Annotated in this window: 116 protein-coding genes, 2 tRNA genes and 10 pseudogenes (2 of these 128 only partly in view); 70 read left to right on the plus strand and 58 right to left on the minus strand. The window is 68.5% G+C overall.

What is annotated here, in order from left to right; all coding sequences use genetic code 11:
* Together RUTHE_RS10890 and fliP are read left to right on the plus strand one after the other, a co-directional pair.
* Positions 1–61: the end of a FliM/FliN family flagellar motor switch protein gene (locus tag RUTHE_RS10890; protein ID WP_021098469.1), read on the plus strand. Its footprint begins 206 nt before the window's first position; only the last 61 of its 267 coding nucleotides appear in the window; its start codon lies beyond the left edge, outside the window; the stop codon is at positions 59–61.
* A gap of 83 nt (positions 62–144) precedes the next feature.
* Positions 145–906: a flagellar type III secretion system pore protein FliP gene (gene fliP, locus RUTHE_RS10895; RefSeq protein ID WP_245542222.1), complete on the plus strand. Its 762-nt coding sequence runs from the start codon at positions 145–147 to the stop codon at positions 904–906.
* Positions 907–1,105: 199 nt separating this feature from the next.
* On the opposite strand, the gene RUTHE_RS10900 is transcribed toward fliP, so the two are convergent.
* The 14 genes from RUTHE_RS10900 to RUTHE_RS10955 all read right to left on the minus strand — a co-directional run bounded on the left by RUTHE_RS10900 (position 1,106) and on the right by RUTHE_RS10955 (position 13,198).
* Positions 1,106–2,203, minus strand: a complete 1,098-nt coding sequence (locus tag RUTHE_RS10900; protein WP_021098471.1) for a flagellar basal body P-ring protein FlgI — start codon at positions 2,201–2,203, stop codon at positions 1,106–1,108.
* Positions 2,200–2,811: a flagellin gene (locus RUTHE_RS10905; RefSeq protein WP_021098472.1), complete on the minus strand. Its 612-nt coding sequence runs from the start codon at positions 2,809–2,811 to the stop codon at positions 2,200–2,202. Before RUTHE_RS10905 ends, RUTHE_RS10900 begins: the two co-directional genes overlap by 4 nt.
* A gap of 379 nt (positions 2,812–3,190) precedes the next feature.
* Positions 3,191–4,618 (minus strand): FlgK family flagellar hook-associated protein, encoded by a 1,428-nt coding sequence (locus RUTHE_RS10910; protein WP_021098473.1) that lies wholly within the window; start codon positions 4,616–4,618, stop codon positions 3,191–3,193.
* A 15-nt stretch (positions 4,619–4,633) separates the two neighbouring features.
* Positions 4,634–5,938, minus strand: a complete 1,305-nt coding sequence (locus RUTHE_RS10915) for a flagellar hook protein FlgE (protein WP_040645716.1) — start codon at positions 5,936–5,938, stop codon at positions 4,634–4,636.
* Between the two features lie 91 nt (positions 5,939–6,029).
* Positions 6,030–6,602, minus strand: a complete 573-nt coding sequence (locus tag RUTHE_RS10920) for an OmpA/MotB family protein (RefSeq protein WP_342662236.1) — start codon at positions 6,600–6,602, stop codon at positions 6,030–6,032.
* On the minus strand, positions 6,491–6,880 hold the full coding sequence (locus RUTHE_RS18365; protein ID WP_342662237.1) for a flagellar motor protein MotB: 390 nt from the start codon (positions 6,878–6,880) through the stop codon (positions 6,491–6,493). The genes RUTHE_RS10920 and RUTHE_RS18365 overlap by 112 nt, the downstream gene beginning before the upstream one ends.
* Positions 6,841–7,731, minus strand: coding sequence for an FkbM family methyltransferase (locus RUTHE_RS10925; protein WP_021098476.1), 891 nt, complete (start codon positions 7,729–7,731; stop codon positions 6,841–6,843). Before RUTHE_RS10925 ends, RUTHE_RS18365 begins: the two co-directional genes overlap by 40 nt.
* Positions 7,728–8,192, minus strand: a complete 465-nt coding sequence (locus RUTHE_RS10930; RefSeq protein ID WP_021098477.1) for a DUF6165 family protein — start codon at positions 8,190–8,192, stop codon at positions 7,728–7,730. The genes RUTHE_RS10925 and RUTHE_RS10930 overlap by 4 nt, the downstream gene beginning before the upstream one ends.
* Positions 8,134–9,537: a tetratricopeptide repeat protein gene (locus RUTHE_RS10935; RefSeq protein ID WP_051150442.1), complete on the minus strand. Its 1,404-nt coding sequence runs from the start codon at positions 9,535–9,537 to the stop codon at positions 8,134–8,136. Before RUTHE_RS10935 ends, RUTHE_RS10930 begins: the two co-directional genes overlap by 59 nt.
* On the minus strand, positions 9,534–9,905 hold the full coding sequence (locus RUTHE_RS18370; RefSeq protein ID WP_021098478.1) for a hypothetical protein: 372 nt from the start codon (positions 9,903–9,905) through the stop codon (positions 9,534–9,536). Before RUTHE_RS18370 ends, RUTHE_RS10935 begins: the two co-directional genes overlap by 4 nt.
* Position 9,906: 1 nt before the next feature.
* Positions 9,907–10,338: a hypothetical protein gene (locus RUTHE_RS18375; protein ID WP_021098479.1), complete on the minus strand. Its 432-nt coding sequence runs from the start codon at positions 10,336–10,338 to the stop codon at positions 9,907–9,909.
* A 67-nt stretch (positions 10,339–10,405) separates the two neighbouring features.
* Positions 10,406–11,575, minus strand: a complete 1,170-nt coding sequence (locus RUTHE_RS10945) for a Gfo/Idh/MocA family protein (protein WP_021098480.1) — start codon at positions 11,573–11,575, stop codon at positions 10,406–10,408.
* Entirely contained in the window at positions 11,572–12,357 is a 786-nt protein-coding gene (locus RUTHE_RS10950; RefSeq protein WP_021098481.1) for a ThuA domain-containing protein, read from the minus strand. The genes RUTHE_RS10945 and RUTHE_RS10950 overlap by 4 nt, the downstream gene beginning before the upstream one ends.
* A 73-nt stretch (positions 12,358–12,430) precedes the next feature.
* Positions 12,431–13,198: a sulfite exporter TauE/SafE family protein gene (locus RUTHE_RS10955; protein ID WP_021098482.1), complete on the minus strand. Its 768-nt coding sequence runs from the start codon at positions 13,196–13,198 to the stop codon at positions 12,431–12,433.
* Between the two features lie 160 nt (positions 13,199–13,358).
* Between RUTHE_RS10955 and tal the strand changes: the two genes are divergently transcribed.
* Both tal and yddG read left to right on the plus strand, forming a co-directional pair.
* Positions 13,359–14,300 (plus strand): transaldolase, encoded by a 942-nt coding sequence (gene tal, locus RUTHE_RS10960; RefSeq protein WP_021098483.1) that lies wholly within the window; start codon positions 13,359–13,361, stop codon positions 14,298–14,300.
* An 18-nt stretch (positions 14,301–14,318) separates the two neighbouring features.
* Entirely contained in the window at positions 14,319–15,194 is an 876-nt protein-coding gene (gene yddG, locus RUTHE_RS10965) for an aromatic amino acid exporter YddG (protein WP_021098484.1), read from the plus strand.
* On the opposite strand, the gene RUTHE_RS16120 is transcribed toward yddG, so the two are convergent.
* The 3 genes and pseudogenes from RUTHE_RS16120 to RUTHE_RS10975 all read right to left on the minus strand — a co-directional run bounded on the left by RUTHE_RS16120 (position 15,172) and on the right by RUTHE_RS10975 (position 16,472).
* Positions 15,172–15,339, minus strand: a complete 168-nt coding sequence (locus tag RUTHE_RS16120) for a YdcH family protein (protein ID WP_021098485.1) — start codon at positions 15,337–15,339, stop codon at positions 15,172–15,174. The two genes, yddG and RUTHE_RS16120, sit on opposite strands and share 23 nt — an antisense overlap.
* Positions 15,340–15,476: 137 nt before the next feature.
* A pseudogene (locus RUTHE_RS16125) lies at positions 15,477–16,243 on the minus strand (tRNA1(Val) (adenine(37)-N6)-methyltransferase); the annotation flags it as partial.
* A 13-nt stretch (positions 16,244–16,256) separates the two neighbouring features.
* A complete protein-coding gene (locus RUTHE_RS10975) occupies positions 16,257–16,472 on the minus strand; it encodes a putative signal transducing protein (protein WP_021098487.1) in 216 nt (71 codons plus the stop codon).
* A 59-nt stretch (positions 16,473–16,531) separates the two neighbouring features.
* On the opposite strand from RUTHE_RS10975, the gene RUTHE_RS10980 reads away from it, so the two are divergent.
* Complete coding sequence (locus RUTHE_RS10980; RefSeq protein WP_021098488.1) at positions 16,532–17,539, plus strand: polyprenyl synthetase family protein; 1,008 nt, start codon at positions 16,532–16,534, stop codon at positions 17,537–17,539.
* An 8-nt stretch (positions 17,540–17,547) separates the two neighbouring features.
* Here RUTHE_RS10980 and RUTHE_RS10985 read toward each other — a convergent pair whose 3' ends face one another.
* From RUTHE_RS10985 to RUTHE_RS10995, 3 genes and pseudogenes are all read right to left on the minus strand, one after another.
* Positions 17,548–18,405: a 4-(cytidine 5'-diphospho)-2-C-methyl-D-erythritol kinase gene (locus RUTHE_RS10985; RefSeq protein WP_021098489.1), complete on the minus strand. Its 858-nt coding sequence runs from the start codon at positions 18,403–18,405 to the stop codon at positions 17,548–17,550.
* Positions 18,398–20,125: a tetratricopeptide repeat protein gene (locus RUTHE_RS18025; RefSeq protein ID WP_051150445.1), complete on the minus strand. Its 1,728-nt coding sequence runs from the start codon at positions 20,123–20,125 to the stop codon at positions 18,398–18,400. The genes RUTHE_RS10985 and RUTHE_RS18025 overlap by 8 nt, the downstream gene beginning before the upstream one ends.
* A 140-nt stretch (positions 20,126–20,265) precedes the next feature.
* Positions 20,266–21,923 (minus strand): annotated as a pseudogene (locus tag RUTHE_RS10995) (electron transfer flavoprotein-ubiquinone oxidoreductase).
* A 144-nt stretch (positions 21,924–22,067) separates the two neighbouring features.
* Here RUTHE_RS10995 and greA point away from each other — a divergent pair.
* Positions 22,068–22,538, plus strand: coding sequence for a transcription elongation factor GreA (gene greA / locus RUTHE_RS11000; protein WP_021098492.1), 471 nt, complete (start codon positions 22,068–22,070; stop codon positions 22,536–22,538).
* Positions 22,539–23,110: 572 nt separating this feature from the next.
* On the opposite strand, the gene nudC is transcribed toward greA, so the two are convergent.
* Positions 23,111–24,010, minus strand: coding sequence for an NAD(+) diphosphatase (nudC, locus tag RUTHE_RS11005; RefSeq protein WP_021098494.1), 900 nt, complete (start codon positions 24,008–24,010; stop codon positions 23,111–23,113).
* Positions 24,011–24,668: 658 nt separating this feature from the next.
* Between nudC and RUTHE_RS11010 the strand changes: the two genes are divergently transcribed.
* Positions 24,669–25,958 carry a 5'-nucleotidase C-terminal domain-containing protein gene (locus tag RUTHE_RS11010; protein ID WP_211217750.1) on the plus strand — a complete coding sequence of 430 codons (1,290 nt, stop codon included), beginning with the start codon at positions 24,669–24,671 and terminating at the stop codon, positions 25,956–25,958.
* A gap of 48 nt (positions 25,959–26,006) precedes the next feature.
* Positions 26,007–26,660 carry an HAD family hydrolase gene (locus tag RUTHE_RS11015; RefSeq protein WP_021098496.1) on the plus strand — a complete coding sequence of 218 codons (654 nt, stop codon included), beginning with the start codon at positions 26,007–26,009 and terminating at the stop codon, positions 26,658–26,660.
* Between the two features lie 109 nt (positions 26,661–26,769).
* On the opposite strand, the gene rpsU is transcribed toward RUTHE_RS11015, so the two are convergent.
* Positions 26,770–26,976 carry a 30S ribosomal protein S21 gene (gene rpsU, locus RUTHE_RS11020; protein ID WP_021098497.1) on the minus strand — a complete coding sequence of 69 codons (207 nt, stop codon included), beginning with the start codon at positions 26,974–26,976 and terminating at the stop codon, positions 26,770–26,772.
* A gap of 105 nt (positions 26,977–27,081) precedes the next feature.
* On the opposite strand from rpsU, the pseudogene RUTHE_RS17615 reads away from it, so the two are divergent.
* The 4 genes and pseudogenes from RUTHE_RS17615 to RUTHE_RS11035 all read left to right on the plus strand — a co-directional run.
* Positions 27,082–27,654, plus strand: a pseudogene (locus RUTHE_RS17615) (COQ9 family protein); the annotation flags it as partial.
* Positions 27,655–27,825: 171 nt separating this feature from the next.
* A complete protein-coding gene (locus RUTHE_RS17620; protein WP_040645824.1) occupies positions 27,826–28,797 on the plus strand; it encodes an NAD(P)H-quinone oxidoreductase in 972 nt (323 codons plus the stop codon).
* 137 nt (positions 28,798–28,934) lie between these two features.
* Positions 28,935–29,693 carry an electron transfer flavoprotein subunit beta/FixA family protein gene (locus RUTHE_RS11030; RefSeq protein WP_021098499.1) on the plus strand — a complete coding sequence of 253 codons (759 nt, stop codon included), beginning with the start codon at positions 28,935–28,937 and terminating at the stop codon, positions 29,691–29,693.
* Positions 29,693–30,613, plus strand: coding sequence for an electron transfer flavoprotein subunit alpha/FixB family protein (locus tag RUTHE_RS11035; protein WP_021098500.1), 921 nt, complete (start codon positions 29,693–29,695; stop codon positions 30,611–30,613). The genes RUTHE_RS11030 and RUTHE_RS11035 overlap by 1 nt, the downstream gene beginning before the upstream one ends.
* A 168-nt stretch (positions 30,614–30,781) precedes the next feature.
* Here the strand turns inward: RUTHE_RS11035 and RUTHE_RS11040 are convergent, their stop codons facing one another.
* Positions 30,782–31,513: a DUF6473 family protein gene (locus RUTHE_RS11040; RefSeq protein ID WP_021098501.1), complete on the minus strand. Its 732-nt coding sequence runs from the start codon at positions 31,511–31,513 to the stop codon at positions 30,782–30,784.
* 158 nt (positions 31,514–31,671) lie between these two features.
* Between RUTHE_RS11040 and RUTHE_RS11045 the strand changes: the two genes are divergently transcribed.
* A complete protein-coding gene (locus tag RUTHE_RS11045; protein ID WP_021098502.1) occupies positions 31,672–32,547 on the plus strand; it encodes a 3-hydroxybutyryl-CoA dehydrogenase in 876 nt (291 codons plus the stop codon).
* Positions 32,548–32,610: 63 nt separating this feature from the next.
* Here the strand turns inward: RUTHE_RS11045 and RUTHE_RS11050 are convergent, their stop codons facing one another.
* The 6 genes from RUTHE_RS11050 to RUTHE_RS11075 all read right to left on the minus strand — a co-directional run bounded on the left by RUTHE_RS11050 (position 32,611) and on the right by RUTHE_RS11075 (position 37,316).
* On the minus strand, positions 32,611–32,880 hold the full coding sequence (locus RUTHE_RS11050; RefSeq protein ID WP_021098503.1) for an HPr family phosphocarrier protein: 270 nt from the start codon (positions 32,878–32,880) through the stop codon (positions 32,611–32,613).
* Between the two features lie 12 nt (positions 32,881–32,892).
* Entirely contained in the window at positions 32,893–33,306 is a 414-nt protein-coding gene (locus RUTHE_RS11055) for a PTS sugar transporter subunit IIA (RefSeq protein ID WP_021098504.1), read from the minus strand.
* Between the two features lie 108 nt (positions 33,307–33,414).
* Positions 33,415–34,293, minus strand: a complete 879-nt coding sequence (gene rapZ / locus RUTHE_RS11060) for an RNase adapter RapZ (RefSeq protein ID WP_040645717.1) — start codon at positions 34,291–34,293, stop codon at positions 33,415–33,417.
* A gap of 53 nt (positions 34,294–34,346) precedes the next feature.
* Positions 34,347–34,790, minus strand: a complete 444-nt coding sequence (locus RUTHE_RS11065) for an HPr kinase/phosphorylase (protein WP_021098506.1) — start codon at positions 34,788–34,790, stop codon at positions 34,347–34,349.
* 13 nt (positions 34,791–34,803) lie between these two features.
* The gene (locus RUTHE_RS11070) at positions 34,804–36,438 is read right to left on the minus strand and encodes a sensor N-terminal transmembrane domain-containing protein (RefSeq protein WP_021098507.1); all 1,635 of its coding nucleotides are present in this window, start codon (positions 36,436–36,438) and stop codon (positions 34,804–34,806) included.
* Between the two features lie 176 nt (positions 36,439–36,614).
* Positions 36,615–37,316 carry a response regulator transcription factor gene (locus RUTHE_RS11075; protein ID WP_021098508.1) on the minus strand — a complete coding sequence of 234 codons (702 nt, stop codon included), beginning with the start codon at positions 37,314–37,316 and terminating at the stop codon, positions 36,615–36,617.
* Between the two features lie 334 nt (positions 37,317–37,650).
* Here RUTHE_RS11075 and RUTHE_RS11080 point away from each other — a divergent pair.
* From RUTHE_RS11080 to RUTHE_RS11090, 3 genes and pseudogenes are all read left to right on the plus strand, one after another.
* A pseudogene (locus RUTHE_RS11080) lies at positions 37,651–39,200 on the plus strand (phosphoenolpyruvate carboxykinase).
* Between the two features lie 99 nt (positions 39,201–39,299).
* A pseudogene (gene recO, locus RUTHE_RS11085) lies at positions 39,300–40,018 on the plus strand (DNA repair protein RecO).
* A 54-nt stretch (positions 40,019–40,072) separates the two neighbouring features.
* On the plus strand, positions 40,073–41,317 hold the full coding sequence (locus tag RUTHE_RS11090; RefSeq protein WP_021098512.1) for an MFS transporter: 1,245 nt from the start codon (positions 40,073–40,075) through the stop codon (positions 41,315–41,317).
* A gap of 47 nt (positions 41,318–41,364) precedes the next feature.
* Here RUTHE_RS11090 and RUTHE_RS11095 read toward each other — a convergent pair.
* Together RUTHE_RS11095 and RUTHE_RS11100 are read right to left on the minus strand one after the other, a co-directional pair.
* Positions 41,365–41,927 (minus strand): annotated as a pseudogene (locus RUTHE_RS11095) (cob(I)yrinic acid a,c-diamide adenosyltransferase).
* A 35-nt stretch (positions 41,928–41,962) separates the two neighbouring features.
* On the minus strand, positions 41,963–42,175 hold the full coding sequence (locus tag RUTHE_RS11100) for a twin transmembrane helix small protein (RefSeq protein WP_021098515.1): 213 nt from the start codon (positions 42,173–42,175) through the stop codon (positions 41,963–41,965).
* 169 nt (positions 42,176–42,344) lie between these two features.
* Between RUTHE_RS11100 and tuf the strand changes: the two genes are divergently transcribed.
* The 37 genes and pseudogenes from tuf to RUTHE_RS11285 all read left to right on the plus strand — a co-directional run bounded on the left by tuf (position 42,345) and on the right by RUTHE_RS11285 (position 67,885).
* Entirely contained in the window at positions 42,345–43,520 is a 1,176-nt protein-coding gene (gene tuf / locus RUTHE_RS11105) for an elongation factor Tu (RefSeq protein WP_021098516.1), read from the plus strand.
* A gap of 150 nt (positions 43,521–43,670) precedes the next feature.
* Positions 43,671–43,985, plus strand: coding sequence for a 30S ribosomal protein S10 (gene rpsJ / locus RUTHE_RS11110; protein ID WP_021098517.1), 315 nt, complete (start codon positions 43,671–43,673; stop codon positions 43,983–43,985).
* Positions 43,986–43,998: 13 nt separating this feature from the next.
* Positions 43,999–44,853, plus strand: a complete 855-nt coding sequence (gene rplC, locus RUTHE_RS11115; RefSeq protein ID WP_021098518.1) for a 50S ribosomal protein L3 — start codon at positions 43,999–44,001, stop codon at positions 44,851–44,853.
* On the plus strand, positions 44,853–45,470 hold the full coding sequence (gene rplD / locus RUTHE_RS11120; protein WP_021098519.1) for a 50S ribosomal protein L4: 618 nt from the start codon (positions 44,853–44,855) through the stop codon (positions 45,468–45,470). The genes rplC and rplD overlap by 1 nt, the downstream gene beginning before the upstream one ends.
* Complete coding sequence (locus RUTHE_RS11125) at positions 45,467–45,766, plus strand: 50S ribosomal protein L23 (protein ID WP_021098520.1); 300 nt, start codon at positions 45,467–45,469, stop codon at positions 45,764–45,766. The genes rplD and RUTHE_RS11125 overlap by 4 nt, the downstream gene beginning before the upstream one ends.
* 93 nt (positions 45,767–45,859) lie before the next feature.
* Complete coding sequence (gene rplB, locus RUTHE_RS11130) at positions 45,860–46,702, plus strand: 50S ribosomal protein L2 (RefSeq protein WP_021098521.1); 843 nt, start codon at positions 45,860–45,862, stop codon at positions 46,700–46,702.
* A 3-nt stretch (positions 46,703–46,705) separates the two neighbouring features.
* On the plus strand, positions 46,706–46,984 hold the full coding sequence (gene rpsS, locus RUTHE_RS11135; RefSeq protein WP_021098522.1) for a 30S ribosomal protein S19: 279 nt from the start codon (positions 46,706–46,708) through the stop codon (positions 46,982–46,984).
* A 3-nt stretch (positions 46,985–46,987) separates the two neighbouring features.
* A complete protein-coding gene (gene rplV, locus RUTHE_RS11140; RefSeq protein WP_021098523.1) occupies positions 46,988–47,380 on the plus strand; it encodes a 50S ribosomal protein L22 in 393 nt (130 codons plus the stop codon).
* Entirely contained in the window at positions 47,380–48,102 is a 723-nt protein-coding gene (gene rpsC, locus RUTHE_RS11145; protein ID WP_021098524.1) for a 30S ribosomal protein S3, read from the plus strand. The genes rplV and rpsC overlap by 1 nt, the downstream gene beginning before the upstream one ends.
* Before the next feature lie 6 nt (positions 48,103–48,108).
* On the plus strand, positions 48,109–48,522 hold the full coding sequence (gene rplP / locus RUTHE_RS11150; RefSeq protein ID WP_021098525.1) for a 50S ribosomal protein L16: 414 nt from the start codon (positions 48,109–48,111) through the stop codon (positions 48,520–48,522).
* Between the two features lie 219 nt (positions 48,523–48,741).
* Positions 48,742–48,954: a 50S ribosomal protein L29 gene (rpmC, locus tag RUTHE_RS11155; RefSeq protein ID WP_021098526.1), complete on the plus strand. Its 213-nt coding sequence runs from the start codon at positions 48,742–48,744 to the stop codon at positions 48,952–48,954.
* Between the two features lies 1 nt (position 48,955).
* Positions 48,956–49,195 carry a 30S ribosomal protein S17 gene (gene rpsQ, locus RUTHE_RS11160; RefSeq protein ID WP_021098527.1) on the plus strand — a complete coding sequence of 80 codons (240 nt, stop codon included), beginning with the start codon at positions 48,956–48,958 and terminating at the stop codon, positions 49,193–49,195.
* Positions 49,196–49,261: 66 nt separating this feature from the next.
* Positions 49,262–49,630, plus strand: coding sequence for a 50S ribosomal protein L14 (rplN, locus tag RUTHE_RS11165; RefSeq protein WP_021098528.1), 369 nt, complete (start codon positions 49,262–49,264; stop codon positions 49,628–49,630).
* A complete protein-coding gene (gene rplX, locus RUTHE_RS11170) occupies positions 49,630–49,938 on the plus strand; it encodes a 50S ribosomal protein L24 (RefSeq protein WP_021098529.1) in 309 nt (102 codons plus the stop codon). Before rplN ends, rplX begins: the two co-directional genes overlap by 1 nt.
* Positions 49,938–50,501, plus strand: coding sequence for a 50S ribosomal protein L5 (rplE, locus tag RUTHE_RS11175; protein ID WP_021098530.1), 564 nt, complete (start codon positions 49,938–49,940; stop codon positions 50,499–50,501). Before rplX ends, rplE begins: the two co-directional genes overlap by 1 nt.
* Before the next feature lie 19 nt (positions 50,502–50,520).
* Positions 50,521–50,826: a 30S ribosomal protein S14 gene (gene rpsN, locus RUTHE_RS11180; protein ID WP_021098531.1), complete on the plus strand. Its 306-nt coding sequence runs from the start codon at positions 50,521–50,523 to the stop codon at positions 50,824–50,826.
* A gap of 13 nt (positions 50,827–50,839) precedes the next feature.
* A complete protein-coding gene (gene rpsH, locus RUTHE_RS11185) occupies positions 50,840–51,232 on the plus strand; it encodes a 30S ribosomal protein S8 (protein ID WP_021098532.1) in 393 nt (130 codons plus the stop codon).
* A gap of 10 nt (positions 51,233–51,242) precedes the next feature.
* Complete coding sequence (rplF, locus tag RUTHE_RS11190; protein ID WP_021098533.1) at positions 51,243–51,782, plus strand: 50S ribosomal protein L6; 540 nt, start codon at positions 51,243–51,245, stop codon at positions 51,780–51,782.
* 12 nt (positions 51,783–51,794) lie between these two features.
* Complete coding sequence (rplR, locus tag RUTHE_RS11195; protein ID WP_021098534.1) at positions 51,795–52,154, plus strand: 50S ribosomal protein L18; 360 nt, start codon at positions 51,795–51,797, stop codon at positions 52,152–52,154.
* Between the two features lie 140 nt (positions 52,155–52,294).
* A complete protein-coding gene (gene rpsE, locus RUTHE_RS11200) occupies positions 52,295–52,858 on the plus strand; it encodes a 30S ribosomal protein S5 (RefSeq protein WP_040645826.1) in 564 nt (187 codons plus the stop codon).
* A gap of 3 nt (positions 52,859–52,861) precedes the next feature.
* On the plus strand, positions 52,862–53,050 hold the full coding sequence (rpmD, locus tag RUTHE_RS11205; RefSeq protein ID WP_021098536.1) for a 50S ribosomal protein L30: 189 nt from the start codon (positions 52,862–52,864) through the stop codon (positions 53,048–53,050).
* 98 nt (positions 53,051–53,148) lie between these two features.
* A complete protein-coding gene (gene rplO / locus RUTHE_RS11210; RefSeq protein WP_021098537.1) occupies positions 53,149–53,637 on the plus strand; it encodes a 50S ribosomal protein L15 in 489 nt (162 codons plus the stop codon).
* A gap of 107 nt (positions 53,638–53,744) precedes the next feature.
* Positions 53,745–55,112, plus strand: coding sequence for a preprotein translocase subunit SecY (gene secY / locus RUTHE_RS11215; RefSeq protein ID WP_021098538.1), 1,368 nt, complete (start codon positions 53,745–53,747; stop codon positions 55,110–55,112).
* Between the two features lie 81 nt (positions 55,113–55,193).
* A complete protein-coding gene (locus RUTHE_RS11220) occupies positions 55,194–55,877 on the plus strand; it encodes an adenylate kinase (protein ID WP_245542224.1) in 684 nt (227 codons plus the stop codon).
* A gap of 178 nt (positions 55,878–56,055) precedes the next feature.
* Positions 56,056–56,424 carry a 30S ribosomal protein S13 gene (rpsM, locus tag RUTHE_RS11225; RefSeq protein WP_021098540.1) on the plus strand — a complete coding sequence of 123 codons (369 nt, stop codon included), beginning with the start codon at positions 56,056–56,058 and terminating at the stop codon, positions 56,422–56,424.
* Between the two features lie 9 nt (positions 56,425–56,433).
* Entirely contained in the window at positions 56,434–56,826 is a 393-nt protein-coding gene (rpsK, locus tag RUTHE_RS11230; RefSeq protein ID WP_021098541.1) for a 30S ribosomal protein S11, read from the plus strand.
* Positions 56,827–56,947: 121 nt separating this feature from the next.
* Positions 56,948–57,964, plus strand: coding sequence for a DNA-directed RNA polymerase subunit alpha (locus RUTHE_RS11235; protein WP_021098542.1), 1,017 nt, complete (start codon positions 56,948–56,950; stop codon positions 57,962–57,964).
* A 108-nt stretch (positions 57,965–58,072) separates the two neighbouring features.
* Positions 58,073–58,492, plus strand: a complete 420-nt coding sequence (rplQ, locus tag RUTHE_RS11240; RefSeq protein WP_021098543.1) for a 50S ribosomal protein L17 — start codon at positions 58,073–58,075, stop codon at positions 58,490–58,492.
* 212 nt (positions 58,493–58,704) lie between these two features.
* Positions 58,705–59,316: an autoinducer binding domain-containing protein gene (locus tag RUTHE_RS11245; protein ID WP_021098544.1), complete on the plus strand. Its 612-nt coding sequence runs from the start codon at positions 58,705–58,707 to the stop codon at positions 59,314–59,316.
* Positions 59,317–59,363: 47 nt separating this feature from the next.
* Entirely contained in the window at positions 59,364–59,954 is a 591-nt protein-coding gene (locus RUTHE_RS11250) for an acyl-homoserine-lactone synthase (protein ID WP_021098545.1), read from the plus strand.
* 37 nt (positions 59,955–59,991) lie between these two features.
* The gene (locus RUTHE_RS11255) at positions 59,992–61,332 is read left to right on the plus strand and encodes a replication-associated recombination protein A (RefSeq protein ID WP_021098546.1); all 1,341 of its coding nucleotides are present in this window, start codon (positions 59,992–59,994) and stop codon (positions 61,330–61,332) included.
* A 183-nt stretch (positions 61,333–61,515) separates the two neighbouring features.
* A pseudogene (locus RUTHE_RS11260) lies at positions 61,516–62,552 on the plus strand (RluA family pseudouridine synthase).
* Complete coding sequence (locus tag RUTHE_RS11265) at positions 62,549–63,280, plus strand: ATP12 family chaperone protein (protein ID WP_021098548.1); 732 nt, start codon at positions 62,549–62,551, stop codon at positions 63,278–63,280. Before RUTHE_RS11260 ends, RUTHE_RS11265 begins: the two are co-directional and overlap by 4 nt.
* A 163-nt stretch (positions 63,281–63,443) precedes the next feature.
* Positions 63,444–64,457: an amino acid ABC transporter substrate-binding protein gene (locus tag RUTHE_RS11270; protein ID WP_021098549.1), complete on the plus strand. Its 1,014-nt coding sequence runs from the start codon at positions 63,444–63,446 to the stop codon at positions 64,455–64,457.
* 72 nt (positions 64,458–64,529) lie between these two features.
* Positions 64,530–65,773, plus strand: a pseudogene (locus tag RUTHE_RS11275) (amino acid ABC transporter permease).
* Positions 65,774–67,090: pseudogene (locus RUTHE_RS11280) on the plus strand (amino acid ABC transporter permease). It begins immediately after the preceding pseudogene.
* A gap of 9 nt (positions 67,091–67,099) precedes the next feature.
* Entirely contained in the window at positions 67,100–67,885 is a 786-nt protein-coding gene (locus tag RUTHE_RS11285) for an amino acid ABC transporter ATP-binding protein (RefSeq protein ID WP_021098552.1), read from the plus strand.
* Positions 67,886–68,041: 156 nt separating this feature from the next.
* Here RUTHE_RS11285 and RUTHE_RS11290 read toward each other — a convergent pair whose 3' ends face one another.
* The 10 genes and pseudogenes from RUTHE_RS11290 to rpmH all read right to left on the minus strand — a co-directional run bounded on the left by RUTHE_RS11290 (position 68,042) and on the right by rpmH (position 76,413).
* Positions 68,042–68,545 (minus strand): SixA phosphatase family protein, encoded by a 504-nt coding sequence (locus RUTHE_RS11290; RefSeq protein WP_021098553.1) that lies wholly within the window; start codon positions 68,543–68,545, stop codon positions 68,042–68,044.
* Positions 68,542–69,186, minus strand: a complete 645-nt coding sequence (locus RUTHE_RS11295) for a hypothetical protein (RefSeq protein ID WP_021098554.1) — start codon at positions 69,184–69,186, stop codon at positions 68,542–68,544. Before RUTHE_RS11295 ends, RUTHE_RS11290 begins: the two co-directional genes overlap by 4 nt.
* Before the next feature lie 8 nt (positions 69,187–69,194).
* Positions 69,195–70,073: an acetylglutamate kinase gene (gene argB, locus RUTHE_RS11300; RefSeq protein WP_021098555.1), complete on the minus strand. Its 879-nt coding sequence runs from the start codon at positions 70,071–70,073 to the stop codon at positions 69,195–69,197.
* Between the two features lie 22 nt (positions 70,074–70,095).
* Positions 70,096–70,746, minus strand: coding sequence for a ribosome biogenesis GTP-binding protein YihA/YsxC (yihA, locus tag RUTHE_RS18655; protein ID WP_245542233.1), 651 nt, complete (start codon positions 70,744–70,746; stop codon positions 70,096–70,098).
* 30 nt (positions 70,747–70,776) lie between these two features.
* A pseudogene (gene yidC / locus RUTHE_RS11305) lies at positions 70,777–72,681 on the minus strand (membrane protein insertase YidC); the annotation flags it as partial.
* Positions 72,682–73,029: 348 nt separating this feature from the next.
* Positions 73,030–74,556, minus strand: a complete 1,527-nt coding sequence (locus tag RUTHE_RS11310) for a putative bifunctional diguanylate cyclase/phosphodiesterase (RefSeq protein ID WP_021098557.1) — start codon at positions 74,554–74,556, stop codon at positions 73,030–73,032.
* A 72-nt stretch (positions 74,557–74,628) separates the two neighbouring features.
* Entirely contained in the window at positions 74,629–75,510 is an 882-nt protein-coding gene (gene ttcA / locus RUTHE_RS11315; protein WP_040645729.1) for a tRNA 2-thiocytidine(32) synthetase TtcA, read from the minus strand.
* A 120-nt stretch (positions 75,511–75,630) separates the two neighbouring features.
* Positions 75,631–75,852, minus strand: a complete 222-nt coding sequence (yidD, locus tag RUTHE_RS11320; RefSeq protein WP_021098559.1) for a membrane protein insertion efficiency factor YidD — start codon at positions 75,850–75,852, stop codon at positions 75,631–75,633.
* Positions 75,849–76,277 (minus strand): ribonuclease P protein component, encoded by a 429-nt coding sequence (gene rnpA, locus RUTHE_RS11325; RefSeq protein WP_021098560.1) that lies wholly within the window; start codon positions 76,275–76,277, stop codon positions 75,849–75,851. Before rnpA ends, yidD begins: the two co-directional genes overlap by 4 nt.
* Position 76,278: 1 nt before the next feature.
* Positions 76,279–76,413: a 50S ribosomal protein L34 gene (rpmH, locus tag RUTHE_RS11330; RefSeq protein WP_021098561.1), complete on the minus strand. Its 135-nt coding sequence runs from the start codon at positions 76,411–76,413 to the stop codon at positions 76,279–76,281.
* Positions 76,414–76,654: 241 nt separating this feature from the next.
* On the opposite strand from rpmH, the gene RUTHE_RS11335 reads away from it, so the two are divergent.
* From RUTHE_RS11335 to RUTHE_RS11360, 6 genes are all read left to right on the plus strand, one after another.
* A complete protein-coding gene (locus RUTHE_RS11335) occupies positions 76,655–78,088 on the plus strand; it encodes a sensor histidine kinase (RefSeq protein WP_021098562.1) in 1,434 nt (477 codons plus the stop codon).
* 71 nt (positions 78,089–78,159) lie between these two features.
* Positions 78,160–78,236 (plus strand) — tRNA-Arg (locus tag RUTHE_RS11340).
* Between the two features lie 216 nt (positions 78,237–78,452).
* On the plus strand, positions 78,453–79,556 hold the full coding sequence (locus RUTHE_RS11345; protein ID WP_021098563.1) for an ABC transporter ATP-binding protein: 1,104 nt from the start codon (positions 78,453–78,455) through the stop codon (positions 79,554–79,556).
* Positions 79,557–79,629: 73 nt separating this feature from the next.
* Positions 79,630–80,721, plus strand: coding sequence for an extracellular solute-binding protein (locus RUTHE_RS11350; RefSeq protein ID WP_245542234.1), 1,092 nt, complete (start codon positions 79,630–79,632; stop codon positions 80,719–80,721).
* Positions 80,722–80,794: 73 nt separating this feature from the next.
* Positions 80,795–82,357 carry an ABC transporter permease gene (locus tag RUTHE_RS11355; protein WP_021098565.1) on the plus strand — a complete coding sequence of 521 codons (1,563 nt, stop codon included), beginning with the start codon at positions 80,795–80,797 and terminating at the stop codon, positions 82,355–82,357.
* A gap of 4 nt (positions 82,358–82,361) precedes the next feature.
* Positions 82,362–83,213, plus strand: a complete 852-nt coding sequence (locus RUTHE_RS11360) for an ABC transporter permease (protein ID WP_021098566.1) — start codon at positions 82,362–82,364, stop codon at positions 83,211–83,213.
* A gap of 51 nt (positions 83,214–83,264) precedes the next feature.
* Here the strand turns inward: RUTHE_RS11360 and RUTHE_RS11365 are convergent, their stop codons facing one another.
* The 7 genes from RUTHE_RS11365 to RUTHE_RS11395 are packed head-to-tail and all read right to left on the minus strand — an operon-like array spanning position 83,265 to position 89,714.
* Positions 83,265–84,200: an AEC family transporter gene (locus RUTHE_RS11365; RefSeq protein ID WP_021098567.1), complete on the minus strand. Its 936-nt coding sequence runs from the start codon at positions 84,198–84,200 to the stop codon at positions 83,265–83,267.
* On the minus strand, positions 84,197–85,003 hold the full coding sequence (locus RUTHE_RS11370; protein WP_021098568.1) for an MBL fold metallo-hydrolase: 807 nt from the start codon (positions 85,001–85,003) through the stop codon (positions 84,197–84,199). The genes RUTHE_RS11365 and RUTHE_RS11370 overlap by 4 nt, the downstream gene beginning before the upstream one ends.
* Entirely contained in the window at positions 85,000–85,806 is an 807-nt protein-coding gene (locus tag RUTHE_RS11375; protein WP_021098569.1) for a TatD family hydrolase, read from the minus strand. Before RUTHE_RS11375 ends, RUTHE_RS11370 begins: the two co-directional genes overlap by 4 nt.
* Positions 85,807–85,821: 15 nt before the next feature.
* A complete protein-coding gene (locus RUTHE_RS11380) occupies positions 85,822–86,937 on the minus strand; it encodes a DNA polymerase III subunit delta' (protein ID WP_021098570.1) in 1,116 nt (371 codons plus the stop codon).
* Positions 86,937–87,566: a dTMP kinase gene (tmk, locus tag RUTHE_RS11385; protein ID WP_021098571.1), complete on the minus strand. Its 630-nt coding sequence runs from the start codon at positions 87,564–87,566 to the stop codon at positions 86,937–86,939. Before tmk ends, RUTHE_RS11380 begins: the two co-directional genes overlap by 1 nt.
* Entirely contained in the window at positions 87,556–88,779 is a 1,224-nt protein-coding gene (locus RUTHE_RS11390) for a D-alanyl-D-alanine carboxypeptidase family protein (protein WP_021098572.1), read from the minus strand. Before RUTHE_RS11390 ends, tmk begins: the two co-directional genes overlap by 11 nt.
* A gap of 23 nt (positions 88,780–88,802) precedes the next feature.
* The gene (locus tag RUTHE_RS11395) at positions 88,803–89,714 is read right to left on the minus strand and encodes an SPOR domain-containing protein (RefSeq protein WP_051150447.1); all 912 of its coding nucleotides are present in this window, start codon (positions 89,712–89,714) and stop codon (positions 88,803–88,805) included.
* 260 nt (positions 89,715–89,974) lie between these two features.
* Between RUTHE_RS11395 and RUTHE_RS11400 the strand changes: the two genes are divergently transcribed.
* A tRNA-Ser gene (locus RUTHE_RS11400) sits at positions 89,975–90,064 on the plus strand.
* A 266-nt stretch (positions 90,065–90,330) separates the two neighbouring features.
* Here the strand turns inward: RUTHE_RS11400 and RUTHE_RS11405 are convergent.
* The 10 genes from RUTHE_RS11405 to RUTHE_RS11450 form a co-directional block, all read right to left on the minus strand.
* The gene (locus RUTHE_RS11405) at positions 90,331–91,047 is read right to left on the minus strand and encodes a M48 family metallopeptidase (protein WP_021098574.1); all 717 of its coding nucleotides are present in this window, start codon (positions 91,045–91,047) and stop codon (positions 90,331–90,333) included.
* Positions 91,044–94,259: a type I restriction endonuclease subunit R gene (locus RUTHE_RS11410; RefSeq protein WP_021098575.1), complete on the minus strand. Its 3,216-nt coding sequence runs from the start codon at positions 94,257–94,259 to the stop codon at positions 91,044–91,046. The genes RUTHE_RS11405 and RUTHE_RS11410 overlap by 4 nt, the downstream gene beginning before the upstream one ends.
* A gap of 174 nt (positions 94,260–94,433) precedes the next feature.
* Positions 94,434–94,895 carry a hypothetical protein gene (locus RUTHE_RS11415; protein ID WP_021098576.1) on the minus strand — a complete coding sequence of 154 codons (462 nt, stop codon included), beginning with the start codon at positions 94,893–94,895 and terminating at the stop codon, positions 94,434–94,436.
* Positions 94,892–95,593: a DUF3800 domain-containing protein gene (locus RUTHE_RS11420; RefSeq protein WP_021098577.1), complete on the minus strand. Its 702-nt coding sequence runs from the start codon at positions 95,591–95,593 to the stop codon at positions 94,892–94,894. The genes RUTHE_RS11415 and RUTHE_RS11420 overlap by 4 nt, the downstream gene beginning before the upstream one ends.
* On the minus strand, positions 95,590–96,840 hold the full coding sequence (locus RUTHE_RS16135) for a restriction endonuclease subunit S (RefSeq protein ID WP_021098578.1): 1,251 nt from the start codon (positions 96,838–96,840) through the stop codon (positions 95,590–95,592). Before RUTHE_RS16135 ends, RUTHE_RS11420 begins: the two co-directional genes overlap by 4 nt.
* Positions 96,833–98,350 (minus strand): type I restriction-modification system subunit M, encoded by a 1,518-nt coding sequence (locus RUTHE_RS11430; protein WP_021098579.1) that lies wholly within the window; start codon positions 98,348–98,350, stop codon positions 96,833–96,835. Before RUTHE_RS11430 ends, RUTHE_RS16135 begins: the two co-directional genes overlap by 8 nt.
* Positions 98,350–98,940 (minus strand): restriction endonuclease subunit S domain-containing protein, encoded by a 591-nt coding sequence (locus RUTHE_RS11435; protein ID WP_021098580.1) that lies wholly within the window; start codon positions 98,938–98,940, stop codon positions 98,350–98,352. Before RUTHE_RS11435 ends, RUTHE_RS11430 begins: the two co-directional genes overlap by 1 nt.
* Before the next feature lie 82 nt (positions 98,941–99,022).
* A complete protein-coding gene (locus RUTHE_RS11440; protein WP_021098581.1) occupies positions 99,023–99,409 on the minus strand; it encodes a hypothetical protein in 387 nt (128 codons plus the stop codon).
* On the minus strand, positions 99,406–100,731 hold the full coding sequence (locus RUTHE_RS11445) for a recombinase family protein (protein WP_021098582.1): 1,326 nt from the start codon (positions 100,729–100,731) through the stop codon (positions 99,406–99,408). The genes RUTHE_RS11440 and RUTHE_RS11445 overlap by 4 nt, the downstream gene beginning before the upstream one ends.
* The gene (locus RUTHE_RS11450) at positions 100,728–101,180 is read right to left on the minus strand and encodes a DUF2924 domain-containing protein (RefSeq protein WP_021098583.1); all 453 of its coding nucleotides are present in this window, start codon (positions 101,178–101,180) and stop codon (positions 100,728–100,730) included. The genes RUTHE_RS11445 and RUTHE_RS11450 overlap by 4 nt, the downstream gene beginning before the upstream one ends.
* Positions 101,181–101,571: 391 nt before the next feature.
* Here RUTHE_RS11450 and RUTHE_RS11455 point away from each other — a divergent pair, with 391 nt between their 5' ends.
* The 10 genes from RUTHE_RS11455 to RUTHE_RS11500 all read left to right on the plus strand — a co-directional run.
* On the plus strand, positions 101,572–103,821 hold the full coding sequence (locus tag RUTHE_RS11455) for a hypothetical protein (protein WP_021098584.1): 2,250 nt from the start codon (positions 101,572–101,574) through the stop codon (positions 103,819–103,821).
* Between the two features lie 78 nt (positions 103,822–103,899).
* Positions 103,900–104,145 (plus strand): hypothetical protein, encoded by a 246-nt coding sequence (locus RUTHE_RS11460; RefSeq protein WP_021098585.1) that lies wholly within the window; start codon positions 103,900–103,902, stop codon positions 104,143–104,145.
* A 98-nt stretch (positions 104,146–104,243) separates the two neighbouring features.
* The gene (locus RUTHE_RS11465; protein WP_021098586.1) at positions 104,244–104,966 is read left to right on the plus strand and encodes an RNA polymerase sigma factor; all 723 of its coding nucleotides are present in this window, start codon (positions 104,244–104,246) and stop codon (positions 104,964–104,966) included.
* Between the two features lie 84 nt (positions 104,967–105,050).
* The gene (locus RUTHE_RS11470) at positions 105,051–105,245 is read left to right on the plus strand and encodes a hypothetical protein (RefSeq protein WP_018303655.1); all 195 of its coding nucleotides are present in this window, start codon (positions 105,051–105,053) and stop codon (positions 105,243–105,245) included.
* 38 nt (positions 105,246–105,283) lie between these two features.
* Positions 105,284–105,580 (plus strand): hypothetical protein, encoded by a 297-nt coding sequence (locus RUTHE_RS11475; protein WP_021098587.1) that lies wholly within the window; start codon positions 105,284–105,286, stop codon positions 105,578–105,580.
* Entirely contained in the window at positions 105,580–106,455 is an 876-nt protein-coding gene (locus tag RUTHE_RS11480) for an ATP-binding protein (RefSeq protein WP_021098588.1), read from the plus strand. The genes RUTHE_RS11475 and RUTHE_RS11480 overlap by 1 nt, the downstream gene beginning before the upstream one ends.
* 101 nt (positions 106,456–106,556) lie before the next feature.
* Complete coding sequence (locus RUTHE_RS11485; protein WP_021098589.1) at positions 106,557–107,180, plus strand: hypothetical protein; 624 nt, start codon at positions 106,557–106,559, stop codon at positions 107,178–107,180.
* Between the two features lie 14 nt (positions 107,181–107,194).
* Positions 107,195–108,883: a DEAD/DEAH box helicase gene (locus RUTHE_RS11490; protein ID WP_021098590.1), complete on the plus strand. Its 1,689-nt coding sequence runs from the start codon at positions 107,195–107,197 to the stop codon at positions 108,881–108,883.
* A 207-nt stretch (positions 108,884–109,090) separates the two neighbouring features.
* The gene (locus RUTHE_RS11495) at positions 109,091–109,297 is read left to right on the plus strand and encodes a DUF6511 domain-containing protein (RefSeq protein WP_021098592.1); all 207 of its coding nucleotides are present in this window, start codon (positions 109,091–109,093) and stop codon (positions 109,295–109,297) included.
* A protein-coding gene (locus RUTHE_RS11500) for a PD-(D/E)XK nuclease family protein (protein ID WP_021098593.1) crosses the window boundary here: on the plus strand, positions 109,294–109,746 show its 5' portion. It continues 318 nt past the right edge of the window; only the first 453 of its 771 coding nucleotides appear in the window; its start codon is at positions 109,294–109,296; the stop codon falls past the right edge of the window. Before RUTHE_RS11495 ends, RUTHE_RS11500 begins: the two co-directional genes overlap by 4 nt.

The following is a 109,746-nucleotide window of genomic DNA, read 5'->3' on the forward strand; positions in this document are numbered from 1 at the left end:
AGAGGGGGGCCTTGCCGTGCGTCTGACCGAGGTGGCCGGCCCGCGGGGGGCCCTGGCATGAGCGCGCGCCGGGCCCTTCGGTCTGCCGCCGCGGCCGGTCAGGGTGACCGGCCGGTCCGGCGGTGCTCGCGCAGGCGGGGCAGGGTGCCCCTGTCCAGCGGCCCTGCCCCATGGCGCCGTCTGGCTCGTCTGGGGGGATGGGCGGCCCTCACGCTTCTCGTTCTGGCGGCTCCGGCTGCCGCGCAGCAGGGGATCCCGCTGGATCCGGGGGGCAGTCTGGCGGCGCGGTCGGTCCAGCTCCTCCTGCTGGTGACGGTTCTCAGCCTGGTGCCGGGCCTGGCGGTGATGGTGACCTGCTTTCCCTTCGTCGTCACCGTGCTGTCGATCCTGCGGCAGGGCCTCGGGCTTCAGCAGGCCCCGCCGAACATGCTGCTGGTCAGCCTCGCGCTGTTCCTGACCTGGTTCATCATGGAGCCGACCTTGTCCGCCGCATGGGAGGCGGGCGTGCGCCCCTTCATCGACGGGACATTGCCTCTCGAGACGGCCTTTGCCCGCGCGGTGGAGCCGTTCCGCGCCTTCATGGCGGCGCGCGTGGACGGGGACAGCCTGGCAGGTCTGGCTGCGCTGCGCCCCGGCCTCGACCCGGCGATCACGCCCGATCAGGCGCCGCTGTCGCTGCTCGTGCCCTCCTTCCTGCTGTCGGAGATGGAAAGAGCCTTTCAGGTGGGATTCCTGATCTTCCTGCCCTTCCTGATCATCGATCTCGTGGTGGCGGCGGTGCTGATGAGCATGGGCATGATGATGGTGCCCCCTGCCATCGTGGCGCTGCCCTTCAAACTGGCCTTCTTCGTGGTTGCCGATGGCTGGACGCTGGTGGCCGAAAGCCTTGTGCGCAGCTACGGGTGAGGGGAGGCCCCGGTCTGCGCCGCTGCCCGGCGGCGCGGATCCGGACCGGCAAGGCTGCGCAGACGGTCAGGCCCGCATGGAGCGGGACGGCCGCCGCAGCCGGGGCCGACGCGGAACCCGGACCCGAGCTCCGCTCCGGGCTGTCGCGGACAGGACCCGACGCAGCGGGGCCGGGAATCATCGGGGGACCACCCCGCCGCTACTGCACCACGAATTCCGCATGCAGCGCCCCGGCGGCACGGATCGACTTGAGGATGTCGATCATGTCCATCGGCGCCACGCCCAGAGCGTTGAGCCCCGCCACCACGTCCGACAGCGTCGTGCCATCCGACAGTTCCACAAGACCGCCACGGTCCTGTTCGATCGCGGCTTCGGAGCGGGGGACGACGACGGTCTCACCGGGGGAGAAGGGATTGGGCTGAACGACAAGGGGGGCTTCCTCGACCCGCAGGGTCAGACCCCCCTGGCTGACCGCGACACGGGAGATGCGCACCCCTTCGCCCATCACGATGGTGCCCGACCGCTGATCCACCACGACACGAGCGCGGGCCTCCGGCTCGATCAGGAGCCCCTCGAGCCGGGCGAGCGCATGGGCGGGCGAGGGCGCCCCCGTCGCCCCGATATCCACCGTGACAGTCCCCGCATCCTGCATCCGGGCCACGCTAGCCCCGAAGGCTGCGTTGACCGTGGCCTCGATCCGGGCCGCGGTGGTGAAATCCGGCTCGCGCAGGGCAAGGCGCACCTGATCCAGCGTGGCGAAGTCGAAATCCACCTCCCGCTCCACGGTGGCGCCGGCAGGGATCGTGCCGGCCGTCGGCACCCCCTGGGTGACGCGCGCCGCCTCGCCCTCGGCGGTCACGCCGCCGGCGATGACACTGCCCTGGGCCACGGCATAGATCGCCCCGTCCGCAGCCCGGAGCGGCGTCATCACCAGCGTGCCGCCGCGCAGCGAGGAGGCATCGCCGATCGCACTGACCGTGACATCCAACGTGCTGCCCGCGCGCGCAAAGGGCGGAAGCTGTGCCGTCACCAGGACCGCGGCGACGTTGCGCGCCCGGATCGCCTCGCCGCCCACGGCGATGCCCAGCCGTTCGAGCACGTCGATCATGATCTCTTCGGTGAAGGGGGAATTGCGCAGCCCATCCCCCGTGCCGTCAAGGCCGACGACAAGGCCATAGCCCAGCAGGTCATTGCTGCGGACGCCGTCGAATTCGACCAGATCCTTGAGGCGGACAGGGGCGGCGGCGGCCGGCAGGGCGGTGGCAAGCAGCAGCGCGGCAAGAAGCGGACGGATCATCGCAGATGGTTCACCAGCGAGAGGGAGGACAGGCGCTGCACCGCCTCGTAATGAGTCTCGAGCCGGGTGCGCAGCGCCTCCAGGGTGGAGGCGCTCTCGTAGGGATCGGCAGCGATCATCTCCTGCCGCAGGATGCCCCAGGCCGAGGCGCGGGCCGCGTGCCGGGCGGTGGCGGCCTCGGCCCGGGCCTCTGATTCGCCGATCCCGGCCCGCAGGCGGGTCAACGCATCGCCGGAGGCCAGCAGGCCATCGCGGGCACGGGTCAGCAGGGCACGCCCCTCCCCCTCGGGCAGGTCGGCGGCCAGCGCGCCCATCGCGGTGGCCTTGAGCAGGGCCCGCAAGGCAGGATCATCCGCACGAGGCAGGATGACGGTCTCTGCATCGTCGATTCCACGCGAGAGCGAGGCCGAGGCCCCGAGATACCCTTCCGTCGCAAAGCCCCCGGACGGACTGTCGAACCAGTCGTCGAGCACGCTGGCCACCCCGGCAGCCGTCGTCTGCCCCGCGATGGCGCTGCGCAGCGCGGCAAGCAGCGTATCGGCCTCGGCGAGGGCGGGCCCATCCGTCGCGGTTCCGGCGAACAGACGCCCCTTCGCCGAGGCGCGCATTCAGCCCCGACAGGATGCTGCGGAAGGCGGTTTCCGCAGCCGGCGCATCGGCGGCGGGATCGGGGCCCGCAGGCCCCGAGGCGAGCAGCCGTCCAAGAAGCCCCTCGCGCGCTTCGGCCGCCTTGTCGAGCGCTGCCCCCATCGCCGCAAGGCGCATCCCGGCCTCGCGTGCGGCAAGCCCCCAGGCCTCTGCCCGTTCGATACGACGGTCGAGATCGGCCAGCGGACCCGTATCGCCGCGCAGGGCCCGTACAGGATCGGCCACCTGCCCGGTGGACAGCTCCTGCGCGGCGAGGGCCAGACGGGCGCGCAGATCCGCATTGTGGCGCTGGCTGGCAAAGAGGGCGGCACGGTCGCCCAAGGCGGCAAGGGTCATGACTCAGATCTCCAGCAGACGGGCCATCATCTCGTCCACGGCGGCAATCAGCCGGGCATTGGCGGCATAGGCCTGCTCGACCCGCAGCAGGAGCTGCAGCTCTGCATCGCTGTCCACGCCGCCCGCCAGTTCGGCTTCCCGCAGGGCAGACCAGCGCGCGGCGGCAAAGCCTTCGGCCTCCTCGGCGGTCAGGCGAGCCCCTGACAGACCTGCGGCCAGATCCGCGGCATGCCCGGCCGCCGAAGCCGGACGCGCCCCGGGGACGAGCGGACGTGGCGCATCAAGCTCAGCGATCCAGGCATCGATCTGATCCGCGGTGCCCGAAGGACCGGGGGCCGCCGCCCCGACCCCGTCCCGCAACCGCCACAGCGCCCCGCCCCGCGCCGGATCCACGGCGGCATGAACCGCCAGCCGCCCCGCGAGGCCGGGTTCACCCGTCGGCCAACCGCCTGCATCCGTCAGCAGACCGGGTTGACCAGGGGGCAGCGTCGAATCAGCCTCGGCAAAACGGGTCAGAAGATCCGTCGCGACCCGGTCCAGGGCGGCCGCCTGTTCCGGCAGGATCCGGTCCCGCAGATCGAACTGGGCGGCCAGACTGCCGCCCGCGAGCGAGCCGGCCCCCTCGCCCAGGGGGCGGCCGTCCAGGGTCAGACCCGAAAGCCGCCCCCCCTCGCGCGTCATCGATGCGGTGATCACGGGCGCAGGGTCGAAGCCGATCCGCGCAGCCCCGGACCCCTCGAGCAGAACGGCCCCCTGCGGTGTCACCAGGGCGATCGCGCCGCCGGGGCGCTCCATCTCGCGCACGGGGACGGCGCGGGCGACGCGATCCACCAGCACCTGCCGGCGGTCGAGCAGCGCGGTCGTATCCTCGCCCCGGCCAAGGGCGCGGGCGATATCGGTGTTGAGGGCGGCCAGGTCGGCAAGCGCGGCGTTCACCTCCCCCACCTCGCGGGCGATTGCGGCATCGGCTTCGGCCCGGCGGCGCTGGACGGCTGCCCCTGCCTCGTTCAGGGAGGACACGACCGCCTCCAGCCGCGTCAGCACCGCACCGAGACGGATGTCGGATCCCGGATCGGCCGAGGCGGAGACCAGCGCCCCCTCCAGCGCGGCGATCCGGTCGGCAAGGCTGTCGCCCGCCACACCCCAGTCTCCCTCCAGCCCCTTGAGAGCCGCCGTCAGGGGCTTGCGGGATTCGAGCAGCGCCTCGGCCCCCCGCCGGTCGGCGAGCAGCGCCAGATCGACCCCCCGCGAGATCCCGTCGATCCGCACCCCCGCCCCGCGTCCGCCGAGGCTGGCCGCGGACAGATCCACCGCGCGGCGGCCATACCCCTCGGTCAGAGCGTTGGCGAGATTGGCCGAGATCACCTCGGCCATGCGCGAGGTCGCGCGCAGGCCGGACAGAGCATTGGACAGCGCAAGACCGAGGGTCATGGACGCATCCTTCCGTCAGCGCTTGAGATTGGTGGTTTCCTGCAACATCTCGTCCACGGTCTGGATGACCTTGGCGTTCGAGGAATAGGCGCGCTGCGTCCGGATGAGCTGGGTCAGCTCCTGCGCGACATCGACGGCGGATTCCTCGCGCGCATAGCCCTGGATGGAGCCGGTCGGGCCATCGCCCGCATCCCACAGGATGAAGCCGCCCGAGGCCTGGGACGGCGCATAGGTCTGGCCGTCGAGCGCCGTCAGGCCGTTGGGATTGGGCACATCCACGACAGGGATCTGATAGAGGCGGCGCGTGTCGCCCGAATCATAGCGGGCGACGACGAAACCGGCGGGATCCACCTCCACCCCCGTCATCGAGGCCGCGGGAAAACCGTCGCTCGTCATCGCAATGGGAGAGAAATCGGCCGCCAGCTGGGTGAAACCGCCAGGCTGGAGCGGACGGCCCAGATCGATCTCGATCGGGCCGGAGGCGGTCGTCACGGCAATGGTGCCGGTGTCGGGATCATAGGCGCCCCCCGACACCGTGGTCACCGCAGCCAGACGGCCCCCATTGGCGGCACTGCTGTCGAATTCCATCTCGTACTCGCCGATCACGGCCCCGTCCTGCGCGCTGTCGGCAATGGTCACGGTCCAGCGGTTCGAGGGCGGATCGCCCGCGGCAGGGACCACAGGGGTGAAGGTGAACAGCAATTGCCGGCCCCGGCCGAGATTGTCGTAATAGGTGACCGACAGTTCCTTCGCATCGCCGGGCGATCCGGCCTCGGTCGCGGTGGCGGGCAGATTGGCCGCCACGCGCATCGTCGTCGTCGGGGCCCCGACGATCTCATTCGCCTGAATGCGCACGGGCACGAGGGCATCCGCCGTCGTCCGCGGGAAACCCGGCGGCTGCCCATCGGGGCCCACCGGCACACCGAGCAGGACCAGCCCGCTGGCCGAGCGCAGATAGCCCGAGGCATCGGGATAGAAGGAGCCCGTCGGCGTCATGTAGAAGGGTCTCTCTCCCCCCGCGGCGACGGCCGAGGCCGTTGTCACGGGCAGCATCCCGCGCCCGGTGATGGCCAGATCGGTGGCGTTCGATGTCGCCGTGAGGGCCCCGCGCGATTCGACAAGGCGCAGATCATGCGCCCGCACGCCCCCCGCCGTGTAACGCCCCGGCCCGGAATCAAGGACCATCGCGGCGAAATCCGTGGTCATGCGCTTGTAGCCGGGGGTCGAGGCATTCGCGATGTTGTCGGAGATGGTGGCGAGATGACTTGCCTGAGCGGCAAGACCGGCGACACCGGCATTCATGGAGGAGGAGATGGACAAGGCGGAACCCCTTTCGGCAGGAGGGAACGGCAGCGCTTGATCCCGTCCTAGCAGGGCAATCCTAAGATCCGGTTAACGCCGCAGCGGAACCTCAGCGTGCGGGAAAGCGGCGCAGCAGGGTGATTTCCACCCGGTCGTTGCGCGGGGCCGAAGGGTCTGCGGTGGCGGGGCTGCGGTCGGCATGGCCGGTGACGCGGGCCATGCGGGAGGCGGCCAACCCCGCCTGTTCGAGCGCCAGGCGGGTCCGCTGGGCCCGCGCGATCGAGCGATCCCAGGGCGCCGTCCCCATCGCCATGACGGGGCGGGCCGGGACATGGGCCGCCACCGCAACGGGATTCGTCACCATCCCGGCCGCATGCGCAATCGCCGCCAGCAGGGTCAGCGTCACGGGGCGCGGCTCGGCCCCTTCGCCTTCCCACAGCGGCGCGCCCGGGCGGGCGAAGATCTCGATGGTCAGGCCTTCGTCGGTCAGGCGGGTGATGACATGGCGCAGCGCCTCCTCCTCGAGCAGCGATTCGCCGCCCCGTCCAAGCAGGACATCCTCGACCTCCATCAAGGCGGCCGTCTCGGCGGCGGCTGCGGGATCGACCGCCCCGTTCTCCTCGGGAAAGCCGGCATCGCCCAGAAGGCCCGGCGCGGCGCTGCGCCCGTCCGCGGCCAGCACATCCCCCGCAATGGGCGAATCGCCCCCGAACATCCCATCCCCCCCGCGGAGACGCGGCTGATCGGCACATCGGGGGCGAAATAGTCCGCCAGCCCCTTCTTCTGCTGTTCGGTGGTGGCATTGAGAAGCCACATGAGCAGGAAGAAGGCCATCATCGCGGTCACGAAATCGGCATAGGCCACCTTCCAGGCGCCGCCGTGATGGGCCCCTTCCCCCCCGCCGCGGCGGCGCTTCACGATCAGCGTGGCGGGTGTCTGCCCCTTCTTCTGTTCGGCCATTGCGCATCCCTCCGGCCCGGTCTGCGGCGGTGATGGCCGGTCAGGGATGAGCAGGGCGTTAATGCCGCCTCATTCGATGGAAAAGTCACGGCGGCGCCATATTTCGTCCGGCCCGCAGAACTCCACGAGCTCATGGCCCGCGGCCTGCATGATCCGGGCGATGGCGGGCGAGCCGCGGTTGTTCTCGATCGCCCAGACGCCGATGCGATGCTGCGCGAAGGGAAAACCGGCCAGAACGGCCTCTTCCCCGCCTCGATGTCGAGCGAGACGAAATGGGGATGAGGAAGGCCCGATTCGGTCAGCAGGCGGGAGAGGCTGCGGGTCTGGACGCGCAAGCGCCGCTCGCGATGGCGGGGATCGGCCCGCACGCGGGCCAGGATCGCCGGGTCATAGGTGGCGACAAGGCCCGACATCTGGGTATAGCCTTCGGCCACCTCGAGGAACTCGGCCTCGCCATCCTCCGCGGCCACCGCATAGGGCAGGCAGGGACAGCGGCGGGCGGCGCGGGCCCTTTCGAGATGGAGGGGAACCGGTTCGACGAGAATCCCGGTCCAGAAGCGGCGCGTTTCGAGAAACAGCGTGTTGGAGCCCGTCACCCCGTCATGGCCGCCGATATCGGCAAAGGTCAGATGCGTGCGTCCGCCGAAGAGACGGTCCACCACCGCATCCTGACCGGCCTGCGAGCTGTAGGCATAGGCCGGGTCGAGCATCCGCGCGATCCCGTGCAGGCGGCGGACCAGCTCGCCCCGCCGCCGGCTGCGATCCTGGGCGAGCTGGGCGAGCAGATCCGCCCGCATGGCGAGCAGTTCGGCCCGCACCCGGGCGAGGCGCGCATCGATGCCATCGCTCATGGGGCACCTGGGGCATCGGGGGGGGCGTAGGCGGTGTAGGACTTCTCCTCCACCAGGGGCGAGCCCGTCGCCTCGTTGATGGCGCGCTTGATCGCCGCCCGGCGGTCGTTCTGCTGATAAACCGACCGGGCGAGCGCCACGAAGCCCGGCCCGAAATCCCCTGCGGCCTCGCAGGCGCGGATGGCATCCTCGATGTCCCAGAGCGATTCGTTGACCGCCCGCAGCGCCTCGAGAAGGGGTTCGAGGGCCGGATCGGGCGGGATCGCTTCGGCGGCCACCTCCTCGAGCGCGGCCAGCTCGCGCCGGACATTGGCAAGGCGGGCGGGATCGGCGATCCGCTCGGCCTGATGCGCAGGATGGCGATCTTGTCGAGAAGCTCGCCGGCAGAGACAGGCACGCGGATCATGGGCGCCGCCCGTCTGTACGTGCCCTCGCCAGCGGCTCGAGCGCGGCGCGGACACGGGCCAGGACGCCCGCCCAGTCGCGCGGCCTGTCCTGCCGCCACAGCCGCATGGAGGGATACCAGGGGGTCGTCTCCCCCTCCTGTCCCCAGAGCCAGAAGGCATCCCAGTGGAGCAGCGTCCAGCAGGGCAGCCCGAGCGAACCGGCCAGATGCGCTGTCACCGTGCAGGTGGTCAGCACGAGGTCCATCCCCTCCATCAGGGCGGCGCAATCGGCGAAATCGCGGTCATGGGAGCCCAGATCGGGGATCAGGGCGGCCGTGCCGTCGGCGCGGAAGCCCTCGATCGCCGGACCCTTGTAGAGCGAGAGCATCTGCAGGCCGGGAATGTCGAGCAGCGCATGCAGGTCGCGATGGGAGAGCGAGCGGAAGGCATTGGCCCGATAGGTGACCGATCCCGTCCAGACGACGCCGACGCGGAAGCGGTCGCGGAAGGGGGCGAGGAGGGCGCGGGCGCGGGCACGGGCATCCTCGGGGATCGTCAGGCGGACCGGCGGCGGGATGGTGCCGCTGCGGGAGAAATGCAGCAGCGGCAGATCCATCATGTCGGCATAGCAGTCGAAGCCGCCGGGCGGGGCGCCGGGGCCGGTCCAGTCTGCCCCTTCGAGGCGCTGCATCAGCCGCGCGAGCGGCGCTTCGGTCAGAAGAGACACATGGGCGGGGGCCGCCGCGCGCAGGGCGGGCAGGAAGCGGGCAAAGCAGAGCGTGTCTCCGAAGCCCTGTTCGGGCAGCACGAGGATCCTGCGGCCGGTCAGATCGCCGCCGTCCCATTTCGGGGCACGCAGCGCGCGCGGCTTCAGCTCTCCTGTCCGCCAGCGGGCCGCATAGTGGCGGAACCCCTGCGCCCAATCGCCGGCCTTGAGCCGCGTCAGGGCCAGCTGGATCTCGAGTTCGGCATCCTCGGGAAAGCGGCGGCGGGCCTGCTCCAGAAGGCGGGTTCCCTCCTCCAGCCGGCCCAGCGCGCGCAGGGCCTTGGCGGCCATGGCGGGCTGGGTCGGGTCGTCCGGCATCTCCCGCATCAGGGCCAGCCGCAGTGCGAGCGACCGCTCATGCGCGCCCAGATCGTTGAGGACATTGGCCAGGTTGTTGCGCACCCCCCGCGACCGCGGATCGAGGGCGAAGGCGCGTTCCTGCGCGGCGAGAGCCAGATCATGCCGCCCCTGCTGGCGCAGCAGGGCCCCGAGATTGGTCCAGACCCCCGCATCCTTCGGCCCCCGGGCGAGAAAGGCGGCATAGCGGCCCAGCGCCTCGTCCAGGCGGCCGGCCCGATGCGCGGCGATTGCGGCCTCGCGCAGGGCGGCGGGACTGGTGAGGGGGGCGCCCTCCGGAGCGGGCAGGATCGTCATTCGGCCGCGCGCGACGTGCGGCGAACCGGCGAGAGGAGGCGTGCCGGCCGCCGCGCCTCTGCCGCCTCGAAGAGGGAGAAGGTCTGGTTGACGTAATTCACCGCGCCCGAGATCAGATCCATGTAATCGCGCAATTCCGGCGTCACCTCGGTCTCGACCATGGCCACGCCGCGATCGGGGGGGACCGTCTCGAACAGGACATAGAACAGGGGATCGCCGCGGTTCAGGCGGATGGGCTTGTCCGGTTCGTGCCATTCGAAGGCCCACATCAGCGGGCGGGGCCAGACATCGATGGGAAAGCGGCCGCCGAAGATCGTGCCCGGCAGGGGATCGGGGCGGTAATGCATGAAGGGGGCGACCTGGCTCATCCTAGACCGGCTCGTCGGCGACGAAGAGATAGGGCAGGGCGAGCTGGATCGTCGGGACGCCGGGATGGCGCCATTCCACCTCGTTCGTGAGATGGAGCTTCTCGCCCAGCTTGGAGGCGCGGATGGCCGAGGCCTCTCCGGCGAGGTTGCGCAGCACCGGCCGGCCCTGCCCGTCGCGGGCGAAGCCGACATGGATGTCGAAGGGGCAGCGGATCAGGAAATGGCGCGATTCGAGATTGATGACCGCCGGACAGCGCGAGGCGGACTTGGCATGGCGGCGGTTGAGATCGGCCGAGCGGACGCGCTCGGGCGGGGCATAGATGATGCCGCCCTTCTGTTCCGTCAGGCACCAGCCGACGGTGACCGGGCCGCGGCCCGAGGCATGATCGGCCAGCGGCGCTTCTCCCCGCTCGAACTCCACGGTGATGCGCATGGGACCCCCCCCGGCGATGGAGCGAAGCTAGCGCAGGGGACAGGTTGGGGGAAGCCGGATTGGCGCCCTACACGGCCATGTCGAGCGAGCGGGCCTCGTCCGAGGCGATCGCGAGGTCGAGGACCTTCTGCAGGGCGGCACCGCGGGCGAAATCCGGCATCACCGGCGTGCCCGAGCGGATGGCCGCAATGAAGCGGGCATAGTTCGTGGGCACGGGGGGCGCATCGAGATCGCACCAGGTTCCGGTCAGGATGTCCTCTCCCAGCGAGCCGCGCAGGGCGCTGTAGTTGTTGCTGCCCCGCACCTCGAGCCCCCCCTTCGTGCCGAAGATCTTGAGCGTCAGGTCGTTGAGATGGCCGGTGGCATAGCGCGTGGCATGCATGACGCCCGTTGCGCCATTGGCAAGCCGCAGATGCATGACGGCCGAATCGTTGGCATCGAGGACATATTCCCCGATCCGTCCGCCGGGCGCCTTGTCGAAGGTGGCGAGCCGACAGGACACATGGGTCGGCATCGAGCCGGCCGCGAAGGTCGCGAAGTCGAGGATATGCACCCCCACATCCCCCAGCACGCCCATCGACCCGTGTCCCTTGGAGAGACGCCACAGCCAGGTGGGCGAGGCGGACCATTCGCCCCAGGCCGGCTGGGTCAGCCAGGACTGGAGATAGGAGGCCTCGAAATGCCGCACCTCGCCGATCGCCCCTTCAGCGACGAGGCGGGCGGCCTCGTTGATGGCGGCGACATTGCGATAGGTGAGGTTGACCATGTTGACCACGCCGGCCAGGGCGGCCGCCTCGGCCATCTCATGGGCATGGGGATAATTAGCGGCAAGCGGCTTTTCGCAGAGCACATGCTTGCCCGCGCGCAGGAAGGGCATCGTGGTGACGTAATGGACGGCATCGGGGGTGATGTTCGTCACCGCATCGAATTCGCCCCAGTCGAGCGCCTGCTGGATCGACGCAAAGCCGCGGGGGATCCCGTGTTCGCGGTTGAAGGCCTCGCGCCGTTCGTCATGGGTGTCCACCGAGGCGACGATCTGTACCCCCTCGACGGCAGCAAAGCCGCGAGCCTGCAGCCCCCCCATGTTGCCGGTGCCTACCATCAGAAGGCGGACGGGGCGGGCCGCGGTGGCGGGGACCGGCAGGCCGGTGGTGACCGGTCTGATCGGCAGGGACGGGGCCTCGGCCCCGGCCGGGATGGCCGGCGCGGCGGCCGGGCGGTCGGTTTCGGTCGTCACCGGAAGCCCTCCTCGCCGGGCTGATGGAGCTTGCCGCCGCGTTCGGTCAGGGGTTCGAGGGCCTCGCCCACAGGTCTGTTCGGCGCGGCGGTCGCATCGGCGATGCGGGGGGCGGGGTTGTGCGCCCAGTGCACCGCATTGCGGAGAACCTGTTGGACAAGCGGATTGTGATAGGTCGGATAGGTCTCGTGGCCGGGGCGGAAATAGAAGATGTTTCCCGCCCCGCGCCGCCAGGTCACGCCCGAGCGGAACACCTCGCCCCCCTGGAACCAGGAGAGGAAGACCGTCTCCATCGGCTCGGGGATGCCGAAGGGTTCGCCATACATCTCCTCCATCTCGATCTCGAAGTGATCGGGCAGGCCGCGGGCGATCGGATGGGCGCGGGAGGCGAGCCAGATGCGCTCACGCTCGCCGGCCTCGCGCCAGGAGAGGTTGCAGGGGGTGCCCATCAGGCGCTTGAAGACCTTGGAGAAATGGCCTGAATGGAGGACGATCAGCCCCATGCCGGCCCAGACCGCCTCGACCACGCGGGCGACCACGGCATCATCCACCTTGTCATGGGCGGCATGCCCCCACCAGAGCAGCACATCCGTCTCCGCCAGGCGCGCGGCGGGCAGGCCGTGTTCGGGCTCCTGCAGCGTGGCGGTCGTGGCAGAGATCCCTGCATCGGCGTTGAGCGCGTCGGCGATGGCGCGGTGCATGCCCCCGGGATAGAGGGCGGCGACCGTCCTGTTGGTCTGCTCGTGGACATTCTCGCCCCAGACGACGGTCCGGATGGGCATGGCGGCTCTCCCCCCCCTGTGGGTATGGGCCGCCTATCGCATGCGTTCGTGGCCGGGGCAACGGGGGGTTCCCTCACAGCCCCGCCAGCCCGTCCCGGATCAGCTTGAGGCCGACAAGGGCCGTCATGGCATAGGTGAAGGCATAGAACAGGTCGGTCCGCATCCGGCGGATGAACGCCGCGCCCAGCGCGGTGAACAGGATCGCCACGGGCAGCATCAGGGCCGAGGCGGCGAGATTGGTCCCGTCGAACTGGCCGAGGGCGAAATAGGGGATCAGCTTGACGTAGTTGACCGCCGCGAAGAAGGCGACCGAGGTGCTGGTGAGGACCGCCGGCGCCAGCCCGAGCGGCAGCGCATAGACCGAGAAGGGGGGACCGCCGGCATGGGCCACGAAGCTCGTGTAGCCGGCGATGGCACCCCAGAGGCCGGCGCGCGGGGGCGATTCCGGGCGGATCGGGGCCGTCCGGCCGCCGCGTCGCTGCCAGAGCCAGCGGGCGACGAAGGCCAGCGCGATGCCGCCGACGATCAGCCGCACCGCGTCGTCGGAGACCTGGGCCGCCGTGAGCCAGCCCACGCCGATCCCCGCCATCGCCCCCGGCAGCATGAGCCGGAGCGTCCGTCGGTGCCACTGACCCCACCAGGCGCGCAGGGCCGCCAGATCCGTGACGCAGAGGACGGGAAGAAGGATGCCCGCGGCCTGTACGGGGGGCAGCACCAGCGCGAGCAGCGGAACGGACGCCACCCCCACTCCCGCCAGGCCGCCCTTGGCCAGGCCCGTGACGGCCGCCGCGATCATCATCACGGCGAGAGTCGAGGGATCGTGGAATGCGGTGTTGTCCAAGGCGGGGGCCCTCCCGGCGTCTTCTGTCGCGCGCGGGCACGGCAGGTGCAAGAGAGAGGCAGGGGGGAGAGGCAGGAACGTTTCACGTGAAACATCCTGCCCGGCTTGCGCCCCTGCGGAGAGGCGGTAGAAGGGGACACCAGCCCAGAGGGAGGCCGCCATGACGAGCAAGCTCGACCAGCTCCGCGCGATGACCGTGGTGGTCGCCGATACCGGCGATCTCGATGCGGTGAGGCGGCTGAAGCCGCAGGACTGCACGACCAACCCTTCGCTGGTTCTCAAGGCTCTTTCCAACCCGGCGATGGAGGATCGCATCGCCCGTGCCGTGGCCGAGGGACGCCAGGCCGAGGATCCCGTCGCGGCCATCGCGCTCGCGCTCACGGTGGGTCTGGGCGTGGAGCTGGCCGGGATCGTGCCGGGCCGCGTCAGCACCGAGGTGGATGCCCGCCTGTCCTTCGACACCGAAGGGTCGATCCGCCGGGCGCGCGCCATCATCGAGGCTTATGGCCGGCAGGGCGTCGGCCCGGACCGCGTGCTGATCAAGCTGGCCTCCACCTGGGAAGGGATCCGCGCCGCCGAGCGGCTCGAACGCGAGGGGATCAACTGCAACCTCACGCTTCTCTTCTCGATGGCGCAGGCGCGGGCCTGCGCGGATGCGGGGGTGTTCCTCATCTCGCCCTTCGTGGGGAGGATCACCGACTGGTGGTCGAAGAAGGAAGGGCGCACCTACACGCCCGACGAGGATCCGGGCGTGCAATCGGTGCGCCGCATCTATGACCACTACAAGCGGCATGGCATCACCACCGTGGTGATGGGGGCCTCCTTCCGCAATACCGGCCAGATCGAGGCGCTGGCCGGCTGCGACCGGCTGACGATCTCGCCCGAGCTGATGGAGAAGCTGGCCGCCGAGGAGGGCGAACTGCCCCGCCGCCTGTCCCCCGGCGCGGCCGAAGGCCGGGCCGAGCCCCTGCCCGAGGCCGAATTCCGCTGGCAGCTCAACGAGGATGCGATGGCGACAGAAAAGCTCGCCGAGGGGATCCGCAACTTCCATGCCGATGCCCTGAAGCTCGAGCAGCTCATCCGCGCCCGTCTGGTGGCCTGAAGCGCGATGGGCGGACGGATGGCGGCCACCGCATGGGGGGCGGTGGCCATCCTGCTGTGGTCGCTGCTGGCGCTGCTGACGGTGCGCACCGCGCCGGTGCCGCCGCTGCTTCTCAATGCGCTCTGCTTCGGCATCGCCACGGTCGTGGGGGCGATCTGGGGGCTGGCCACGGGCACGCTGGCCGATCTGCGGCGCGTGCCGCTGCGCGTGCATGCCTTTGGCATCGCCGGTCTGTTCGGCTATCACCTGCTTTATTTCTCGGCCCTGCGCCTCGCCCCGCCGGCCGAGGCGGGGCTTGTGGCCTATCTCTGGCCGCTTCTGATCGTGCTGTTCTCGGGCCTCCTGCCGGGCGAGCGGCTCCGCGCCGGGCATCTGATCGGGGCGGCGATGGCCTTTGCCGGGGCGGCCCTGATCGTCTCGGGCGGGCTGGGCGAGGCCGAGGCCACGAACCGGCCCCTGGGCCTGCTGCTGGCCTTCGGCTGTGCCCTGACCTGGTCGGTCTATTCGGTGGGCTCGCGCGCGCTCGGGCGCTGGCCCACGGCGGCGGTGACCGTCTATTGCGGGGGATCGGCGCTCCTGTCGCTGCTGGCGCATCTTCTCTTCGAGGATCCGGCCTGGCCCGTGGGCGCCGCCGGCTGGGCGGCGCTGGCCCTGCTTGGCCTGGGGCCCGTGGGCGCGGCCTTCTTCCTCTGGGATCACGGGATGAAGCGGGGCGACATCCAGCTTCTGGGCACCGCGTCCTATGCCGCGCCGATCCTGTCCACGGCGGCCCTGGTGGCCGCGGGGGCAGCCCCGGCCACCGGAAGGCTCGTGCTGGCCGCCGCTCTCGTGGCATGCGGAGCGGCGGTCGCAGCCCTGGCCGGGCGGCGCGTCAGTGCGCCGAAAGCCGGGTGATCTCCTCCTTGAGCTGAAGCTTCTGCTTCTTGAGCCGCGCAATCTCCAGATCGTTCGATCCGGGCCTTCGCTGTTCCGCCTCCACCGCCTCGGACAGGGCCTGATGCTTCCTGCGAAGTTCCTCCAGATGGGCTTGCAGGCTCATGGGTGGCGTCCTCCTGTGCTAGAGCGCGTGGACTCAGTCCATCACAGATGGGGGCTTCTGTCACGCGCCGGAAGAGGGCCGGCAGCGGAAGGCAGCCTCTTGCCGGGCGATGCGCGGGGGACGGCCTGATCCCAGTCCAGCGCGGCCGCATCGCGGAACAGGGCATGAGCCTGCGGCGTGAGGTCCTCGCCATCCTGCGCATGGCGGGGCGCGGCATGCAGGACAAGCGGCGCCAGCAGGCGGAAGGGCGCGCGCCCCCCTTGCGGGCCAGCAGCAGGAGATTGCGCGCCGGCCTCCCCTCGCGCGGGGTCACCGGACGCAGGGCCTCCGGGTGCATCGTCGCCGGCAGCGCCGCCAGCAGCGCGGGGAGCGCCTCGGCCCGGTGGATCGCCACAAGCCAGCCCCCCGGCCGCAGGCGCCGTGCGGCGAGGGCTGCCCAGACCGCGATCGGGGTGGGCTGGCCATGGGCAAGCTCGCGCCCGGCATCGGCCGCCCTTGTGCCGGCCTCGCGGTCGAAGAAGGGGGGGTTCATCATCACATGATCGAAGCTCCGCCCCCGCAGGGCGGCGGGCGGATCGGCGACATCGCCCTCCATCACCTCGAGGGCGATCCCGTTGCGCCGGGCATTGGCGCGCGCCAGGGCCGCATAGGGCGGCTGCAGCTCGAGCCCGGTGAGGCGGAGCCCCCCCACGCGCGCCCCCAGCGCGAGCGCCGCCGCCCCTGTCCCGCAGCCCAGATCGAGGACCGTCTCGCCCGGACGGGCCGGCACCGCCGCGGCCAGGAGCAGGGCATCCATTCCGGCCCGATAGCCGCGCGCGGGCTGCCACAGGCGCAGCCGCCCCCCGAGAAACGCATCATCGGTGAGCGGGCCGGGGCAGGGCTGGGGGCAGGGGTCGGGCAGGATGACGGGGCGGGCCTCAGTATCCACGGTCGATGCCGTTGTCCTCGAGGATGGCGATCGCCGCCGCCGCATCGGCCCGGCGCACCATCAGCCGCCGGGGGAGGATGCCGATCGATCCCTCGAGGACGCTCATGTTGTGGTCGAGGGGGAAGCAGTCTATACCCTCGCCGCGCAGCAGGGCGGTGGCGAAGGCCATCACGGTGGGATCGGTGGTCCGCAGGATCTCGTGCACGCCGCAGAGGGTATCCGCCTTCGCATGCCCTTGTCGAGAACGCGCCGGAGCCCCGCCCGATGAGCCTGGACAACCCCGCTGCCAAGCCGCTCGACCGCCTCGCGCATGCGCTCGGGGGGGATATGGAGCGGGTGGCGGCCCTGATTCGCGAGCGGATGCAATCCGATGCCGCCCCGCGCATCCCGGCCGTGACCGCCCATCTGATCGAGGCCGGCGGCAAGCGGCTGCGGCCGATGCTCGTGCTGGCGGCGGCGCGGTTGCTCGGGGCCGAGGGGGCAGCGCTTCAGAAGGCCGTGCAGCTTGGCGCGGTGGTCGAATTCATCCATACCGCGACGCTGCTGCATGACGATGTGGTGGACGAATCGCGGCAGCGCCGCGGGCGGCCCACGGCCAATCTTCTCTGGGACAATCAGAGTTCGGTTCTGGTGGGGGACTATCTCTTCGCCCGCAGCTTCCAGATCATGGTGGAGGTGGGGTCGCTGCGGGTGCTGGACCTGCTGTCGGCGGCCTCGGCCACGATCGCCGAGGGCGAAGTGCTCCAGCTGGCGGCGGCGCGCGATCTGGGAACGACCGAGGCGACCTATCTGCGCATCGCGCGGGGCAAGACGGCTGCCCTTTTTGCCGCGGCCACGCAGGCGGGTGCCGTCGTCGCCGGGGCGGATGCGGCCCGGGAAGAGGCCCTGCGGCGCTATGGCGATGCGCTGGGCATTGCCTTCCAGATCGCCGATGACCTTCTCGACATCGAAGGAGATGCGGGGATCGGCAAGAACCGCGGCGACGATCTGCGCGAAGGCAAGATGACCCTGCCCGTGATCCGCGCCCTTGCCGCCGCCGACGAGGAGGAGCGCCTCTTCTGGCGCCGGGTCCTCGGACGGGGGGAGCTGGCGGACGGCGATGTGGCGCAGGCCCGCGCCCTGATGGAGCGCCATGGCGCGCTGGCCTCGACCCGGGCCGAGGCCCTCGCCTGGGCCGGGCGTGCCAAGGCCGCGCTGGCCGCGCTGCCGGATCATCCGCTGCGCCGGATCCTGACCGATCTGGCCGATTTCGTGGTGACGCGGACGGCCTGAGGGCCTCTTCAGGCGGCGAGCAGAGGGGCCGGGGCCACCCACCAGCCCTGCCGGGCGATCTGGAGCGCGCGGGCGGCCCGCCGGGCCGTTCCGATGTCGCGCGTGATGCCGACGCAGGTCCCGCCCGAGCCGGACATCGTGGCGGCGAGCACGCCAGGCTGGCGGCGCAGCAGGGCCAGCGCCTCGGTCACCGGCGGGGCAAGCGTCTCGGCCGGGGGTTGCAGGTCGTTGCGGGTCTGTCCGATCCAGGCCGCCAGGCCTTCGGCATCGGGCGCTTCGGGCAGGGGGGGCAGCGGATCGCCTGCGGCCGGGCCGAGCGCGGCAAAGACCGCCGCCGTGGGAACCGGCACCCCGGGATTGACGAGCACGAGCCCGCAGGCGGGCAGCGGGGGGAGGGGCTCGATCGCTTCGCCCCGCCCGCGCATCCGCAGCGGGCGCGGCGCCATCAGGCAGGCCGGCACGTCGGATCCCAGGGCGAGCACCTCGGGATCGTCGGGGGCAAGAGGCTCCACCCCCCAGAAGCTGGCCAGCAGGCGGATGGCGGCGGCCGCATCGGCCGAGGCCGAGCCGATCCCCGCGGCATGCGGCAGCATCTTGGCCAGGCGGATCGTGGCCCCCTTCTCCACCTGTCGAGCCCTGGCGAGCGCGCGGGCCGCCCGCAGCACGAGATTGTCTTCGCCCGCGGGCACGCCCTCTGCGAAGGGCCCCGTGACGCTCAGCGACAGGGTGGTCGCCGGCAGCACCGTGAGCTGGTCACCCGCCCCGGCAAAGACCACGAGACTGTCGAGATCGTGATAGCCGTCCGCGCGTCGCCCGGTGACATGGAGCGCGAGGTTGATCTTGGCTGGTGCGAATCCCCTATCCACCCTGCATGCCCTCCGCGACCGGGGTGGGCGCGCCATCCTGTCCGTCCTCCGTCCCGGCGGCCTCCACCGCATCGAGCCCCTGCTCCAGCTTGCGCCGGATGCGCTCGGCCTCCGTGGGCTCGGGGTCGAAGCTCAGCGCGCGCCGCCACTGGAAACGGGCCTCGCGCAGGCGGCCCACCTTCCAGTAGGCATCGCCCAGATGATCATTGATGACCGGATCGAGAGGCAGAAGTTCGGCCGCGCGTTCGAGTTCCCTCACCGCCTCCGGGTAGCGGCCGAGCTTGAAGAAGGCCCAGCCGAGGCTGTCCACGATGGCGCCGTTGCGCGGCTCGGCCGCGACGGCCTCCTCGATCATGGCCAGCGCCTCCTCGAGCGATTCGCCCCGCTCGACGAGCGAATAGCCCAGATGGTTGAGCAGCTGCGGCTGGCCGGGGCGCAGCTCCAGCGCGCGGCGCAGATCGGCCTCGGCTCCGGCCCAGTTGTCCTGGGCCTGTCGGGCGATGGCGCGGACATAGTGGACGAACCAGAGCGGGCCGTCCTCTTCGGCATGGGCGGCGATGGCGCGGTCATAGGCGGCCTCGGCCTCGGCAAAACGCGACAGCGTGCGCAGCGTGTCGCCCAGCGTCGTCTCCAGTTCGGGTTGGCCGGGATGGGCGCGGGCAAGGCTCTGGAGGATCTCGGCGGCCAGTTCGCCCTGCCCCGAGCGGCGCAGGCTGGCCGCGCGGCTCATCTCGGCGGTCAGGAAGGCCGGATCGGCCGGATCCACCAGGGCATAGGCGGCACGGGCCGCCTCGGGCTGGCCGAGCTGTTCGAGCGCCTGCCCCGCCAGCAGCGCGGCATCGGCATGGGAAGGGCGCAGAACCAGCGCCGCCCGGGCATAGAGCAGCGCAGTCAGCGGATCGCCTTCGGCGGCGATGGCCGCAATGCCGTAGAGCCCTTCGGCAAGGCCGGCCGTGGCGTCCGGGGCCACCGTGAAGGGGATCGCCTCGCCCGCGGCAAGACGGGCGCGCAGATCCGCAAGGGTGGGGTCGAGATCCCGGCCCAGCGTCTCGTCGAGAAGGGTCACGGCCTCGGCCTGACGGCCCAACCCGCCCAGCAGTTCGGCCAGGGCGATCAGGCTGCGGCGGGCGCGAGCCGGACCGCGGCCGTCCAGATCCGACAGCAGCGCAACGGCCCCCTCCCGGTCGCCCGAGGCGGCCATCGCAAGGGCCTTGTGCGTCAGGGCGAAGGCGGCAAGACCGTCCTGCCGGGCCATGGTGTCGAAGGCAGCGAGGGCGGCCGGGAGATCGCCCTGGCCGAGCCGGGCCCAGCCTTGGGCCAGCCCGTCGAGCAGCGGTCCGGCGCCGCGCCCGGCCTCGATCTCGAACAGAAGCCCCTGCCAGTCGCCGTCGCGGACACGCCGCGTCAGGGTGGCAAGGCGGGCGGGCGGGCTGGCGATGCCGGCCTCGGCCAGTGCGGTGGCGGCTTCGGCGGCGGCATCAGGATCGCCGAGTGCGAGGGCGGCGACGACGGCCCCCTCCAGAAGCATGGGATTCGTCGGGTCGGCCTCGAGCGCGCGGGCGATGATCGGCGCGGCCGCGGCGTGGTCATGCGCGGCCAGGGCTGCGCGGGCTGCAAGATAATCCCCCGCCGGCGCCTCGGCGGCCGCGCCGGCAGGCAGCAGGACTGCGGCGATCCGCAGGACTGCCGCAAGGGTGCAGGGACGCCAGCAGGCCGGCATGACGGGCAAGGGATCGGTCCTCTTCTGTCCGTCGGAATCGTTAGGCCTGCTGCGCCGGCGCTGCAACCGCGTGGCGGCCCCGTCCCCCTGCCCGGCGGGATTTCGCAGGACAGGAGGGGCCCGGACGCGGGGGAGGGGCGTCACATGTTGGGATAGTTCGGCCCGTCTCCGCCTTGTGGCACTGTCCAGACGATGTTCTGCGAGGGGTCCTTGATGTCGCAGGTCTTGCAGTGGACGCAGTTCTGGAAGTTGATGCGGAAGCGCGGCTCGCCGGCCTCCTGGACGACCTCGTAGACTCCGGCCGGGCAATAGCGCTGGGCGGGTTCGTCATAGACGGGCAGATTGACCCGGATCGGCACGGTCGGGTCCTTGAGCCGCAGATGGGGGGGCTGGCTCTCCTCGTGATTGGTGCCGGAGAAGGCGACATTGGTCAGCCGGTCGAAGGAGATGACGCCGTCCGGTCTGGGATAGTCGATCTTCGGGTGCCGGGCGGCCGGTTCGGTGCTGGCGGCATCGGTCTTGCCGTGGCGCAGCGTGCCGAAGACCGAGCGGCCGAACAGAGTCTGCGTCCACATGTCGAAGCCCCCCGCCCCGAGCGAGGCCAGAAGCCCGTAGCGCGACCACAGCGGCTTGACATTCGCGACCGGTCGCAGGTCGCGGGCGATGTCGCCGTTGCGCACGGCGGCCTCGTAATCCTCGAGCAGATCGCCTTCGCGTCCTGCGGCGATGGCCGCTGCGGCGGCCTCGGCGGCATGGATGCCCGAGAGCATGGCGTTGTGGTTGCCCTTGATGCGGGGGACATTGACCATGCCTGCCGAGCAGCCCAGCAGCGCCCCGCCCGGAAAGACGAGGCGCGGCAGGGACTGCCACCCCCCTTCATTGATGGCACGCGCGCCATAGGCGATGCGCCGGCCGCCCTCGAGCACCTCGCGGATCAGCGGATGGTGCTTCCAGCGCTGGAACTCCATGTAGGGGTAGAGATGGGGGTTGCGGTAGTTCAGATGGACGACGAAGCCCACATAGACCTGCCGGTCATTCAGGTGATAGACGAAGCCCCCGCCGCCGGCCCCCTTGCCCAGGGGCCAGCCCATGGTGTGCAGCACGCGGCCCGGCGCGTGCATCTCCGGGCGCACCTCCCAGAGCTCCTTCATGCCGAGACCGTATTTCTGCGGTTCCCGCCCTTCGGCGAGGCCGTAGCGGGCGATGACCTGCTGGCTGAGCGAGCCGCGCACCCCTTCGGCGAGCAGGACATACTTGCCGCGCAGCTCCATCCCGGGCTCATAGGCGGGGCCGGGGACGGGGCGGCCGTCCTCGCCCGGCACGAGGCCCATCTCGCCGGCGACGACACCGGCGACGCGATCGCCCTCCATCACCAGCGCGGAACAGGCCATGCCGGGGAAAATCTCGACCCCCAGCTCCTCGGCCTGCCGCGCCAGCCAGCGGCAGACATTGCCCATCGAGACGATGTAGTTGCCGTGATTGTTCATGAGCGGCGGCATGATGCGGTTGGGGATCCGCATCGAGCCGCCCATCCCCAGCAGATGGAAGCGGTCCTCGGTCACCGGCACATCGAGCGGGGCCCCGCGCGCCTTCCAGTCGGGCAGCAGCCGGTCGAGGCCCACCGGATCGAGAACGCCCCCGACAGGATATGCGCGCCGACCTCCGACCCCTTCTCGAGCACGACCACGGACAGATCGGGGGCAACCTGTTTGGCCCGGATCGCCGCAGACAGGCCCGCCGGCCCCGCCCCGACGATCACCAGGTCGTAATCCATGCTCTCGCGCGCGATCTCTGCCATCCCGGTTCCCTCTTGCGCCTTCGCTCTCCGACCTAGAGAGTCGCAAGGCGAAGGGCAATCGCAAGCCGCGCGCCTCCTCTTGACTTCGGGGCTGCGGGTGGGTTTCAACCTGCCTCCGCCGTGCAGGAAACGGAAACAGGACCGATGGAGAAGATCCCGCTCACCCGTCAGGGCTACGAGAAGCTCGAGGAGGAGCTCAAGCGCCTGAAGTCCGTCGATCGGCCCGAGATCATCGCCGCCATCGCCGAGGCGCGCGCCCATGGCGACCTTTCGGAGAACGCCGAATACCATTCGGCCAAGGAAAAGCAGAGCTTCATCGAGGGGCGCATCAAGGAGCTCGAGGGTGTCCTCTCTCTCGCCGAGGTCATCGATCCGGCCAAGCTCTCGGGGCCCATCAAGTTCGGCGCCACCGTGACGCTGGTGGACGAGGACAGCGAGGAGGAACGCACCTACCAGATCGTCGGCGAATACGAGGCCGATATCGAAGGGGGGACTCTCAACATCCGCTCGCCCCTGGCCCGGGCGCTGATCGGCAAGGGGGTGGGCGATTCGGTCGAGGTGCGCACCCCCGGCGGCGAGAAGAGCTACGAGGTGATCGCCGTCCGTTACGGCTGACCGCGGCCGGGCCGCACGGGCCGGCGGGCTGGGGCGGGCCGACGAGGGGGGACGGCGTGGGGCCGGGTCTCTTAGGGCTGTGCCGGGCGGGCTTGCCAGTGCGCTTCGACCTCGTGCGCCATTTGGCAAGGCGCGCAGACGCCCGTTTCTCGATCCTTGCCCGGCCCAGCCGCAGGGATTGCAACGCGAGCCTCGCGGCCAGGTTCTGCCCCTCGACCGTGAGGCTGAGGGTCAGCCGCGTCGTCATCCGCGAAAGCGCGAGGCATTCGGCGCGGAGCCGTCCCCGGAAGCTCTGGCCGCGGAAATGGCCTTCGGCCAGAAGCGGGCTCTCGAGCCGGTCGAGCCGCAGCTCCACCTCCCGTTCGCGGCCGCGGAAGGGAAAGACCGCATGCCAGGTTGAACCGGGGCCCGGATGCGGCATCCGGTCGAGCCGCCGCAGGACGGCCCCGCGGCGCAGCGCCTCCCGTTCGAAGGCGGCGAAATCGGTCGCCTGGGCGAAGACATGGGCCACGGGGGCGGCGATGTCCACGCGTAGGATGAAGTCCATGCGCTGCGTTCCCTGAATGTCCGAGCTATGGGGCCGGAGCGATCCGGCCGGCAAGCCATTCGCGCAGGATCGCCCCTGCGATGGAGCCCGAACGTGGCGCCCGGATCGCAGGATCGCGCCCCATGAATACGGCCATCAGGCGTTCGCGGCTGACCCAGGAGGCCGATTCGATCTCCTCGCGGTCGATGGCGATCTCGGTGGTCAGGGCCTCGGCCCGCATCCCGAGCATCAGGGAGGCTGGAAAGGGCCAGGGCTGGCTGGCGAGATAGCCCACCCGGCCGACCTGCACGCCCGCCTCCTCCTGCACCTCGCGACGCACGGCGGCTTCGACCGTCTCGCCCGGTTCCATGAAGCCTGCCAGCAGCGAATGCATGCCGGGCGGCCAGAGGGGATTGCGGGCCAGAAGCACCGCATTGCCGCGCGTGACCAGCATGATGACAACCGGATCGGTGCGCGGGAAATGCGTCGCCCCGCAGGCGGGGCAATCGCGCCGCCAGCCGGCCTCGGCCATGCGGGTGGGCGCGCCGCAGGCCGCGCAGAAGCCGTGATTCGCATGCCAGCCGAGCAGCGCCCGGGCGGTGGCGGCCGCCTCGGCCTCGGGGGCGGGGAGCTGCGACATGATGCCGCGCAGCCCCGCCCAGACCGTCCCAGCCGGGGCCGGCGTGCCGGCGGCGGCCTCGAGCGCCCACAGCGGACGTCCCCCCTCGAGACCCAGGAACACCGCTCCCTCGGGCCGGCCGGGAACGCGTTCGCGCCAGAGCGTCAGACCCTCTTCCGCCATCAGCGGATCGCCGCCGCAGAAGCGCAGAAGCGTGCCCGGCCCTTGCGCTGCGGCGCCATCCTGCCGGCGCAGATGCGCCGCACGGTCAAGTCCGCCTGCGCCGAAGGCGATGCCGGGAAATGCCACAGTCTGCACGAAAGTCATGCCGTGGCCTTATCTTTTCCGTCTGCCGCGGCAAGATCTCCGCCGGGCCGCCCCCGCAACCGGGGGTTGTGATGGGACAGGGACAGGCATGGCGAACTGGTCAGGGGAAGGGGGCGGGTGCGGCTGCGCCTTCTGGCCACCACGGATCTCCATGGTCATCTGCTGGCCTGGAACTATTACGAGGCCCGGCCTGCACCGGCCACGGGTCTTGCGCAGGCCGGGACGCTGATCCGGCGGCTGCGCGCCGAGGGCGAGGCAGCGGGGGCTGCCGTCCTGCTGCTCGACAATGGCGACATGCTCACGGGGAGCCTGCTGACCGATCCGCTGGCCGAAGGAGCGGAGCCAGAGCCCCATCCCGTCGTCGCGGCGATGGCCGTGCTGGGCCATGATGCGGCAGCCTTGGGCAACCATGACTTCGACCAGGGCCTGGATGTCCTGCGCAGGGCCTTCGCGGGGGCATCCTTTCCGGTGCTCTGTGCCAATCTGTGTGACGGGATGGGCCGGCCCGTTGCTCTGCCTTCAACGATCCTGCCCTGCGAGATGGAGGACCGAGCGGCCAGGCGGCACCGGTTGCGGATCGGCCTTGTGGGTGTCCTGCCCCCCCCAGACGGCTGCCTGGGCCGGGCTGGCCGCCGCAGGGGGCCTGAAGGCCGACGACATGACCGCCGCCGCGCATGCCGAGGCGGCGCGGCTGCGGCGGGACGGGGCGGATCTCGTGATCGGTCTGTGCCATACGGGGATCGGTCCCGACACCGGAGAGCCGGGGGCGGAGGATGCCGCCCTGCCGCTGGCGGCGCGGGCGGGTCTCGATGTGCTGGTGCTGGGGCATTCGCATCGTGTCTTTCCGGGCCCGGGCTGGGAGGGCATGGCCGGGGTCGATGCACAGGCCGGGACGCTGTGGGGGCGCCCCGCCGTCCAGCCGGGTTTTCACGGCAGTCATGTCGGGGTGATCGATCTCGATCTGGTCCGGCAGGCCGAGGGATGGCGCCTTGCGGGTCATGCCGTGCAGGCCGTGCCCGTGCCTCCCGATCTGCCCCCCGATCCGGGGGTGGAGGCCGTGGCCCGGCCTCGTCATCTCCGCCTGCTGGAGCGGCTCGAGCGCGTGGTGGGGCAGGCAGAGCGGCCGCTCTCGAGCCATTTCGCGCTTGTCAGGCCCGATCCTGTCCTCGCCTTCGTGGCCGAGGCGCAGCGCGAGGCGGCGCAGGCGATCCTCGATGGGCGCCCCGAATCGGAACTGCCGCTGCTGTCGGCGGTGGCCCCGTTCCGGACCGGCGGGCGGGGCGGGCCCTTCAACTATGTTGACATCGCCCCCGGCCCGGTGCGCCTGCGCGAGGCGGCCGGCCTCTACATCCATCTCAACACGCTCTGTATCCTCGAAATGTCAGGGGCCGCCCTGCGCGAGCGACTCGAGCAGTCGGCGGCGGTCTTCCATCGTCTCTGCCCCGGCGAGACGGATCAGCCGCTCATCGATCGCCGATGGCCCGCCTGGCAGTTCGAGGTGATCCATGGCCTGTCCTGGCGCATCGACCTCTCCCGCGAGGCGGCGACGGACCCCGAGGGGCGGGCGCGGCCGGGGGGCGGCGGGCGCATCCGCGATCTGCGGCATGCCGGCCGGCCGGTGGGGGATGACGACCGCTTTCTCGTCGCCACCAGTTCCCATCGGGCCGCCACCGCAGGCAAGGGGGGGCGGCTTGTCTGCGCGGCGCCGGCGGCGATCCGCGATCTCGTGATCGCCCGCCTTGGCCGTGTTCCCGCAGGCCGGGAAAGCCGGGCCGACTGGGATTTCGTGCCGATGCCCGGCACGGCGGCCTGGTTCGACAGCGGTCCGGGGGCGCTGGCCCATCTCGGGGCGGGCGCGAAGGCCGAGGGTCAGGCCGGGGAGAGCGGGCGGATCGAGCCGATCGGGCCGGCCCCGGGCGGCTTTCACCGCTTTCGCCTGCGGCTTTGACAGGGCGGACAGGGCCGGCTACCTCCGCCCCGCAGACCGGAGCCCGCCATGACATCCCGTTACGATGCTGTCGTCTTCGACCTCGACGGCACGCTGATCGACACCGAATCGCTGTGCAACGCCGCCGGCGTCGAGGCCTGCGCGGCCCTGGGCCTGCCCGTTTCGGGGGAGTTCTTCGAAAGTCTGGCCGGCATCGACGACCGGACGCGGGTGCAACTGATCGGCGAGCATGTGGGGACGGCCGTCGATCTCTCCGCCTTCCTTGCGGCATGGGACCGTCTCTGCATCGAGCGGTTCGCGCAGGGCATCCCCCTCAAGCCCGGCGCGATCGAGCTTCTGGAGCAGATCGCAGCGGCGGGGATCCCGCTGGCGCTGGCCACCTCCTCGCGCCGTGGTCCGGCAGAGGACAAGCTGCGGATGGCCGGCCTGGCGCGGCATTTCCGCACCGTGGTGACCTTCGATGATGTGGCCGCCCCCAAGCCGGCGCCCGATGCCTATCTGCTGGCGGTCGATCGGCTGGGCGTGCCGCCGGCCCGCGCCCTGGCCTTCGAGGACAGCGAGACCGGCGCCCGCGCGGCCCATGCGGCGGGGCTCACGGTCGTGCAGGTCCCCGATCTGCATCCGACGCAGGGGGCCCATGCCCATCATGTCGCGTCTTCGCTGCTCGAGGGGGCGGCGATGGCCGGGCTGCTGCCGGTCTGAGGCAGGCGGTTCCGGGCGGCAACAGGCCGGCCGACAACAGCAAAAACAGAAAAGACCCCCGGGCTTGCGCCGCGGGGGCCCTGATCGGCCGCGCATCGTCAGGCGGGCTTCAGAGAAGCCCTTCGCGCTGCGCCTTCTTCCGCGCGAGCTTGCGCTGACGGCGAATCGCCTCGGCCTTCTCGCGGGCGCGCTTCTCGGACGGCTTCTCGAAATGCTGCTTCAGCTTCATTTCGCGGAAGATTCCTTCGCGCTGCAACTTCTTCTTGAGCGCGCGGAGCGCCTGATCGACGTTGTTGTCGCGGACGGAGACCTGCATGGGGGTTGTCACCACCTTTCGGGTTCGAGTTTCGCATGTCCATGCGGGAGGTGCCGGCCTATACCAAGGGGGGGCGGCGCTGTCCAGCCGTGCGGAGGAACAGGGATGACCGAAGACGAGGAGTTCCGCGGAGATCCGACACGCCGGGCGCTGCTGCGGGCGATCCTGCCCCATGTCCCCTTTGACGGCTGGTCCGACAAGGCCTTCCGCCAGGCTGCGCGCGACGCAGAGCTGACCCTGGGCGAGGCGCGCGGTGCCTGTCCGGGGGGGGCGGTCGATCTGGCCGCCGACTGGCACCGCGAGGGTGATCGCGCGATGCTCGCCGCGCTGGCGGGGGCGGATCTCTCCGGGATGCGGATGCGCGACCGGATCGCCCATGCCGTCAAGGCCCGCCTGGCCGCGACGGAAGACCGTGAAGTCCTGCGCCGGTCGGTCGCGCTCTTTGCCCTGCCGCAGAATGCCGTCCTGGGGGCGCGCCTGCTGTGGGAGACAGCGGATGCGATCTGGACGGCGCTGGGCGATTCCTCGCGCGATGGCAACTGGTATACCAAGCGGGCGACGCTTTCGGCCGTGCTGGGTTCGGCCGTGCTCTACCGGCTGGGCGATGACAGCCCGGGTCTCGAACACAGCCGGGCCTTCGTGGACCGCCGCATCGACGAGGTGATGGCCTTCGAAAAGTGGAAGGCCGGGGCTTCGGCCAATCCGGCGCTGCGCCCGCTGGCGGCGCCTCTGGGCTGGATCCTGGGGCGCATCCGCGCCCCCCAGCCGCCGCTCGATCTGCCGGGGGGGAACGCGGGAGGGGACGCGGGGAACGTCAGACAGGCAACCGGGACCGCCGGGATCCTCGTCATGAGGGCTGTGGCGATCGCCCGGCCTGGGGGGCCGGATGTGCTGGTCTGCCAGGAGCGGCCCATCCCCGAGCCGGGGCCCGGCGAGCTGCGCCTGCGTCTGGCCTATGCCGGTGTGAACCGGCCCGACCTGCTCCAGCGCGCCGGACTTTATGCGCCCCCGCCCGGCGCCTCGGATCTGCCGGGGCGTCGAGGGGCGGGATATGTGGACGCCCTGGGGCCGGGGGTGGCCGGTTTTGCCCCGGGGGATGCGGTTTGTGCGCTGCTGCCTGGCGGGGGCTATGCCGAACATGCCGTGGTTCCGGCGGCCCATTGCCTGCCCGTTCCGGCCGGGATGACCCTGCGCGAGGCTGCCTGCCTGCCCGAGGCGCTCTTCACCGTGTGGTCCAATGTCTTCCTGCAGGCGGGATTGCGGGGAGGGGAGCGCCTTCTGGTCCATGGCGGGGCCTCCGGTATCGGCACGACCGCGATCCAGCTGGCCCGGGCCTTTGGGGTGCGCGTCTTCGCCACCGCTGCAGGGCCGGAGCGGGTGGCCGCCTGCGAACGGCTCGGCGCCGAGCGCGGGATCGACCGCCATCAGGAGGATTTCGTCGCCATCCTGCGCGAGGCGGGGGGCGCCGATGTCGTGCTGTGCATGGTCGGGGGCGCCTATCTGGGGCGCAATCTGCTGGCCATGGCAGAGGGGGGGCGCCTCGTCCAGATCGCCCATCTTCAGGGCGCACGGGCCGAGTGCGACCTGGGCCTGGTCATGCGCAGGCGTCTGACGATCACGGGCTCGACCCTGCGCCCCCGTTCCGTCGCCGAAAAGGCCGCGATTGCGGCATCGCTGCGCCGGGAGGTGTGGCCGCTGTTGGATCAGGGACGGCTGGCGCCGGTGATCGCGGCAGAGCTACCGCTCGATCAGGCGGCCGAGGCCCATCGACGGCTCGAGGCGGGGGGGGTGATCGGCAAGCTGGTGCTGCGGATCGCCTGAAAGGAAAGGGGCATCGGCGCTCTACGGGGGGCCGACGCGGCGTCGGCACGACAGGGGGTGTCGGTTTTGCCCTGTCGTCCGGCCGCGCGGCGCGTTAACAGGCAGGGCGGAAACGTCATCCCCGAAGGAGCGCGCCGATGAAGGTCCTCGTGCCCGTGAAGCGCGTGATCGACTACAACGTCAAGGTCCGCGTCAGGTCGGACGGGACGGGGGTCGATCTCGCCAATGTCAAGATGTCGATGAACCCCTTTGACGAGATCGCCGTCGAGGAGGCGATCCGCCTTAAGGAGGCGGGTCTGGCCTCGGAGGTGGTGGCGGTGTCCGTCGGCGTCCGTCAGGCGCAGGAGACGCTGCGCACGGCCCTGGCCATGGGGGCGGATCGGGCGATCCTCGTGGTGGCCTCGGAGGATGTCCATCAGGACATCGAGCCCCTGGCGGTGGCCAAGATCCTGGCGGCGATCGCGAAGGAGGAGCAGCCGGGCCTCATCCTCTGCGGCAAGCAGGCGATCGACAACGACATGAATGCCACGGGGCAGATGCTGGCGGCCCTGCTGGGCTGGGGACAGGCGACCTTTGCGTCCGAGATCAAGGTGGAGGGCGAGACGGCCACCGTCGTGCGCGAGGTGGATGGCGGGCTTCAGGCCGTGAGCGTCCGGCTTCCGGCGGTGATCACGGTGGATCTGCGCCTCAACGAGCCGCGCTATGCGTCTCTGCCCAACATCATGAAGGCGAAGAAGAAGCCTCTGGAGGAGAAGACGCCCGCCGATTACGGCGTGGATGTGGCTCCGCGGCTTCGGGTGATCGAGACGCGGGAGCCCCCCAGCCGCAAGGCCGGAGTGATCGCCAAGTCGGTCGATGAGCTTGTGGACATGCTGAAAGGCGCGGGAGTGGTGTGATGGCGGTCCTCCTGATTGCGGATGTGACGAATGACGGGCTGGGCTTCGATGCCACGGCCAAGGCGGTGACGGCCGCCCGTGCGCTGGGCGATGTGACGGTCCTCGTGATGGGGCCCCGGGCGGCGGCCGAAGAGGCGGCGACGATCGAGGGGGTGGCGAAGGTCCTGCTGGCCGAGGATGCTGCCCTGGGGCATCGCCTGGCGGAACCCGCGGCCGATCTGGTGGTGGCGCTTGCGCCGGGGTTCACGCATGTCGTGGCGCCGGCAACGGCGGATGCCAAGAACATCCTGCCGCGGGTGGCGGCGCTTCTGGATGTCATGGTGATCTCGGACGTGACCGCGATCCGGGACGCCGAGACCTTCGAGCGGCCGATCTATGCGGGCAATGCGCTTCAGACCGTGCAATCCTCCGACCGGATCAAGGTGCTGACGATTCGCACAGCTGGTTTCGATGCAGCGCCCCGGGGGGGCAGCGCGCCGATCGAGGCGGCGCCGGGCGTGTCCGATCCCGGTCTTTCGCAATGGGTCGAGGACCGGGTGGCCAAGTCGGGCCGGCCGGAGCTGACCAGCGCGCGCGTCGTCGTGTCGGGCGGGCGCGGCATCGGGTCCAAGGAAGGCTTCCAGATCGTCGAGAAGCTTGCGGACAGGCTGGGTGCGGCGGTCGGCGCCTCCCGCGCGGCGGTGGATGCAGGCTATGCCCCGAATGACTGGCAGGTGGGCCAGACCGGCAAGGTCGTGGCCCCCGATCTCTATGTGGCGCTGGGGATCTCGGGCGCGATCCAGCATCTTGCCGGGATGAAGGATTCCAAGACCATCGTGGCCATCAACAAGGATCCGGAGGCCCCGATCTTCCAGGTGGCGGATTATGGTCTGGTGGCCGATCTCTTCGAGGCCGTGCCGGCGCTGACCGAGAAGCTCTGACCGGGTCCGCGTCAGGGGCGTCGGGGGGGGCTGGGCGATCCCCGGGCTTCCTGACGCTTCCGGTGCCAGAAACGCCCTGATGGAGGCGGCAAGGGCGGCCGCAGCCTCGCGATGGGCGGCTGCGCCCAGCAGACCTGCGGCCGCCCCCCCTGTCCTGCGGGCGGCAGATCAGCCCCTCGCTTCGCCGTTGCAGGGCGCCAGCCAGGGCTGGACCATGATCACCCCCCGCACCAGCGGACGCAGGCTATCCAGCATCCGGCGGGTGACAAACAGCGGCTCGCGCAGGAGGGGCTGGGGATGCTCTTCCCAGGGCAGGTCGGATGGCAGGTGGGGGGAGAACCACAGCAGCAGCGTGCGCGGCCCGATCCGTTCGAGGAAGCTGCGCATGCGGGCCGACCAGGCGGTCTGCAGCTCTTCGCGCAGGATGGGAAAACGTTCGGGCGCCATGGCATGCAGATGGCCGAGCAGATGGCGTGTGAAGCAGATCTCGGCCAGGTCTACCTCGGGGAAGACGGCCCGCATGATCGACGAGGCCCGCAGGAAGCGGTCGTTGCGGCGCGGGTGCACCGTATAGAAGCGGTTGGACAGATTGGCTGCGCCCATCACCTCGACCACGGTGAGGGTAGCTTCGCGGCAGGCCGTGGTGACCGCCGGTTCGGCCAGGAAGGCATCCACCGAGGCATTGACCTGTCCGAAATTCACGCAGATTTCGCCCAGGGCTTCTTCCACCAGGGCGGGGAAGGGTCGGGCAAGGAATCGGCCATAGGTTTCCGCCCCTCCAACAAAGGCGATGTAGCGCCCATCGAGCGGCCGTCGCGGGCCGCGGAACAGCAGTCGCGAGGAGCCGTAGCGGCAGGGCGCATAGCTCAGCCCCTCTTGCGGAATGGTGTCGTGTCGCATGGCCCCCACCGATCATGCCAGGCAAGTGGCAGGATCGGCGACAGATCTTGACAAAGGATGAACATGGCAATTGCAGACGATTTTTCTGCATCTTGCCGGGCGGGCAGCGGGGCCTATGCTGCATCGGCAGCATGAACGGAGGACGCAAGGGGGCACAGATGGCGATCGAGCGGGTGGGTGTGGTCGGCGCCGGGCAGATGGGCAACGGGATTGCCCATGTCTTTGCCCTTGCCGGCTATGAGGTGCTCGTGACCGACACGAATCCCGAGGCCCTGGCCGCCTGCAAAGCGGTGGTGGCCCGGAATCTCGATCGCCAGCTGGCGCGCGGCACGATCGACCGCGCCCAGCGCGAGGCCGCCCTGGCGCGGATCCGCACGACGCCGGATCTGTCGGCCCTGGGGCCCCTCGATCTGGTGGTGGAAGCCGCGACGGAGAACGAAGCCGTCAAGACGACGATCTTCGAGGGGCTGGTGCCGCATTGTGCGCCGCACACGATCCTGGCCACCAACACATCCTCCATCTCCATCACCCGGATGGCCAGTCGCACCGACCGGCCCGACCGCTTCATGGGGCTGCACTTCATGAATCCGGTGCCGGTGATGCAGCTGGTGGAACTGATCCGGGGCATCGCCACCTCGGACGAGACCTATGAGACGCTGAAGGGGGTCGTGGAGCGGCTGGGCAAGACGCCGGCCCTGGCGGCGGATTTCCCGGCCTTCATCGTCAACCGCATCCTGATGCCGATGATCAACGAGGCGGTCTATGCCCTCTATGAAGGGGTGGGCACGGTGACGGCCATCGACAGCTCGCTGAAACTCGGGGCGAATCACCCGATGGGGCCCCTGGAGCTGGCGGATTTCATCGGGCTCGACACCTGTCTGGCCATCATGAACGTGCTGCATGACGGGCTGGCCGACACGAAATACCGCCCCTGTCCGCTGCTGGTGAAATATGTCGAGGCGGGCTGGCTCGGCCGCAAGACGGGGCGCGGCTTCTACGACTATCGCGGAGAGAGGCCGGTACCGACTCGCTGAGACTGTTTCACGTGAAACAGGGCGGCGGGCGGGCGCAGGAAAGGCGGCGCGGGGGAGGGGCGGCTATTCGCCCTCGCCAAAACGATCCTCCACCAGAGCGGCGATCGCATCGGCGAGCTTCTCGGCCTCGGGGCCTTCGGTGGTGACCTCGATCTCGCTGCCGATCCCGGCGGCGAGCATCAGCAGCCCCATGATCGAATCGCCGGAGGCCACCATGCCGTCCTTGGTGACCGTCGCCGTGGCGTCATGGGCCTCGACGACCTCCACGAAACGGGCGGAGGCGCGGGCATGCAGGCCCTTGATGTTGCGGATGCGAAGCCGACGATAGGCCATCGGGTCGGCGGCTCAGGTGCCCGTGGCGCGGCTGAGATCCTCGCCCACGATCTGACAGTCGATGTATTTGCGGCCGGCCTCGAGGGCGGCGGCGACCGCCTCGGGAAGGGATTTGCGGCGCGATTTGGCAAGCTTGATCAGCATCGGCAGATTAGCCCCGTAGAGGATGCGGCGGTTGCAGACGCCGCAGGCGCGCAGGGACAGATTCGATGGCGAGCCGCCGAACATGTCGGTGACGATGATGACCCCGTCGCCTTCGTCCACGGCATCGGCGGCCTCGCAGATCTCGGCCTGCTTGCGGGCGCGGTCGTCATCGGGAAGGATGGTGATGGCGCGCACCCCGTCCTGATGGCCGACGACATGTTCCACCGCGGCGAGGTATTCGCGCGCGAGGCCCCCATGGGCGACGATGACGATCCCGATCATGACAGGCCCCTGCGCAGCATGGCTGGGGCGGCATGGCGCCCGGCCTCCTCCCCTTGCGGACAGGGCCGCAGGCTTCGGGCCGGCAGAATGGCTGTGCCGTTCACGTCCTCATCCCCGATCGGCGGCGCCATCGGCCGCGGCGCGCCGCTCCAGTTCCCGATGCCGTATAGACACCCGCCACCCGGCCTGTGCAAGGGTCTTGCCCAGATGTTCAGCCACAGTGACGGAACGATGTTGCCCGCCTGTGCAGCCCAGCCCGATGGCCAGATGCGACTTCCCCTCCTCGCGATAGGCAGGCAGCAGCGCAAGAAGGAGCGTTTCGAGCCCCGCCAGGAAGGGGGCGTAGCGCGGATCCGCCGCGACGAAGGCGGCCACCGCCGCATCACGCCCGTCGCGGGGGCGCAGGGCTTCATCCCAATGGGGGTTGCGCAGGAAGCGGCAGTCCAGCGCAAGGTCCAGTTCTGGCGGCAGGCCGCTGCGGTAGGAGAAGCTTTCGACAGTGATGGCAAAGGGGCGCCCCTCGGCAGGGGCGAAGCGGCGCTCGATGGCGGCGCGCAGTTCGTGCGGGGTGAGGCTGCTGGTGTCGATGATCACATCCGCCCGGTCGCGTACCGGGACCAGCAAGGCGCGCTCACGGGCGATGCCGGTGGCTGGGGCGCCGTCGGGGGCCAGCGGATGCCGGCGGCGCGTCTCGGAGAAGCGGCGCAGCAGAACATCCTCGCGGCAATCGAGATAGAGCAGTTCACAGCAGGAGCGCCGGGCGATGCGCTCGACGGCAGCCAGAAGGGGTTCGACGCCGAAATCGCGGTTGCGCGGATCGATCCCGAGTGCGAGCGGCCGACCATGCGGCGGTCCTTCGAGCAGGCGGGGCAGCAGGGAGAGCGGCAGATTGTCGATAACCTCGAATTCCAGATCCTCGAGCGCGCGGATGGCGGTGGTGCGGCCCGCGCCGGAGGGGCCGGTAACGAGCACGACCCCAGGGCGCATCCCCTCCGGCCGCGGCGGAGGCGGCGGGATGACGGCAGGGGCGGCAGGGCACGTCATGGAATCCTCGGGGATGCCGGCTCGCGCCGGTGAAATTTCAGATATTGGAGGAGGGCGGGGGCGATAGGGCCGCTCGCGGGCTTGTGAAGACAGGGGAGCGCCACACCAAGCAGCTCCCGCTCGCGCCAGGGGGGCAGGCGGTCCTTCTCGGCCGTCCCCAGATCGAGAAGCACCGCAAGCGGGACCTCCTCCCTGGCCTCCGCCTCCAGCAGGCCGATACCCCGTGCCTCGATCAGACCGCGGATCGGCGGAGGGGCCGAGGCCATCACTTGCCTCCCCTTGCGGCGTAGGATCACGCGGTCATCGGCGACCAGCGTGCAGCCCCAGGCCATCATCTCGAGCGCGAGCGCCGACTTGCCCGATCCGGAGGGACCGAGGATCAGAAGGCCCCGATCCTCCCAGGCGATGCAGGATGCATGGAGGGGTGCGCTGGCCTCCATCCTTCGCCCCCCCCTAGACCGGCAGACCGACCACGAAACGGGCGCCGAGCGGTTCGGAAGCGGGATCGGCATCGGTGGGGCGGATGTTCTCGGCCCAGATGACCCCGCCATGCGCCTCGACGATCTGCTTGGAGATGGCGAGGCCAAGCCCCGAATTGTTGCCGAAATGCTCGGGCGGGCGTTCGCTGTAGAAGCGCTGGAAGATCTTTGTCAGGGCGTTCTCGGGGATGCCGGGGCCGGTATCCTCGACGACCACGAGAACCCTGTTCTCACGCTTGCGCGCCCAGATGCGGATGGCATCGCCTTCCTCGCAGAAGGAGATGGCATTGGTGATGAGGTTGACGAAGACCTGCGCGAGGCGGTTCTCCAGCCCATGGACGATGATGGGCTGTGCCGGCAGATCGGCGATGAACTCGATGCCCTTGGCACGCGCCTCCTCTCCCAGATGTTCGTTCAGGGTGGTGATCAGGCGCAGAAGGTCGAAGGGTTTCTCCTCTTCCTTGACCAGTTCGCTGTCGAGGCGCGAGGCATTGGAGATGTCGCTGACCAGCCGGTCGAGCCGGCGGACATCATGTTCGATGATCTCGAGCAGCTTCTGGCGCTGGTCCTCGCGGCTGGCGAGGCGCAGCGTCCCCACCGCGGAGCGCAGCGAGGCGAGCGGGTTCTTGATCTCATGCGCAACGTCGGCCGCGAACTGTTCGTTGGCCTCGATGCGGTCATAGAGCGCCGCCACCATGCCCCGCAGGGCCGCCGACAGCCGTCCGATCTCGTCCGGACGCCCCGTGAGATCCGGGATACGGATGCGGCCGGGGCTCATGGCCCGGGCGTTGCGATCGCGCCCGAGTTCGGCCGCGGCGGCCAGATCGGAGAGCGGATTGGCGATCGTCGAGGCCAGCATCAGGCTGAGGCCGATCGACACAAGGACGCCCACGATGAACATGCGCAGCATCTGCTCCCGCTCGCGCCGGACAAGCCTGTCGATCTCTCCGGCAGCCGAGCGCACCGCGACCGCCCCCACCGCGCGACCATCCTGCAGAACGGGTGCGGCGACGGCGAAGACCGTGTGCCCGGCATTGTCCGATCGGGTCTCGACCACGGTGCCCTCTTCGAGGGCCCGCAGGCCCAGCGCGCGGGCATCGGCGATGCGATCCGCCCCGGCGGGGGGGATGGCCGAAGGCGCGAGAAGACCCGCCGCCATGTCCCACAGTCTGTTGAGGGCATTCGTCAGAAGGGTGCCGTCCTCGCCCCGTTCGAGCCCCGCAACGGATGCCCCCCCTTCGGATATCGCCTGGGCGACCAGGGATCCCTGCGTGTCGAACAGCAGGGCCTCGGTGCCGCCGCGCAGGTCAAGCCGGGCGAAGGTCTCTGTGGCATCGAGCCCGTCGCCAGCCGCGAGATTGACCGGCACGCCCGTCGGCAGGCGGGCCTCCACCACATCGGCGATCAGCTCGGCCTCTGCCACCAAGGCCGCCGCGCGCTGATAGACGAGATTGTCGCGCGAGGGCGTGAACCACAACATGCCCCCGACAAGCAGGATCAGCCCGAGCAGGTTGAAGGTGATGATCTTGCGCGCCAGCGGGCTGTTCTGGAGCGTGATCAGACCGCGCCGCCGGGGAGAAGGGACCTCGCCCTCGGCGCCGGGGGTCATCCAGTCGTCGCCGAGAATGACCCGGCCGGCGGAAGCCGACCCCTCCGTTCCCCCGGCAGGACCCGTCTGCCCCGCCCCCCGTCTGTCCCCCGAGGGCCCGCACGGCACGGCGCACCGAGGCCAGGCTGCGCACATCCACCGCCGGTGCGGGCCCGGGACGCGCAGTCATGGCGCCCTCACTCCTCGTTGTAGCGGTAGCCGATGCCGTAGAGCGTCTCGATCGCCGAGAAGTTCTCGTCCACGGCACGCATCTTCTTGCGCAGACGCTTGATGTGGCTGTCGATGGTGCGGTCGTCCACATAGACCTGGTCGTCATAGGCCACGTCCATGAGCTGATCGCGCGACTTCACGAAGCCGGGCCGCTGGGCAAGGGCCTGAAGCAGCAGGAACTCGGTCACCGTGAGCGAAACATCCTTGCCCTTCCAGGTCACGGCATGGCGCAGCGGATCCATCGTCAGATGGCCGCGGACCATCACCTTGTGTTCGCCCTCGGGATCGGGGGCCTCGCCCGACAGCACCTGCTGCCGGCGCAGCAGGGCGCGGATGCGCTCCACCAGCAGGCGCTGCGAGAAGGGCTTCTTCACATAGTCGTCCGCGCCCATGCGCAGACCCAGCACCTCGTCGATCTCGTCATCCTTGGATGTCAGGAAGATGACCGGGATCGAGCTGCGCTGGCGCAGCCGCTGAAGCAGGTCCATGCCGTCCATGCGCGGCATCTTGATGTCGAGAACAGCCATGTCCGGCAGACGCTTGCTGAAGGCGTCGAAGGCGGATTGGCCGTCATTGTAGGTCTCCACCTCGAACCCCTCCGCCTCGAGCGTCATGGAGACGGAAGTCAGGATGTTCCGGTCGTCATCGACCAGCGCGATCTTGGACATGGGTCTGCCTCTGCTGCTCTCATGTGTTTTTCGTCCACTGTTCCGTGCACGGCCCCGCGAATCAAGGGAGTGCCGCAAAGGCACCTCCGTTCCGTCACCAATTTGCACCGAAACACCTTAAGGTTGCGTAAACGTCGTGCAGATTCCTGCCGCTGTTCGCGCTAACAGTCCAAGTGCTTGCGCTAACTGGATTTTCTGGCTTTCCGGGCAGGCGCCGGACTGCTAGGGGAAGGCAGCGGGCCGGACGGATCCGGGCCGTCTTCGTGGCAGGAGGATGGCGATGCTGGATCAGACGATGGAGGACAGGGAACAGACGGCCCCGGCCGGGACGCGAATCGGGGAACTTGCGGGCACGACACGGAACCTGCCCGAACCGGCCCTGATGGAGATCGCGCTCGCCGCCGGAGAGGGGCGCCTGGGACAGGGGGGGGTTCTCCTTGTCGAGACGGGGCGTTTCACCGGCCGTTCGCCGAAGGACAAGCACATCGTCCGCCGCGACGGTAGCGCCGGCGATGTCTGGTGGGAGGCCAATGCCGCCATGACCGCCGAGGCCTTCGCCCGGCTGCGCGCCGACATGATCGCGCATCTGCGCGGCCGCAGCCTGCACCGGCAGGATCTCTGGGCGGGTGCGGACCCGGCCCATCGCATCGCCGTGCGGGCCCTCACCGAACGGGCCTGGCATGCTCTCTTCATCCGCCATCTGCTGATCCGGCCGCCGGCCGCGGCGCTGGCCGGTTTCGTGCCCGACTGGACGGTGCTCAACGTCCCGTCCTTCCGGGCCGATCCGGCCCGCCATGGGTGCCGGTCCGAGACCGTGATCGCCATCGATTTCGACACGCGCGAAGTGCTGATCGGCGGCACCGACTATGCCGGCGAGACCAAGAAGGCCGTCTTCACGGTGTTCAACTGGCTCATGCCCGAACGCGGCGTCCTGCCCATGCACGGATCGGCCAATCACGCGCCGGGCGATCCGTCGGATGCCGCCGTGTTCTTCGGCCTGTCCGGCACGGGCAAGACGACGCTCTCGGCCGATCCCGCCCGCGTGCTTCTGGGCGATGACGAACATGGCTGGACGGACGAGGGGATCTTCAACGTCGAAGGCGGCTGCTATGCCAAGACGCTGCACCTCTCGCCCGAGGCGGAACCGGCCATCTTCGCCACCACGCGCCGCTTTGCCACGGTCATCGAGAACATGGGCTGGGACGCCCAGACCCGCGCCCTCGACTTCGCCGATGCCTCCCGCACCGAGAACACGCGCTGCGCCTATCCGCTGGAGGCGATCCCGAATGCCAGCCCGACAGGCCGGGCGGGCCATCCGCGGCATGTCGTCATGCTGACATGCGATGCCTTCGGCGTGCTGCCCCCTGTGGCGCAGCTTTCGCCCGCGCAGGCCGTCTACCACTATCTGTCGGGTTTCACCGCCAAGGTGGCCGGCACTGAAAGGGGGATTTCGGAGCCCGAGCCAACCTTTTCGCCCTGCTTCGGGGCGCCCTTCCTGCCGCGGCCGCCGGCGGTCTACGGGCGGCTGCTGGGCGAGAGGATCGCCCGCCACGGGGCACGCTGCTGGCTTGTCAACACGGGCTGGACGGGCGGTCCGTACGGGGTGGGACGGCGCATGCCGATCGCGGCGACGCGCGCAGTGCTCTCGGCGCTGCTGTCCGGCCTGCTCGACGAGGCGCCGAGCCGCATCGACCCGGTCTTCGGCCTGCGCGTGCCGCTGGCGGTGCCGGGGGTCGATCCGGGGCTGCTCGACCCGCGCGCGGGCTGGGCGGATCCGGCGGCCTATGACGCGCAGGCCGCGCGCCTGTCGGCATGTTCCGGGAGAACTTCCGCCGCTTTGCCGACACGGTGCCCGAGGCCGTGCGCCAGGCCGGCCCGGCCTGAGGCTTCCCGACCTGCCGCCGCAGATGGCGGATGACGGGGCAGAGGCGACGACGCGCCCTGCCCCTTGCCGCAGCCCAGCGGCTGCGCCACCTGTGCGCTATGATCGAATGGCAGGACGAGGGGCTTGTGCTGACCGTGCGCCCGCACGGAGAGACAGGCGCCATCCTTCAGGCCTTCACGCGCCAGCACGGACGCCATGCCGGAATCGTGCCGGGGGGGGCCTCGCGGCGGATGCAGGCCCATCTGCAGCCCGGGGTCCGGCTGGCTCTGGTCTGGCGGGCCCGCAGCGAGGATCACCTCGGCCAGTATCGCGCCGAACCCCTTCACAACCGCGCGGCGCTGGCGATGGATGATCCGCTGGCGCTTGCGGGGATCGCGGCGGTCTGTGCGCTGCTGTCCATCGTCCTGCCCGAACGCGCCCCCATCCCGCCCTGTGGGATCGCACCGAGGCGCTGCTCGATCTGCTCGAGGCCGAGCGCGCTCTGTGGCCGCTGGCCTATCTGCGCTGGGAGCAGGGGCTGCTCGAGGAGATGGGATTCGGGCTCGACCTGTCGGCCTGTGCCGTGACGGGCCGACGCGAGGGACTGGTCCATGTTTCGCCCCGCACGGGCCGGGCCGTGAGCCGGGAGGGGGCGGGGGCCTGGGCGGACCGCCTCCTGCCGCTGCCGCCGGTGCTGCGCGGCGAAGCGCCGGCCGAGCGAGGGGACATCCGGGAGGGACTGAGCGTCACCGGGTATTTCCTGGCCCGCCGCCTGATGCCCGATGGACGCCCCCTGCCTGCGGCACGCGACCGCCTTCTGACGATCATCGGGCGCTGAGGGCGCGAAGCGGCAAGCGCATGTCGCGACCCGGCGCGACGTGGCCGCGCCCCCATGGAGCATGGGACCATTCCCGTTGCCGGTGCCATCCTGCTGTCCGCCGTCCTCCATCCCCGATCCCTGCGCGCCGAGGACTTCGCCGTTCTCTTCGGCTTCGATTCCGCGATCCGCGGCCTTCTGCTCTCGGTCATGCCGCTGGTGATGATCCGCGCCTGGGAAGAGGAGACGATCGTCTCGGGCATCTATCTGGGCGTGGGGCTCGTCTCGCTGGGGGCGGGGCTGCTCGTGCCCTGGGCGTCGCGGCGGGTGTCGCGCGGGCGCCTCGCCTGCGGGGCCTGCCTGCTCTATGCCCTGGGGATGGCCCTGCTGGTCGCGCAGAATGCCTGGGCGGCGACGGCCGCGCTCCTGCTCAACACGGTGGCGACGGCCACGCTCTGGGTCTGCCTGTCGGCTTATGTCCTCGACGACATCCCGCGCGAGGCGCTGGGCCGGGCCGAGACGAAGCGCCTGCTCTATTCGGCGGCGGCCTGGACGGCGGGGCCAGTGACGGGGGTCATGCTCCTCGACTGGTGGTATCCCGCGCCCTTCCTGATGGCGGCGCTCTTTGCGGGACTCATGTTCCTGACGATGCGCCGGCTGCGCCTGGGCGGCGGCAAGCCGGTGGGGGCCGCCGGCCCGCAGGTGCTGGGCTATCTCCTGCGCTTCCTGCATCGCCCGCGTCTTGTGGCGGGTTGGATCTTCGCGATGCTGCGCAGCGCAGGATGGTGGGTCTACATCGTCTATCTACCGCTGTTCTGCCTCGAGGAAGGGTTGGGCCGGTCGATCGGCGGGGCTGCCGTGTCGGGGACAAGCCTGCTGCTCTTTGCGACGCCCTGGCTGCTGCGGCTCGTGCAGCGCTTCTCGGTGCGGGGGGCGGTGCGCGGCAGCTTTGCCTGGTGCGCGCTGCTGTTCGCCCTGGGAGGCCTGCTGTCAGCCCCGGCCCCTTGGGCGAGCGTGGCCTGCCTTGTTCTTGCCTCTTTCGGGCTCGTGATGCTGGATGTCTGCGGATCGCTGCCCTTCCTGATGGCGGTCAAGCCCTCGGAACGCACCGAGATGGCTGCTGTCTATTCCAGCTTCCGGGATGTGTCCGGCATCGTCACGCCGGCGGTGGGGGGGCTGATCCTGCTGGTCGCGCCGCTGGGTGCGGTGTTCGCGGCAACCGGGCTGGCGATGGGGGCGGCCTGGGCGCTGGCGGGAACGGTGCATCCCCGCCTGGGCCGGCCGCGTCCGGGCCCGGCCTCTTCGGCAGCGCCGGGCTGAGGATCCGCGCCGGGGGGCGGGCGCCCGGCCGCGGGGCCGGCCGGGGATCAGCCGTCAGCGGAACGGTGGGCGCCCGGCACCCAGAGCAGGTCGTCGCGCCCTTCGCCATTGGCCATCCGCGAGGCCACGAAGAGCCAGTCCGACAGGCGGTTGAGATAACGCAGCGCGGCAGGGGTCACGGGTTCCTCCTGCGCCAGGCGCACGGCAAGCCTCTCGGCCCGGCGCACCACGGTCCGGGCCAGATGGAGATGCGCCGCCGCCGCCGTGCCCCCGGGCAGGACAAAGCTCCGCAGCGGCTGCAGGCGCGCGGTCATCGCATCCATCGATCGCTCGAGCCGTTCCACCTGGGCATCGGCGACGCGCAACCCGCCTTCCGTTCCCGGGCGGCAGAGATCGGCGCCGAGATCGAACAGGTCGTTCTGGATGCGGCCGATCTCCTCTGCGAGGGGGGCGCGGCATGCAGCCGGGCCAGGCCCAGGGCGGCGTTGGCCTCGTCCACGGTGCCGTAGCATTCCACCCGCAGGGCCGTCTTGGAGACCCGCGTGCCGTCGCCGAGACTGGTGTCTCCGCCGTCGCCGGTGCGGGTGTAGATGCGGTTCAGGACGACCATCGCACGCCTCTTGCGGGGGGGGGACGGGGCGGGGATCATGCTGCGCCCCTGCTGCGCAGCCAGACATAGAGCACGATCAGGGCCACCGCGACCGCCTGGGCATAGATCCGCCAGCGCATCAGGCGGTTGGCGTGGCGGCGGTTGAACTCTCCCCCCTGGCCGAAACCGCCGATGCCGACCAGCAGGATGCCCGCCGTGACAAGGACGGCCGCCACGACGACGTAGAGAAAGGGGTCGGAGAAATCCATGAGGCGATCCTGCGGCAACGGGAAGGAGGTGTAGCAGGCAACCGACGGAAGAAAAGGGTGTCCGGCTGCGCGGCGCTTGATTTTCCGTGGTCCCGCGACTAGACCCGCGCGCGTCGTGAAACCCGGGCCGTTCGTTGCGGTCCCCCAGAGGCATGAGGCCACATCCACCATGGCGAAGGCCAAGTTCGAGCGCACGAAGCCGCATGTGAACATCGGGACCATTGGTCATGTGGACCATGGCAAGACGACGCTGACGGCGGCGATTACGAAGTATTTTGGTGAGTTCAAGGCGTATGATCAGATTGATGCGGCGCCTGAGGAGCGTGCGCGGGGGATTACGATTTCGACGGCGCATGTGGAGTATGAGACGGAGGCGCGGCATTACGCGCATGTGGACTGCCCTGGTCATGCGGACTATGTGAAGAACATGATCACGGGGGCTGCGCAGATGGATGGCGCGATCCTTGTGGTGTCTGCGGCGGATGGTCCGATGCCGCAGACGCGGGAGCACATTCTTCTGGCGCGTCAGGTGGGTGTTCCTGCGCTGGTGGTCTACATGAACAAGGTGGACCAGGTGGACGATCCGGAGCTTCTGGAGCTTGTGGAGATGGAGGTTCGGGAGCTTCTGTCGTCCTACGAGTTTCCGGGGGACGACATTCCGATCGTGAAGGGGTCTGCGCTGGCGGCGATGGAGGGGCGTGATCCGGAGATTGGGGAGAGCTCGATCCGTGCGCTGATGAAGGCTGTGGACGAGTATATTCCGACGCCGGTGCGGGCGATCGATCAGCCGTTCCTGATGCCGATCGAGGATGTGTTCTCGATTTCGGGTCGTGGCACGGTGGTGACGGGTCGCGTGGAGCGCGGGGTTGTCAGCGTGGGCGACGAGCTGGAGATCGTGGGTCTGCGGGACACGCGCAAGACGGTGTGCACGGGTGTGGAGATGTTCCGCAAGCTGCTGGATCGCGGCGAGGCGGGGGACAACATCGGGGCTCTGCTGCGGGGTGTGAACCGGGACGACGTGGAGCGGGGTCAGGTTCTGTGCAAGCCCGGCACGGTGAAGCCGCATACGCGGTTCGAGGCTGAGGCCTATATCCTGACCAAGGAGGAAGGGGGCCGGCACACGCCGTTCTTTGCCAATTACCGTCCGCAGTTCTACTTCCGCACCACGGACGTGACGGGGACGGTGAAGCTGCCGGCGGGGACCGAGATGGTCATGCCCGGCGACAACCTGAAGTTCGAGGTCGAACTGATCGCCCCCATCGCCATGGAAGACGGCCTGCGCTTCGCCATCCGCGAAGGCGGCCGCACCGTCGGCGCAGGCGTCGTCTCCAAAATCCTCGCCTGAGGACCCTGTCGCGGTGCGTCGGCACCGCGATGAGGCTTGACCCGGGATGCGGGGTTCGGTAGGGCCCCGCATCCGAATTTTTCCCCGTCCGATGTGGACGCGGCAATCCCGCGGCGCCCACCTCTCGACGGATGTGACAGGACAGGACCGATGGCCGTTCAGAGCCAGACCATCCGCATCCGCCTCAAGGCGTTCGACCACCGGGTGCTGGATGCCAGCACCCATGAGATCGTGCAGACGGCCAAGCGCACCGGCGCTGCCGTGCGCGGTCCCATCCCGCTGCCCAACAAGATCGAGAAGTTCACCGTCCTGCGCGGCCCGCATATCGACAAGAAGTCGCGCGACCAGTTCGAGATCCGCACCCACAAGCGGCTTCTCGACATCGTGGATCCCACGCCCCAGACGGTGGACGCGCTGATGAAGCTCGATCTTGCCGCCGGCGTGGATGTCGAGATCAAGGTCTGAGGAGGGCGCCAGCATGCTGCGTTCCGGCGTCATCGCCAAGAAGCTGGGCATGACCCGCCTGTTCCTGGAGGACGGGCGGCAGGTGCCCGTGACCGTGCTCCAGCTCGACAATGTGCAGGTCGTCGCCCAGCGCACCCAGGAGAAGGACGGCTATACGGCCGTCCAGCTCGGCGCGGGCACGGCCAAGGCGAAGAATGTGAGCCGCCCGATGCGCGGCCATTTCGCCAAGGCCCAGGTCGAGCCCAAGCGCAAGATCGTCGAATTCCGCGTCTCGCCCGAGAATCTCATCCCGGTGGGCGAGGAGATCATTGCCGCCCACTACTTCCCCGGCCAGTATGTGGATGTCTCGGGGACCTCGATCGGCAAGGGCTTTGCCGGTGCGATGAAGCGGCACAATTTCGGCGGTCTGCGCGCCAGCCATGGCGTGTCGATCAGCCACCGTTCGCATGGCTCCACCGGCCAGTGCCAGGACCCCGGCAAGGTCTTCAAGGGCAAGAAGATGGCCGGCCACATGGGCACGACCCGCGTGACCACCCAGAATCTGCAGGTCGTGCGCATCGACAGCGAGCGCGGCCTGGTGATGGTCAAGGGGGCGGTGCCCGGCAACAAGGGCGGCTGGGTGACCGTCAAGGACGCGGTCAAGAAGCCCCGACCCGAGAATGTGATCCTGCCGGCGGCGCTGCGTTCGGCCGAGCGCGAGGCGAAGCGTCTGGCCGAGGAGGCGGCTGCCCGTGCCGCCGCCGAGGCCGAGGCTGCGGCCCGCGCGGCCGCCGAAGCCGAGGAAGCCGCGATCCGCGCGGCCGAGGAAGCCGCCGCCGCCCAGAGCTCGGGCGGGGAGGACGGAGCCGATGAGGGGAGCGACAAGTAATGCAGGCTGAGGCGATCACGCTCGCCGGCGAGAAGGCCGGCACCATCGAGCTCGACGACGCGATCTTCGGGCTCGAGCCGCGGGCGGACATCCTGCACCGCGTGGTGCGCTGGCAGCGCGCCAAGGCCCAGCAGGGGACGCACTCCACCCTGGGCCGCTCCGAGGTGTCCTATTCGACGAAGAAGATCTATCGCCAGAAGGGGACGGGTGGGGCCCGTCACGGATCCCGCAAGGCGCCGATCTTCCGCAAGGGCGGCATCTACAAGGGCCCGGTTCCGCGCAGCCATGCGCATGACCTGCCCAAGAAGGTGCGCAAGCTCGGCCTGCGTCATGCGCTGTCGGCGAAGGCGCGAGCGGGAGAGCTGGTGATCCTCGAAGAAGCCCGTGTCGCCGAGGCGCGGACGCGGGCGCTGGCGCAGCAGCTCGACCGGCTCGGCTGGAAGCGGGCCCTGGTCATCGATGCCACCGTGGACGAGACCTTTGCCCGTGCCGCGCGGAACATCGAGACGCTCGATGTGCTGCCGGCGATCGGTGCCAACGTCTATGACATCCTGCGCCGCGACACGCTGGTCCTGACCCGCGCCGCGGTCGAAGCCCTGGAGGCGCGACTGAAATGAGCCCGACCCCGGCCCACTATGACATCATCCGCCGTCCGGTCATCACCGAGAAGGCGACGCTGGCCTCGGAGCGGGGTGCCGTCGTCTTCGAGGTGGCGATGGATGCGACCAAGCCTCTCATCCGCGAGGCGGTCGAGGCGCTGTTCGGCGTCAAGGTGAAGGCGGTCAACACCGTCATCACCAAGGGCAAGACCAAGCGGTTCCGCGGCCGCCCCGGCGTCCGCGCTGACGTCAAGAAGGCCTATGTGACCCTCGAGGAGGGGCACAGGATTGACGTCACCACGGGCCTCGCGTAGGAGGCCCGCCTTCGCCGGCCCCGGGCGCTTCCGGGGCCGTGGCGTTCCATCGGGGACCTTCGGGGCCCTTGTACATGACGGAAGACAGGAACCATGGCACTCAAGTCGTACAAGCCGACGACGCCTGGCCAGCGCGGGCTGGTGCTGATCGACCGTTCGGAGCTTTGGAAAGGGCGCCCCGTCAAGACCCTCACGGAAGGTCTGACGAAGAAGGGTGGCCGGAACAATACCGGGCGGATCACGATGCGCCACCAGGGCGGGGGCGCCAAGCGGCTTTATCGCATCGTCGATTTCCGCCGTCGGAAATTCGACATTCCGGCGACGGTGGAGCGGATCGAGTATGATCCCAACCGCACGGCCTTCATCGCCCTGATTCGCTACGAGGACGGCGAGCTGTCCTATATCCTTGCGCCCCAGCGCCTGGCCGTGGGCGACACGGTGGTGGCCGGGGCGAAGGTGGACGTGAAGCCCGGCAATGCGATGCCCTTCAGCGGCATGCCGATCGGCACGATCGTCCACAATGTCGAGATGAAGCCCGGCAAGGGCGGGCAGATCGCGCGCGCCGCCGGCACCTATGCCCAATTCGTCGGCCGCGATGGCGGCTATGCCCAGCTCCGCCTCAGCTCGGGCGAGCTGCGCATGGTCCGGCAGGAGTGCATGGCCACCGTCGGGGCGGTGTCGAACCCCGACAACAGCAACCAGAATCTCGGCAAGGCGGGCCGCAAGCGGCATATGGGCATCCGGCCCACCGTGCGTGGCGTCGCGATGAACCCCATCGATCACCCGCATGGCGGTGGCGAGGGCCGCACCTCGGGCGGGCGTCATCCGGTCACGCCCTGGGGCAAGGGGACCAAGGGGACCCGCACCCGCAATCCGAACAAGGCGTCCGCGAAGCTCATCCTGCGTTCGCGTCACGCGAAGAAGAAGGGACGCTGACACATGGCTCGCTCCGTCTGGAAGGGTCCGTTCGTTGACGCCTATGTCCTGAAGAAGGCCGAGGCGGCGCGTGCGTCGGGCCGCAACGAAGTCATCAAGATCTGGTCGCGCCGGTCCACCATCCTGCCGCAGTTCGTGGGCCTCACCTTCGGGGTCTACAACGGCCGCAAGCATGTCCCGGTTTCCGTGACCGAGGAGATGATCGGCATGAAGTTCGGTGAGTTCTCTCCGACGCGGACCTATTACGGTCACGCCGCGGACAAGAAGGCCAAGAGGAAGTAAGCCATGGGTCAGGAGAAGAATCCGCGCCGCGTGGCGGAGAACGAGGCGCAGGCGATCGCGCGCATGCTGCGCACCTCGCCCCGGAAGCTGAACCTCGTGGCCGCCATGATCCGCGGCAAGAAGGTGGAGAAGGCGCTGGCCGATCTCACCTTCTCCAAGCGCCGCATTGCGGGCGACGTCAAGAAGTGCCTGCAGTCGGCCATCGCCAATGCCGAGAACAACCACAACCTCGATGTCGATAGCCTTGTCGTCGCCGAGGCCTATGTGGGCAAGGCCATCACCATGAAGCGCGGCCGGCCCCGCGCGCGCGGCCGCTATGGCCGCATCATGAAGCCGTTCTCGCAACTGACGATCACCGTGCGCCAGGTCGAGGCGCTGGAAGGGGAGCAGGCCTGATGGGCAACAAGGTCAATCCCGTCGGCATGCGCCTTCAGGTCAACCGGACCTGGGACAGCCGCTGGTTCGCCAATTCGAAGGATTTCGGGGATCTCCTGCTCGAGGACCTGGCCATCAAGGACTTCGTCCGCAAGGAGGCCAAGGCCGCCGGCATCAGCCGTGTCATCATCGAGCGGCCGCACCGGAAGTGCCGCGTGACCATCCATGCCGCGCGTCCGGGCGTGATCATCGGCAAGAAGGGTGCCGATATCGAGGCGCTGCGGCAGAAGCTGGCGACTCTCACGAAGTCGGAGCTGCATCTCAACATCGTCGAGGTGCGCAAGCCCGAGCTCGATGCCGCGCTGGTGGCCGAATCGATCGCGCAGCAGCTCGAGCGGCGGGTCTCGTTCCGCCGGGCGATGAAGCGGGCGGTTCAGAACACGATGCGCATGGGGGCCCTCGGCATCCGGGTGAATGTCTCGGGTCGCCTGGGCGGGGCCGAGATCGCCCGCACCGAATGGTATCGCGAGGGCCGCGTGCCGCTGCACACGCTGCGTGCCGACATCGATTACGCCCTGGCCGAAGCGCATACCCCCTATGGTGTCATCGGGGTCAAGGTCTGGATCTTCCGGGGCGAGATCATGGAGCACGATCCGCAGGCGCGCGATCGCCGTGCGGCCGAGCTTCAGGACGCGCAGCTTCCCCGCGGCGCCCGCCCGGACCGTCGCGAACGTAGGGAGTAAGGGGCCATGCTTCAGCCGAAGCGCACAAAGTTCCGCAAGGCTCACAAGGGCCGCATCCATGGCGAGGCCAAGGGGGGCTCGGACCTCAATTTCGGCTCCTACGGGCTCAAGGCGCTCCAGCCGGAGCGCGTCACCGCCCGGCAGATCGAGGCGGCCCGTCGTGCTCTCACCCGTCACATGAAGCGTCAGGGGCGGGTCTGGATCCGGGTCTTCCCGGATGTGCCGGTGTCCTCCAAGCCGATCGAGGTGCGGATGGGCAAGGGCAAGGGCTCGGTGGACTACTGGGTGGCCCGCGTGAAGCCCGGCCGGATCATGTTCGAGGTGGACGGCGTCAGCGAGGAGGTCGCCCGCGAGGCGCTCCGTCTGGCGGCGATGAAACTGCCGATCAAGACCCGCACGGTGGTCCGCGAGGACTGGTAAGGCTGGTCTGCAGGGCCTGATGGATCCTGGGGGGTGCGTCCCTGTGGCGCACCCCCGCTTCTTGGGGGCGGGGCCGCGCACAGGCGTGTTTCATCGCGCCGACCTGCAAAAGGGGCTTGCGCGGCGGGTTCAACCCGTCTAGTGGGGCCGCTCATTCCTGCGTTCCACCGGAATCGGCGTGACCAGCCGGGCGCCCCGGTGTTGTGGAAAGGACAGACGATGGCGACGACCGCCAAGGATCTTCGGGGGCAGACCCCCGATCAGCTTCGCGAAAGGCTTGCGGCTCTCAAGAAGGAGAGCTTCAACCTGCGCTTCCAGCAGGCCACGGGCCAGCTGGAGAACACCGCCCGCATGCGCGCCGTCCGCCGGGAGACGGCACGGGTTCTGACGGTTCTCAACGAAAAGGCGGCGGCTGCCGCGAAGGAGGTCTGACATGCCCAGACGCATCCTGCAGGGGGTGGTGACCTCGGACAAGAACGACCAGACGGTGACCGTTCTTGTCGAGCGGCGCTTCATGCATCCGCTCCTCAAGAAGACGATCCGCAAGTCGAAGAAGTATCGCGCCCACGATCCGGAGAACCGGTTCAAGACGGGCGATGTCGTGCGCATCCGGGAATGCGCGCCCAAGTCCAAGACCAAGCGCTGGGAGGTCATCACCGCTGCGGCGGAGTGACCCCCGGCTCGATCGAAACCCTGGGGATGAAGGGCGCAAGCCCTCCCCAAAGGTCGGGAGAGACCCATGATCCAGATGCAGACCAATCTGGACGTTGCCGACAATTCCGGCGCGCGGCGCGTTCAGTGCATCAAGGTGCTCGGCGGTTCGCATCGCCGCTATGCCTCGGTGGGCGACATCATCGTCGTTGCCGTGAAGGAGGCGATTCCGCGCGGCCGCGTCAAGAAGGGCGATGTGCGCAAGGCCGTCGTCGTGCGCACCGCCAAGGAGGTCCGTCGCGAGGATGGCACCTCCATCCGCTTCGACCGCAATGCTGCCGTCATCCTGAACAATCAGGGCGAGCCGGTCGGCACGCGCATCTTCGGGCCGGTGGTCCGCGAGCTGCGGGCGAAGAACTTCATGAAGATCATCTCGCTCGCCCCGGAGGTGCTGTGATGGCCGCCCGTATCCGCAAGGGGGACAGGGTCGTCGTCCTCACCGGGCGCGACAAGGGCAAGACCGGCGAGGTGGAGCAGGTCTTTCCCAAGGAGAACCGCGCCATCGTCAGCGGAATCAACATGGCGGTGCGCCATGTCCGTCAGACCCCGCAGAGCCAGGGCGGGCGTCAGCCCAAGGCCCTGCCCATCCATCTGTCGAACCTGGCTCTCATCGACCGCAACGGCAAGCCCACGCGGGTGGGCTTCCGTTTCGACGAGGCGGGCAACAAGGTGCGTTATGCCAAGACCACGGGGGATGTGATCTGATGCTCGACGCGACGCAATACGTCCCCCGCCTCAAGGCGCTCTACCGCGACCGCATCCGTGCCGCCCTGCGCGAGGAGTTCGGCTATCGCAACGAGATGCAGGTGCCGCGTCTGGACAAGATCGTCCTGAATATCGGCGCCGGCGCCGAGGCCGTGCGCGACAGCAAGAAGATCAAGTCGGCGCAGGAAGACCTTTCCATGATCGCCGGCCAGCGCGCCGTGATCACCCGGGCCAAGAAGTCCATCGCCGGCTTCCGCGTGCGCGAGGACATGCCTCTGGGCGTCAAGGTCACGCTGCGCGGCGACCGGATGTACGAGTTCCTGGATCGCCTGATCAATATCGCCCTGCCCCGCATCCGCGACTTCCGCGGGGTGAAGGGGACGGCCTTCGACGGGCGCGGCAACTATGCCCTCGGCATCCGCGAGCACATCGTCTTTCCCGAGATCAATTTCGACAAGGTGGACGAGGTGTGGGGTCTGGATGTCGTGATCTGCACCACGGCCCGGACCGATGCCGAGGCGAAGGCGCTGCTCAAGCACTTCAACATGCCGTTCAACAGCTAAGCCGCAGGACATCAGACCCATGGCGAAGAAATCCATGATCGAGCGCGAGCGGAAGCGGCAGAAGCTGGTGGACCAGTACGCCGCCCGTCGCGCCGAGCTCAAGGCCCGGGCCAAGGACAAGTCGCTTTCCGTCGAGGAGCGCTTCAAGGCGACGCTCAAGCTCGCCGAGCTGCCGCGCAATTCCTCGCCCACGCGGCTGCGCAACCGCTGCCAGCTGACGGGGCGGCCGCGGGCCTATTACCGCAAGCTGAAGATCAGCCGGATCATGCTGCGCCAGCTGGGCAGCAATGGCGAGATTCCCGGCCTCGTGAAGTCGAGCTGGTGAGGGAGGTCAGATCATGAACGATCCCATCGGCGACATGCTGACCCGCATCCGCAACGCGCAGGCGCGCGGCAAGGCGGATGTCGTGACCCCCGCCTCGAAGCTGCGGGCCTGGATCCTCGATGTGCTGCGCGACGAGGGCTATATCCGCGGCTATGAGCAGATCACCGATCGCAACGGCCATCCGGCCCTGCGGATCGAGCTCAAGTATTTCGACGGCGCTCCCGTGATCCGCGAGATCCGCCGCATCTCCAAGCCCGGCCGGCGCGTCTATATGGGCGTGCGTGACATCCCGCAGGTGCGTGGCGGGCTGGGCGTCTCCATCGTCAGCACGCCCAAGGGCGTGATGTCGGATGCGCATGCGCGCGCTGCCAATGTCGGCGGCGAAGTCATCTGCACCGTGTTCTGAGGAGGGGCCCATGTCTCGAATCGGCAAGAAGCCCGTCCCGCTTCCCTCTGGCGTGACGGCGACCATTGACGGACAGACCGTCGCGGTGAAGGGGCCGAAGGGCACGCTGTCCTTCCGCGCCACGGATGATGTGAGCATTGCGCAGGAGAACGGCGCCATCGTCGTCCGCCCCCGCGGCGACAGCAAGCGGGCCCGCCAGCAATGGGGCATGTCGCGCTCCATGATCGAGAACCTGGTCACCGGCGTGACGCAGGGGTTCCGGCGCGAGCTCGACATCACCGGGGTGGGCTACCGCGCCCAGATGCAGGGCAAGACGCTCAAGATGGCGCTGGGCTACAGCCACGACGTCACCTATGAGCCGCCGCCGGGCATCACGATCACCACGCCTTCGGCCAAGAACGATGTCATCGTGGTCGAGGGGATCGATGCGCAGCAGGTGGGTCAGGTCGCGGCCGAGATCCGCGCCTGGCGTGGCCCCGAGCCCTACAAGGGCAAGGGGATCCGCTATCGCAACGAGTTCATCTTCCGCAAGGAAGGCAAGAAGAAGTAAGGACGCGATCCCATGGCCAGCACGAAGCTCGAGCTGTTCCGGAAGCGCCGGCTGCGCGTCCGCAACAAGCTCAAGGCGGTCAATTCCGGCAAGCTCCGCCTGTCGGTCCACCGTTCGAACAAGAACATCTCGGTTCAGCTCATCGACGATGCCCAGGGACGCACCCTGGCCTCGGCCTCGACGCTCGAGAAGGAGTTCGGCCTGGTGGGCAAGAACAACATCGAGGCTGCGGCGGTCATCGGCCGCGCCATCGCCGAGCGCGCGAAGGCGGTCGGCGTGCACGAGGCCTATTTCGATCGTGGCGGCTTCCTGTTCCACGGGAAGATCAAGGCCCTGGCCGATGCCGCGCGCGAGGCAGGGCTGAAGATCTGAGGCGGAGGGCGGCGCGGTTTTCCGCGCCGCCGGCATGAGATGAAGGAGGCCGGGGGCCTCCTCGATGATCGGAGGGCCGGGCTCGGCTCATCGCGATCGGAGTCAACCGGCCATCGGGCCGCAGGAGAAGGATGCCGGACTTGGCAGAGCGTGAACAGCGCCGGGACCGCCGCGAACGCGACGAGACCCCGGAATTCGCCGACCGTCTGGTGGCGATCAACCGTGTCAGCAAGACCGTGAAGGGCGGCAAGCGCTTCGGCTTTGCCGCGCTTGTCGTGGTGGGCGACCAGAAGGGCCGTGTGGGCTTTGGCAAGGGCAAGGCCAAGGAAGTGCCCGAGGCGATCCGCAAGGCGACCGAGCAGGCCAAGCGCAGCATGGTCCGCATTCCGCTGCGCGAGGGGCGCACGCTCCATCACGACATGGAGGGCCGTCATGGCGCCGGCCGTGTGGTGCTGCGTTCGGCGGTGCCGGGGACCGGCATCATCGCCGGCGGCCCGATGCGCGCCGTCTTCGAGATGCTGGGCGTGCAGGACGTGGTGTCCAAGTCGCTCGGCTCCAACAATCCCTATAACATGATCCGCGCCACGATGAATGCTCTTCTCAAGGAGCAGTCTCCCCGCGCGGTCGCCCAGCGCCGCGGCAAGAAGGTGGCGGAGATCCTGCGCCAGCCCGAGGCCGCGCCCCAGCAGGCTGCAGAGGGCTGAGCCATGGCCAAGACCATCATCGTCAAGCAGATCGCTTCGCCCGCCCGCCGTCCGGATGTGCAGCGCCAGACCCTGATCGGCCTGGGGCTGAACCGGATCGGCCGCACGCGCGAGCTTGAGGATACGCCATCCGTCCGTGGCATGGTGAATGCGATTCCCCACCTCGTGAAGATCATCGAGGAGCGGGGCTGACCGTCCCCCGGCGCCGGGATCCGGCCGGCGCCATCCATCCATTGAGGCCGTGTCCGGTCCCGTCGCTCGGGGGCCGCGTCCGGCAAGGAGAGAGCGAGATGAAGCTGCACGAACTGCGCGACAATCCCGGCGCCGTGAAGAAGAAGGTGCGGGTGGGACGCGGCCCCGGCTCGGGCGTCGGCAAGACCGGCGGGCGCGGGATCAAGGGGCAGAAGTCCCGGTCGGGGGTGGCCCTGAACGGCTATGAGGGCGGGCAGATGCCGCTCTACATGCGGCTGCCCAAGCGCGGCTTCAACAAGCCGAACCGCAAGGAATACGCCGTCGTCAATCTCGCCCTGATCCAGAAGTTCATCGATGCGGGCAAGCTCGATCCGGCTCAGACGATCACTGAGGATGCGCTGGTCCAGGCGGGGGTTCTGCGCCGCAAGCGCGACGGGATTCGGGTGCTGGCCACGGGCGAGCTGACCTCGACGATCGCTCTGGAGGTCACGGGGGCGTCGGCCGCGGCGGTCGCTGCCATCGAGGCTCGGGGCGGATCGGTGACGCTGCGCAACCCTGCAGGTGCCGCGGCGGACACTGCGGCGTGACGCCGCCGCGGGCGCCCCTTTTCGTGGCGCGCCCCCTCGGATAGGGTTTCTCTCGCGCCGCCGCCGGACGCCCGGTCGGCGGCGCGGTCTTGACGGAGACAAGCCTCATGGCATCGGCTGCAGAACAGATGGCCTCCAACCTGAGCTGGGCGGCCTTCGGCAAGGCCACCGAGCTCAAGAGCCGCATCCTCTTCACCCTCGGCCTGCTGATCATCTACCGGATCGGCACCTATATCCCCGTCCCCGGCATCGACGGGACAGCTCTGCGCGAATTCATGGATCAGCAGGCCGCCGGGATCGGAGGCATCCTGTCGATGTTCACAGGCGGCGCGCTGAGCCGGATGGGGGTCTTCGCCCTGGGGATCATGCCCTACATCTCGGCCTCGATCATCGTGCAGCTCGTGGCCTCCATGTACGAACCCTGGAAGGCTCTGAAGAAGGAAGGCGAGCTGGGACGAAAGAAGCTCAACCAGTATACGCGCTATCTGACCGTGATCCTGGCGACCTTCCAGGCCTATGGGATGGCGGTGTCGCTGGAGGCCGGGGGCCTCGTGGCCGATCCGGGCGCGTTCTTCCGCGCGGCCTGCGTCATCACGTTGGTGGGCGGCACGATGTTCCTGATGTGGATCGGCGAGCAGATCACCGCGCGCGGCATTGGAAACGGGATCAGCCTGATCATCTTCGTCGGCATCATCGCCGAGGTGCCGCTTGCGCTGTTCCAGTTCCTCGAACAAGGGCGGACTGGCACGGTGAGCCCCCTCGTCATCCTGACCGTCGTGGTCATGGTGGTGGTCGTCTTCGCCTTCGTGGTGTTCATGGAGCGCAGCCTGCGCAAGATCCATATCCAGTATCCGCGCCGGCAGGTGGGGATGAAGATCTATGACGGCGGCTCCTCGCATCTGCCGATCAAGGTGAACCCGGCCGGGGTCATTCCGGCGATCTTCGCCTCGGCGCTGCTGCTGTTGCCGACCACGCTGGCGACCTTCAGCCACAGCACGACTAGCGGCTTCATGTCCTGGTTCCTGGCTTATTTCGGGCCGGGTCAGCCGCTCTATCTGCTGTTCTTCACCGGGATGATCGTCTTCTTCACCTACTTCTACACCCATGAAGTGGCGTTCAAGACCGAGGATGTGGCAGAGAACCTGAAGAATCAGAACGGGTTCATCCCCGGCATCCGTCCCGGCAAGAGGACGGCGGAATATCTCGACTATGTGGTGAACCGCATCCTGGTGCTGGGCTCGGCCTATCTGGCGCTTGTCTGCATGCTGCCCGAGATCCTGCGGGCAGAGCTGGCCGTGCCCTTCTATTTCGGCGGGACATCGGTGCTGATCGTGGTGTCCGTGGGCATGGACACGATCCAGCAGGTGCAGAGCCATCTTCTGGCGCATCAGTATGAGGGGCTGATCGAACGGTCGCAGCTGCGCGGCCGGGGCAAGCCCCGCAGCCCGCGCAGCGGCGGCCCCGCCCGTCGCTGACCGGAGCGCGCCTTGCACCCCGATACCGCAGCACCCGACCTGTCAACCGGAACCACCGAGGCTCTCCTGCCGATGACCGACGTGACCTCTGCCCCCGCCCTCAACATCGTGCTTCTCGGCCCGCCCGCTGCCGGCAAGGGGACGCAGGCCCGGCGGCTCGTGGAGGATTGGGGAATGGTCCAGCTCTCCACGGGCGACATGTTGCGCGCGGCCCGCTCCTCCGGGACCGAAGTCGGCCGGCGTGTGGCCGAGGTGATGGATCGCGGGCATCTGGTGACGGACGGGATCGTGATCGATCTGATCCGCGAGCGTCTGGGCCAGGGCGGTGCACGGGGTGGTTTCATCTTCGACGGCTTTCCCCGCACCCTGGCCCAGGCGGATGCGCTGGAGGAGGCGCTGAGGGAGATGGGGATGCGGCTTGATGCCGCAGTCGAGTTCCGGGTGGATGACGAGGCGCTGGTGGAGCGGATCTCCGGGCGGGTCACCTGCGCGGCATGCGGCGAGGTCTATCATGACCGCACCCGCCCCATCCCGGCCGATGGCCGCTGCGTCCGCTGCGGAGGCACGGAATTCACGCGGCGCGCCGACGACAATGCCGAATCGCTGCGCACGCGTCTCTTTGCCTATTACAAGCAGACGGCGCCGCTCATCGGCTATTATCACTGCAAGGGCATCCTGCGGCCTGTGGACGGCATGGGCGGGGTCGAGGATGTCGCCCGGGCCGTGGCGGCCACACTGCGCCTGCCTGCTGCGGCAGGGGCTTGACGGCGCCGGGACACTCTCCTAGGACGCCCCATCCCAGCCGGGAATCGCCGGTCGTGGGCCTGTCGCTTGTGGCGGTGCCCCGGCCAGACCACCTCCGTGTGCCGCTTCCCGTCCGGGGGGGCGGCGGTTGTGAAAAAAGGCTCCGGGATTACGGAGCCGCAACAGAAGGACCACCCACGTGGCACGTATCGCCGGGGTCAACATCCCGACCAAGAAGAGGGTTCCGATCGCCCTCACCTACATCCACGGCATCGGACCGGCCTCTGCCCGGGAGATCTGCGAGAAGGTCGGTATCGAGCCGTCCCGCCGCGTGGACGCGCTGACCGATGCAGAGATCCTCGCGATCCGCGAGCATATCGACGCCAACTACATCGTCGAGGGCGATCTGCGCCGCGAGACGACGATGAACATCAAGCGGCTGATGGATCTGGGCTGCTATCGCGGCCTGCGCCACCGCCGCAACCTGCCGGTCCGCGGACAGCGCACCCATACCAATGCCCGCACCCGCAAGGGCCCCGCGAAGCCGATCGCCGGCAAGAAGAAGTGAGGCTGACCCATGGCTCGTGAAACCCGCCGCGGCGGCAAGAAGAAGGTCTCGAAGAACATCGCTGCCGGCGTGGCGCATGTGAACTCGTCCTTCAACAACACCAAGATCCTGATTTCGGACGTGCAGGGCAACGCCATCGCCTGGTCGAGCGCGGGCACGATGGGCTTCAAGGGCTCGCGCAAGTCCACCCCTTATGCCGCGCAGATGGCTGCCGAGGATGCCGGTCGCAAGGCGCAGGAGCACGGCGTCAAGACCCTCGAGGTCGAGGTCCAGGGCCCTGGCTCGGGCCGCGAATCGGCGCTGCGGGCGCTGGCTGCGGTCGGCTTTACCATCACCTCGATTCGCGACGTGACGCCGATCGCGCATAACGGCTGCCGTCCGCCGAAGCGCCGCCGCGTCTGAGGCTGTTCCGTCATCCGGGCGGGGCTGCGCATCCGCGCGGCCCCGCTTCGCCGTCATCTAGCTCAACCTCGGGAGTGGAGCCTTGTTGGACATGAAGGGCACCGCGCGAATGGAGGGACGCATGATCCACAAGAACTGGTCCGACCTGATCAAGCCCCAGCAGCTTGAGGTTCGGCCCGGCGACGACCCCAGGCGGCAGGCGACGCTGATCGCCGAGCCGCTCGAGCGCGGCTTCGGCCTCACGCTTGGCAATGCGTTGCGCCGGGTGCTGCTCTCCTCGCTTCAGGGTGCGGCGATCACGGCCGTCCAGATCGATGGTGTCCTGCACGAATTCTCCTCGGTCGCCGGTGTGCGCGAGGACGTGACCGATATCGTCCTGAACCTCAAGGGCGTGGCTCTCCGCATGGATGTGGAGGGGCCGAAGCGTCTGACGGTGCAGGCCAAGGGGCCGGGCGTGGTGACCGCTGGCGATATCAGCGAAACCGCGGGGATCGAGATCCTCAACAAGGATCATGTGATCTGCCATCTCGACGAGGGGGCGCAGCTCTACATGGAGCTGACGGTGCGGACCGGGAAGGGCTATGTCCCCGCCGACCGCAACAAGCCCGAGGATGCGCCGATCGGCCTCATCGCCATCGACGCCATCTATTCGCCGGTCAAGAAGGTCAGCTATGACGTCCAGCCCACCCGCGAAGGGCAGGTGCTCGACTATGACAAGCTGACCATGAAGATCGAGACCGACGGATCGGTCACGCCCGATGATGCGGTCGCCTATGCCGCCCGCATCCTGCAGGATCAGCTCTCGATCTTCCTCAATTTCGAAGAGCCCGAGACGACTTCGGCCGGCTCGCTCGAGGATGGTCTGGAGTTCAATCCGCTTCTGCTCAAGAAGGTGGACGAGCTGGAGCTCTCGGTCCGTTCGGCCAACTGCCTCAAGAACGACAACATCGTCTATATCGGCGATCTCATCCAGAAGACCGAGGCGGAGATGCTCCGCACGCCCAATTTCGGGCGCAAGTCGCTCAACGAGATCAAGGAAGTCCTCTCCAGCATGGGGCTCCATCTGGGCATGGAGGTCGAGAACTGGCCGCCGGACAACATCGAGGAACTGGCCAAGAAGTTCGAGGACCAGTTCTGAGGCTCAGGCCGCCCTGCGCGGCCTGAGGGCCCGGGCGCGGCTTTCGGCCTCGCCCCAAGGTGAGCCGGCCCACAGAGGCCGGCCGGACAAAGCACAAAGGAGATCCGGATGAACCACGGCAATGGCTATCGCAAGCTGAACCGCACCCATGAGCATCGCCAGGCGATGCTGGCCAACATGGCCGGTGCGCTCATCGAGCATGAACAGATCAAGACGACGCTGCCCAAGGCCAAGGAGCTGAAGCGCGTCATCGACAAGCTCATCACCCTGGGCAAGCGCGGCGATCTGCATGCCCGCCGTCTTGCGGCGGCGCAGCTCAAGGAGCCCCGTCATGTGTCCAAGCTCTTTGCCGTGCTGGGGCCCCGCTACCAGGAACGGCAGGGCGGCTACTGCCGGGTGCTGAAGGCCGGTTTCCGCTATGGCGACATGGCCCCCATGGCGATCATCGAGCTTGTGGACCGTGATCCGGAGGCCAAGGGGAAGGCCGACCGCGAAAGGCTGGCGGCGCAGGAGGCGGCTGCCTCCTGATCGGGCCATCGGCCCACCTCGCAAGAGCGGCAGCGACAGACAGGCCCCGCCCGCAAGGAGGCGGGGCCTTCTTCTTTCCCTTGGGGCAGGAAAACTGTCCCAAAAGGCAGGTTGACACATTCCTGCAACGCTTCGGGATTTGGCATGATTCCGCCTCAATCCTGCCGCAATCCTGCGTTGACCGCGCCGCCCGCGTTGCGCGAGATGGAGCCATGTCGCTCCAGTCCCACATCGACCTGCATACCCGCAAGCTCGCCAGGCTGGCGCCGGGCGGCTTCTTCTTCGCGCTGCATATCCGCTTTGCGCTGCCGCTCATCAATATCGTGACCTACCCCCAGGGCTGGACGGACCGTTATACCGAACAGGCCTATGCCCTGCGCGACCCCATCATCGCCTGGGGCTTTTCCACGACCGGCACGACGCGCTGGAGCGAGATCGCCATCCCCGACCCCTTCGGCATCCTCCGGCAGGCGCAGGAGTACGGCATGGTCTACGGGCTGGCCGTCTCCTGCGGGCCGATCAAGTCCCGCACCATCGCTTCGGCGGCCCGCGACGACAGGGAATTCACGGATGCCGAGATCGCTGCCTTTGCCGAAGTGATCGAGGATCTGCACCGCATCACCGATCCGCCCGATTCGCTGACCCCGGCCCAGATCGAGGCGCTGCGCCTGATCGCCCAGGGCGACCGTTATGCCGCCGCGGCGGCCAAGCTCGGCATTTCCGAAAGCGCGCTCAAGGCCCGTCTGGCCTCGGCCCGGGCCGCGCTGCTTGCCCGGACCACGACAGAGGCCATCCAGCGGGCGCGGGACTACCGGCTGATCTGAGTTCCCCGGACCGGGGGGGTCCGGGCTTTTCCAGGAGTGACGACCCCATGCAGAGCACGACGCTGTCCTTCGCCAACATGCACAACCATGGCGAGTTGCTTGCGAATATCCTTCGCGCCCGGCGGGAAAGCTTCATCCTCCGCAACCGCTGGGACCTGCCCGAGACCATGGGCATGGAATTCGATCAGTACGACACGCCCCAGTCGCGCTGGCTGGCGGTTCATGACGGCGCCGGCTCGGTCCTGGCGGGGGTCCGCCTGACCCCCACCACGGCGCGCTGCGGGATCTATTCCTACATGATCCGCGATGCGCAGAGGGGGCTGCTGGCCTCGATCCCCGCGGATCTCCTCTTCGAGGAAGCGCCTGTGGCCGAGGGCGTGTGGGAGGTCACGCGCGGATTCGTCTCGGCCCATGTCCCCGCCGCGATTCGTCACAAGGTGCGCCTGCGGCTGGTCCTGCAGATGCAGCGCACCGCGCGGGAAGAGGGAATCCGTCGGATGCTGGCGCTGCTGCCCGTGGGATGGCACCGCTGGGCCCGGCGCTGCGCCCTCGAGATGACGGCGGCCGGGCGCGAGATGGACATGGGCGGCATCCTGTATCAGGCGGTGTGGATCGACTTCTCGAGCCAGATGCACTGATCTTCCGCGGCGCATCGCGGCAGGATAGGGTCGGCCCATGGCCGACCTCTTCGATCTTGCCGCCCCGATGCCCGATCCGGCGCCGCGTCCGCTGGCGGACCGGCTGCGGCCGGTGCGCCTGTCGGAGGTCGTGGGGCAGGATCATCTGCTCGGTCCCGATGGTCCGGTGGGGGCGATGCTGCGGGCCGGGCGGCTGTCCTCGCTGATCCTCTGGGGGCCGCCGGGCGTCGGCAAGACCACGATCGCGCGTCTGCTCGCCCAGGAGACCGATCTGCGCTTCGAGCAGATCAGCGCGATCTTCACCGGCGTGCCCGAGCTGCGGAAGGTCTTCGATGCGGCCCGTCTGGCCCGCCGGCAGGGGCAGGGAACCCTGCTTTTCGTGGACGAGATCCACCGCTTCAACAAGGCGCAGCAGGACGGGTTCCTGCCCGTCATGGAGGATGGCACCATCATCCTGGTGGGGGCCACGACCGAGAACCCCTCCTTCGAGCTCAATGCCGCCCTGCTGTCGCGCGCGCAGGTGGTCACGCTGCGGCGGCTCGATCCGGCCGATCTCGAACGGCTCGCCCAGCGGGCGGAGAAGGCGCTGGGTCACCCCCTGCCGCTGCAGCCCGAAGCGCGCGAGGCGCTGATCGCCATGGCCGACGGAGACGGGCGGGCGCTGCTGAACCTGATCGAGCAGATCGACGGCTGGCAGGCGAAACAGCCGCTCGATGCGGCGGCGCTCTCGGCCCGGCTCCGCCGTCGGGCCGCGCTCTATGACAAGAGCGGGGACGGGCATTACAACCTCATCTCCGCGCTGCACAAGTCCGTGCGGGGATCGGATCCCGATGCGGCGCTCTACTGGTTCGCCCGCATGCTCGAGGGGGGCGAGGATCCCCGCTATCTCGCCCGCCGCATCACCCGCATGGCGGTCGAGGATATCGGCCTTGCCGATCCGCAGGCGCAGGGGATCTGCCTGGCTGCCTGGGAGACCTATGAGCGGCTCGGAAGCCCCGAAGGGGAGCTGGCCCTCGCCCAGGCGGTGGTCCATCTCGCCCTCGCGCCCAAGTCCAATGCGACCTATGTCGCCTACAAGGCCGCGCGCGAAGCGGCGCGGCGCACCGGCTCGCTCCCCCCGCCGGCCCATATCCTGAATGCGCCCACGCGGCTGATGAAGGAACAGGGCTATGGCGCGGGTTATGAATACGACCACGATGCCGAAGATGCCTTCTCCGGACAGGACTACTTCCCCGAGGGGATGAAGCGGGGGGTCTATTATGTTCCGGTGGACCGGGGCTTCGAGCGGGAGCTGCGCAAGCGCGTCGAGTTCTTTGCGGGACTGCGCGCGAAACGCCGCAGGGAGCGTGAGGCCGGCGGCAGGGGCGGCCGAGGTTGACAGCGCGCGCCGGGGCGCCAAGAAGCATCGCATGATCCAGTCTCTTTCCCCCTGTCGCCTTGGGCAGCGCGGTCTGTGCGCCGCTGCGCCGGATCCTGCCGCGGCCCTGCCCGATGGGCGGGGATCGGCCTGGCTGTCGCCGGCATCCTGCGGGTCGGGGCCGTGGCTGGGGAGGGGCGTGGCATGAGCGGGGTGCAGCATCGGGTCATCGCCGCGGGCAGGGGGGGCAGCGGCTCGACCGCTGGCTGAGACGGCAGTTCCCGCATCTGACCCAGGGCGCCATCGAGCGGATGTGCCGCAAGGGGGAACTGCGCCTGGACGGGGCACGCGTCGCGCCCTCGGCCCGCGTGGAGGAGGGGCAGGATGTCCGCATTCCCCCGCTGCCGGAGGCAGACAGGCCAGCCCCCCCGCCGGACCGGCCTGGCCGCGACGATGCCGCCATGATCCAGGCCGCCGTGATCTGGAAGGACGAGCACATCATCGCCCTCAACAAGCCCGCCGGTCTGCCATCCCAGGGGGGGTCGGGACAGGGCGGGCGCCATGTGGACGGCCTCGCCCCGGCGCTGATGTTCGGCTACAAGGACCCGCCGAAGCTGGTCCACCGCCTCGACAAGGACACCTCGGGGGTGCTTCTGCTGGCCCGCACGGACCGGGTGGCGAGAAGCCTGTCCGAGGCCTTGCGGCACCGCGCCGTACGCAAGATCTACTGGGCCGCAGTTGCCGGTGTCCCCTCTCCTCGCGCCGGCACGATCCGCTATGGTCTTGTCAAGATGCCGGGCGGGCCGCGGGGCGAGGAGAAGATGCGCTGTGTCCATCCCGCGCAGATCGAGGCGACGCCAGGCGCCAAGCGGGCCGTGACCGACTATGTCACTCTCGAGAAGGCGGGCGGGCGGCTGGCCTGGGTTGCCCTGCGGCCCGTCACGGGGCGCACGCATCAGCTCCGCGCGCATCTGGCCGAGCTGGGACACCCGATCCTGGGCGATGGCAAATACGGCGGTCATGCGCAGGACAACCCCGGCGATGGCTGGGGCGCAGGGACAGGCGGCGCGCTGAGCCGCAAGCTGCACCTGCATGCCCGGACCCTGGTCTTCGAACATCCGGTGACAAAGGCCATGCTGACCCTGACCGCGCCGCTGCCCCCGCACATGGCCCAGAGCTGGGCCTTTCTCGGCTGGGATGAGCGGGAGGCCCCGGCCGACCCCTTCGAGGACCGGGGATGATCAGGGCGACGGGCAGTCCGGGCGGCTGGGCGCCGCGCCGCTTCTGGACGCATGCCGCCGTGCAGCCTCAGGGCGGGGGGTTTGCCATCCTTCTGGACGGGCGGCCGCTCCGCACCCCGGGGCGGGCCCTGCTGCTTGTCCCGACAGAGGCCTTTGCCGAGGCCGTGGCTGCCGAATGGAACGCGCAGGGCGAGGTGCTGGATCCCCGCAGCATGCCGGCCACGCGTCTGGCCAACACCGCCATCGACCGCGTGGCGCATCACCATGACGCCGTCGTGGAGACGGTCGCCGCCTATGGGGGGACCGATCTGCTGTGCTACCGCGCCGAGCGCCCCTCACTGGTGGCGCGACAGCGCGAGGGATGGGATCCCGTTCTCGCCTGGGCGGCCCGCCGCTTCGGCGCCGAGCTGCGGCTGGCCGAAGGGGTGATGCCGGTGAGCCAGCCGGCCGCCTCGCTCGGGCGGCTGCGCGCCCGTGTCGCCGCGATGGATCCCTTTGCCCTCTCGGCCTTCCATGATCTGGTGACGCTCACCGGATCGCTGATCCTGGCGCTGGCAGTGGCGGAAGGACATCTGGCGCCCGAGGAAGGCTGGCGGCTGTCGCGGCTCGACGAGGAGTTCCAGGCCGAGGAATGGGGGCGCGTCGAAGAGGCCATCGAGATGGCAGGGCTGCGCGAACGTGCCTATCTTGACGCCGCGCGGCTGTGGACGCTGCTGCGCCAGGCCTGACGCAGCGGCGCAGGAGGCACTCAAGGCTTGACCGGCGCGGCAGAATCCGCCGACAGTCCCTCTTACAGAAGCCCGGACCCCGCCCGTGCATCCTGCCGGACGGGGATCGCGGCATAACAGGAAGCCTCCCCCACGGGGCGGCGCCGAAACAGGAGGGAGACGCATGAAGGCAACGATCTGGGGCGCCGTGGCGCTTCTGGGGTTGGCAGGGGCCGCACAGGCTGCCGTTCTCGATGACGTGCGGGCGCGCGGGGTGCTCAACTGCGGCGTCAATCCCGGCCTCACCGGCTTTGCCGCGCCCGACGCCAACGGCGTCTGGCAGGGCTTCGATGTGGGTCTGTGCCGCGCCGTCGCCGCGGCGATCTTCGGCGATCCGAACGCCGTCAACTTCACGCCCCTGTCCGGCGAGACCCGCTTTACCGCGCTGGCCGCGGGCGAAGTGGACATGCTCGCGCGGAACTCGACCTGGACCTTCTCGCGCGATACCGATCTCAACCTCGATTTCGTGGCGGTCAACTATTATGACGGGCAGGGCTTCCTGGCGCCCCGCTCGCTCGGGGTCAGCTCGGCCAAGGAACTCGATGGCGCCACGGTCTGCATCCAGACCGGAACCACGACAGAGCTGAACCTCGCGGACTTCTTCCGCATCAACAACATCACCTATACGCCGGTGCCCATCGCCAATGATGCCGAGGGACGCCAGCAATATCTTGCCGGAGCCTGCGACGTCTACACGACCGATGCCTCGGGCCTGGCGGCGGCACGCGCCACCTTCGAAAATCCCGAAGAGCACGTGATCCTGCCGGAGATCATCTCCAAGGAGCCGCTGGGACCGGCTGTTCGCGAGGGCGATCAGGACTGGGCCGATCTCGTCCGCTGGGTATTCTACGCCCTCGTGACTGCCGAGGAACTGGGCATCACCTCCGCCAATGTGGCCGAGATGGCTGCCGCCCCCACCAACAATCCGGAGATCAACCGCCTGCTTGGCACCGAGGATCAGTATGGCGCGATGATCGGCCTCGATCCGCAATGGGCCGTCAACGTCATCCGGGCCGTGGGGAACTATGGCGAGATCTTCGAGCGGCATCTGGGCCAGGGCACGCCGATCGGCCTTGCACGCGGACTCAATGCCCTGTGGACCGAAGGGGGGCTGATGTACGCCCCGCCCTTCCGCTGATCCTCTGACCGGAGGCGCCCCGGCGGGCGCCTCCGCCTTCACAGCAAGATGGGCAGGACGGGGCCAGGACACATGACCCTCGAGATCCGGGAGCCCAGACGGCAGCGCCTTGCGGCCAGCCAGCTCCTCTACGACACCCGCTATCGCCGCATCACGATCCAGGTCATCGCCCTGGCCTTGCTGGCCGCCGGCATCTGGTGGCTGGGGGCGCAACCTCTCGACCAACATGTCGGCGCTGGGGGCGGGACTTCGACTTCTCCTTCCTCTGGCGGCGCGCCGGCTATGACATCAGCCAGCGCCTCATCCCCCTATACCAGCGACGATACCCATGCCCGCGCCGCGCTGGTCGGCATCCTCAACACGCTGCTCGTCTCGGGCCTCGGCATCGTGCTGGCCACGATCATCGGCGTGCTCGCCGGGGTGCTGCGCCTGTCGAAGAACTGGCTTGTGGCGCGGCTGATGACCGCCTTCGTCGAGGCCTTCCGCAACATCCCCCTGCTGCTGTGGATCGTCCTCGTCTACGCGATCCTGAGCGAATCCACCCCAGCCCCTGCAGCCTTTCGGCCCGGGCCGGATGGCACGGAACCCCAGGCGGAGATGCTGTTCGGCCTGATCGCCTTCACCAACCGCGGCACCTACATCCCCTGGCCGGTCTGGGGCGAAGGCGCGGAATGGCTCGGTCTTGTGGTGCTGCTGTCGATCGGCGCCGTCTTTGCCTACCGCGCCTGGGCGCGGCGCCGGCAGGCCGAGACGGGACAGCCCCCAGCCGATCCTGTGGGTCTCTCTCGCGATCCTGCTGGGGCCAGCCCTTCTGGCCTTCGTCCTGCTGGGCCGGCCGCTGTCCTTCGATGTCCCCGCCGTGCGCGAAACCGGCATCGCCCGCTTCGAAGGCGGGATCAATGTGCTCAACTCGCTCGTGGCGCTGTGGCTCGCCCTCGCGCTCTACACCGGGGCCTTCATCGCCGAGATCGTGCGCGCCGGCATCCTGGCCGTGTCGAAGGGGCAGACCGAAGCCGCCTATGCGCTGGGCCTGCGACCGGGGCGGACCATGCGCCTGGTCATCCCTGCCGCAGGCGCTGCGCGTCATCGTGCCGCCGCTGATCTCCCAGTATCTGAACCTGATCAAGAATTCCTCCCTGGCCGTCGCCGTCGGCTATGCCGATGTGCGGGCCACGCTGGGCGGCGTGACCATGAACCAGACGGGACGCGAGCTCGAATCCCTCCTGCTGCTGGGGCTGTTCTACCTGATCGTGAGCCTCGCCGTCTCGGCCGTCATGAATGTCTACAACCGGCGTGTCAGACTGAAGGAGCGCTAGATGTCCGATCTGCACTCCCAGACCGTCGCCTACACGCGCGACACGATGCTTCCCCCCGCCCCGCCGCCCGTGCGCGAGAGGGGCGCGATCAAATGGCTGCGCGAGAATCTCTTCTCCGGGCCGTTCAACATCGCCCTCACGCTGATTACGCTGTGGCTGCTTTGGCTCGCGCTGAGCGAGGTCCTGCCCTGGATGTGGCGAGGCATCTGGGACGCCGGCAGCGTGACCGAATGCCGCGCCAGACCGGGATGCGCTCTACGGGCCGGGGGTGCCGGCCGCCTGCTGGGCCGTCATCCCGGATCGCTGGCGCCAGCTCGTCTTCGGCTTCTACCCAGACGGAGAACTGTGGCGCCCGCCGCTGGCGCTTGCGGTCTTCCTCATCGCCATCATGCCGGTCCTCTTCACCGGCCTGCCTCGGCGCCTGCTGGGGTTCACGGCCGCCGCCCCCTTCCTGATCGTCTGGCTGATCTGGGCGGAGCCATCTGGGGCCCGGCCATGGTGGCCCTGGGCTTCGTCCTGGGCTGGGCGGTCTGGCGCCTGCTCCTGCCGCGCAGCAACCCTGGCCTTGCCTTCACGGGGGGCGTGCTGGCCGCACTGCTGTGGTGGCTGTTCCTCACCGGCCCGGTCGCGGGGATGCTGGCCAGGCTGATCCCCATCGCCCTGAACCCCGTGCCATCGGACCGGATCGGGGGGTTCACCCTCTCGCTCCTCATCGGGCTGTCGGGCATCACGCTGTCGCTGCCCCTGGGGATCCTGCTGGCGCTGGCACGACGATCGGATCTGTGGATCGTCTCCAAGGCGGCGGTGATCTACATCGAGGTCATCCGCGGTGTGCCGCTGATCGTCTGGCTGCTGGTTGCGCAGATCCTGCTCAACTACTTCCTGCCCAGCCGCTGGAGCATCGACATCCTGGTGCGCGTCATCGTCATGGTGACGCTCTTCGCGGCGGCCTACATCGCAGAGGTGATCCGCGGCGGCCTGGCAGCCATCCCCCGCGGACAGTTCGAGGCAGCCGATTCGCTCGGCCTCGGCTACTGGGAGACGATGCGCCTGATCGTCCTGCCGCAGGCCCTCACGATCTCCATCCCCGGGATCGTCAACAGCTTCATCGGCCTGCTGAAGGACACCACGCTCGTCTCCATCATCTCGCTCTTCGATCCGAAGCGCATGACGGATACCATCCGCGCCACCACCGAATGGGGTGGCATCTACTGGGAGCTCTACATCTTCGTGGGCACGGTGTTCTTCGTCTTCTGCTTTGCCATGTCCCGCTACTCCATCTGGCTCGAGCAGCGGCTCGAGCGCAGCCATCGCTGAGAGGCCGCCATGACCGATGCCGCCCCCGCCGCGTCGCCCGCCGCCCCCGCCACCTCGGACGAGGTGGCGATCGAGATCCGGCGCATGAACAAGTGGTACGGCCAGTTCCACGTCCTGCGCGACATCGACCTGACCGTGATGCGCGGCGAGCGCATCGTCATCTGCGGCCCCTCGGGATCGGGCAAGTCCACCCTGATCCGCTGCATCAACCGCCTGGAGGAGCACCAGACCGGCACGATCATCGTCGATGGGACCGAGCTCAACTCCTCCTTGCGCAACATCGACAAGGTGCGCAGCGAAGTGGGCATGGTCTTCCAGCACTTCAACCTGTTCCCCCATCTGACCGTGCTGGAGAACTGCACCCTGGCGCCGATCTGGGTGCGCAAGATCCCCCGGCGCGAGGCCGAGGAGACGGCCATGCATTTCCTGCGCAAGGTCCGGATCCCCGAACAGGCGGACAAGTATCCCGGCCAGCTCTCGGGTGGGCAGCAGCAGCGTGTGGCCATCGCCCGCAGCCTCTGCATGCGGCCGCGGATCATGCTGTTCGACGAGCCGACCTCCGCCCTCGACCCCGAGATGATCAAGGAAGTCCTCGATACCATGATCGAGCTGGCCGAAGAGGGGATGACCATGCTCGTGGTCACGCATGAGATGGGCTTTGCCCAGGCCGTCGCCAACCGCGTCATCTTCATGGATCAGGGCCAGATCGTCGAACAGAACGAACCGGGCGAGTTCTTCCGCAATCCGCGGAGCGAACGCACCAAGCTGTTCCTGAGCCAGATCCTGGGGCATTGACGGCACATGATCCTGACAGGGCCGGCACAAGGGATGCCGGACGATGGACGACAAGGGCAGAGCGGGCGGGCGATTCGGGCAGCGGAGCGCCCTCATCCCCCTCTTCGTAGCAGGGAAAGGTTAAGATCCGGTTAAGGCCGGGCGAGGCGGGCCCAGTCAGGCCAGATCGGCGGGAACGGCAAAGGCCTCGAGCCGTCCCGTGCCTTCGCGGATTGCGAACCAGTCGGGGGCATCGAAGGACAGGGCGGCGACGGCACAGGTCGGCACATCGCCCCAGCGGGGATGCGCCGGGGCCTGCCGGGCAAGACGCGCCATCAGCTGTCCGATCCCCGGATTATGCCCGATCAGGGCCACGCGCGAAGCAGAGGCGCCTTCCAGAACCGCCAGCATCGCCTCGGGTGTCGCGTGATAGAGGGCGCGATGATAGCTCACCTCCGGCGGCGGGGCCCACAGCGGCAGCATGAGCGCGAGCGTCTGGCGCGTGCGCAGGGCGTCCGAACAGAGCACCTCCTGCGGGGCATATCCCTGTGCGGCGATCCAGGCCCCCATGCGGGGGGCATCGCGCCGGCCGCGCGGGTTGAGGGGGCGCTCATGATCCGGCAGGCGCGGATCGCTCCAGTCGGATTTGGCATGCCGGATCAGCAGCAGATGCAGGCTCATGCGTGGAAGGCCCTCATGTGGAAGGCGGACTGGTCCGGCATGCGGCGCGATGCCCCCACCGGGCAGGCCGCGCGGACGCGGCAGCCCTGCGTCATGCAGGCCTGGCCGGGGGGGCTGTCGAGAAAGGCGTGGCAGGCCGGCAGATCATAGCCGGAAGCCGTCAGTGCACGGGGCGGGCAGGCCGCGAGGCAGGGCGCGGGGCAGCCGTCGCAGGGCCGCCTGGCGGCCACGGGCGGGGCTTCCGTCCCGAGCAGGATGCCCCCGCGAAAACTGATCCAGAGCCCGGCCGTCTCGTGCACGAGAAGCGTTGCCGGCGAGGACCAGCAGCGGCCCGAGCGCAGCGCCCAGGCCAGAAAGGGCCGGTAGGGCGGGCCGCCGAAGGGAAAGACGGCCTTCAGACCCAGCGCGCAGGCGATCCGCCCGATCACCCGGCGTGACCAGCGGTCGAGCGGGTCCGGCTGGCCGTCCTGCGCCTCGGGGCTGGCGCGAAACAGCGGCCAGAAGTCCGGCTCCTGCGGGGAAAGGAGGGCGACGGAGCGAAAACGGGGGGGCATGCCGTCCTCTGGCCGGAGCGGGGCGATGCCGGAAAGGAAGAGCCCCGCCCGGGCCGCACGGTCGGCGAGGGCGGGCAGCGGGTCCATGCCGGGCCTCAGCGACGGCGCGGGCGAGCGGCCGAGGCCGCGCCGCGCACGATGGTGCCCGCCCCCGCATCGGTAAAGAGCTCGATCAGCGGGGCATTGGGCAGCCGGCCATCCAGGATGACGACAGCCCGCACCCCGGCCTCGATGGCATAGAGGACCGTTTCGGCCTTGGGGATCATCCCGCCCGAGATCGTCCCGTCGGCGATCATGGCGCGGATCTCGGCCGGGGTCGTCTCGCGGATCACCTCGCCGCGGGCATCCTTGATGCCGGGCACATCGGTCAGCAGCAGGAGCCGGTCGGCATTCAGGGCCCCGGCGATGGCGCCTGCGGCGGTATCGCCATTGACGTTGAAGGTCTCGTTGTCGGCCATGCCGGTGCCGACGGGGGCGACCACGGGGATGATGCCGGCCGCCGTCAGATCGCGCAGGACCTGGACATTCATCTCGACCGGGCGGCCGACGAAGCCGAGCTCGGGATCGTCGGCCTCGCAGACCATCAGATCGTCGTCCTTGCCGGAGATGCCTACCGCGCGGCCGCCTGCATCATTGATCGCCTGGACGATGCGCTTGTTGACAAGACCGGAGAGGATCATCTCCACCACCTCGACGGTGGCCTTGTCCGTGACGCGCTTGCCGCGGACGAAGGACGATTCGATCCCGAGCTTGTCGAGCATGGCGTTGATCATCGGCCCCCCGCCATGGACCACCACGGGGGCGATGCCGACCTGGCGCATCAGGACCATGTCGCGGGCGAACTGGGCCATTGCCGCATCGTCGCCCATCGCATTGCCGCCGAATTTCACCACCACGGTCGCGCCGGAATAGCGCTGCAGATAGGGCAGCGCCTCGGAAAGGGTGCGGGCGGTGGCGATCCAGTCGCGGTTCATGGGCCGTCTCCTCGGAACGGTCTCAGTCGAGATGGGCGATGATGGCGCGGAGCGTGGCGATTCCCTCGCCGCGTTCGGACGAGGTGACGACAAGTTCGGGGCAGGCGGCCGGATGGCGCTGGAGGGCTTCGCGGACCTGCTCCAGCACCCGTTCGCGGGCGGCCGGGCCGATCTTGTCGGCCTTGGTCAGCACCGTCTGGAAGGCCACGGCAGACCGATCGAGCAGCGCGAGGATCTCCGCATCCACGGGCTTGATGCCATGGCGGGCGTCGATCAGGACGAAGGCGCGGCGCAGGCTCGGCCGGCCGGCCAGATAGGCCCGCAGGAGGCGCTGCCAGCGCTCCACGACGGCCTTCGGCGCTTCGGCAAAGCCATAGCCGGGCAGATCCACGAGATAGTGCCGGTCCCCCAGGGCGAAATAGTTGATTTCCTGCGTGCGGCCGGGGGTACCGGAGGCGCGCGCCAATCCCTTGCGCCCTGTCAGCGCATTGATGAGGCTGGACTTCCCGACATTGGAGCGGCCGGCAAAGCAGATCTCTGTCCGGTCGGGGGGCGGCAGGGCTTCCAGCGCCGTCACGCCCTTGAGGAAGGTCACCGGGCCGGCGAAGAGACGCCGGCCGGTCTCTGCGGCCTCGGGGTCCGGATCGGGGGCAAGGGGAAAGGGCAGGGTCACTTGCGTCTGGGGGGGCGCCGGGGTGTTGGCCGCATCCGGCCTGTTGCGCCGCCAGCCGGCACGGATGTTCCCGAAGATGTCGGGCTTGGCGCCGTGGCTGCGCATGATCAGATACTGCTGGACAAAGGTGATGAGGTTGTTCGCGATCCAGTAGAGCACCAGACCCGATGCGAAGGTGCCCAGCATGAACATGAAGATCCAGGGCATCCAGGCAAAGATCATCCGCTGGGTCGGATCCGGGGGCACCGGGTTGAGCTTCTGCTGAAGCCACATCGAGATGCCGAGGCAGATGGGCAGCACGCCGATCGAGAAGATGTGGAAGAAGCTGCCAACCTCTGGCGTGCCCCAGGGCAGCAGTCCGAAGAGGTTGAGGATCGAGGTCGGATCCGGTGCGGACAGATCGCGGATCCAGAGGATCCAGGGGGCATGGCGCAGCTCGATGGTGACGAAGATCACCTTGTAGAGGGCAAAGAAGATCGGGATCTGCACGAGGATCGGCAGACAGCCCGAGGCCGGGTTCACCTTGTTGTCCCGGTAGAGCTTCATGATGCCCTGCTGGAGGGCCATGCGGTCATCGCCGACCTTCTCGCGCAGCGCCTCCATCTGGGGCTGGAGCTCGCGCATGCGCGCCATGGAGCTGTAGGATTTCCAGGCCAGCGGAAGGACCAGCGCCTTGATCACGAGGGTCAGCGCGATGATCGCCCAGCCCATGTTCCCGATCATCTGATGGAGATGATGCAGGAGCCAGAACATCGGCTTGGTCAGGAACCAGAACCAGCCCCAGTCGATCGAATCGAGGAAGCGGTCGATCCCCAGGACATTCTGGTAGTTGCGGATCGTCTCCCATTCCTTGGCACCGGCAAAGACCAGCGTGCGGTATTCCACCGCCGCACCGGGAGCGATGGTCTCGGCCGGGCGGCGCGCCAGCGTCTGGAGCGTGCCGGTCTGCGGAATGTAACGTGCGACCGAACGGAAGGCGCTGCCCGGCTCGGGGATCAGCGTGGTCATCCAGTACTTGTCGGTGAAGCCGATCCAGCCGTCCTGCGCGACCTCGATCACCTCCTGCCGCGAGCCGTCCTCGGCCGCAGGCAGATCGGGCAGATCGGGATAGTCGATCTCCTGCAGCGTGCCATCCGACATGCGCACCACGCCTTCGTGCAGGATGAAGTTGGCGTAGGAGTCCTCTCGCCCCTCGCGGGCGATGAAGCCATAGGGCGAGAGGGTGACGGCCTCGCCGGTCATGTTCTCCACCCGCTCGGTGATGGTGAACATGAATTCGTCATCCACCGAGATCACGCGCGTGAAGCGCAGGCCCCGGCCATTCTCCCAGGTCAGCGTCACCGGGCTGGACGGCGTGAGCGTGGCGACGATCTCGGCCCCTTGCAGGGGATCGCCGCCCAGGGCCGCCGGCGTGGGGGGAAGGGCGGCCCCCGCATCGGGATCGGCGGCCGCTCCGGCCTCGGGCGGGGGGGCGCCTTCGGCGAGCGTCCACACCGTGTCCGGGCCCGGCACGGCATCCGCAGCCAGGCCTTCGCCCGCGCTCCAGCCATGGACCACGTAATAGGGATAGGGAGAGCCCGCCGGCGTCAGCAGACGCACCAGTTCGGGATTGTCGAGCGTGACGCGATAGCCCTTGAGCGCGAGATCATCGAGCCGCGCCCCCCGCAGGCTGAGCGACCCGGTCAGCGAGGGCGTGTCGATGGCGATGCGCGGCGCGGGCGTCAGGGTGCCCGAGACCTCCTCGGCCGTGACGGCACCGGGTTCGCCCGGTTCGGGTGCGGCCACGGCGGCAGCGGCCGTCTCGGAGGCGAGGGATCCCGGTTCGGGCGAGGGGGCCTGTTCGGGCGGCGGGAACAGCCAGAACCAGACGAGGATGACGAGGAAGCTCAGCCCCGTCGCAAGGATCAGGTTCTTGGTCTGATTCGGGTCGTTCATCGGAGATCCGTCCGGGCGCTTGGCTGGGCCGCGACAGGGCGCGCGGCGAGTCGAGTGCTTCAAGACCCGGCAGGCCGGACAGTCAAGCGGTTTTGCCGGTGGGCGCGGCAAGGACCGGCCGATCCGCGGGCGTCAGGCCTCACATCTTGTTGTGCGCCCTGTCCCGTTCGCCCTGGCACAGGCTCTCTGTCCGCACCGGTCCCGCACCGATCCCGGGGCGGCCCTTGTGTCAGGCGGGGTGTCAGGCGGGGTGTCAGGCGGCGGGCAGGGGGGCTGAGCCCATGCCCCGCTGCATGGCCCCGCATCCGGGCGAGGCCGCAGACCGCATCGGGGGCGCCTCAGGGGCCGTCAGACCACCCGGAGCCTTGTCCCGCCGTCGCGGCGCGCCTCCCAGGCCCGGAGCCAGCCGGCCGTCTCGCCGAAGGGCATGGGGCGGGCGATGCCGAACCCCTGCACATGACCGCAGCCGAGACGGGCGAGCACAGCCTGCTCGCCCGCGGTCTCTACCCCTTCGGCCAGCGTGTCGAGGCCCAGCCGGTCCGCCATCGTCAGGATCGCCGAGACCATCCGCGCCTGTTCGGGATCCTCGTCGATGCGGGTGACAAAACTGCGGTCGATCTTGATGCGCTCGATGGAAAAGCGCCGGATCGAGGTGATGGAGGCATGACCGGTGCCGAAGTCATCCAGATCGAGGCAGCAGCCGAGACGGGCCAGACTGGCCAGATTGCGGATCACCAGATCCTCGGACTGGGAGGCCACGACGGATTCGAGCACCTCCACCACGAGCCGGTCAGGCGTCAGCCCGAAGCGGTCGAGCTCCCATCCGATTCGGTCCACGAGACGGGGATCGCACAGTTCGACCGAGGAGAAGTTGACCCCCACACGCGGCACTGCAAGCCCCAACGCATCCCATTCCCGCAGCGCCGTCAGCGCATCGCGGATCATCTTCTGGCCCAGACGCGGCATGAGGCCGGCCTCTGCCACCGCAGGCAGGAATTCGGCCGGGGGAATCAACCCGCGCGAGGGATGCTGCCAGCGGGCCAGCGCCTCGAAGCCGGTGACCGCGCCGGTGGTGGTGCTGATCTGGGGCTGGAAATAGGCCTGGATCTCACCCCGCTCGAGCGCGGCGGCCACCTCCCCCGCAAGGGCGCCACGGCTGTTGATGCGGGCATGCATCGCCTCGGAATAGGAGCGGATGGCCCCCGGCCCGTTGCGCTGAGCCTCGATCAGGGCGAGCATGGCTGCCTGAAGCAGTGTCTCGCCCGTGGGAGAGCGGAGCCGGGCCGGCAGGGCGAAGCCGACCGAGACGGTCAGATGGACGCTCATCCCGCCCAGGGCGATCGGCTCGGACAGGGCGCGCTGGAGACGGCCGGCAAGCTGGATCGCCCCCTCCAGATCAAGACGGCGGACCGGCGACAGCGCGACCGCGAACATGGGCCCCTCGAGCCGGGCGGCATGATCGGTTTCGCGCAGATGATCGCGCAGACGTTGGGCCGTGACGGTGAGGATCCGTTCCACCGCGGCATGATCATGCCGTTCTTCCAGAAGGCGAAAGCGGTCGATCTCGATCACGAGGACGGCCGTGGATGGCCCATCCGGCCGTGCAGCGGCAAGGATGCGGTCCAGTGCGGAGACCAGGCCGTTTCGCGTGCCCAGACCGGTGAGCGCATCGCCCGGAGCCGGCGGCGCGCCGCGCGCCAGAGCCAGCCCGAGTGCCATGGCCGCCGGCACGGCGAGCGCCAGGGCCGCCTGCTCATCCCCCTCCTGCAGTGCAAGCGCCAGGGCGGCCGACAGGACCGCCAGGGCCAGAAGAACCCGCCCTGACGGGACCGCGAGGCCGCGCATGCGGCGGAACCGGGCTGTGTTGCGGATCATCGAGCGCCCCTTCGCTGCGGCCGGGGATCGGCCCGGCCCTTGCACGCTTAGGGCGAAAATCCAAACAGCACGTTAACGCGGAAGATGAATTTCCGTCGAATTGTCCTGATCTGTCGCCGCCGGCCGCGGTGCCAGCGCCAGGAAATCCTGCAGCGCCGGATCGAGCAGATGCGAGGGCCGCACCGTCTGGAGCGCGCGGAACATGAGCGCCCGGCGACCGGGCGTGCGGCGCTCCCATTCGTCGAGCAGTGCCTTGACCTGCGCCCTCTGGAGCCCTTCCTGCGAGCCGCACAGGTCGCAGGGGATGATCGGATAGCCCATGGCGCGGGCGAATCGGTCGCAATCGGCCTCGGCGACATGGGCAAGGGGGCGCAGCACCAGCAGATCGCCCTCGTCATTCAGCAGCTTGGGCGGCATCGCGGCGAGGCGGGCCCCGAAGAACAGATTGAGGAAGAAGGTTTCCAGGATGTCGTCGCGATGATGGCCGAGAACGACGGCCTGGCACCCTTCCTCGCGCGCGATGCGATAGAGATGGCCCCGCCGCAGTCGCGAGCAGAGCGAACAGTAGGTCCGCCCCTGCGGGATCTTCGCGGTGACGACGCTGTAGGTATCCTGATACTCGATCCGGTGGGGCACCCCCATGCGGGCGAGGAACTCGGGCAGGACGGTCGCGGGAAAGCCCGGCTGGCCCTGATCGAGATTGCAGGCAAGCAGATCGACAGGCAGCAGGCCGCGCCATCTGAGCTCGTGCAGGATGGCGAGCAACGTGTAGCTGTCCTTGCCGCCCGACAGGCAGACAAGCCAGCGATGCCCCGGTGTCACCATGCCGTAGCGCTCGATCGCCTCGCGCACGTCCTGCACGAGGCGCTTGCGCAGCTTGCGGAACTCCGTGGTGCGGGGGGCGCCGTGAAAGAGGGGATGGATATCGTCGGGGGCGTCGGTCGTGTCGCGCAGTCGGGGGGGGGCCTCCGGCGGCTCCTCTGTCAGATGGGCACATAGCCCCGGCCGGGCGGGAACGGAACCCCCGGGCCGGGATCACTCCGGCACGTCACTCCGGCACGTCACTCCGGCACGTCACTCCGGCACGTCGTCCACGCCCATTCCGCCCCAGGGGTGACAGCGTGCCAGGCGGCGCAGAGCGAGCCAGCCCCCGCGAAGGGCGCCATGGCGCGACAGGGCCTCCAGCGCATAGGCCGAACAGGTGGGGGTGTAGCGGCAATGATGGCCCACCCAGGGCGAGAGCAACAGCCGATAGGCCCGGACAGGCAGCGCGAGCATCCAAGCCGCGGGGGTCATCGTCCCCCCTCCGCGGCGGTTCCCGGGACGGCGCCGGCAGCGGCGCTGGCGGCGGTCTCTTCCGTTGCGGCCCCGGGCGGCGGGCGGTGGATGCGGGCGAGCGCGCGGCGCAGATCCTCGCGCAGGCGGTCGAAGGGAAGATCGGCCGTCGTGCCGGGACGGCCGACCAGGACATAGTCCCAACCGGGCCGCCCCTGTTCGACCAGAACCTCGCGCGCGAGGGCGCGCAGCCGGCGCTTGGCGCGGTTGCGGGCCACCGCATGGCCGACCTTGCGCGAACAAGTGAAGCCGACGCGCGGCGGACCGTCATCCCCCCGCGCGCGGGCCTGGAGCGAGAAGCCGGGCATGCCGGCGCGCAGGGCCTGCGAGGCGGCGACGAAATCCGCACGCCGCTTCAGGACGGCAATCGGCCCTGCCGTCCCCACCTCAGGCGGAGAGAACCTTGCGGCCGCGGGCGCGGCGACGGCTCAGAACGGCACGGCCGCCCTTGGTCGCCATGCGCGCGCGAAAGCCGTGGCGGGCCTTGCGCACGCGGTTGGAAGGCTGGAAGGTGCGCTTCATCGCGGAACACTCCGTCAGGGGCGCGCGAGGGCATCCCCCGGCGCTGTCATCCGAAGCCTGTCCCTTAGGCGAGCCGTCACGCCCTGTCAACGCAAGGGGGGATGGGCTGCGGGCGGCCCCGGCGGGTCTGCGCGCCGCCTGGCGAAGCCCACAACGCATGCAGGGCAGACAAGCCGATACACAAGCGTGCGAGGCCGCCCTACATAGGGTCGGGGCCCTGACGGCCCCTTCGGGAGGCCCGATGTTCCGCACGCTTTCGGGGCGGTTCCTGATCCTCACCGCGGCCTTCGCCCTTCTGGCGGAGGTGCTGATCGTCGTGCCCACGGTGGCGCGGTCGCGGCTCGACTATATCGAGGCGCGGCTCGAGGCGGCGCAGATCGCCTCGCTGGCCGCAGCGGCCGCCGATGCCCCGCTGGACGAGGCCCTGGAGGCAGAGCTGCTGCGCAATGCCGGCGTCTACAATGTCGCGCTGCGCCGGGATGCGATGCGGCAGCTGGCGCTGTCCTCGCCCATCCCCGAGCCGATCCATGCCACCTACGACCTGCGCGAAGCCGGCGCCTGGTCGCTGATCCGCGATGCGCTGGTCACCCTGGCCGATCCCGGGCGGCGGATCATCCGCATCATCGGACAACCCGTGCAGGATGGGGGGGTGCTGATCGAGATCACCATGGAGCAGGGGCCGCTGCGCCGCGCGATGATCGAGGACGGGTTGCGTGTCCTTGGCCTTTCGGCGCTGCTGATCCTGCTGGTGGCGGCGCTTCTGGTGCTGGCGGTGCAGGTGCTGCTGGTGCGGCCCATCCGCGGCGTGGTGGATGCGATGCGCGCCTATGCCGCCGAGCCGGAGGATGCGCGCCGCATCCTCACGCCGACCGCCACCGTGATCGAGCTGCGCGAGGCGGAGGAGGCTCTGCGGTCGATGCAGCTCCAGCTCACCGGGGCGCTGCGGCAGAAGGAGCGGCTGGCCCAGCTGGGTGCGGCGGTCGCCAAGATCAGCCATGACCTGCGCAACATCCTGGCTTCGGCGCAGCTCTTCACCGACCGCCTGGAGGAGACCGACGACCCGCTGGCCCGGCGCCTTGCGCCCAAGATTGTGGCCGCGCTGAACCGGGCGATCTCGCTGTGCGAATCGACGCTGGCCTTCGGCCGGGTGGAGGAACCCCCCCCGCGCCTTGCCCGTGTCAACCTGGCCTCCATCGTGGCCGAGGTCATCGATGGCGAGCGCCTCGCCGCAGGAGATCAGGACATCTCCTTCTCCGAGGACATCCCCAGGGGGCTGATGCTGCGCGCGGATGGAGAGCAGATCCATCGGGTGCTGCTCAATCTGGTGCGCAATGCCCGGCAGGCGATCGCGGCCACGGGCGAGGCAGGGGAGATCGGCCTGCGCGCCTGGGAGGACGACGAAGCCTGGTGGATCAGCATTGCCGATACGGGGCCCGGCCTGCCGCCCAAGGCGCGCGAGCATCTCTTCCAGCCCTTTCAGGGGCGGGCCAGCAAGGGGGGGACGGGGCTCGGCCTGGCCATCGCGGCCGAGCTGATACGCGGACATGGCGGGCGGCTCGAGCTGCGCCGCAGCGACGAGACGGGCACGGAATTCGTCATCCGCCTGCCCAAGGAGGACAGCGCCCTGTCCCCCGTCGCCGACCGTCCGCCCCTGCCGCCCGAGGCCGCGGAATAGGCGGCCATCGATCCGTCCGCCCCCTCTTGCCATCCGCGGCGGCTGCGGCTACATGGCGCCCACTCTGTCGCGCGCTGGTAGCTCAGTTGGATAGAGTACTTGACTACGAATCAAGGGGTCGGGGGTTCGAATCCTCCCCAGCGCGCCAGAATCTCTTCCTCCGAAGCAGGCCGATGCAGGGTCCGCCGCGGCGGACCGGGCCGGACGCATCCGATGTGTTGGCGGATGCTCCGGGGACTTGCCCGGAAGCCGCCCGGATTCATGGTAGCGCCACCTCCGTTGCAACTTCGCGCAGGCGGCGCTAAGCGGGGTCAGGGGACCAGACCGGCGGGGCAACCGCCGCGGCAACAGGGAGAGAACAGGGGTGAAGGAACCCGCCTCCGATGAGGCCTTTGTGGCCTTTGAGCGCGTCCAGAAAAGCTATGACGGCGTCACGCTTGTCGTGAAGGATCTCAACCTGTCGATCGCGAAGGGCGAGTTCCTGACGATGCTCGGCCCGTCCGGTTCCGGCAAGACGACCTGTCTCATGATGCTGGCCGGCTTCGAGACGGCGACGCATGGGCAGATCCGTCTGGCAGGCCGGGACATCAACGACGTGCCCCCTCACAAGCGGGGCATCGGCATGGTGTTCCAGAATTATGCGCTGTTTCCCCACATGTCGGTGGCCGAGAACCTGGCCTTCCCCCTCGAGGTGCGGGGAATCGGCAAGGCCGAGCGCGAGGCCAAGATCGCCCGCGCCCTCGACATGGTGAAGATGGGCGCCTTCGCCGGCCGCCGTCCCGCCCAGCTTTCGGGCGGCCAGCAGCAGCGCATCGCCCTGGCCCGCGCCCTCGTCTTCGAGCCCGAGCTCGTGCTGATGGACGAGCCGCTCGGCGCGCTCGACAAGCAGTTGCGCGAGCACATGCAGTTCGAGATCAAGCATCTGGCGGACAATCTCGGCATCACGGTGGTCTATGTGACCCACGACCAGACCGAGGCGCTGACCATGTCGGACCGCGTCGCGGTCTTCAATGACGGCGTCGTCCAGCAGCTCGCCCCGCCCGACGAGCTCTATGAGCGGCCCATGAACAGCTTCGTCGCCCGCTTCATCGGCGAGAACAATGCCCTTGAGGGGACCGTCGAGCAGATCGCCGGGGGGCGCTGCACGGTGCGTCTGCCGGATGGGTCCGTGATCGATGCGGTGCCCGTCAACGTCTCGCGTCCGGGAGAGCGCACAAGGGTCTCCATCCGCCCCGAACGGGTGGAGTTTCGTCCCGAACGGCTGCAGGCGGATGCCCACACGCTCGAGGCCGAGGTGCTCGAATTCACCTATATGGGCGAAAGCTTCCGGGCCCGGCTGCGCGTCGCGGGGACGGACGAATTCGTGATGAAATACCGCAACGCTGCCGATCAGCGCCGGCTTCGGCCGGGCGAGCGGCTGCGCATCGGCTGGCTGCCCGAGGATTGCCGCGCGCTCGATGCGGCGTGAAGAAACGACTACAGGGAGAACGACAATGCGGATCGCGACTTGGATGGGATCGGCGGCACTGGCGCTGCTGCCGATGACGGGCGCTGCCCTCGCGCAGGAGGGCGAGACGCTGCCCCCTTGCGAGAACTGTGCCGACAGCATGGTGATCATGTCCTGGGGTGGGGCCTATCAGAACAGCCAGCTCAAGGCCTATGTGGAGCCCTATGTCGCCCAGACGGGCATCACCGTGACCTGGGACGAGTCCTCCAACGAGGCCGTGGCCAAGCTGCGCGCCGCGCAGGAGGCGGGCAACATGCCCTTCGACCTCGTGGATGTGGAAGGGCCCGACGCCCAGCGTGCCTGCGACGAGGGTCTGGCCGTCGAGATCGACCATGACGAGGCCCTGGCCCCCGCGCCCGATGGCACCCCGGCCAGCGAGGATTTCGGCGAAGCCATCGTCAACGAGTGCTTCGTCCCGCAGATCGTCTTCTCCACGACCTTCGGCTATCGCACGGACGTGGCCGAGTGGAACGGCCAGACGCCCGACGACATCTGCGATGTCTTCGACCTCGAGACCTTCCCCGGCATGCGCTCTCTCCAGCGCAGCCCGAAGAAGAACCTCGAATGGGCGCTGGTCTGCGACGGCGTGCCCGCCGAAGAGGTCTATGACGTGCTCTCCACGCCGGAAGGCATCGACCGCGCCCTGGCCAAGCTCGACACCATCCGCGACAGCGTGATCTGGTGGACCGCCGGGGCCGAGACGCCGCAGCTTCTGGCCGACAAGGAAGTGGTCATGGGCTCCACCTACAACGGGCGGCTGTTCTCGGTCATCGCCGAACAGGGCCAGCCGGTCGCGATGCTGTGGGACCATCAGGTCTTCGACTATGACGGCTGGATCGTGCCCGCCGGCCTGTCCGAGGAGCGGATGAACCGGGTGATGCATTTCCTGCGCTTCGCCACGGATACCCAGCGCCTGGCCGATCAGGCGAAATACATCGCCTACGGGCCGGCCCGGGCTTCCTCGCAGCCGCTGGTGAGCACGCATGTCGATCTCGGCATCGAGATGGCGCCTCACATGCCCACCAACCCGGAGAACATGACCCATTACATCGTCAACTCCATCGACTGGTGGGCCGACAATCAGGACGAGGCCGAGGCCCGGTTCCAGAACTGGCTGGCCCAGTAAGGAAAAACCGGCAGGAATGGACCAGGCGGGGGCGGCGCTGCGGCGGCGTCCCCGCGCGGCAGGGGGCAGGGACATGGCCGACATGACGGTGGACAGGCTGCCGGACGGGCGCGCCGCGCCGGAGGGGACGACGATGCTGGCAGCCGATGGCACACCCCTGCGGGTGAGCCTCCAGCGCAGCCTGCGGCGCCAGAAAAGACGGGCCTTCCTTCTGGTGGCGCCGCTTCTGGCCTTCATCCTGGTGTTCTTCGCCCTGCCGATCGCGGACATGCTGTTCCGCTCGGTGGACAATCACATCGTCCCCGAGACGCTGCCCCGCACCGTGGAGGCGCTGGCCGAGGATCCCGATCCCGTCCCGGGCGAGCCGGTCTTTGTCGCCCTCTACGAGGATCTGGTCGTCGCCGAGGCCTACAAGCGGCACACCCAGCTCGGCACGCGGCTCAACTATGAAATGGGGGGGGCCTCGTCGCTCCTGCGCGGGACGGGACGGGCGATCGGGCGCATCGGGACGGATGTCTATGCCGATCAGTTCGTGGCCGCCGATCCCGCCTTCGCCGATCCGGCCCGCTGGGCCGCCTGGATGGTCGATCCCGCCATCCGGGCCGCGCTGCCCGAGACGACGGATGCCTATGACGCCTGGGCGCGCTTCACCATCGAGGCCGACAACGACGACCCGGCCGAGGAACAGCCGGGCGACATGGTCTATGCCGCGCTCTGGCGCGACCTCGCGGCCGGTGCGCAGCCGCCGGGCCTGCCGGCCGTCGATGTCTCGGGCTGGGAGACCCCCTCGATCCGCGAGCTGATGATCGAGGCCGAATCGGGCTGGGGCGATCCCGGGATCTGGTCCACGCTGCGCACCTTCTCTGCCCCCTATACGGCCGGGTATTATCTGGCAGCCCTCGATCTGCGGCTGAGCGAGGACGGCATCGCCCCCCGCCCGGCCAGCGAACGCATCTACAATGCCCTCTTCCTGCGCACCTTCGTGATGTCGCTTCTCATCACGGGGCTGTGCATCCTTCTGGGCTATCCGGTGGCCTTCCTGCTCTCCACGCTGCCCGCCCGGACCGCGAACCTGCTGATGATCCTTGTGCTGCTGCCCTTCTGGACCTCGCTGCTGGTGCGGACATCGGCCTGGAAGGTGCTGCTCCAGCAGCAGGGGGTGATCAATGACATCCTCGTCTGGGCGGGGCTGGTGGCCGACAATGCCCGCCTGGTGATGATCAACAACCAGACGGGCACCATCATCGCCATGACGCATATCCTGCTGCCCTTCATGATCCTGCCGATGTATTCGGTCATGAAGGGCATCCCGCCCGCCTACATGCGCGCGGCGCGCAGTCTGGGCGCGAATGACTGGACCGCCTTCTGGCGGGTCTATTTCCCGCAGTCCATTCCCGGCATCGGGGCAGGATCGATCCTCGTCTTCATCCTGGCCATCGGCTACTACATCACTCCCGAGCTCGTGGGCGGCACGCGGGGCGTCTTCATCTCCAACCGGATCGCCTACCACATCTCCTCGAGCCTCAACTGGGGACTGGCCGCCGCGCTGGGGACGATCCTGCTCGTCGCGGTGCTGATCCTCTACTGGATCTATGACCGGCTCGTGGGCATCGACAACGTGAAGCTGGGAGGCTGAGACCATGGCCCTGCCACGCTATGCAACCCCCGCCCAGCGGGCCTGGCATTACGGCCTGCGGGTCATCGTCGGCCTCGTGCTGTTCTACCTTGTCGCGCCGATCATCGTCATCATCCCGCTCTCCTTCAACGCACGGGACTTCTTCACCTTCACGCCGGAGATGCTGGCGCTCGACCCGGCGGGCTACTCCCTCAAGCACTACCGCGACTTCTTCACCAATATCGACTGGCAGCTGCCGCTCTGGAACTCGCTCAAGATCGCGCCGATGGCGACGCTGATCGCGGTGACGCTTGGCACGCTGGCCGCGGTGGGACTGTCGCAGGCCCACATGCCCTGGAAACGTGCGATCATGGCGATCCTGATCTCGCCGATGATCGTGCCGCTGATCATCTCGGCTGCCGGGATGTATTTCTTCTACAGCCGGATCGGGCTCCAGGGGACCTACTGGGGGGTGGTGCTGGCCCATGCGGCGCTGGGCGTGCCCTTCGTCATCATCACGGTGACGGCGACGCTCGTCGGCTTCGACCGGTCGCTGACGCGGGCGGCGGCGTCGCTCGGCGCGGGGCCGGTGCGGACCTTCCTCAAGGTGCAGATGCCCCTCATCATGCCCGGCGTCGTGGCGGGGGGCCTGTTCGCCTTCATCACCTCCTTCGACGAGGTGGTGGTCGTCATGTTCATGGGCGCGGCCGGGCAGAAGACCCTGCCCTGGCAGATGTTCACCGGCCTGCGCGAGCAGATCAGCCCCACCATCCTGGCCGCGGCGACGGTGCTGGTCACGGTGTCGATCCTGCTGCTCATCGCGCTCGAGCTGCTGCGGCGCCGCAACGAGAGGCTGCGCGGCCTGTCGCCGTCCTGATCGCCGCCCGTTGCGGCGGAGGCGCCTCCCGCCGGGCACGGACGGGGCGGATCAGCGCAGCAGCCAGAGCCAGAAGGTGCCGGTCAGGAGGCTGAGCGCGGTGCCCAGCAGGACGGCCGAGGCCGCGACACGCATGCCCCGGCCATACATCGCCGCAAAGAGATAGGCATTGACCCCCGGCGCCATCGCCGCCGTGACGACCGCCGATCGCAGCGGCCCGAGATCCAGACCGACCCATGTCCCGAGGCCGTAGGCCAGGGCAGGCTGGAGCAGCAGCGACAGCGCGACGATGAACAGGATCGTGGGCCCGTCACCCTCGGGCCGGTATCGCGTGAGCACCCCGCCCAGCCCGAACGGCGCCGCCGGAATGCCGGCGCGGGCGATGAAATCTACCGCCTCCCGGAGGGTTGCGGGCAGGGGCAGGCCGGTCACGTTGACGGCAAGGCCCAGCAGGATGCCGAGGACGAGAGGATTGCGCGCCATCGCGCCAGCGACCTGGCGGGGCACGGTCAGGACCGAGTGTCCTGCGCCGCCCGAGCGGACGAATTCCATCACCGTGATACCAACAAGATAGCAGAAGGGCGAATGGAAGGCGATGATCGCCAGATTGGGGGCGATGGCGTCGGGGCCGAAGGCGCGCTCGGTGATCGGCAGGCCAAGCAGCAGCGAGTTGGAAAAGAAGGTCGCGAAACCGATGGCGACGGCATCCTCGGGCGGGCGGCCGAAGATCCGGCGCGCCCCCGCCATGCCGATCACGAAACAGGCGCCGGCGGCACTGTAGAAGGTGCCGATCAGGGCCGGATCGAAGGCCGTGCCGAGATCCATCCGCGCCAGCCCCCCGAACAGCAGGCAGGGTAGGGCGATGCCCTGGGCAAAGCGCATCAGCCCGTCGATATGGGCGGCCTCCAGCAGGCCCGCGCGCGCGCTCGCATAGCCCGCGCCGATCACGAGAAAGACGGGCAGGATGACGGAGAGGAGCAGGCTCATGGCGCGAAGGGGATCGCCAGGCCGTCATGCGCCGGGATCACCCCCGGCGGCAGGCGGGCGGCCAGTTCGGCGTAATCCAGATCCACATGCATGTTGGTGATCACGGCATGCGGAACGCCGGATCGCGCGATCCATTCGAGCGCCAGATCAAGATGGGCGTGCGTCGGGTGCGGGGTGTAGCGCAGGGCGTCGATGACAAGGCAGTTCAGGCCCTCGAGCAGCGGCCAGACCGATTCGGGAATCGCCGAGACATCGGGCAGATAGGCCAGATCGCCGATGCGAAAGCCGAGAGCGGGGATCCTGCCGTGCTCGACGGCGAAGGGGATGAAGCAGAGCGGCCCGCCCTCTCCCTCCACCGTCACGGGCCCCTCGATCAGCCGCAGGTCGCAGATCGGCGGATAGGCCGATCCGGGCGGGGTCTCGAAGGCATAGCCGAAACGGGCGCGCAATTCGCGCGCGGTGCGCTCGTCGGCCCAGACGGGCAGGCGCGAGCGCATGTTGTGGACGACAAGGCGCAGATCGTCGATGCCATGCACATGGTCGGCATGGGGATGGGTGTAGAGCACGGCATCGAGCAGCCCGACGCGGGCATCCAGAAGCTGAAGCCGCAGATCCGGCGAGGTGTCGATGAGCACGCGCGTCGCCCCCCGCGGGCCCCTGCGCATCGCCAGCGCCGAGCAGCGCCGCCGCCGGTTGCGCGGATCCGCCGGATCGCAGGCGCCCCAGTGCGGCTCTCCGTCCGGGCCGATCCGCGGCACGCCGCCCGAGGAACCGCAACCGAGGATCGTGAAGGTCGCGCTCACGGCCGGGCCTTCGCGAAGAGACGGTCGAAATTCGCCGTGGTGGCCTTGGCGAAGGCCTCGGGCGTCAGGCCCCAGAGCGGGGCCAGGGCCCGGGCCGTATGCGCGACATAGGCCGGTTCGTTGCGCTCCCGCACGGGGGGCGGCGCGAGATAGGGGGCATCCGTCTCGAGCAGGATGCGGTCGAGCGGCGCGGCGGCAAAGATGGCGCGCAGGGATTCGCTGCGGGGGAAGGCGGCAATGCCCGAGGCGGAGAGGTAGAAGCCCATCTCGATCGCGGCCCGGGCCAGCCTCTCGCCCGAGGAGAAGCAGTGCATGACGCAGGCAAAGGGTCTGCGGGCATGGGCTTCGGACAGAAGGCGCTCCACATCCGCGTCGGCCTCGCGGGCATGGACGATCAGCGGCAGGCCGGTTTCCTGCGCGGCCTCGATATGGATGCGGAAGGAGCGGCGCTGGGTCTCGGCCGAAGCCGGGCTGTAATGATAGTCGAGCCCGGATTCGCCGATGCCGACGCAGCGGGGATGGGCCGCGAGGGCGACCAGATCCTCCACGGTCGCCATCGGTTCCTCGGCGGCGCTCAGGGGATGGGTGCCGACGGCATGGAAGACACCCGCATGCGCCTCGGCGATGGCGCGCACGGGCGGTTCATGGCGCAGGCGGGTGCAGATGGTGACCATGCGCTCCACCCCGGCGGCGCGGGCCCGGGCCAGAACGGCATCGAGATCCGCCGCAAAGTCGGGGAAATCGAGGTGACAGTGGCTGTCCACCAGGGGTGCGAGGGGAGGGATCGTGTCGGCTTCGGTCATGACTGGGCGGCGGTGTCAGGCTGCGGCGGCCTGTCGCGCCGTCTGCTCGATGGACAGGAGCATATCGAGGATCAGCGCCGCAGGGTCAAGATTGACCGACCGGGCCTGACGGATCCGTGCCGACAGGTTGGCCTGACGCTCGGCCCAGAGGCGGGCGGCCCGGTCATGGGGAGAGAGGCGGGCGAACAGGGCGGCTTCGCCCGGCGCCGCCTCGGGGAGGGGGCCGCAGAGACCTGCCCGGGCCAGGCGGGTCAGCAGCAGATCGGCCAGGTCGATCGCCAGGGCGAAACGAGCGTCCTGCATCCGGCCGGCCAGCGATTCGGCCAGACGGATCGCGGCAGCCCGGTCGAGCCGCGGAAGCGGGGCGAGCAGCGACACGAGATCGGCATAGAGATCGAGCCCGCCTTCGTTCACGAGGCGGACGGCGCGGCCGGGCGAGCCCTGCGCCAGTTCCGTCAGCGCCAGGGGCCGGTCCGTCGCAAGGCCGATGGCGTCCATGGCGGCGGCCAGATCGGTCGGGGTCAGGGGCGACAGCCGCAGGACGCGGCAGCGCGACCGGATCGTCGTCAGCAGGCGGGCCGGCTGATGGCAGACCAGCAGCAGCGTGACAAGCGGCGGGGGCTCTTCCAGAAGCTTGAGGATGGCATTGGCGGCATTGGGGTTCAGATCGTCTGCGGCATCGATGATCACCACGCGCCGCCCGCCATCCGCGGCGGACAGGGCGAGGAAATCGCGCAGGGCCCGCGCGTCCTCCACGGTAATGACGGTGCGCAGGTTGCCCCGATCATCCGTCCCGCGGCGCAGGACGAACAGGCGCGGATGCGAGCCGGCCCGCACAAGCCGCATGTCCGCATCGCCGGGCGGCGGCTCCAGGGTCTGCGGAGGCGAGGCGCCGGGCCGCCAGCGGAGCAGGGCCCCCGCGATCCGGTAGGCCAGGGTGGCCTTGCCGACCCCGTCCGGCCCCGTCAGGAGCCAGCCCGAATGCACGCGGCCGGCCCGCAGCGCGGCGAGGATGCCCTCCTCGGCGGCCTGCTGGCCGAACAGGGCCGGTGCTTCGCGCGGATGGGGGGCGCCCGGACGGCGGTCGGGCTCGGGACCGGAGTCCTGTTCGGGGGCGGACGGGCGTGCCATCAGTCAGACAGCCGGGCCAGGACAAGGGCCGTGGCCTCTCGGGCGATCGCTTCGGGCGGGCGGTCGCCGTCGAGGATACGGATGCGGTCAGGGTCTTCGGCGGCGAGGGCGGCATAGCCGGTGCGCAGACGCTCCTGAAAGGCAAGGCCCATGTCCTCGAAGCGGTCCTCGCCAGAGCGGCGGGCCAGGCCGCGGGCCAGAGCGCGGCGCGGATCCATGTCGATGACAAGGGTCAGATCCGGGTCCTGCCCGATCATGAGGGCATGAAGGCGGTCCACGGTGGCGCGCAGATCGGCCCGGGCGGCCCCCTGATAGACGCGGGTGGAATCGGCGAAGCGGTCGGTGATCACCACCGCGCCCCGCGCCAGGGCCGGGCGGATCGTGCGTTCCAGATGGTCGCGGCGGGCGGCGGTGAAGAGCAGGATCTCGGTTTCCGGCGACCAGCGGTCGGGTCCGCCGGTCAGGAGCAGGCGGCGGATCTCCTCGGCGCCGGGGCTGCCGCCCGGCTCCCGCGTGAGCACGACCTCGCGGCCGGTCGCCCGCAGGGCTTCGGTCAGGAGCCGCGCCTGGGTGGATTTGCCCGAGCCGTCGATCCCCTCGAAGCTGACGAACAGACCGTCACGCCCCATCGCCGCCTGCCGCTGCGGGATCGGTGCCGGTCTGCGGCGCGGCGGCGGGGGGGATGGCCAGGCCGGAGAGGGGGGCAAGTCCGGCCTTGCCCATCAGCACCCCCAGCGCGGTCTGCAGGCGTGGTCCGAAGCCCCCCGCCGGCACGGCCGTTTCGGCCACGAGCGGCAGGCGCATGTCCGGCAGCCCTTCGCGGCGCAGGACCAGCTGGGCAATCTCCTGCCCCTGCGCGATCGGCGCGGCGATCGGCCCCTGATAGGCGACGCTCGCTTCCACCCCGTTGCCAAGGGTGGGGACAAGGATGGCCAGGTCCTTCGGCAGGACAAGGCCCACGGTCGGCTGGGCGCCCATCCAGACCTCGGCTTCGGCGAGGCGGGTGCCGGCCTTGGCCACCTCGCGCAGGGCGAACTGGCGGAAGGCCCAGTTGACGATGCGTTCGGCCTCGGTCCGGCGGGCCTGTTCGGAGGGCAGCCCCGTGATGACGAAGATCACGCGACGATTGCCCTGCACGGCCGAGCCGACAAGCCCATAGCCCGCTTCGGAGGTATGGCCTGTCTTGAGCCCGTCGGCGCCGGGCACGAGGCCCAGGATCGGGTTGCGGTTGTGCCGGTTGGCAGGCACGCGTTCGTCGAAGGCGAATTCCTCCTCGGCAAAGAGGGGATAGAATTCGGGAAAGTCCTCGATCAGATGCTCGGCCAGGCGCCCCAGGTCATGCATCGACATCACCTGCCCTTCGGCCGGCCAGCCGTTGGAATTGACGAAATGGGAATCGTTCAGGCCCAGTTCGCGGGCCTTGGCATTCATCAGCGTGGCAAAGCCCGCTTCCGTCCCGTCGGGGGACAGCGCCTCGGCGATCACCACGGTGGCGTCGTTGCCCGACAGCACCACGATCCCGCGCAGCAGATCCTCCACCCTCGGACGGTCGAGCGTGTTGAGGAACATCGAGGATCCCCCATAGCTCATGGCATGTTCCGAGACGGGCAGACGGGTGTCGAGTGTCAGATGCCCGTTCCGGACCGCCTCGAAGGCCATGTAGAGCGTCATCAGCTTGGACATGGAGGCGGGGGGGAGCGGCACATGCGCGTTCTTCTCCAGAAGAACGGTGCCCGTGGTCTGGTCATAGACCCAGGCCGCGGTGGCTGCGGTCTCGAACTGTTGCGCGCGCAGCGGCAGCGCGAGGAGACAGAAGAGGATCGCGGCAAGCAGGCGGGTCATCGGCACCTCCCGGTCTCTGGGGATCAGTTCCGCACGGCATAGGCGTCGGCAAAGCCTTCTGCCTTCACACGGTCGAGGAATTGCTGGCGTTCGCTCTCGGTTCCGGCGGGGCCGACGAGCACGCGCCAGAAGGCCTGGCCCTGTGTCTGGCTGGCGACGACGCGCGCCGGCAGCCCCTTTGCCGTCATCTCCCGGGCCAGGCTCTGGGCATTGGCCTCCACGCTGAAGATGCCGAGCTGGATGAAGGGCCGTTCGAGCGGCGATGTCGCCAGGGCCGGGGCGGCGACCGGCGCGGCGGGCGAACCGCCGAGGATGGCGGATGTCGCCGCCGCAACGGCGGCTGCGGCGGCCGGATCGCCGTTGGGGGCCGTCCCCGGTGCCGCCACGACGGCCCCGTCCGGCAGCGCCGTCGTCGTCACCGCATTCCCTGCCGGTGCGGCGGCAGCGGCCGGCCCGTCATCGGGGACGGCCACGGGCGATGTCGCCTCGGTCGGGGTCGGTGCGGTGGCCTCCTGCCGGCGCAGGGCGGTGATGTTGAGCATCGCCGGGGCGCCGGCCAGCATCCCCAGAGCCTCGGCCGCATCCGAGGAGACCTGGATCTCCGGGCCCGGATTGAGCCGCTCGCGGCGGAAGAGGGCGCCGATGACGAAATTCCCGTTGTCCTGGTTGCGCACGATCACCCGTTCGGGGTCGCGCACATCGGGATGGGCCACCCAGACCCCGCCGAGCGAGGGCCGCCCGTCCCAGAGCCCCTGGGCCGTCACATGGAAGACTTCCGGGGCTTCGATATCGGTCTCGACAAGCTGTGTGGTCTGCGTGGCGGCCCCGCCGCGGCCCGCCGTTCCATCTGTCGCGCCGGCGCAGGCGCCCAGAAGCACCAGCAGCGCAAGGGCCGGCACCCCGCGCCTCCATGTCGATCCGGACAGCCCGCCCATCCATCCTTCATGGCCTGCCCCTCAGTTCGTGTCGGCCCCTCTGCCGCGTGGAACCGTTGACCGGTCCCCTTCGATGATCCTTCCCGACAGGGCCGGGCAGAAGGCCATCCCTGCACCCCCCCGGCCCGCTGCTGCGGGACCATAGCGATGGGGCGGCAGGATGAAAAGGCAAGGCGGGCGATCGGGGACGGTCGCCCACGCCGGCGTGATGCGCCGGCCGGCTTCCCTCCGCGCAGCAGCTGTCCTATCGAGAGCATGCCGGAGGAGTGGCAGAGCGGTCGATTGCTGCGGTCTTGAAAACCGCCGGGGGCGAAAGCCTCCCGTGGGTTCGAATCCCACCTCCTCCGCCACTTGCCCTCGCGAAAGCGTTCTCCCGATCCGGCTCCGGCCGGATTTTTCCGTTGTTTTCGAGGGTTATGCGGGCGGGGCTGAGCACTGCCCCTGCTGACAGGTGGCCCGAAAGCGGTCTCTCAGGGCCGATATTCTCCCGACCTCATGACTGCGCCATTTTGGTGAATTTCTCATAAGCCCCTGTAGATATGTGAGAAATTCAAGTCTTTGAAATTGCTTGGATTGGAGTCGCGTTTGGGGCTGCCGCGACCGGGTTCGGAAGTTCTCAGGCCATGGCCCGTTCCAGTCTCTGCTTCCGGCGCTCCCAGTCGGGCATCACCTTGTCGAGGAGATCGAAGAAGGCTGCCCCGTGATGGGGTTCGGCCACGTGGCAGAGTTCGTGGGTGATCACGTAGTCGATAGCATCGACCGGCGCCTGCACGAGGCGGCGGTTCAGCAGCAGGCGTCCGGCCGGTGACATGGATCCCCATCGCTGCCGGGTCTGGCGCACGATGAGACCCTTCGGACGGAATGCCTCGGGATCCGGGAACAGACCGAGACAGAGTTCGATCCGTTCCGGAAACTTGATGTGAGCCCGATCGCGATACCATGCCTCGACCAGTTCGCGTGTCACCTCTGGCCTCGTTGGCCGGTGAGTCTGCACGACGATGAAGCCGCGGATCAGCTTCACGCTTTCCTGGACATGCGGGACGACCTTCAGCCGGTACTGGCGCCCCAGGTAAAGATGCGTTTCTCCGGCGACGAACCGGCGCTCCGGCGTCCGCGGTAGGAACTGGGAAAAATACCTCTGCTGCCGCGTCACCCAAGCGGCGCGCTTCCGCAACTTGGCTTCGATCGCGTCGAGCGTTGCATCCTCCGGGGCCGCGATCACCACCGACGCATCCGGCTCGACGGCGATCTCCAGTGTCTTCCTCGGGCGGCGGACGATTTCGTATTGGATCTCCCGCTCTCCGTACTGCAGGCGATGCAATTCCCGCGTCATGCTGCGAACCGGGCCCGGGCAAGGTCCATGATCTTCAGTTCGAGATCGTCGAGCACCTCCACAGGGAGGTCGATGCCCTTCTCGTCGCGAAGGACGTCAAAGAAGTAGTCATCGATGGCATTGCGCAGATTGTTCTGAGCCACCTCGTTCGACCAGATGTCCACGATCAGGTGGGACTTGATGATGTCGATGATCTGTTGAGCGATCGCTGCGGCATCGTCGCCGGCTACCAGCTCATCGCCTTCGGTCTTCAGCTGACCGTCCAGGATCCCGAAGAACGCCTGCGCATCCTCATCGCCCCGGATGCTTTCCGGAACATCGCGGCCGCGATCCTTGCGTGCAACTTTGCTCGCGAGGTCCACGACGCTGTTCAGGTATTCGCGCTCGGACAGCCGCTTCTCGCGGTAGGCGCGGATGGTCTCTTCCAGCAGCTCGGAGAACTGTTTGTAGAACGTCGGGTCCTCATCCATCTTCTCGGTGATCGCCCGCCGGGTCGCGCTGGCGATGCGATCGGCCCTCGAGGCCTCGGAGACCCCCGTCTCTTCGACGACGGCCTTCAGCGCGTCGGGATCGTTGATGTTTACCACCTCGATGATGGTCTCCGCCGGCATTGCCACGACGTGGTCATCAAGGAGCTTCTGAATCTTCGGCTCGAATTCGCGGACATCGACCGCCTCCTGGTAGCGGAGCTGGACCGAGCGCTTGAGTTCGGAGAACTGCTTCCAGTCGCGTTTCAGGGCATCGATCTTGGCTTCGTCGAAGACATCGAACAGCTTGTCGGATGAGAGCGAGATGTGCAGGCAGCGGCTGAATGCCTTGAGGCGCGCATAGAACTCGTGGCGCAGCGCCTCGTCAGCGAGGTGCTGCTCGAACTGCTCCATGTCCTTCTTGTTGCGGACCGGTTTGAAGAGGTCCCAGAGCTGATCGTGCAGCTGGGGCAGCTTGCGGATCTCCTCCCGGACATCGTGCACCGTCCCTGCGAGGTCCGCGGCCTCGTAACCTTCGAAGGCGCTATAGGTCGTCAGGGCGCTGTCCAATTCGCCCAGAAGCCCCTCGTAATCGACGATGAAACCGAACTGCTTTTCCGTGCCGCCGTCCTCGTAGAGACGGTTCACGCGCGCAATCGCCTGGAGGAGATTGTGTTCCTTCAGGGACTTGCAGACGTAGAGCACCGTGTTCCGGGGGGCGTCGAAGCCGGTGAGAAGCTTGGAGACGACGATCAGGATCTCAGGATCGCCGGAGCCCTTGAATGCATCGATGATCTGGCGGTTGTACTCCTCCTCGGTCTTGTACTTTGCCATCATCTGCGACCAGAAGCGGCGCACGAGGTCCTTGGATTCCTGGTCGACCTCCTCGTTGCCTTCGTTCTCGTCCGGAGGCGAGATGACGATCGCACTCGAGACGTGGCCGATCTCGTCGAGAACTTCCTTGAAGCGGACGGCTGCGGCCTTCGAGGGGGCAACAAGCTGCGCCTTGAAGCCGGTCCCCTGCCAGTGCTGGCGATAGTGCTCGGAGATGTCGAAGGCCTTGGCTCGGATGGCCTGGTCGGTCTTGGCCAGAGCGTCCATCCGGGAGAACTTCCGCTTCAGATCACGCTTCTGGTCCTCGGTGAGCCCTTCGCTGATCTTCTCGAACCAGCGGTCGATCACGGTGCCCGAGACCTGCTGCTCCACAAGTCGTCCCTCGTAGAGCAGCGGCACGACGGCGCCGTCGGCGACCGCCTCGTCGATGGCGTAGCGGTGGATCAGCCGCCCGAAGGTCGAAAGCGTGTTCTTCTCCTTCTTCAGCAGGGGCGTGCCTGTGAAGCCGAGGTAGCAGGCCTTGGGCAGGAGGCGCCGCATCTTGGCGGCGAATTGGCTGTGGCCGCCATAGCGCCCTGTCTGCGTCCTGTGACTCTCGTCGACCAGTACGAAGATGTTCGGGTCGTCGTCCGCCAGCTTGCTGTTCCTCAGCGCCGTGTCGAACTTGTTGATGATCGTGGTGATCAGCGGAGCCTTGTTCTGGACCAGCTCCAGAAGGTGAGCCCCGCTCGTCGCACGGACCGGCTCTAGGTCGCAGGACTTGAAGGTGTCCTTGATCTGCTTGTCGAGATCGTCGCGGTCCGTGACGATGATGATCCGCGGGTTCTCGATGCTGCGCTCGAGAGCGAGCGAGCGCCCAAGCATCACCATCGTCAATGATTTGCCCGAACCCTGCGTATGCCAGATCACGCCGCCCTTCCTGGCGCCGTTCAGGTCGTGCTGCTTGACCGTTTCGACCGCGCGCCGGATCCCGAAGAACTGCTGATGGCGCGCGACCTTGCGGACGCCGCCGTCGAACACGGTGAAGCGGCGGATGAGATCGAGCAACCGCTCGGGGCGGCACAGCGCGTACACCGTCCGGTCCTGAACCGTGACCGCACGCTCGCCCTCAGCGGCCAGTGCGTCGAAATAGGCGCGCGCGCCCGCGAAATCACCGGAGAAGATGGCGTCCTTCTCCGCCGCGGTGAGCACGCGGTTGGCAAAGGGCGCGATGGCCTCGTCGGTGTCTTCCTCGTCGCGCCAGGTCTGCCAGAACTTCCGCGGCGTGCCCACGGTCGCATAACGCGCCTCGTTCCGGTTCATCACCATCAGAAGCTGCGCGAAGTGGAAGAGCTGCGGGATGTTGTCCTCGTTCTGGTAGCCGATCAGCTGGCTGTCCGCCTTGTTGAGGCTCTCGGTCGGCCGCTTGTTCTCGATCACCAGAACGGGGATGCCGTTCACGAACGCGACGATGTCGCAGCGCTTGGTCTGGCTCGACGCAGTCCTCTCGACCGAGAACTCTGCGGTGACGTGGAAGACATTGTTCTCCGGCCGCTCCCAATCGATGTAGCGGAACGAATAGCTCTTCGAGTCGCCGTCGATGGCCTTGGTGATCGTCGTGCCGAGGACGAGCGTGTCGTAGATGTCCTGGTTGGTGCCGCGCAGGCCCTTCAGCCGGTCTGGCGTGGGCTTGAGCCGCCGCATCGCCTCGTGCGCGTCCTCGAGGTCGAAGGCGTACTCGCGGCCGCGATGCGTGAAGCGGTTGATGCGCATGAGCTGCTCGGCGAGCACGTCATCCAACACCACGTTCCGCAGCCGCCCGCTGCGCAGGCGAAGCGCCTCCTCCTGCGAGAGCGGGATGAACCCGAGCGCCACCAGCAGCTGCAGCGCCGGGACCTGGGACTGATGTTTCTCGGCGGCGTTGAAGGTCATGGCGAGCCTCCCGGATAGCCCGGGCGTAGGCGAGACCGGTTCGGGCCGTTAGGGAAAACTTGACATCCCGAGGGTAGCGTGCACATATCTCGCTTGAGTTCACTGCCTATCGGCCGTGAATCTGTCGAGGCCTTGGACGCTGAGCCAGCATAGCGAATCAGCGTCCCACTACCTTCATCGCAGTGCATTGAGACAGTCCTCCAGCGTCCAGAACGGGGCGTTGGCCAGTTTGGTCTGTGTCCTGGCGTCAGCCGGATAGCAGGTCACGAACTGAGCGCGCAGTTGCCCGTCGTTCCCCAATCGCAGTGCGATGATCACGAGAAAACCGTCGATGAATACGGTCACGCGCCGCGTTGGGTCGTGCCGTTGCTCCTTCTTCAACCACCCTTGCAGCCGCCGCGCATGCGGATCGGCAAGTGCAGGTGCGATCCAGTCCATGCGCATCGCGCGCTCAAGGGAAAACACATCGTTTTCTCCACGCCGCCCTGAACTTTCGAAGAAGGCGTGGTCGAACTCCTGCTTTCGGAAGAAGACGCGGATACCGTCGTGCGTGACGATCCCGCCGCGGCAGAGCGTCTGCTCGTAATGGGCACGGTAGGCGACCTGGTCGGCCAGCTTCAGCAGCGGGATCGTCACCAGCCACCTCCCAGCCGGATCTTGAAGATGTTGAACTTCTCTTCCGACTTATGGGTAGGGCCGAGGCGGGGACGGTTCAGCCGCCGTTCCAGGTGGGCGATGACACCTTCCTTCGCCGCACCAAGATCGGTCCGCTCATTGATCCGGGCGGAGACCGCCCCGAGAAGCACATCGCAGAGTTGCAGTAGGACGACTTCGGGCGAAGGCAGCGACTGCACATCCCGGATGATCGAGGTGCGATTGGCGTTGTTCAGGACGCGCCGGAGCGTGTGAAGGCGTGTGCGGTCGCGGTTGCGCTTCAGGTCACAGAAGACCGTGTATTCATTCTGGTCCAGTATCCAGTGGTGCAGGACCTGATAGTAGAACTTGTAGAAGCCGAGTTCGGCGTCTCCATTGTGCAGGTCAAGGTTCATGGCCTGGCGGTCCACCGCAATGCAGCGGAACCGGAGATCGAGACCGAAGCTCATGAACAGATCCACGAGATCGGTGTAGAAGGCCACCTTCGACGGCGAGACCTTCCGCCACTTCATCTCTCCATGAACATCGTGGCGCCGGCGCAGATCGGAGATCCGCGCCTTGACGTCCTCGCGCAGGTCGGCGGGCAGCCACAGGCTGCCGATCATCAGGTATCGGCCCTGTGGCTTTCCGGAGGTGAACAGATCCGGCAGCGTCTCGTCGCAGTAGACCTCGAACTTCAAGGGCTGACCCTCCATTCGCCCGTCAGTAGCTTCTGCATCAACCCGCGTTTCTGGCGGGTCAGGGCTTCGACCTCGTCATCAATCAAGGCCAATTCCTGTTTTGCGGCCGTCAGGGCCCGCGCGATTTTCCGTTGCTCGTCGATCGGCGGTATCGGCACACGGCAGCTGTAGAAATCTTCGGAATAGAGGTTGAGCAGACCGTCATTCCGGACGCCCGAGTTGATCAGGCGCGAGAGCTGGTGGTTCAGCGCGCCGGCGGAAAAGAGATGCTCATAGAACTCGGGATCGAGACCCGGCTTCAGGGCGAAGCAGAAGTAGACGAAGGGAACCAGTGCAGTCGGCCGGTCGAGGCGGAAGACACAGCCGTAGGGGGCGGTCTTGGAGTTGCCCTTGTTGTAGGCAAACTCGCCCTCGTGCAGCAGGGTGTAGCGTTCGACGCTCTGGCCCGCCATGTCGCGTGCGAACTTGTCGGACTGCATGAGGAAGCCGGACTTCGCCGAGATCGTCATGACGGGATGGTTGTCGCCTGCGCTCGTCCGCCGGATCGGAGAGGCAACCGCAGACAGTGGCTTGAGTGGCCACCGATCAGGGAACACCCCGCCGCGCCCCATGATCTGCTGCGTCAGGCCCGTGAAACGATCCTTCTTTGCCGCGCGGAGGGCGGTGAGCTTTTTGAGCGCCTCGTCCCAGGTCCGCAGGATCTCGGCGATCTTGCGCTGTTCGGAAAGTGGGGGGAGCGCCACCATGAAGTCCCGGACGGCGTGGATCGAAAACTCGAGGCGCGTCGAGCCCACTACGAGGTTGTCTATACGTCTCTGGGTCTGTGGTGCTTGGATTTGCAGTGAGAGGAACTGCGCGTCGCAGCAAGGCTTTGGGCGAATCCGCGCGATCTCGCGTGCGATGTTCCCTTCGAAGCCGTCAGGTACGACACCAACCTCGCCGATCGTGCCCTTGACCGACAGCAGGACATCGCCGCCTTGGACGCGGCTGCCCTTGTATTGGCCTTCGATCTTTGGCGACGCACGATGGAGTACGACGTCTCCGATGCGCCGAATGTGCTTGATCGGCACGATGGGAACTCCACCCGGCATGTCTGGCCCGATCTGCACGACACCGTAGCGAATTGGCGCACTGGGCTCGGTGATCTGCTCCAAGCTCACGACGTCCCAGCCCGTCGGGAGGAGGCCGATCTTGGTTTCTTTGTATCCCCCTCGCTCGGGCGAGCATTCTTCTGCTGCCTTAAGCATCGACGCCCAGCTCCTTCAGATACCCGGCCATCTTTGCCCGCACCTCGGCCAGCTCGGCCTCGATCCGCAGGATGTCCTTCTGCACGGCGGCGACGTCGATCTCTTCCTCGGGCTCGAAGGTGTCGACGTAGCGGGGGATGTTGAGGTTGTAGCCGTTTTCGGCGATCTCTTCCGGGCTTGCCCGGTGCGAATAGCGCACGACCTCGGCGCGGCTGCGGTAGGTCTCCAGCACCTTGGCGACATGCGCCTCGTCCATCACGTTCTGGGTCTTGCCGGGGCTGAACTCGCGGCTCGCGTCGATGAACAGCACGTCGCGCCGATCCGCGTTCGCGCCGCCTTCCTCGCGCGAGCGGTCGAAGATCAGGATGGCGACCGGGATCCCCGTGGTGGTGAACAGGCCCGCAGGCAGGCCGATGACGGCATCGAGCAGGTTTTCCTCGATGAGCTTCTGCCGGATGCGTCCCTCGGCGCCGCCCCGGAACAGCACGCCATGCGGCACGATCACCGCCACCCGGCCGGACTGGCGCCTGGCGATCTCGATCATGTGGGTGATGAAGGCATAATCGCCCTTGGACCGGGGCGGCACGCCGCGCCAGAAGCGGCCCCAGGGGTCGGTTGCGGCATTCTCGGCCCCCCATTTGTCTAGGCTGAAGGGCGGGTTGGCCAGCACCACGTCGAAGCGCATCAGGTGGTCGCCTTCGACCAGCGCCGGGCTGTTGAGCGTGTCGCACCATTCGATGCGGGCGGCGTCCCTGGCGTGCAGGAACATGTTCATGCGGGCCAGCGCCCAGGTCGCCCCGTTCACCTCCTGCCCGTAGAGGGCGAAGTTCTCGGATCCCACCTCCTGCGCGGCCTGGATCAGCAGAGAGCCGGAGCCGCAGGCGGGGTCGCAGATCGTGTTGCCGGGCTGCGGCGCCGCCAGTTTGGCGAGCAGGCGCGAGACGGCCGCGGGCGTGTAGAACTCACCCGCCTTCTTCCCGGCGTCGGAGGCAAAGCGCGAGATCAGATAGATGTAGCACTCGCCGATGATGTCCTCGGTCACCCGCGACGGTGCCAGGTCGAGCGCAGGCTTGGCGAAGTCCTCGAGAAGGTTCTTCAGGCGGCGGTTGCGATCCTTCGGGCGGCCGAGATTGGCCTCGGAGTTGAAGTCGATGTTGCGGAAGACGCCCTCGAGCTTGGCGCGGTTCGCGTCCTCGATCTTCTCCAGCGCGATGTTGATCAGCTCGCCGATGTTGGCCTCGTTTCGCTGGGCGTAGAGGTCGTAGAAGCTGGCGCCCTCGGGCAGGATGAAACGTTCGCGCTCGAGGCGGCGGCGAATGCGGGCTTCGTCGTCGCCATACTGCTTGCGGTAGGTCTCGAGATGGTCGTTCCAGAGGTCCGAAATGTACTTCAGGAACAACATCACGAGGATGTAGTCCTTGTATTGAGCAGGATCGACGGCGCCCCGGAAGGTGTCGCAGGCAGCCCAAGCTGCGTTATTGACCTCGCTTTGAGTGATTTTGTCGTTCATCAGGCAATTTCCTTCTGGTCGGCAGCATTTGCAGCTTCGCCGAGAATGGCGCTTACGAGTTGTCCCCGGAGTGCGGCGAGGCGACGGAGCAGTTGGCCCTCCTGCCGTGAGAGGGCGTCGAGTTCGACGATACGTCTCTGCGTCTGCAGGTCGGGCACGGCAATCTCGAGGTTCTCGAGGACCGCCATCGGGATCATCCTGAGGCTTGTGCCCTGCGCTTCGGCGCCAAGCCTGCGCTGCGCGTCGGGCTGGTTGATGGCCCACGCCAAGTATTCGGGGTGAACTCGATCCCTGTCGGGACGAATGATCACCAACGGGACGATGACCACGACGGGCTCCGGCAGCGGATCCGGAATGGCCGCCGCGGCGTTCGGCTCCCCGCGCGAGCGAAAGACGACCTCGCCGCCACGGACGAAGTATCGGTCGGAGAGCTTGTCGAGGTCGTACCTCTGGAAGTCCGGGCCTGGCGCTTCGCCGATTGTTCCGACGTCACGCAGCTGCAAGGCCGGCACACCACCCTCCGACAGCGGATCGAGCCTTCCGCGCGCCGTGTAGCCGGAGTGAATGTCAGAAAGCTCCGCGAGTCGCATGAATGAATTCTCTGTAAGACGATTTACAGAGGTCTAGGCGAGCCCGTCCCTCGAGTCAATCCTCCGAAGTGCAGTTTTCGACCTACAGAGAAAAATGCAGCGCCTGATGCTGCCATGTGAGCGGGAACGGCTCCAGCACCTGCGCCAGAGTCACCTCCGGCCCCTGCTTCCCGTCCAGGATCGCCTCAACAATGTCAGGCGCGAGCAGCGTGAGCCGCAGGACGCGGGTCATGTAGGAAGGCGCGATGCCCTCCCGTTCGGCCAGTTCGGCGATGGTAGCGAACTCACCCGACTCCAGCATCCGTTTCCAGCGGAACGCGCGCGCCAGCGCCTTGACCAGCGTGTTGTCGGTCCGTGGCGAGTGCGCCGCGCCTTCTGGCAACTGCATCTCTTTCCGTCCGCCCCGCTTCACGATGCGGAACGGGACGTGGAGAGTCATGGTCTCCGGAATCGGAGCCCCGCGGGTCATGCGGCAGCCTCGATGCCACCGGCCAGCATCTCGCGGGCGAGGCCGCCGAGCCCGTCGACACGCAGGGCGACGTTGAGCCCATCGGTGCCGATGTCGACGCGCTCGACCAGAAGTGCCACGATGCGTGCCTGCTCGGCAGGGAAGAGCTCGTCCCACAGCGGGTCAAGTTGTTGGAGGGCCGCGCGGGCGTCGGCCTCGGTGATGTCGTCGGCATGGGCGCGTGCCGCCTTCCATGTCCCCGCCACAATCTCGGGCTGGCGGAACACGGCACGAAGCTGGTCGATGACGGCAGCCTCGATCTCGCCTGCCGGAATGCGGCCGATGGGGCACGACCCGGCGCCATGCTTCAAAACCGTCTGGCTGACATAGTAGCGGTAGAGCTTGCCGCCTTTCCGGGTGTGGCTGGGCGAGAACGCCGCGCCATCGGGGCCGTAAAGCAGCCCTTTCAATAATGCCGGCGTCTCGGCGCGGGTGCGGGCGGCACGTTTGCGCGGGCTTTCTTTCAGGATCGCATGGACGCGGTCCCATGTCTCGCGGTCGATGATTGCTTTGTGCTCGCCGGGGTAGCTCTGCCCCTTGTGGACCGCCTCGCCGACATAGGCGCGGTTGTTCAGCATTCGGTAGAGATACTTCTTGTCGATCCGGTTGCCCTTGGGCGTGCGGATGCCGCGCTTGGCGACCTCGCGCGCCAGTTCCGTGCCCGAGCCGATCTCGAGGAAGCGGGTAAAGATCCAGCGGACATGCCCGGCGCGTTCCTCGTCGACCACGAGCTTGCGGTTCTCGACGCGGTAGCCGTAGGGCGGCACCCCGCCCATCCACATGCCCTTCTTGCGAGAGGCCGCGACCTTGTCGCGGATGCGCTCGGCCGTCACCTCGCGCTCGAACTGGGCGAAAGAGAGCAGGATGTTCAGCGTCAGCCGCCCCATCGACGTGGTCGTGTTGAAGCTTTGCGTCACCGAGACGAACGTCACGCCGTTCCGGTCGAACACCTCGACAAGCTTGGCGAAGTCGGCCAGCGAGCGGCTGAGGCGGTCGATCTTGTACACGACCACCACGTCCACCAGACCGTCGTCGATGTCGGCCATCAGCCGTTTCAGTCCGGGGCGCTCCAACGTGCCGCCGGAGATCCCCCCGTCGTCGTACTGATCGCGGACCAGCACCCAGCCCTCGGACCGCTGGCTGGCGATGTACGCCTCGCAGGCCTCCCGCTGGGCGTGGAGCGAGTTGAATTCCTGCTCCAGCCCTTCCTCGGAGGATTTCCGGGTGTAGACCGCACAGCGTAGCTTGCGGACGAACTTCGATTTCTCCGGCGGCTTGGTCATGTCCGCGCCCTCCGGCTGCGCAAGCCGAAGAAGACCCACCCGTTCCAGCGCGTGCCGGTGATGGCCCGCGCGATGGCCGAGAGCGACTTGTAGGGCCGACCCTGCCATTCGAAGCCGTCCGCGGTGACGGTGACGACGTGCTCGACGCCCTGCCACTCGCGGATCAGCCGCGTGCCGGTGATGGGCATGGTGTCGGCGCGGATGCGGCTTTTCTTCCGGTCGCCACCGTCCAGTTCCTCGCCCAGCCGTTCCAGCCGCCGGATGGTTTCCGGCTTCAGCCCGCCAAGGCTGAGTTCCTGGATGCGGTAGGCCAGGCGGGATTCAAGGTAGCGCCGGTTGAACGGCGGCGGTTCGCTGTCGAACAACTCGCGCCACTGCTTCTTCAGGTCGGGCGTCGGCGTAGTCTTCAGCGCGGCCAGGCGCGCGGGGATGAGGTCGTGAGTCGTCATGCGGTCTCCGTTGGGTTCGGGGTTGCATGACGGCATCGGTCGCTGGACAAGTGTAGGCAACGTTCTCCGGTGTCTTCAGATACTTCGCCCTCATCACGCATCCGCAACCGAAAAAGCCCGAGCGCCAGCAGGCCGCACAGCTCAGTGCGGCGTTCGGCGGGCGTCATCAAGTCGGGCGGCAGCGGATTGGGGCGTTTCATGTCTCGGTGGCTATGCTCGGTGGTGTCGTTACCGATCAAAAGCCACCCAGCCGTCCGAGGTGGGACATCTCAGCGGAACGGGATGCGGAAATGCGAACAGGGAGAGAACATCAGGGCTTGCCGATCACGGATTTGTCCATGATTATCGCAGGTTGAATCAATCGAGAGCAGTAGTTCATTGAGGTGAGTTCATGGCGCGCAAAGCATCCCCGATCGGTCCGCATGTTCTGGCGCTGATCGAGGATGCGCGCGTCGACCTCGCCCGAGCTGCCCTTGCCGTGCGCGAGGGCGACAATGAGCCGGAATTCAAGCTGCCCGAGGACGTTCCCGACCTCGCCGACGAAGAAGCGGTCGAGGCGTTTCGGCAAGCACTAGTCGAGACGCTGTCGGATTTCGACCGCGATGACCTGCGACCTGCGGAGCAGCGATCACGAAGGATCCGGGCCCTCGCCGAGAAAAAGGGCGTCACCTCGCTCACCACCATTGTCGAGCAACAACTCGATGTGACACGGTCGCAGGAGTTTCACCGGCAGCCAGATGAGCTCTGCAGAAGCATCTGGGCATATCTCCATGAACGCGAAGCCTTCGAGGATGCGGAGAGCTTTCACTTCGCCCGACAGTTCCGCGACCACGGCAAGCTCTACGACGCCTTCGAGGTCGAACTGGAGAACCAGGTAGCCCTCGACGCGGCGGCCATCGACGAAAAGGCGCTGGCGTCCAAGATAAAGGGCATGCTCGAGCTGAAGCCCGAGATATCCTGCACGGTCAAGGCGCTCGATCTGCCTGCCACCGATACGCACCCTGCGTCCATCATGCTGATCGTCCGGCATGGTGGCCCGCTTTCGAGCGTCTACGATCACCGGCAAGACGGACGGCGGGGAACCATCTACTACCGCCCGCCGAACGAGGCGACGCTGATCTACACGCCCTCGATGCGGCAGATCGAGGTTTGCGCGGACAGCCCCGTGGTGCGCCAGACGGTTAGCGACTCCTTCGCCGAAGTTGCGCTCGGTCACGACATCTCCCAGAAGCCGCTGACCTGGAAGCGCTATAATCTCTCGCGCTTCCGCTCTTCGCTTCTCCTGCAGCCCCCTGAGATCGAAGGGTATGCGTTCGAGTTCGCGCGCGTCATCGAAGCCGAGATCCGGCTGGGAACCTGGCGCCGCAAGCTTCAGCTCAAGGTGACAGTCGACGATGACATCCAGGAGGTTGCCGACCGATATCTCGGGGCGCGGAACATCTTTCGGCGCGCCGAAGCGTTCAGCCGGATCACCATCGCGGTGGCCTACAACTTGATCGGCGATGAGAAGCAGCGGACGCTCAATATCACGATTGCGGGCACGAAGAGCTGCAACCTGCAGAGCAAGCCCGATCCGGAGGAACGCAGCCTCGGCTTCGCGCTGCTCAAGGAATGGGGAATCCTGAGCGCGTTCAGGCAAATCGCGCATGATGACCTTCGCGCGATATTCCCCCAGCTTGTTCAACTCCACGACCGTATCGAGGACGAGGTCAGCGGAAGTTTTCTGCTGGAACTCGGGCTTGACCCGAAGCGTCTGATCGAAGGCGGCCTGCTCGAGCGCCGCGACCGTCAGGATGTGGTTCTCATCGAGGACGACGACGTCGACGGGGAAGGCGCCGTCAAGCCGTCGGCGACCGAGGGCATGGTCCAGGCTGTCGGCCCTTTCGGCGAAGACGTCGGCAAGCGCCCCGCGTCGGATGTCGAGATGTTCGCTGTCAACGCTCAGTGGCTTCACGAGACGCTCATGCGCCTGATGAAGCCGCTGCTGAGCAAGCGGGCGGCCCAGATCCTGGACCCGGACCTGACCCTTGTCGGCGCGATCCAGATCGATGAGGCAGATGTGCCCGTCTATTTCGCCCGGCGGCTCAATGATCCGAAAGCGGCGCAGAGACTGGATCTGATGTTGCGCGCGCGGGACACCGCTGGGGTGGGCATCATCTTCGCCGCGAGCGAGGAGATGCCGTCACATCTTGGGCCCAACATCGTCATGCCGCTGCTGTCCCATCTCGCGTCGGCGGGCGAGGAAATGCTGTTCGCGCGCGACGGAATAGAACTCGCGTACCGAGACGGTCTTTCACTCGCACGCGGGGGCGTGTCGCCGCGGGTGGTTCGGACAGGCAAGCAGTCCGGCACGCTGTTCATTCCTGGCAGGGAGCCGCTTCACCTCGCTGGGAACGATCAACTTACAATCTTCGAGCGCCTGGTGGTCGCAGCCGCGAAAGGCAGTCCCGACGTTCAGGTAAAGGCGCTGATGGAAGGCTTCGAGTCCAGAAGCCCCCAGCAGGCGTTCCGGAAGGAGACCTGGGACAGCATCCGGGACGTCTATATCGGCAAGGGTGCGAAGAACGGATATTGGCGACTGCTACTCACTGAGCAGCCAACCGAAGCCGTGGCCGAGCCAACCGAGGAAGCGACCGTCTAACAGCGGTCTAACATGCGGCGGGAGACGGTCTAACAAACCGCTGATTACTGGAAGGGCTCCACATAGAGGAGCACTTCCATGCCGACTCCCTTCCCCCCGCGCCAGGCAGCCCAGACGAGCTGGTCCGGCGCCGCGAAGACCAAGCCCACCACCCACAACTCGGAATGGCGCTGCACGCGCTGTGACAAGCTGCTCGGCGTCTGCCGGGACGGCCGCATGCACCTGCGCTTCGCGCGGGGGCACGAGTATCTCGTGGGCTTCCCGATTCAGGCCACCTGCCGCGGCTGCGGCACGCTGAACCACGCGACCGCACCCGCGCGCTGACGCGCGCATTCACCAACCCCCTGAAATCGCAGAGACGCGCGACGTCCTGACCTGGCCACGAGAAGGCGCCGGACGCCTGGCCGCAAGGCAGGCGTCCAATGTCCTTCGCGTGGCACGAGATCCGTGATCACCTCATGCATTCATCCTCCAACCTTCACTTCCAGCGCAGTTTCGACGCCGTCCGGCGTGAACAGGCCGCCCTTGCAGCGTTCCGGGATCCGGCGGCCCTGCTGGACGGGCTGCACCGCACCCCCGGCGATCAGGGCCAGAAGAACCTGATCCTCGCCGCTCTCGTCAGGGCAGCGCAGGGCGACGGGCCCACGTCCGACAGCGCCCTGACAATGCTGTTGCTGGCGCTCTGGCCCGGCCTCGACGCCATCCGGCGCCGGTCGCTCTGGCGCAGGCTCGGCACCGCTGACGAGGTCGCGTCCGACGTGCTGGCGCGCACTACTGAGGCGATCCGCGGCCTCGACCTCGGGCGCGTCAACTGGATCGCGGCCACGGTGCTCCGCAACGTAGAGCGCGACATGGTCCGCGTGCGCCAGCGCGACACGGCGCGCGAACATCTAGCCAGCGGCGCCGACCCCGACGAGGTGGCGGACAGCGGCGACAGCGGAATCGGCGCGGATGGGTACGCCCGGCTGAACGGCGCCGTGCGGAAGCTGCTCGGCGACGACGCCGTGCTGGTGATCCGCGTGGCGATCGAGGGTTTTTCCCAAGCCGAGGCGGGAGCTGAACTGGGGCTGACCGAGGCCGCCGCCCGCAAGCGGTACCAGCGCGCGATGCGCCGGCTGCACGACGCCCTCGAGGAAATCCCCTGAGCCGATGTCCCGATCCGGTCCCGCCGGTGGCTTTTCCCATCCGAGCGCCCCGAGCGCCTTCCCTCCAACCGAAAGCAGACACGCATGAACCGCACTGCCGATCTGTCGCTCGAGGATTTCAGGCGTCTTCCGGGGCTCTATCGCCGCTGGGAGCTGACCGAGGTCTGCGAGCCCAACCGCAACTATCAGATCGAGGACGCCGGCGCCCATGCCGACGGGACGCCGCTCTTGGCGATCTACGTCGCCGAGCCCGCGCCCGACGTCCGCGAGGCCGCGTGATGCGCCTTCTCGATCACCTCATCCCACGGAGAACCGCCATGCCGTACCAGCCGGACGACATCACCCGTCTTCGCAAGGCGAGCTACGCGCTCGAAGACCTCCCCGAAACCATCGCCTTCCCGCAGCGCGCGGGTGACGAGCCGCGCGAGCCGCTGCCGGTCGTCGAGGCGACCGTCGACGAGATCGCCTTCGCGATCGTGGAGGCTGAGCGCGAGAGCACGACCGCCTACCGCCGCGCCGATGCGCTGAAGCGGCTCTACAAGCTCGCCCGCGAGGCGGGGTGCATCGGCGCCGATTGCGCCGCCACGGCGGTGATGAAGAAGGAGGGCCAGTGATGGCCCTTCCCATCATCGGCGCCGACGAACGGCTCGCACAGCGCAAGGGCATCAAGGGCGTCATCTTCGGCCGGTCCGGCATCGGCAAGACCAGCCTGCTCTGGACGCTGAACGCCTCGACCACGCTCTTCCTCGATCTCGAGGCCGGGGATCTGGCGGTCGAGGGGCTGGAGATCGACACGCTCCGGCCCCGCACCTGGAAGGAATGCCGCGATTTCGCGGTGTTCATCGGCGGGCCGAACCCGGCGCTGCGCGAGGACCAGCCCTACAGTCAGGCGCATTTCGACGAGGTCTGCGGGCGCTACGGCGATCCGGCGGTGATCGGGAGATACGAGACCGTCTTCATCGACAGCATCACCGTGGCTGGGCGGCTCTGCTTCCAATGGTGCCGCGGCCAGCCCGAGGCGTTCTCCGAGAAGACCGGCAAGCCCGACATCCGCGGCGCCTACGGGCTGCATGGCCGCGAGATGATCGCGTGGCTGACCCACCTGCAGCACACGCGCGGCAAGCATGTCTGGTTCGTGGGCATCCTCGACGAGCGGCTCGACGACTTCAATCGGAAGGTCTTCCAGCCGCAGATCGACGGCTCGAAGACCGGGCTCGAGCTGCCCGGGATCGTGGATCAGGTCATCACCATGGCCGATATCCCGGACCCCGGCGGCCAGCCGCAGCGTGCCTTCGTCTGCCAGACGCTGAACCCTTGGGGCTTTCCGGCAAAGGACCGCTCGGGCCGCCTCGACAGGGTCGAGGCCCCGCATCTCGGCCGGCTGATGGAGAAGATCCAGCGCCCCGCGGCGCCTGCCTCCGAACGCCTGACTTGGCCGCCCGTGACCCCGGCCGATCCCGCCCCCGCTGAGGAGCCCGGCCATGGCTGAGCGCCTCTCGCCATGCCCGGTGTCCCGATCCGGTCGCCGGGGTGGCTTTCCCCTTCTGACGCCGCTGCGCGTCCCATCCTCCAACTGAAAGGAGCCGCGCAATGTCCGGACCCTGGAACGACTTCAACTCCGCGCAATCCAACACCAAAGTGATCCCGAAAGGCACCCTCGCCAAGGTGCGCCTGACGCTCCGCCCGGGCGGTTTCGACGACGCCTCGCAGGGCTGGACCGGTGGCTGGGCGCGCCGCGCCGCCACGGGCGCTGTCTATCTCGACGCCGAATACACGGTGCTCGAGGGGCCCTATGCCCGGCGCAAGGTCTGGTCGCTGATCGGCCTCTACAGCCCGAAGGGCCCGGACTGGGCGAACATGGGGCGTGGCCTGATACGCGGCATCCTCAACTCGGCGCGCGGCGTGTCCGACAAGGACAACTCGCCCGAGGCGCAGGCCCGCCGCCGCATCAACGGGTTCGGCGATCTCGACGGCGTCGAGTTCATCGCCCGTATCGACATCGGCACCGACACCAACGGCGAGGACAAGAACGAGATCCGCGCCGCGGTCACCCCCGATCATCGCGATTACGCCGCGCTGATGGGCGCGGTCGCGCCGCAGTTCACCGCCGCCCCGGCGCAGGGCCACGCCCCGCAGCAGCCCAACACGACCACTCAGCCCAGCCCGCCCGCGTCCGCCCCCGGCGCCGCCGGTCGGCCGAGCTGGGCGCAGTAAGGGGGGGATCGGCCATGCGCCTGCGCCCCCGCCAGAAGACCTTCGTCGAGCGCAGCGTGGCTGCGCTCGCTTCCCGCGGCAACACGCTGGGCGTGGCGCCCACCGGTGCGGGCAAGACCATCATGCTCTCGGCGGTCACCGGCGAGATGATCGGCGACGGCGCGAAGGCCTGCGTGCTCGCCCACCGTGACGAGCTGACGGCGCAGAACCGCGCCAAGTTCCAGCGCGTGGTGCCGGGCGTCGCCACCTCGGTCATCGACTCGACGGAGAAGTCCTGGAACGGCCAGGTCGCCTTCGCGATGGTGCCGACGCTGGCGCGGGCCTCGAACCTCGCTGACATGCCGCGCCTCGACCTGCTGGTCGTCGACGAGGCGCATCACGCCGTCGCCGACAGCTACCGCCGCATCATCGACCGGGTGCGCGAGGCCAATCCCGACGCCCGGATCTTCGGGGTCACGGCGACGCCGAACCGGGGCGACAGGAAGGGCCTGCGCGAGGTCTTCGACAATGTCGCCGATCAGGTGCGGCTGGGCGAGCTGATCGCCTCGGGCCATCTCGTGCCGCCGCACACCTTTGTCATCGATGTCGGTGTCCAGGACGAGCTGCGTTCTGTCCGCAAGACCATGTCGGATTTCGACATGGCGGAAGTGGCGGGCATCATGGACCGCGCCCCCGTCACCGACGAGGTGATCCGCCACTGGAAGGAGAAGGCAGGCGACCGCCAGACCGTGGTGTTCTGCTCCACCGTCGCGCACGCCGAGCATGTCACCGACGCCTTCAGGGCAGCTGGCGTTCCCGCCGCGCTGATCCACGGCGATCTGGCGGCCGAGACCCGCAAGGCGATCCTCGCCGACTACGCGGCGGGCGGCATCCGCGTCGTGGTCAACGTGGCGGTGCTGACCGAGGGCTGGGACCACCCGCCTACCTCCTGCGTCGTGCTGCTGCGGCCCAGTTCCTACAAGTCCACGATGATCCAGATGGTCGGGCGCGGCCTGCGCACCGTCGATCCCGAGGAACACCCCGGCATCGTGAAGACCGACTGCATTGTCCTCGACTTCGGCACCTCGAGCCTCATCCACGGCACATTGGAGCAGGATGTCGATCTGGACGGCAAGACCGAGGCTGGAGAAGCCCCAACGAAATCCTGCCCCGGCTGCGGCGCCGATATTCCGCTGGCCGCCACCGAATGCCCGCTCTGCGGCGAGGTTTTCCCGCGGGAGGACGAAGAGGCCGGTGAAGGCGGCGGTGCCGCGCCGCTCTCGGGCTTCATGATGACGGAGATCGACCTGCTGAAGCGGTCCAGCTTCGCGTGGGTCGACCTCTACGGCACGGACGACGCGCTGATAGCCACGGGCTTCGCAGCCTGGGGCGGCATCTTCTGGCTGGACGGGGTCTGGTATGCCATCGGCGGGGCGAAGGGCGAGCGCCCCCACCTGTTGGGCGTCGGCGAGCGCACCGTCTGCCTCGCGCAGGCTGATGACTGGCTGAACACGCACGAGACCGACGAAAGCGCCTTCAAGACCCGCTCCTGGCTGCGCCAGCCGCCGACCGAAAAGCAGCTGCAATACCTGCCGGCCGAGTGCCGCTATGACTTCGGCCTGACGCGGTACCGCGCCTCCGCGCTGATGACCTTCGGCTTCAACAAGCGGGCCATCCGCCAGCTGATCGACGCAGCCGCCCGGCCCGAACGGAGGGCGGCATGACCCATGGCACCCTCAACCCCCATCACGGCCGAAGACCGGCGGCGACTCTGGCATCCGCGTGGGACGCTTTGTTCTGTCTGCCGGCAACCCACCCGTGGTTTTGGCTGGTTCGATCCGCACCGGTCGAAGCGGCCCCGGCCATCGGTCTGGTTCTGCTCGATGCCCTGCCAGTCCTTCTGGACGCGCTTGGCGCGGGAGCGTTTCACCATGGTTGACCTGACCGAGGAAGAGCGCGCCGCGATCACCGCCACCATGAAGCGCGTGGCGCTGCTGATGGAGGAGATCGGCTGGGCCACCCCGCTTTCCGATCTGACCGAGGCGCAGGTGCGCGCGCTGATCGAGGAAGCCGTCGAGGGCTTCCGCGAGGCCATGTCCGACATCGCCCGGGCGCAGACGCCGGAGGTTCCGTTTTGACCCTCGATTACAATCACCGGCCGAGTTTCGCAGAGCGGGTCAACGCCGCGGTCGATCGGGCGCTGACCGCCGATCAGGCGATGCGGCCGCCCCGCGACTATCTCGGCGGCTCGCGCCTCGGCCATGCCTGCGAGCGGGCGCTGCAGTTCGAGTTCACGGCGACGCCGAAGGACGAGGGCCAGGACTTCAGCGGCCAGTCGCTGCGCATCTTCGCCATCGGTCACGCGCTCGAGGATCTGGCCGTCGCCTGGCTGCGCGGCGCGGGCTTCGACCTCTACACCCGCAAGGGCAACCGGCCAGATGGCGGCCAGTTCGGCTTCTCCGTCGCGGGCGGACGCATCCGCGGTCATGTCGACGGCATCGTCGCGGCCGGGCCCGAAGGCTTCGGTCTGGCCGTTCCCGCACTGTGGGAATGCAAGACGATGAACGCCAAGAACTGGCGCGCCTGC

Origin of the sequence: Rubellimicrobium thermophilum DSM 16684 (genome assembly GCF_000442315.1) — a bacterium.
Lineage (GTDB): Bacteria > Pseudomonadota > Alphaproteobacteria > Rhodobacterales > Rhodobacteraceae > Rubellimicrobium > Rubellimicrobium thermophilum.

Bases quoted from the DNA above. Each gene is read 5' to 3' on its own strand.
- RUTHE_RS10900 (WP_021098471.1), bottom strand. From the start codon at position 2,203: ATGATCCGTCCGCTTCTTGCCGCGCTGCTGCTTGCCACCGCCCTGCCG.
- RUTHE_RS10905 (WP_021098472.1), bottom strand. From the start codon at position 2,811: ATGCGCGCCTCGGCGAAGGGGCGTCTGTTCGCCGGAACCGCGACGGAT.
- RUTHE_RS10910 (WP_021098473.1), bottom strand. From the start codon at position 4,618: ATGACCCTCGGTCTTGCGCTGTCCAATGCTCTGTCCGGCCTGCGCGCG.
- RUTHE_RS18365 (WP_342662237.1), bottom strand. From the start codon at position 6,880: ATGGCCGAACAGAAGAAGGGGCAGACACCCGCCACGCTGATCGTGAAG.
- RUTHE_RS10925 (WP_021098476.1), bottom strand. From the start codon at position 7,731: ATGAGCGATGGCATCGATGCGCGCCTCGCCCGGGTGCGGGCCGAACTG.
- RUTHE_RS10935 (WP_051150442.1), bottom strand. From the start codon at position 9,537: ATGACGATCCTGCCCGCTCCGGAGGGCGCCCCCCTCACCAGTCCCGCC.
- RUTHE_RS18370 (WP_021098478.1), bottom strand. From the start codon at position 9,905: ATGAGCCAGGTCGCCCCCTTCATGCATTACCGCCCCGATCCCCTGCCG.
- RUTHE_RS18375 (WP_021098479.1), bottom strand. From the start codon at position 10,338: ATGCGCATCACCGTGGAGTTCGAGCGGGGAGAAGCGCCGCTGGCCGAT.
- RUTHE_RS10950 (WP_021098481.1), bottom strand. From the start codon at position 12,357: ATGCCCATCCGGACCGTCGTCTGGGGCGAGAATGTCCACGAGCAGACC.
- tal (WP_021098483.1), top strand. From the start codon at position 13,359: ATGACGAGCAAGCTCGACCAGCTCCGCGCGATGACCGTGGTGGTCGCC.
- yddG (WP_021098484.1), top strand. From the start codon at position 14,319: ATGGCGGCCACCGCATGGGGGGCGGTGGCCATCCTGCTGTGGTCGCTG.
- RUTHE_RS16120 (WP_021098485.1), bottom strand. From the start codon at position 15,339: ATGAGCCTGCAAGCCCATCTGGAGGAACTTCGCAGGAAGCATCAGGCC.
- RUTHE_RS10980 (WP_021098488.1), top strand. From the start codon at position 16,532: ATGAGCCTGGACAACCCCGCTGCCAAGCCGCTCGACCGCCTCGCGCAT.
- RUTHE_RS18025 (WP_051150445.1), bottom strand. From the start codon at position 20,125: ATGCCGGCCTGCTGGCGTCCCTGCACCCTTGCGGCAGTCCTGCGGATC.
- greA (WP_021098492.1), top strand. From the start codon at position 22,068: ATGGAGAAGATCCCGCTCACCCGTCAGGGCTACGAGAAGCTCGAGGAG.
- nudC (WP_021098494.1), bottom strand. From the start codon at position 24,010: ATGACTTTCGTGCAGACTGTGGCATTTCCCGGCATCGCCTTCGGCGCA.
- RUTHE_RS11010 (WP_211217750.1), top strand. From the start codon at position 24,669: ATGACCGCCGCCGCGCATGCCGAGGCGGCGCGGCTGCGGCGGGACGGG.
- RUTHE_RS11015 (WP_021098496.1), top strand. From the start codon at position 26,007: ATGACATCCCGTTACGATGCTGTCGTCTTCGACCTCGACGGCACGCTG.
- rpsU (WP_021098497.1), bottom strand. From the start codon at position 26,976: ATGCAGGTCTCCGTCCGCGACAACAACGTCGATCAGGCGCTCCGCGCG.
- RUTHE_RS17620 (WP_040645824.1), top strand. From the start codon at position 27,826: ATGAGGGCTGTGGCGATCGCCCGGCCTGGGGGGCCGGATGTGCTGGTC.
- RUTHE_RS11030 (WP_021098499.1), top strand. From the start codon at position 28,935: ATGAAGGTCCTCGTGCCCGTGAAGCGCGTGATCGACTACAACGTCAAG.
- RUTHE_RS11035 (WP_021098500.1), top strand. From the start codon at position 29,693: ATGGCGGTCCTCCTGATTGCGGATGTGACGAATGACGGGCTGGGCTTC.
- RUTHE_RS11040 (WP_021098501.1), bottom strand. From the start codon at position 31,513: ATGCGACACGACACCATTCCGCAAGAGGGGCTGAGCTATGCGCCCTGC.
- RUTHE_RS11045 (WP_021098502.1), top strand. From the start codon at position 31,672: ATGGCGATCGAGCGGGTGGGTGTGGTCGGCGCCGGGCAGATGGGCAAC.
- RUTHE_RS11050 (WP_021098503.1), bottom strand. From the start codon at position 32,880: ATGGCCTATCGTCGGCTTCGCATCCGCAACATCAAGGGCCTGCATGCC.
- RUTHE_RS11055 (WP_021098504.1), bottom strand. From the start codon at position 33,306: ATGATCGGGATCGTCATCGTCGCCCATGGGGGCCTCGCGCGCGAATAC.
- rapZ (WP_040645717.1), bottom strand. From the start codon at position 34,293: ATGCGCCCTGGGGTCGTGCTCGTTACCGGCCCCTCCGGCGCGGGCCGC.
- RUTHE_RS11065 (WP_021098506.1), bottom strand. From the start codon at position 34,790: ATGGAGGCCAGCGCACCCCTCCATGCATCCTGCATCGCCTGGGAGGAT.
- RUTHE_RS11070 (WP_021098507.1), bottom strand. From the start codon at position 36,438: ATGACCCCCGGCGCCGAGGGCGAGGTCCCTTCTCCCCGGCGGCGCGGT.
- RUTHE_RS11075 (WP_021098508.1), bottom strand. From the start codon at position 37,316: ATGTCCAAGATCGCGCTGGTCGATGACGACCGGAACATCCTGACTTCC.
- RUTHE_RS11090 (WP_021098512.1), top strand. From the start codon at position 40,073: ATGGAGCATGGGACCATTCCCGTTGCCGGTGCCATCCTGCTGTCCGCC.
- RUTHE_RS11100 (WP_021098515.1), bottom strand. From the start codon at position 42,175: ATGGATTTCTCCGACCCCTTTCTCTACGTCGTCGTGGCGGCCGTCCTT.
- tuf (WP_021098516.1), top strand. From the start codon at position 42,345: ATGGCGAAGGCCAAGTTCGAGCGCACGAAGCCGCATGTGAACATCGGG.
- rpsJ (WP_021098517.1), top strand. From the start codon at position 43,671: ATGGCCGTTCAGAGCCAGACCATCCGCATCCGCCTCAAGGCGTTCGAC.
- rplC (WP_021098518.1), top strand. From the start codon at position 43,999: ATGCTGCGTTCCGGCGTCATCGCCAAGAAGCTGGGCATGACCCGCCTG.
- rplD (WP_021098519.1), top strand. From the start codon at position 44,853: ATGCAGGCTGAGGCGATCACGCTCGCCGGCGAGAAGGCCGGCACCATC.
- RUTHE_RS11125 (WP_021098520.1), top strand. From the start codon at position 45,467: ATGAGCCCGACCCCGGCCCACTATGACATCATCCGCCGTCCGGTCATC.
- rplB (WP_021098521.1), top strand. From the start codon at position 45,860: ATGGCACTCAAGTCGTACAAGCCGACGACGCCTGGCCAGCGCGGGCTG.
- rpsS (WP_021098522.1), top strand. From the start codon at position 46,706: ATGGCTCGCTCCGTCTGGAAGGGTCCGTTCGTTGACGCCTATGTCCTG.
- rplV (WP_021098523.1), top strand. From the start codon at position 46,988: ATGGGTCAGGAGAAGAATCCGCGCCGCGTGGCGGAGAACGAGGCGCAG.
- rpsC (WP_021098524.1), top strand. From the start codon at position 47,380: ATGGGCAACAAGGTCAATCCCGTCGGCATGCGCCTTCAGGTCAACCGG.
- rplP (WP_021098525.1), top strand. From the start codon at position 48,109: ATGCTTCAGCCGAAGCGCACAAAGTTCCGCAAGGCTCACAAGGGCCGC.
- rpmC (WP_021098526.1), top strand. From the start codon at position 48,742: ATGGCGACGACCGCCAAGGATCTTCGGGGGCAGACCCCCGATCAGCTT.
- rpsQ (WP_021098527.1), top strand. From the start codon at position 48,956: ATGCCCAGACGCATCCTGCAGGGGGTGGTGACCTCGGACAAGAACGAC.
- rplN (WP_021098528.1), top strand. From the start codon at position 49,262: ATGATCCAGATGCAGACCAATCTGGACGTTGCCGACAATTCCGGCGCG.
- rplX (WP_021098529.1), top strand. From the start codon at position 49,630: ATGGCCGCCCGTATCCGCAAGGGGGACAGGGTCGTCGTCCTCACCGGG.
- rplE (WP_021098530.1), top strand. From the start codon at position 49,938: ATGCTCGACGCGACGCAATACGTCCCCCGCCTCAAGGCGCTCTACCGC.
- rpsN (WP_021098531.1), top strand. From the start codon at position 50,521: ATGGCGAAGAAATCCATGATCGAGCGCGAGCGGAAGCGGCAGAAGCTG.
- rpsH (WP_021098532.1), top strand. From the start codon at position 50,840: ATGAACGATCCCATCGGCGACATGCTGACCCGCATCCGCAACGCGCAG.
- rplF (WP_021098533.1), top strand. From the start codon at position 51,243: ATGTCTCGAATCGGCAAGAAGCCCGTCCCGCTTCCCTCTGGCGTGACG.
- rplR (WP_021098534.1), top strand. From the start codon at position 51,795: ATGGCCAGCACGAAGCTCGAGCTGTTCCGGAAGCGCCGGCTGCGCGTC.
- rpmD (WP_021098536.1), top strand. From the start codon at position 52,862: ATGGCCAAGACCATCATCGTCAAGCAGATCGCTTCGCCCGCCCGCCGT.
- rplO (WP_021098537.1), top strand. From the start codon at position 53,149: ATGAAGCTGCACGAACTGCGCGACAATCCCGGCGCCGTGAAGAAGAAG.
- secY (WP_021098538.1), top strand. From the start codon at position 53,745: ATGGCATCGGCTGCAGAACAGATGGCCTCCAACCTGAGCTGGGCGGCC.
- rpsK (WP_021098541.1), top strand. From the start codon at position 56,434: ATGGCTCGTGAAACCCGCCGCGGCGGCAAGAAGAAGGTCTCGAAGAAC.
- RUTHE_RS11235 (WP_021098542.1), top strand. From the start codon at position 56,948: ATGATCCACAAGAACTGGTCCGACCTGATCAAGCCCCAGCAGCTTGAG.
- rplQ (WP_021098543.1), top strand. From the start codon at position 58,073: ATGAACCACGGCAATGGCTATCGCAAGCTGAACCGCACCCATGAGCAT.
- RUTHE_RS11245 (WP_021098544.1), top strand. From the start codon at position 58,705: ATGTCGCTCCAGTCCCACATCGACCTGCATACCCGCAAGCTCGCCAGG.
- RUTHE_RS11250 (WP_021098545.1), top strand. From the start codon at position 59,364: ATGCAGAGCACGACGCTGTCCTTCGCCAACATGCACAACCATGGCGAG.
- RUTHE_RS11255 (WP_021098546.1), top strand. From the start codon at position 59,992: ATGGCCGACCTCTTCGATCTTGCCGCCCCGATGCCCGATCCGGCGCCG.
- RUTHE_RS11265 (WP_021098548.1), top strand. From the start codon at position 62,549: ATGATCAGGGCGACGGGCAGTCCGGGCGGCTGGGCGCCGCGCCGCTTC.
- RUTHE_RS11270 (WP_021098549.1), top strand. From the start codon at position 63,444: ATGAAGGCAACGATCTGGGGCGCCGTGGCGCTTCTGGGGTTGGCAGGG.
- RUTHE_RS11285 (WP_021098552.1), top strand. From the start codon at position 67,100: ATGACCGATGCCGCCCCCGCCGCGTCGCCCGCCGCCCCCGCCACCTCG.
- RUTHE_RS11290 (WP_021098553.1), bottom strand. From the start codon at position 68,545: ATGAGCCTGCATCTGCTGCTGATCCGGCATGCCAAATCCGACTGGAGC.
- RUTHE_RS11295 (WP_021098554.1), bottom strand. From the start codon at position 69,186: ATGGACCCGCTGCCCGCCCTCGCCGACCGTGCGGCCCGGGCGGGGCTC.
- argB (WP_021098555.1), bottom strand. From the start codon at position 70,073: ATGAACCGCGACTGGATCGCCACCGCCCGCACCCTTTCCGAGGCGCTG.
- RUTHE_RS11310 (WP_021098557.1), bottom strand. From the start codon at position 74,556: ATGATCCGCAACACAGCCCGGTTCCGCCGCATGCGCGGCCTCGCGGTC.
- yidD (WP_021098559.1), bottom strand. From the start codon at position 75,852: ATGACCCCCGCGGCTTGGATGCTCGCGCTGCCTGTCCGGGCCTATCGG.
- rpmH (WP_021098561.1), bottom strand. From the start codon at position 76,413: ATGAAGCGCACCTTCCAGCCTTCCAACCGCGTGCGCAAGGCCCGCCAC.
- RUTHE_RS11335 (WP_021098562.1), top strand. From the start codon at position 76,655: ATGTTCCGCACGCTTTCGGGGCGGTTCCTGATCCTCACCGCGGCCTTC.
- RUTHE_RS11350 (WP_245542234.1), top strand. From the start codon at position 79,630: ATGACGGGCGCTGCCCTCGCGCAGGAGGGCGAGACGCTGCCCCCTTGC.
- RUTHE_RS11355 (WP_021098565.1), top strand. From the start codon at position 80,795: ATGGCCGACATGACGGTGGACAGGCTGCCGGACGGGCGCGCCGCGCCG.
- RUTHE_RS11360 (WP_021098566.1), top strand. From the start codon at position 82,362: ATGGCCCTGCCACGCTATGCAACCCCCGCCCAGCGGGCCTGGCATTAC.
- RUTHE_RS11365 (WP_021098567.1), bottom strand. From the start codon at position 84,200: ATGAGCCTGCTCCTCTCCGTCATCCTGCCCGTCTTTCTCGTGATCGGC.
- RUTHE_RS11375 (WP_021098569.1), bottom strand. From the start codon at position 85,806: ATGACCGAAGCCGACACGATCCCTCCCCTCGCACCCCTGGTGGACAGC.
- RUTHE_RS11380 (WP_021098570.1), bottom strand. From the start codon at position 86,937: ATGGCACGCCCGTCCGCCCCCGAACAGGACTCCGGTCCCGAGCCCGAC.
- tmk (WP_021098571.1), bottom strand. From the start codon at position 87,566: ATGGGGCGTGACGGTCTGTTCGTCAGCTTCGAGGGGATCGACGGCTCG.
- RUTHE_RS11390 (WP_021098572.1), bottom strand. From the start codon at position 88,779: ATGACCCGCCTGCTTGCCGCGATCCTCTTCTGTCTCCTCGCGCTGCCG.
- RUTHE_RS11395 (WP_051150447.1), bottom strand. From the start codon at position 89,714: ATGGGCGGGCTGTCCGGATCGACATGGAGGCGCGGGGTGCCGGCCCTT.
- RUTHE_RS11405 (WP_021098574.1), bottom strand. From the start codon at position 91,047: ATGACGCGGGAATTGCATCGCCTGCAGTACGGAGAGCGGGAGATCCAA.
- RUTHE_RS11410 (WP_021098575.1), bottom strand. From the start codon at position 94,259: ATGACCTTCAACGCCGCCGAGAAACATCAGTCCCAGGTCCCGGCGCTG.
- RUTHE_RS16135 (WP_021098578.1), bottom strand. From the start codon at position 96,840: ATGCTTAAGGCAGCAGAAGAATGCTCGCCCGAGCGAGGGGGATACAAA.
- RUTHE_RS11430 (WP_021098579.1), bottom strand. From the start codon at position 98,350: ATGAACGACAAAATCACTCAAAGCGAGGTCAATAACGCAGCTTGGGCT.
- RUTHE_RS11435 (WP_021098580.1), bottom strand. From the start codon at position 98,940: ATGCGACTCGCGGAGCTTTCTGACATTCACTCCGGCTACACGGCGCGC.
- RUTHE_RS11440 (WP_021098581.1), bottom strand. From the start codon at position 99,409: ATGACCCGCGGGGCTCCGATTCCGGAGACCATGACTCTCCACGTCCCG.
- RUTHE_RS11445 (WP_021098582.1), bottom strand. From the start codon at position 100,731: ATGACCAAGCCGCCGGAGAAATCGAAGTTCGTCCGCAAGCTACGCTGT.
- RUTHE_RS11450 (WP_021098583.1), bottom strand. From the start codon at position 101,180: ATGACGACTCACGACCTCATCCCCGCGCGCCTGGCCGCGCTGAAGACT.
- RUTHE_RS11455 (WP_021098584.1), top strand. From the start codon at position 101,572: ATGGCGCGCAAAGCATCCCCGATCGGTCCGCATGTTCTGGCGCTGATC.
- RUTHE_RS11460 (WP_021098585.1), top strand. From the start codon at position 103,900: ATGCCGACTCCCTTCCCCCCGCGCCAGGCAGCCCAGACGAGCTGGTCC.
- RUTHE_RS11465 (WP_021098586.1), top strand. From the start codon at position 104,244: ATGTCCTTCGCGTGGCACGAGATCCGTGATCACCTCATGCATTCATCC.
- RUTHE_RS11470 (WP_018303655.1), top strand. From the start codon at position 105,051: ATGAACCGCACTGCCGATCTGTCGCTCGAGGATTTCAGGCGTCTTCCG.
- RUTHE_RS11475 (WP_021098587.1), top strand. From the start codon at position 105,284: ATGCCGTACCAGCCGGACGACATCACCCGTCTTCGCAAGGCGAGCTAC.
- RUTHE_RS11480 (WP_021098588.1), top strand. From the start codon at position 105,580: ATGGCCCTTCCCATCATCGGCGCCGACGAACGGCTCGCACAGCGCAAG.
- RUTHE_RS11485 (WP_021098589.1), top strand. From the start codon at position 106,557: ATGTCCGGACCCTGGAACGACTTCAACTCCGCGCAATCCAACACCAAA.
- RUTHE_RS11490 (WP_021098590.1), top strand. From the start codon at position 107,195: ATGCGCCTGCGCCCCCGCCAGAAGACCTTCGTCGAGCGCAGCGTGGCT.
- RUTHE_RS11495 (WP_021098592.1), top strand. From the start codon at position 109,091: ATGGTTGACCTGACCGAGGAAGAGCGCGCCGCGATCACCGCCACCATG.